The organism is Pseudomonas sp. KH_040, assembly GCF_057839305.1.
Genome location: NZ_CM174487.1, coordinates 1,943,730 through 2,059,072, shown reverse-complemented (window position 1 = coordinate 2,059,072; position 115,343 = coordinate 1,943,730). Strand labels below are relative to the sequence as shown.

The window sequence follows — 115,343 nt, the reverse complement described above, 5'->3', positions numbered from 1 at the left end:
GGGTCATCAATCGGGCTGGAGCTTTTAAGGGTGTCGAGCAACAGGTTCGGGTAATGATCGATCGGTGCGATGCGCTGGGCGGCGAACAGCTCCGGGAACAGGCGCATCATCATCTTGCGGTCTTCGAGCATGTAGCTGACGCCGCTCGGCGTACGCAGGTTGTCTTCGAGCACGTAATAGGTGCCGTCGCCGTCGCGCACCAGATCGACGCCGGAGATGTGCGAATAGATATCGCGGTGCAGATCCAGGCCTTGCATCGCCAACTGGTATTGCTCGTTGGCCAGCACCTGTTCGGCGGGAATGATCCCGGCCTTGATGATGCGCTGCTCGTGATAGAGGTCGGCGAGGAACATGTTCAACGCCTTGACCCGCTGGATGCAGCCGCGCTCGACGATCCGCCACTCACTGGCAGGGATGCTGCGCGGGATGGTGTCGAAAGGAATCAGGCGCTCAGTGCCCTGCTCGTCGCCATAGAGCGTGAACGTGATGCCGGCGCGATGGAACAGCAGATCGGCCTCGCGTCGCCGCTGGGCCAGCAGTTCGTCTGGCGTATCGGCCAGCCAGCGGGCGAACTCCCGATAATGCGGGCGAACCTGGCCGCCGGCATCGTACATCTCATCAAAATAGGTGCGGATCATGCCGTACTCCTTGTCACCCGGACATACAGGCCTTCGCAAGGCCCGTGCCATCGGCATAAACGCTTTGATTTCAATCGGTTGGAAATACACGCCGCAGGCACCGCACCATTCCTGTGCGGCAATTGCCCCAACCGGATTGCCCCCGCTTCATTGCGACGCACTGCATCGCCTATCACCAGCATAGTCAGAGTTGATTTCACTGCCCGGCGCTGCCTGCGGATAATCCGCGCATTCGCTGCAAAACTTCGCCGACTACAACGTCACGAAGCGCCCAGCTCAACTGATTGGGCTTGCCCCGGCAGCCCGCCCCGCTGTAACCCTGACCGGTTTCCTCTCCTTATCGGTCTTCCCTTTTAGCCACCCTCTCCGGTGGCTTTTTTTTGCCTCGGTTTCTTGTTTCAGGGTTTTGCCAGAGCATTTCGCTTACGCCGGAAATGACAACGGCCAACCCGAAGGTCAGCCGTTGTTCAACAAATGAAACCAGAGATCAGTTCAAACGGTGGCGGTTGCGCACCTCCTGTTTCACACCCCAGCCTTCGATAATGCCGCCCAGAGGTTCAACCACGGCAGAGAATCCCTGCTCGAAGTCGCCAATATCGTCATACGTCGCGTACATCACTTTGCTTAATTCCAGCGCCCACGCACCGTCATCACGCACGCTGACCTGGGCATTGATGGATTCACCGCGAAATTTGCCTGCCGCCCTGCGCGCCCGCTCCTCGTCCGGGAAAATGGCATAGAACTCGATGGGATGGAATCGGGAAAAATCGAAACCGCCTTCTTTCATGCGGCGCAGAACATTGCTGCTGATGTCTTCTTGATAGGCTGTGCTCATGAATCGTCCCCCTCGCATAGATGGATAGACTTTCCGTATTCCCGCCCCGGGCCTTTGGCCAAAGTACTACGGCAACGTGGTTGCACGCGGGAACAAGCATGTAGCTGACAAGACCAGACCTTAGCGATCCGTTCGCTGATCTCGCTTGCAGAGTAGCCCCAAGTTAGAGCTGCTGCCAAGGCCTGGTGTGAAAGGTGACAGGAAGAATGTCAGATGGGAGTGATGCTGCGGATTTCAATGCTGTTCTGGGTTTTCAGACTTTTCACGCCAGCATCGGCGGTACGCCCTTCCAGATCGTTCAGGTCCAGTTCGGCGGCGACGGGCAGAAGCCGTGCCTTGATCAATCGAGCGGCCTCATCGTCACTGGGGCATTCCGCGCGCTCGAACACCTCATCGACAATTTCACCATGATCGTCCACGAAAGTGACTTTCCACTTTTGCATCGGTGCCTCCTCGATCAAACCCGCAAATGGGCTTACACCTATCTCGACTGTATGCGCCGAAAGTTGGTTCAAAAGGATTACAGCGGACAAAGATGAAAAAAACGACATTTACTGTAGGAGTGAGCCTGCTCGCGATAGCGATTTCTCATCCAACGCTGATGTTGGTAGACAAACCGTAATCGCGAGCAGGCTCACTCCTACAAAGACTTGCAGCGATTATTCAGTCGTTGCTTGGCTTGTTGATCGCCTGCAGCACGTACTGCGGCAAGGCGAACGCGCCGATGTGGATTTCCGGGTTGTAGTAGCGGGTGACGATACCGCTGCCAATGAAGCGCTGTTGCAGGGTTTCACGGCTCAGCTTGCGGTAAGCCGGGTTGGTCGAGCCCCAGGCGAAAGTCATCGAGCCACCGATGTAGGTCGGTACGGCCGCCTGGTAGAAGTGCCAGTCCGGGAACAAGCTGTTCAGGCGACCGGCGGTGGTTTTCACTTCGTCGATCTGCATGAACGGCGTGCCGTTCTGGGTCACGAGGATGCCGCCCTCGTTCAGGCAACGATGGCAGGCCTGATAGAAGTTTTCCGAGAACAGCACTTCACCCGGGCCGATCGGATCGGTGGAGTCGGAGATGATTACGTCGAATTTTTCCGTGGTGGTGGCGACGAAACGCATGCCGTCGTCGATCACCAGGTTCAGACGTGGATCGTCGTAGGCGCCGCTGGAGTGGTTCGGCAGGAACTCTTTGCACATGTCGACCACGGTGCCGTCGATCTCGACCATGGTGATGTGCTCGACACCGGCGTGCTTGGTCACTTCGCGCAGCATACCGCCGTCACCGCCGCCGATGATCAGCACACGCTTGGCGCTACCGTGGGCGAGGATCGGCACGTGAGTGAGCATTTCGTGGTAGATGAATTCGTCGGCTTCGGTGGTCTGAATCACGCCGTCCAGTGCCATGACACGGCCCATGCGCGGGTTCTGGAAGATCACCAGGTGCTGGTGTTCGGTGCGCACTTCGTGCAGCAGCTTTTCCATGCGAAAACGCTGGCCGTAGCCTTCGTAGAGGGTTTCCAGGTACTCGCTGGTTTGGGTAACGGTCATGGTCAAGTGCTCCGATGAATGCGCGGGCGTCAATCGTGGGGACGATTGCCCGGGAAAGGCGCGCATTCTACGTTGCCGAAGATGACAGGTCGAACCTCACTTCATCGGCCCACCACAATCCTTGTGGGAGCTGGCTTGCCAGCGATAGGGTCAACTCGGTTCATCAGTGACACCGCAGTGATCCTATCGCTGGCAAGCCAGCTCCCACAGGTTTTGGGATGCTCACGAAGTTTGTGGCTAGATCCGCACGTTGCCGCGTGGTCCGGCGATTGCCCAGATGATCAGGCCCAGCACTGGCAGGAGGATGATCAGCAGCACCCAGACGATTTTCATCCCGGTGGTCGCGCCGCTTTTCAACACGTTGATGATGGCCCAGATGTCGAGGGCAAGGATGATCAGGCCAATCAGACCGTTGAACGTGGAACCCATGGTGTCGCTCCAGAATAGTGGCATGCACTTTTAGGATAGACGGTCGCGCGCAGGGTTCCCTTTTATTGCACTCAGACGTGAACGGCGATCTTCAACGCTTCGAGCGATGGCGCGGCGGCGATGCCGACTTCGGCGCACAGTTCTAGCACCCGTGGCACGTCGTTGCCGAAGACCAGCACCATTTGCAGTTCGTCGTCGAGCAACTGGCTGAAGTTCATCAGCGTGTAGCCGCCGTTTTCCTTGTTCATGCTGCTCATCTGCACCTGGATGCGGTTGAGTGCGACCAGCGCTTCGGTCTTGGCCAGTTGCTTGGGCTTGAGGTTGAAATCCACACCCGGACCGAACGAGGCGACGATCTGCGCGAACAGGTCAACGTAGGTGTCAGCCTGGAACAGCACGGTTTCCGGCAGGCTGCCGACGACGACCCACTCACCCAACGGGATCGGGAAGGTGTCGTCATAGTTGATGTCCGGGTTGGCGGTCAGAAAAGCACCGGCATCGGCGTAGGCTTGCGCGGCTTCATCGGCCACTTTCAGGATCTCGTCCTCGCCCATGCAGCCGGAGCTGATTTTGCTGATGAGTTCGACGAGTGCGGCTTTCATGAGGGCGGATCCTGTAGAAGGTGAAATTTGAGGGCGCGGAGGATAGCGCACAAAGCAAAAGATCGCAGCCTTCGGCAGTTCCCTACCGACTCAGCATCGTCCGCGAAACAGACGGCGAACGCATCATCGTAGGAACTGCCGCAGGCTGCGATCTTTTGATCTAATCAACCCAACAGTTTTTCCAGCTGCGCGGTGGTATCAACCGCGCCCATCGTGCGGGCCGCATCCAGCGCCGTGACGCCATTGGCATCCTTGGCTTGCGGATTTGCGCCTTTGCTGATCAGGTAATCAACAATTTCCACACGATTGAACATCGCCGCCATCATCAGCGCCGTACGACCATCAAACGACGAGCCTTCGATCTCGGCGCCCGCCTCGACCAACGCCTTGACCACCGCCAGATCGCCCTTGAACGCCGCACCGGCAATAGGGCTCTGGCCGTTGCCATTGCGCATTTCCGGATCGGCCTTGTGTTTAAGCAGCACTTGCACTGCATCGACATGGCCGTAATAGCTGGCCAACATCAACAACGTGTCGCCCTTGCTGTTCTTCAGGTTCACCGGCAAACCGGCCGTGACCAGGCGATCAAGCATCTCGGCATCACCGTCGCGCGCCTTGTTGAAAACCTGCTCGGTGAATTCGGCAGCTTCTTCAGGGGTCATCTGGCGGCTTTGGTCGGACATGGGCAACTCCACTTTCGGTCTATCGGAAAGTCGACAGTTTCCCGAGCGAGGCGCTGGCTGTCACCCCCTTTTTCTCAAGTCGTGCCATAGCCAGATTCAATAACGATGCTTGCCCTGATGGATTTCCGCCAACACCTCATGGGTAACTCGAATATAAGTCTGCGTGCCAGGCAGCCAAGCGTAAATCGGGTCATCGCCCGCCTGGCCCGGGTCGAAGCCTTCATTTTTCAATCGGGTTTTCTGGTATTTGAACGTGCCGGTGGTTTCCATTTTTACCTTCACTCGCAGAAACAACGGTACGGCGTAGGCCGGCATGCGCTCCCGGGCAAAGGTCAGCAACTCGGCGAAATCCAGGGTCGCGAGGGATTCCGCCGGCGTGATCGCCGCCATGCCGGCGCGGCCGTTGGTGTTGCGGATCTCCACGCCATAGGCCACCGCCTCGGAAATCTGCCGGTGTTGCAGCAGAAGGTTTTCGACTTCGGTGGTCGAAACGTTTTCGCCCTTCCAGCGGTAGGTATCACCGAGCCGATCAACAAATTGTGCGTGGCCGAAACCGATGTTGCGCAACAAATCGCCAGTGTTGAAAAACCGATCGCCTTTGCTAAACACGTCGTGAAGGACAACCTTGGCGGTTTTTTGCGGATCGGTGTAACCGTCCAGCGGCGCCTTTTCGTCGATCCGCGCCAGCAGCAAGCCCTGCTCGCCCTTGCCAACCTTGCGCATGAAACCGTCGGCGCTGCGCAGCGGCTCGCCGCTTTCATGGTCGTAGGCGACCAACTCCCAGGCCATCAGCGAGAAACCGATGGTATTGTCGAAGTTGAGAATGTTGGTGAACCCGATGTTGCCGTCGCTCGCCGCGTACAGCTCACAGATGTGCTCGACGCCGAAACGCGTTTTGAACTCAGCCCAGGCACCCGGGCGCAAGCCGTTGCCGATCATCTTGCGCACATCGTGACGACTGTCATCGGCGCTCGCCGGTTGATCGACCAGATAACGGCACAACTCGCCGACATAGCCGATCGTGGTCGCGCGATAACGGCGCACATCGTTCCAGAACTGGCTGGCGCTGAACTTGCGGCGGATCGCGAAACCCGAGGCGCCATTGACCGCCGAGCCCCAGCACACGCAGAGACCGGTGGCGTGGTACAGCGGCAAGGTGCAATAGACGACGTCGTCGGGGCCCATGTTGAGGGCGATCATGCCGAAACTGGCGGAGCTGCGCATCCAGCGCCCATGCTTGAACACCCCGGCCTTGGGCAGGCCGGTCGTGCCCGAGGTGTAAATGTAGAAACACGGGTCGTCAAAGAAGATCTGCTGGCTGCTCGGTGGATTCTCGCTGGAGGCATCGGCACTGGCGCTGATCAGGTTGACGTAGCCCTCGGGCGCAATGCCCGGATGGCTGTAAGTGTCTTGATCTGCCACGAACCAGGTACGAGGCGCGGCGATCGTCACTTGATCGCGAATGGCCGCATAAGCTGGAACCAGTTCATCGCCAACGACAATCGCCACCGGTGCCACCAGATTCACACTGTGGATCAGTGTGTCGCGAGTCTGTGAGGTATTGAGCAGCGCGCTGACCGCACCGACCTTGGCCAGCGCCAGAATGGTTACCAGCAGTTCCGGGCGGTTTTCGATGAACACCGCGACCACGTCGCCCTTGCCGATGCCTTGCCCGTTCAGATAGTGAGCGATGCGGTTGGCCCACTGGTTGACCTGCGCATAGCTCAGCCGCACATCGCCCTGCAATAACGCCGGCCCCTCTGGGTTGCGCAGCGTCGCTTGCTCGAACGTCCAGCCAAGGCCACAGCTTTGGGTCGGATCCGTGACGTTGGCCACCTTCATGCCTTTGACCACCCGTGGGATGGCCTTGGCGATCATCGGCAATTTTCGGAGCATCATGCCCCAGGTAATCGTGTCGCTTGGCGCGTGACTCATGGATGCTCCCCGTCCGACCTTGGCGTGCAGGTCGATGTTTTTATTTTTCGGGCTTTGGCTTGCAGCAACCGGCACATTCGAGCGCGGGTCGAGATCGAAAATACGTCAGCGCTTCTCGCGCTGTACACGCGGTTTTTGCAATGTTTTGTATCTGCTGATCGGCCGACGGCTGCGGTGATCATCGGGTAAGCGATTGGTTCCGTTGTTTCGACAACGATCCCGCAAAATGCAGGATGCACGATGGCCATTCATGCAGTTTGCACGACGCCTGGAATTTTCATATTTTTTAACTCATTGATTTACAAGGAATTTATTATTTTCAAATGCTGGCACAATCGCTGCAACCTCCTCTGCATGCTTGCCATTCAAGTGCATACGGAGCTGAAAGACATGAGCCTGATCCAAGAAAAATTTACCTCCCTGTTCTCCAACTTCGACGTCACCACTGCGCCACGTCCCGATGGCGGGATCCTGCTGACCCTGCGCAGCAGCGACGGCAAAGTGTTTAAACGTGCACTGACTTACCAGCAACTGCATGCCGGTGACCAACTGTCGTGGGCGATCAGTGCCATTCGTCGTGACCTGGCGGAACAAGCCAGTGAGCTGCCGCAAATTGCCATGCTGCAGAGCCAGCAGCGTTTTGCCCTGCCGACCTATCATTCGCTGTAATTTTTAAAGCGCTTTAAACAAGACAGGCCGTGGAGCTTTCGCTTCACGGCCTGTTTTTTTGTGCGCGATCTTTACTGCGATCTCTAACTCTTTGTAGGAGCTGCGGAACGCTGCGATCTTTTGATCTTGTTTTTGAAGATCAGGATCAAAAGATCGCAGCGTTCCGCAGTTCCTACAGGGATTGTGTGGGTTAGAAAGCTTCGGGTTCTATGCCGGTGAAAGTGTCGACGGTGATGTGGCTGCCCAGCTCGCCGCCTTCACGGGCGAGGCCGCAGGTTTGCAGGCCGGCTGCTTGCGCGGCGTCGAGCTCTTCGACGATATCCGAGAGGAACAGGATTTCTTCGGGTTCGACGCCAATGGCTTTCTGGATATTGGTGTACGACTGCGCTTCACGCTTAGGCCCGGACGTCGTGTCGAAATAACCACTGAACAGCGGCGTCAAATCCCCCGCCTCCGAGCAGCCGAAAATCAGCTTCTGCGCCTGAATCGAACCCGACGAATACACAAACAGTTGATAGCCCGCCGCATGCCAGCGTTGCAGTGCGTCAACCGCATCCGGGTAAACATGCCCCTTCAACTGCCCGGCGTGATAACCCTGGGCCCAGACCATGCCTTGCAAAGCCTTGAGCGGCGTGGCTTTGCGATCCTCCTCGATCCAGCTCAAGAGAATTTCAACAACCCGTTCAACATCGGCCTGCGGCGCATTGCTGTCACGGCGCACGGCGTCGAGTTGCTCGGCAACATCGGCGCGTTCGGCGTTCTGGCGCACGAATTCCGGCAAATGTTTGGCCGCGTACGGAAACAGCACGTCAAACACGAAACTCACTGCGCTGGTGGTGCCTTCGATGTCAGTGACAATGGCTTTGATCGACATCGAATCAGTCCTCCAGACGCGGGAAACGACCGGCGATGTCTTCGCCGGTGAAGTTGGCAACCCAGCCTTCAGGGTTGTTGAACAGGCGAATCGCCACGAAGTGCGGATGCTCGCCCATGTCGAACCAGTGTTTGGTGCCGGCCGGCACCGAGATCAGGTCATTCTTCTCACAGAGAACCGCGTAGACGTAATCGTCGATGTGCAGGGTAAACAACCCACGACCCGCGACGAAAAATCTGACTTCGTCTTCGCCATGGCGGTGTTCTTCGAGGAACTTGGCGCGCAGTTCGGCTTTTTGCGGGTGATCGCTGTTCAGGCTGATGACGTCGACGATGATGTAACCGCGCTCGGTCATCAGTTTGTCGATCTGCTCTTTATAGGCGCTGATCACTTCTTCCTGGGTCGCGCCCGGCTGGATCTTCGCCGCCGCTTGCCAGCGGTCAAAGCGTACGCCCTGCTCGGCCAGGGTCGAGGCGATGTCTTCAAAGTGGGTCAGCACTTTGTTGGGAATATCGGGGCTGGAAACGTGATAGACGGACAGGCTGCTCATTGGGGCAATTCCTCGGTATCGGCCTTGCCGTCCGGTTCTTGCAGACCGGTCGGGCACAGCATTTCATCAGGCAAATGGGCTACTTCTGGTGAAGTCAGCCTTGGCGGTTCATGACGCTGCGGGTTTTCAACTCGCATTCAAACAGAAATTCAAAGGCCTCGATCTGCCGCAGCGCGTCGCTCATCTGCGCGCCCCAGGTGTAGAGGCCGTGACCGCGAATCAGATAACCGACGCAATCAGGATGGGCGTCGAGCCAAGGCTGCACCTTGGCGGCGAGGCGCGCAATGTCCTGATCGTTGTCGAAAATCGGCACGCGCACTCGCGATTCGTGGGTCGAGATGCCGCTGAAGGCTTTTTGCAGTTCGTAATCTTCGAACTCGATAAATTCGTCCGGCGTCAGGCGCGACAACACCGTGGCGTTCACCGAATGGGTGTGCAGCACCGCGCCGATCTCTGGTCGCCAGCTGTAGAGTTGGGTGTGCAGCAAGGTTTCGGCAGAGGGCTTTTTGCCCGGTTCCAGGCTGTTGCCCGACAGATCGGTGGCGAGCACATCGTCCAGACCCAACTGGCCTTTGTGCTTGCCCGACACTGTCAGCAGCGCTTCGCTCGGCGACAGGCGCGTCGAGTAGTTGCTGCTGGTGGCCGGCGACCAGCCGCGACCATAGAGAAAGCGCCCGGCATCGACGATTTGCTGGGCGAGTTGTTCACGCGTAAGGCTCATGGCCTGTCCTCTTGCATACGTGTGGCAATGATAACGGCAGCAGCGAGCGCCGCGAGACTGGCAATACTAAAGGTCAATGTCGCGCCGAGGGCATTCCAGCTGTAACCGGAATACAACGCGCCGAGCGCACCGCCGGTACCGGCCAGTGCTGCGTACAACGCCTGGCCCTGCCCTTGCTGGCGCGCGCCGAAGCTACGTTGCACGAAGGCGATGGCAGCGGCGTGAAAACTGCCGAAGGTCGCTGCGTGCAGCACCTGCGCGAATAACAGCACCCACAGAAACTCGGCGAACGAACCTAGCAGCAACCAGCGCAGCGCCGCCAGCAGAAAACTCGCCATCAATACGCGGCGCAGGGAAAACCGCGCGAGAATCCGGCTCATCGCCATGAACATCAGCACTTCGGCGACGACACCCACGGCCCAGAGCATGCCGATGGTGCCGCGTGTGTAGCCGAGGCGCTCAAGGTGCAAGGTCAGAAAGGTGTAATACGGGCCGTGGCTCATCTGCATCAGCGCGACACAAGCGTAAAACGCCAGCACGCCGGGATTGCGCAGCTGTTTGAGAAACCCCTCGCCGTGCGGCCGATTGCCTTGCGGTGGTTGCGCGTTCGGCACCCACAGACTGCTGAGGACGATGCCGGCCATGATCAGCACCAGCGCCGCCGGGTAGATATCGAGGCTCAGCCATTCGAACAGCCGGCCCAACGCAACCACGGTGATGATGAAACCGATCGAGCCCCACAGGCGGATCTGGCTGTAACGCGAGGTCTGGCCCTGCAAATGCGCCAGCGTGATGACTTCGAACTGCGGCAGCACCGCGTGCCAGAAGAATGCGTGCAGCGCCATGACCATCGCCAGCCAGGCGTAGGTCTTGCTGACAAAAATCAACGAGAACGTCAGCAGCGTACACACTGCGCCAAAGCGCACGATGGCCAGGCGTCTACCGGTGTAATCACCGAGCCAGCCCCAGATGTTCGGCGCCACGCAGCGCATCAGCATCGGGATGGCAACCAGTTCACCGATTCGCGCCGGACTGAAGCCGAGGTGATCGAAATACAGCGCCAGAAACGGCGCCGTCGAACCGAGCAAGGCGAAATAGAACAGATAGAAACTGGACAGCCGCCAGTAAGGGAGCGCCGCCACGGTTATGCCGCGACGGCTTCAAGGCCTGCCATCAAAGCTGACCCAGCACCGGCGTGCTCACGCGCACATCGGCGTTCTGCCCACGATGACGCAGCAAGTGGTCCATCAGCACGATCGCCATCATCGCTTCGGCGATCGGCGTGGCGCGGATGCCGACGCACGGATCGTGACGGCCCTTGGTGATCACGTCGACCGGATTGCCGTGGATGTCGATCGAACGGCCCGGAGTGGTGATGCTCGATGTTGGCTTCAGCGCCAAATGGGCAACAATCGGCTGACCGGACGAGATACCGCCGAGGATGCCGCCCGCGTTGTTGCTGAGGAAACCTTCCGGGGTCATTTCATCGCGGTGCTCGGTGCCACGCTGGGCAACCGAGGCAAACCCGGCGCCGATTTCCACGCCTTTCACCGCGTTGATGCTCATCAGCGCATGGGCCAGTTCGGCGTCGAGACGGTCGAAGATCGGCTCGCCCAGACCCGGCATCACGCCTTCGGCGACCACGGTGATTTTCGCCCCGACCGAGTCCTGATCGCGACGCAACTGGTCCATGTAGGCTTCCAGTTCCGGAACCTTGTCCGGATCCGGGCTGAAGAACGCGTTCTCCTCCACCGAGTCCCAGGTCTTGAACGGGATTTCGATCGGGCCGAGCTGGCTCATGTAGCCACGAATGACGATGCCCTGAGTTGCCAGATATTTCTTGGCGATCGCACCGGCCGCCACGCGCATCGCGGTTTCGCGCGCCGAACTGCGGCCACCGCCACGGTAGTCGCGCTCACCGTATTTGTGGTGGTAGGTGTAGTCAGCGTGGGCCGGGCGAAACAGATCCTTGATCGCCGAGTAGTCCTTGGACTTCTGGTCGGTGTTGCGAATCAGCAGGCCGATCGAGCAACCGGTGGTGCGCCCTTCGAACACGCCAGAGAGGATTTCGACTTCGTCGGCTTCCTGGCGCTGGGTGGTGTGGCGGCTGGTGCCCGGCTTGCGGCGATCGAGGTCGCGCTGCAGGTCTTCGAGGGAGATCTCCAGGCCCGGCGGGCAGCCGTCGACAATGGCGACCAACGCCGGACCATGGCTTTCGCCAGCGGTGGTGACAGTGAACAACTTGCCGTAGGTATTGCCGGACATGCAGGACGCTCCGTGAAATCAAACCCAAATTCGTGATGCGCGCCAGTATACGCAGGCTAACCGAGTAGTTCATCCTCGAACCTTAGTGGTGCTGGCGAGTCCAACCGGCACCTTGGCGAATGATGGCGTGATGATGCTGCGAGTTTTGATCTTGAGTCTTACCCTCTTTACGGGCTTTGCCCAAGCGACGGTCCTACAACGCCCGGTAACTTTGGATACCGGCACCGGTGAGCTTTTCGGTTCGCTGTTGCTGCCAAAATCCGACAGTCCGGTGCCGGTTGTCCTGATCATTTCTGGCTCGGGTCCTACGGATCGCGACGGAAACAACCCCGACGGCGGGCGTAATGACAGTTTGAAGCGCCTGGCGTGGGTGCTGGCCAAACACAACATCGCCAGCGTGCGTTACGACAAGCGCGGTGTTGCGGCGAGCCTGGCGGCGACCCCGGATGAGCGCAATTTGTCGGTGGAGGCCTATGCAGCAGATGCGGTGGCGTGGGGGCAAAAGCTCAAGGCCGATCCACGTTTCGGCAAGCTGATCCTGCTGGGCCACAGTGAGGGCGCGCTGATAGCCAGCCTCGCCGCGCCGAAAGTCGATGCGGCGGCGGTGATTTCCCTGTCCGGCAGCGCCCGACCGGTCGATCAGGTGATCCGCGAGCAATTGGCCCGCAGCCTGCCGCCACCGCTGATGCTGCGCAGTAACGAACTGCTCGACAGCCTCAAGGCCGGTCACACCGACGACAATGTGCCGCAGCCGTTGCAGGTGATTTTCCGCCCGAGCGTGCAGCCGTATCTGATTTCACTGTTCCGTCAGGATCCGGCGAAAGCCTTCGCGCAATTGAAAATGCCGGCACTGATTGTTCAGGGTAGCAATGACATGCAGGTCGGCGTTGGCGATGCGCAGGCGCTGAAAGCCGCTAAACCCGACGCCGAACTGGTGGTCATCGAAGGCATGAACCACGTCATGCGCATCGTGCACAACGACATGAAGCGGCAATTGGCCTCGTACAAGGACCCGAATTTGCCGCTGGCCGCAGAACTGGGCAGCAAAATCATCGAGTTTATTGACGGACTTCGCACCCGTTAACCGTTGTTTGCCCTCTAGTCCTGACAGAAACGGCCGATAAGCCTTTGTCGCCAGCGCAACCGCTGGCGACAAGCAGGGCTTGGACAGGATCTCGCCGTTATGACTGATACCCAGACTTCACCCGACACCACCGCTGAAAAAGACGCACCGCCAGCGGCCGAGCTGCCGTGGGCGGATGTCCATGTCGAGCACCACAAGATGCTCCGCCTGGCCCCGTTGCAAACCGACCGCAACACCGGCGGGCGGCCGTTGCGCTTCGTCGAATTCGGTTACGCCGAGCGCAACAGCAAAGAAAAAAGCCTGATGCGCATGGCAATCAAGCTGCCGAGTCAACGCGTTCGCAAAGAGCAGAATCATCTCGATGTGTGGGTCGATCACACCACCAAGCGCGTCAGCTTTGGCCCGGACAGCGGCTTGCAAATCGAACCGTTGAACCGTGGCATCGGCCGTTTCATGGCCGCACAAGGCATCAACTGGGCGAAAAAACGCTGGCCCGCCTACACCGTCGATGGCATGGACTTGAACAACAAGGACGCGCTGAATGAAGACACGCGCCTGCGTCGCGATCATTTCCTGCGGGTGCATGGTTTTGATGTGGTGTACGCCGATGCCCAGCACTTGAAGGGCAGCGTCAAGGATGTGTTGGTAGGTGATCTGCTCGGTGACTGGAACAGCGAAAAGCTACAGATCGTCGAGATTCTCGAGGCGGCGCAGATGCTTCAGCAGGCCGAACAGAATCTGGCCGAGCAGGAAGTGAAGCTGAAGAAGCAGGAAGAGAAAGTCAGCAAGTTCAAGCGTGAAGACGCTGGTTTGCGTTTCACCATCACGTGTCTGGTGGCGTTTGCGGTGTTTCAGGCGGGGTTGCTGATCTGGATTGCCACGCACCGGTAGATCAAAAGATCGCAGCCTTCGGCAGCTCCTACACTGGAATGCGGTAATCCCTGTAGGAGCTGCCAAAGGCTGCGATCTTTTGCTTTTAACGGGTCAGACGCGGGAGGCGAACAGCGCCTGATGATCGCGGCACTGCTCCGCCGTCAGCATGAACACGCCATGCCCGCCGCGCTCGAATTCGAGCCAGGCGAAATCGACTTCCGGGTACAGCGCGTCAACGTGCACCTGGCTGTTACCCACCTCGACAATCAACAAGCCCTTCTCGGTCAGGTGATCCGCCGCTTCGGCGAGCATGCGTCGAACCAGATTCAGACCATCATCGCCACAGGCCAGACCCAGCTCCGGTTCATGCTGATACTCATCCGGCATATCTGCGAAATCTTCTGCATCCACGTAAGGCGGATTCGACACGATCAAGTCGAAACGCTGCCCCGGCAAACCATCGAAACCATCGCCCTGCACGGTGTACACACGCTCATCGACGCCATGGCGCTCGATGTTCTGGTTGGCCACTTCCAACGCCTCGAAGGACAAATCGGCCAGCACCACTTCGGCGTTCTGGAACTCGTAGGCGCAGGCAATGCCGATGCAACCGGAACCGGTGCACAGGTCGAGAATCCGCGCCGGCTCGGTGCCGATCCACGGCGCAAAGTGATTTTCGATCAGTTCGCCAATCGGTGAACGCGGGATCAACACGCGCTCGTCAACAATGAACGACATACCGCAGAACCACGCCTCGCCCAACAGGTAAGCGGTCGGAATGCGTTCCTCGATACGACGCTTGAGCAGGCGTTGCAGATTGACCAACTCATCGTCTTCCAGCGCGCAATCGAGGTAGCTGTCGGCGATTTCCCATGGCAGGTGCAATGCACCGAGCACGAGTTGCCGGGCTTCGTCCCAGGCATTGTCGGTGCCATGGCCGAAAAACAGATCCTCCCCATGGAAGCGGCTGACGGCCCAACGGATGTGGTCGCGCAGGGTACGAAGTCGGGAAGTGATCACGGGGCAGAACTCCAGAAAAAACGACTGGCAATTCTACCAGCCAAAACGCCTGACGACGACGCAGGAAAAACATCGCGACGACGGTAGGAGTTTTCTGTTTTTTGCATCAGCTATTGAACAGAACGTGTAACTTGACAAGGCTGCAGGCCAATAACGACGGTGCCTACGATGGTAGCGATTCACAGAACCGCTCCGCCAGAGGACAATGTCGCAAAAGCCCCACCCCAAGGAGCCCCAGAATGTCCGTTCCAAAAACGATGTTTCAACTCAGCGGTCGCGGTTACGCAGCGGCCACACTGAGCCATGCCACCGTGGTCATCATCGATGCCCAGAAAGAATATCTCAGTGGCCCGCTGGCCCTGAGCGGCATGGACGCGGCCGTCGCGAACATCAAACAAGTGGTTGCCGCAGCCCGTGCAGCCGGTCGGCCGATCGTGCACGTGCGTCATCTCGGCACCGTCGGAGGCCTGTTCGACCCGCAGGGTGAACGCGGCGAATTCATCCCGGGCCTCGAGCCACAAGGTGATGAAACCATTATCGGCAAACTGCTGCCGAGCGCGTTCCATGGCACCGAGTTGCTGGACCGTCTGCAAAACCTTGGCTCGCTGGACTTGATCGTCTGCGGTTTCATGAGCCATTCCAGCGTCAGCACCACCGTGCGTGCAGCAAAAAACCTGGGGTTCCGCTGCACCCTGGTGGAAGACGCCTGCGCGACCCGCGACTTGCCGTTCAAGGGCCGCGTGCTCAGCGCCGCCGTGGTGCAGGAAGCTGAAATGGCGATCATGGCGGACAACTTTGCCACCCTCGCGTTGACTCAAGACCTGATCTGATCTGCTTTGATGAGCGGCTCAGCACGCCGCTCATCCGCAAATTCCTCTCATTTGCCGCAAATGCCATAGCCTCAGGAACAACCCGGTCAACTCCCGGTCGAAGGGCCGATACCCATTGAGGAAGGTCGGAATGAAGTTATCCGATGGATTTGACGCACGCCGCTTGCGGCCCAAAGGCCAAAGCAACTGGCGTTTTCGATTTGGCGCGGCGATCGCGGCCATTCTGGCCACGTTCGGCGTGCTGCTGGCGATGGCCGGAGCGGCCAGCCTGCTCGGGCGCCCACCGGCACTCGGTGACTTGAACGCTACGCCGATGGGCTCGGCGATCATTCTGGCAGTCGGTTTGCTGTTTCTGTATTTCGGTGTCGCCCTGTGGCGTCGCTGCCGCCGCCGCGCACGGCAATCGCGGGAACTGAACATGTCCCCGCACCTGATGAAAAAACACGACTGACTCACCGGCCTGGCTTTTTGCCGGGCCGTTTTGTTTCGACTTGGGTAAACTGGCCGCCCTTCGCGGAGGCTGACATGCAAGACGACGATTTTTCCCTGTTCAAAAGTGCGATCCAAGGCGTCAAGCCGATCAAGCACGATCGCGCCGACACCGGTAAACCCAAGGCTGACCGCGCTCAGATCGCCAAGCTGCGCCAGTCCGCCACCGTGCGCACCGATACCGCGACCGTCGATGGGTTGTCCGATCAGTTTGTGATTGATGTCGGCCCGGAAGACGAATTGATGTGGTCTCGTGACGGCGTGCAGGAAAGTCAGATGCGCAAGCTCAAGGTCGGGCAGATCCCGTTCGAAGGCAGTCTCGACCTGCATGGCATGAGCGTGGAAAAGGCACGCGAGACCTTGTGGGCTTTTCTTGCCGAAGCGACCAAGTTCGAAATTCGCTGCGTGCGCGTTACCCACGGCAAGGCTGTACGCCTGGACGGCAAGCGACCAATGATCAAAAGCCACGTCAACACCTGGTTGCGCCAGCATGCCCAAGTGCTGGGTTTCTGCTCGTGCCAAGCCAGACACGGCGGTGCCGGCGCGGTTTATGTGATGCTCAAACGCACCATGATGGAAGGCCGCGACGAATAATCCCGTTACACCGAACTTGCAGGGTTGTGTCCGCCACCGTACCCTTGCCCTTTGCGAAAATCCCCACAGGTAGTTTCATGTCCCTGGAACAGAATTACACCGCGATTCTCGGCCAATTGGGCGAGGACGTGTCCCGCGAGGGCCTGCTCGACACGCCAAAGCGTGCCGCCAAAGCCATGCAGTACCTCTGCCGCGGTTATGAACAGACGCTCGAAGAGGTCACCAACGGTGCCCTGTTCAGCTCCGACAACAGCGAAATGGTGCTGGTCAAGGACATCGAGTTGTACTCGTTGTGCGAACACCACCTGCTGCCGTTCATCGGCAAGGCACACGTCGCCTACATCCCGAGCGGCAAAGTGCTGGGCCTGTCGAAGGTCGCGCGGATCGTCGACATGTACGCTCGCCGCCTGCAGATTCAGGAGAATCTCAGCCGTCAGATCGCCGATGCTGTCCAGCAAGTGACTGGCGCGTTGGGTGTGGCCGTGGTGATCGAGGCCAAGCACATGTGCATGATGATGCGCGGTGTCGAGAAGCAGAATTCGTCGATGATCACTTCGGTCATGCTCGGTGAGTTCCGTGAAAACGCCGCGACCCGCAGCGAATTCCTCAGCCTCATCAAGTAATTTGCGCCACGAAGAAAACCGGCACTCATCGCCGGTTTTTTTTCGTCCGTGAAAAATCGGGTAAGCTGCGCGCCTTCTCAATTTGCACCGTGAGGCTTTAAACGTGTTCGTCAAAGCGCTTCGTGTCGGCCTCGGCCAACTGGTTATCTTCATCGACTTCATCACCCGCCCGGGCAAGAAACAGCGTCCTGCCGAAACTCAGGCACAGGTCAACGCCGCCGCGAAAGGCCTGACCCTGTATCAGTTCCATGCTTGCCCGTTCTGCGTGAAAACCCGCCGCACGCTGCGTCGCCTGAATGTGCCGGTGGCGCTGAAGGATGTGAAAAACAATGAGCAGGATCGTCAGACGCTGCTGGATCAGGGCGGCCGGATCAAGGTGCCTTGCCTGCGGATTGAAGAGAATGGCCAGACCACCTGGATGTATGAATCCAAGGTGATTATTGATTATCTGGACAAGCGCTTTGCTGCTGTCTGAGATTATGTGGTGATGCTGATGGCCTCATCGCTGGCAAGCCAGCTCCCACAGGTTTTGTGAACGCCACAGATCACTGTGGGAGCTGGCTTGCCAGCGATGAGGCCCTCTCAGCCACCGCAAATCCCAGTCAAAAATAAACCGGCCCTTGAGCCGGTTTATTTGTTTTCAGGCCGCTTTCTCTAGCTGCGCCCGACGTACCACCGCCGCCAGTCGCTTCAAACCTTCATCCAGCCGCGCCGGATCGATATGGCTGAAATTCAAGCGCAAATGCCCATGATGGTTATCCGGCTCCGGAAAGAACGGCTCCCCCGGCATGAACGCCACGTCATTGGCCAACGCCTCATTGAGCAACGTTCGCGTGTCCAGCGGTTGCTTCAGTTTCAGCCAGAAAAACAGCCCGCCCTGCGGCATGTTCCAATGCGCCAGATCAGAAAAGTGCATTTCCAGCGCTGCTTGGAAAGCATCGCGCCGCTGCCGATAGAAGCCACGCAATTCGCTCAAGTGCTGCTGATATTTCTCAGTGCCGATCCATTGCAGCGCCTGCCACTGACCGATGCGGTTGGTGTGCAAATCTGCCGATTGCTTGAGCTTGAGCAGATGCGGGAACAGATCGGGACTGGCAATCAGGTAGCCAACACGCAAACCAGGCAGCAGGGTTTTCGACACGGTGCCGGTGTAAATCCAACTCGCCTTCTTCAGGCGCCCGGCAATCGGTTTGGCGCTACCGCCATCGAAAGTCAGTTCACGATAGGGTTCATCTTCGATCAGGGTGACGCCGAATTCATCGAGCAATGCGGCGACGGCAGCACGCTTGGCCTCGCTATAGCGCACGGCGGACGGGTTCTGGAATGTTGGAATCAGATAGATGAACGCCGGACGATGCTGCTCCAGACGCTCGCGCAGTTGCGCCAGGTTCGGCCCATCAGACTCTTGCTGCACGGTCAGGCAATCGGCGCCGAACAGTTGGAAGATTTGCAACGCGGCCAGATAGGTCGGCGCTTCGAGCAGAATTTCCGTGCCTTTGTCGATGTACAGCTTGGCCGCCAGATCGAGGGTCTGCTGGGAGCCGCTGACCACCAGCACCTGACTGGCCTCGCACTCCAAGCCCAGCGCCCTCGCCTCCGCCGCCAACGCTTCGCGCAACGCCGGCTCGCCTTCGCTCATGCCGTATTGGCCGAGCGCCAGCGGCATGTCCGCCCACTGGACTTTCGGCAGCATGGCTTCGGCCGGCAAGCCACCGGCGAACGACATCACCTCCGGACGCTGGGCGGCGGCGAGGATTTCACGGATCAAAGAACTTTTAAGGCGCGAGACACGTTCGGAAAAAGCCATGGCGGTCACCGGTAGCAAGGGATGCGAAAAATGAGTCAAACTGGTTGACTGAAATTACGACAGCCTGAGCGAGTACGTCAACATGCTTGACCTTAAAAACCCTGCAAGCCAACAACAGGCCATGGAAGCGTTTTTCTTCGGCTACCAGGCGTTCACCGCCAAAGCTGATGAAATGCTGGAACGCCGTGGCTTGTCGCGGGTGCATCAGCGCATTGTGTTTTTCATCGCGCGTTATCCGAATTTGAGCGTGAAAGAGCTGCTGGCCTTGCTCGGTGTGAGCAAGCAAGCGCTGAACATGCCGCTGCGGCAGTTGCAGGAAATGCATCTGGTGGACAGCGTCGCCTCGGAGACTGACAAGCGTAAGCGCCTGCTGGAGTTGACAGCGGAAGGCGCGAAGTTCGAGCAGGCGTTGCGCCGTGAGCAGGTGAAGTTGCTGGAGCGGGTATTTGCCGAGGCCGGGGAAGCGGCGGTGAATGGATGGTTGGCGGTGAATCTGGCATTGGGGAAAACTCAGACGGCTCTCGATTGAATGGGAATACCTCTTCGCGAGCAGGCTCGTTCCCACAGGGGGACGCATTCCAATGGGGGAGCGAGCTTGCTCGCGCAGGGGCCGGCACAGGCGATATATCCCTATTGACGGAACTTTCGTAAACAAAACCAAAAACAATATTTGCTTTATTTGTACACAAAAGCATAATCCACAGCGTGCGAGTTCCTGACCGCATGGTCAACAAATTCGCGTAAGCCTCAAAGGGCCGCTGCCACCCCTCATGGGTCCGGCCCTGGAAATAACAATAAAACTCTTGAGGAGTACTCGCTGTGGAAAGCCGCAAATCCGAAGCATCGACGCTGGACCTCTCGCCGCCATTACGCAGTGGCTTGCTGGAACGTCTGTTTAAACTCAGCTTGCATGGCACCACGGTGAAGACCGAGCTGATTGCCGGTCTGACAACCTTCATCACCATGGCTTACATCATCTTCGTCAACCCGAACATCATGGCCGATGCCGGGATCGATCACGGTGCAGCCTTCGTCGCCACCTGTATCGCCGCGGCATTGGGCTGCCTGTTGATGGGCCTGTACGCCAACTGGCCGGTGGGCCTGGCACCGGGCATGGGCCTCAACGCCTTCTTCACCTACACCGTGGTCGGCACCATGGGCTACAACTGGGAAACCGCGCTGGGTGCGGTATTTGTCTCCGGTGTGTTGTTCATGATCCTGACCTTCTCGCGGATTCGTGAGTGGCTGCTCAACAGCATTCCGGTCAGTCTGCGCTTTGCAATGGGTGCCGGTGTTGGTCTGTTCCTCGGTCTGATCGGTCTGAAAACCGCCGGGATCGTCGTCGACAGTCCAGCGACCCTGATCAAACTCGGCTCCCTGCGCGAACCCGGCCCACTGCTTGCGGCCATCTGCTTCCTGATGATTGCGATCCTCAGCTACCACCGCGTGTTCGGTGCGATCCTCATCAGCATCATCACCGTGACCCTGGCCGGCTGGGGCCTGGGCATCGTTCACTATGAAGGCATCATGTCGACCCCGCCGAGCCTGGCGCCGACCTTCATGGCGATGAACGTGGCCGGCGTGTTCAACGTCAGCATGATCAGCGTCGTACTGGCTTTCCTCTTTGTGCACATGTTCGACACCGCCGGCACGTTGATGGGCGTTGCCCAGCGCGCCAATCTGGTGAACGCCGACGGCCGTATCGAAAACCTCTCCCGCGCGATGAAAGCCGACAGTGCTTCCAGCGTCTTCGGCGCCGTGGTCGGTGTCCCGCCCGTCACAAGTTACGTAGAAAGTGCCGCCGGTGTGGCCGCTGGTGGTCGGACTGGTCTTACCGCAGTTACCGTAGGTGTGCTATTTATAGCAGCGATGTTTTTCGCACCGCTGGCCGGCATGATTCCCGCTTACGCCACCGCCGGTGCACTGATCTATGTAGCGATGCTGATGATGGGCGGCATGGCCCACATCGAATGGGATGAAGCCACTGACGCCATTCCGGCCATCGTCACTGCGATCATGATGCCACTGACCTTCTCGGTCGCCGATGGCATCGCGCTGGGCTTCATCACCTACGTGGCGTTGAAGGCCAGTACCGGCAAGTACAAGGAAATTTCCGTGAGCCTGTGGGTGCTCTGCGCGATCTTCATCGCCAAGTTCATCTTCTTGTAAGCGTCACGCGGTTCAAGCTTCAACACAGCCTCACCCTGACCGGTGGGGCTTTTGCACATTCTTGAGTACAACAAAAAAAGGAGGAAAGTGATGAGTCTGGAAACCTGGCTGCTGTTCAGCGGCGCTGCGCTGGTGGTGATCCTGATTCCGGGGCCACTGTCGTTGTTGATGATCAGCAACAGTCTGAACTATGGGTTGCGCCGCTCGTATCCGGCATTTCTCGGCGGCGTCAGCGCTTCAATCTGCCTGCTCAGCGCCTCGGCCCTGGGACTTGGTGCATTGTTGCTCGCGTCGGAAAAACTCTTCAGCGCCCTGAAGATCGTTGGTGCCCTGTACCTGTTCTACCTCGCCTGGCAGAGCTGGCAGCAATCGCGTCAGCCCTCGGTCGGCGCCGAAGTACCACAAGCAGCGCCGGTGCCACGTTTCCGCACGCTGTTCGGCCGCGCTTTTGTGCTGGGCGCAAGCAACCCGAAAGACATCCTGTTCTTCGCCGCATTCCTGCCGCAGTTCCTCAACGCCGAACAACCGTTCCTTGCGCAGTTGCTGGTGATGATCGCAACCTGGACAGTGCTCGATCTACTCTGCAAGCTGGCCTACGGACTGGGTGCCCATGGCGCTGCCCGTTATCTGCGCAGTGGTAAAGGCCAGAGCTGGTTTAACCGAATCAGTGCCGGTTTGTTTGGCGGTGCCGGCGCGGCGTCCTTGCTTAGTAGCCACTGAAACGCTGGCGGGCTCATTCTCACTGAATCAGCCCGCCGTGTTACACGCAGCCTGGAGAATCGCTCTCCTCCAGTTACGTTAAACGTATTGCCTCGTTTGCCTTCGCTTCAAGACATATATACCGCACGCGGCCAGTGACTTTTCCGCCCCCCCTGACTGCCGAGTTCACTCGGCGCCACGTTGCAACATCCGGCTTTCATGGATGCCGATTCAACAAGTCTGTTTAAAAATCCCGCTGGCGTCAGGTCGCTGTCGCCACTTGTGTACCCTGTCTGCGAAACAAAAAGTTACTGCGTCAACCCGACGACAAGGTCGTATCACGATGGCGACTTGATTTTTTAGTGTGTTCTGGATGGAAAACAACAAGTAACTCTCATTTGAAACAAGAAGATTCATAATTATTCAAACCGCTGACTTCCTTTCACTTATTTAATTGCAACACATCAGCTCTTTACTCGCACTACATGAAGTTATATCTCTATCTGCAACGTTGCCCTGCATGCTGCAGACTATATTGAACAAGGATGTTTCAATGTTAAAACCCATACCGGTTAAAACCCACTATGCCCAGTTTGACACCTTCGAAGTGTTGGACATCGGCGTGCAAACCAATGAACGCACCGCCGAGACAATCGACTTCGAAGCGACGGGCGCCGATGATGCGGGAAAGACGTCTGCCTCGACCGGCCAACGAAAGCCCGGTCAGCTCAAGATGCTCGACGAGCTGTTCGGACCGTTCAAAATAGGTTCATACACAGTGACACGCCGAGCGCTGGATGCTATGGGAGCGACCATCGATGGCCAGCCGCTAACCGGTCATAACACCCAGTTCCGCCGGCCAAGTCGATCGTTCGTCAACGCCCTGCAACTCAGTTATGCCGCCATCGAACAGCGCATGAAAGTCTCCACCTTCGGTGATGACTATTTGCTGCCTTCCTTTTTGTTCGAACTCGCCAGTCTGCGTCCTTCCACTGCCCTTCCGGTCATCAGCGAAGACATCGGGACAAGTGTCGAGGATGGCGGATACGCGAAAAAAATGGCTCGCCTGTTGAAATCGGCGCAGACCCTCGATTTGCACTTGGTCTATTCAAGCAAGCGCAGCAATCCGGACTGGCTCATCATCAAGAACCATTCCATGATCGGCGCCAGTGTCGGCATTCAGGCTTTTGGCATATTCATGGGAATTCGCGGCATTTACGATGCCGTGAAGAATAATGATCAGGATGAAATCATTTTCAACGGCATCGGGATCGGCACCGAGGTGGCCTCGATTATCACCGACGTAGCTGTGACCAAAGTCGGCCAGCGCATGATCGAGGCAGGCAGTGGCGCCTTGAGCGACTTCACCAAAACCCGTGCCGGGATCCGCCTGGGTCGTTCCGGCGGACTCATTGGCGGTGCACTGACATTACCGTTCGATATCTACAGCGCCGTCAGAGAATTCAACGCCGCCAGCAATAAAACCGGCAAAGAGGCCATGGATCATTACGTCAGCGGCGGTTTGAACATTGCCAGTGCCGCTATGACCGTCATTCTCGGCAGTGCCGCCATGGCCGGTTTTTCCTTCGCCGGCCCGGTCGGCCTCGCGGCGGGTGCGCTGATGGCGATAGGATCGCAGGTCTACGGTGCCGTACGCATGGTGGATGAAATCGATGACTACATCGAACTCACCGTTGAAGAGCGCTGGCGCACCGGATGGTTTTCCTTTCTGCCATTGAAGGACATAGACCAGGACATCAAAAATCGTTACGAACTGGCCAAAGCCAAAATCGAAACCGCCAAACGAATGCAAGCGAGCGCCAGCCAGATACTCAACGAGACGCAGAAGGACACCATCGAAGCCGTCGTGCATGGCCGTTATGAAGACCGCCTGACGAAAAGACGCAAGCGCGTAAAACACTGGTGGGGAGTCGAAACCATGCCGATTGACTACGTCCCTGAAGTAGTCGGTCTTGACGATACCATTGACGCTCGCGACGGCGTAACGGCTCAAACCCCTGGTGCCGTGTTGGGAACGCCGGGGAAAACCAAAGGCATTTTGTGGCTGATCGGTAGTGGCAAAGACACCATCACCGGTGTCGCGGAAAAGCCTAATGCCTTTTATTACACGGAAGGCATAAAGGATCTCACGGGGGGCGACAAAGATGACAGGTTCACTGCCCAGGATGCGGCGGATGACCTGGCAAGATATATCGAAAGCAGTGAATTTTCCCGACTCGACGGCGGTGCCGGCAGCGACACTTTGATATTGGATGGCAACCAGTCGCATCCGATCACCGGCCGTGGCTACGCCATCGATCTGGCGGCGGGCACCTTGCGCATCTATACGCCGAACCCGGATGCGTCTGTAGTGGATGGCGAGACGTACTCGCTCAAGACACTACTCGAAAGCGTTGAAAACGTTCAGACGCTGCAAAACGGAAGAAGCATTGTCACGGGCACCGCAGCACCCAACGTGATTTCCTCAAGAGGCGCAGACACCATTAATGCTGGCGCCGGTAACGACTCGATTTATATGTACAAGGCAAACGCCACCGCATTCGGTGAATCGGGAGTGGATTTTTATCACGTGGAATTGGCGGAGGGTTCAGTTCTCATCTCGGAAGATGGCGTAGACGAAAGCAAGATATCGCTGGGCTGGCGAATGGACCAGATCGAGAAATGGGAGGTGGACAGATGCCGTCTTTCCATCGAAGTGAGCTTCGACTTTCATTACGGTCGCCGAAGCAAAATAGTCATCGATAACGTGTACAAAAAAACCGACGGGCGTCGGGTTTTGCACAATGACAAATTAATAATCATTACTCGCGATGGATATCACCTGAAACCGGATCTGCCCAAAACAATCGAACACGACCATCCCGTCAAGATACACACAGAAAAAACCAAAGGGGGACGCCCTGAACCAACGACCTTTGTCCACGCAACAGTGTGCAATGTACCCACCCGACAAAACACCCACTATTACGTTCAGCGCTACAACCTGCACACTCAATTCATAACCGGCAGCTCCGCCGATTCCAATTACGGCACGCGCATCTTTCTTGATTACGACTATGCCGAAATGACCAGTGCACATGTTGCTTTTGCCACCACCCCCGCCATTTTGATGAACGAAGCGGCGGACAAAGACAAGGTCAATGTCTCGTGTGATTTTCTGTTCTACTTCGGCAAGAGCCTGTTGCAGATCGCCGGCGTCGGCCAGTATTCAGAAACAACACTCGATGCTGCCCTGAAAAACCTCGCAGCCAGCGTCTCTACCCATGGCTATCAGCTGGTATTTCGCGATGGAAAATCCCATACGCTGATCCTGGAGAAAGAGTACGCCGTACCTCCGGCACACTACAAACACAGCGTTGTCGCCAATACACTGACCAGTCATGACTTGCGTTTCCCGCTGAGAACCCACGACAAAGCGGTTTTCGAATTACCCGTATCCCTCACGGAGAAACTGGATCACGTTTCTTCCTGTGTCAGGTTCTTGCCTTTAACCGAACAAACTGCAATCGAAAACTTTGCGGGTGCAGGTGCCACCTATACGATGCATTTGCGCGAAAACAGGGTGATACGGATTTCGACGCCGGGCGGCCTGGCAACTGCCAAAGTTCGGTTGAACAACTCATCCACCTGGCAAATCGATGCGACGCAAATCAAAGATTTCAAGATCGTATTGTCCGGCAATCAGCTGTACATCGGAACGGTCACCCTGCATCTACCGCAGTACGGTCCTGACGATCTGATTGATCAGATTTTTGTCATCGGACCAAAAGGCGTGATACATACCGTAGACCTGACTTTCGACCGGGTTTATATCGACAGCCTCGACGCCAGATATTTTGAACCGCCTACGATGGAAGATTTGCCCGAGGAATTTTCCGCGCTTGCTCAACGCGAACTGTACGTGCGCAATATTGCATTGAGCGACGGTACTCGAGGCAGGTTGAAGTACAACCTGGCGAACCGTAAATGGATTCTGGACAGTAACAAATCTCGGCAAATAACTTATTCGCAGCTGGAAATTTTCAATCGTTGCAACCATAAGTCAAAGCGGGTGCCGCCACTGTCACTGCCCGATAATTGACCACTGGCCAAACGACGTCAGCGCCTGAATAAACCGGCCCTCGGGCCGGTTTATTGTTTTCAGGCTGCGTTTTCCAGCAGCACCCGCCGCGCGCAATACACAGCAACAACCCGTTGATATACAGCGTTCAAAAATCGATCGTATTATCACGCCTCGCCTGACAAAAACCTGCCAGAACAAGGAAGTTCAGATGGCCACCACCGTACGCAAAGCGTCATTGGCAACAGCAAAAATTACTGACGCCGTCGTCATCACAGATATGCGCTTTGAAAGCGATGAGCACAATGCTTCGACCATTGATCGCAAACACAGCACTGATGAAACAACGAGCAAAAAAACCAAAAGCAAAGTAGATAAGTTGAAGCTCGCCGACTCAGTGTTCGATCCGCTGTAACCATCAAGATCTCACCCTCTTCACGCCGCCGCCCTTGATGCATAGGCCTGCAACTTTGCACGCCGTACATCAGGCAAACCCGAAAACACGCGCGCGCACCGAAGTGTAAGTCATCGAACCTCTCCATCGTTTTCCCAACCTGGATTTTCCGGGATGCAGACGAGTGCACCTGAAAAATGCGGCGAGGCACTTTCGTGCGTTACGCATCATCCCTCAATGAGTAATTTCACATGGCGAAACCACCCAAGAAAGTTCCGGTGACAGCACCAGCCGATACAACTGTTACAACAAGACCTGCGCAGTCAGGCTCGGGTACCCGCGTCACCCCAACCTTGCCCGACACCCCATTGTCTGGCGTCGATTCAACCAGCGGGGCACACGCCAGTGGCACCTCCACCCATCGACCGCCCGCCGTCATCGTCAACGAAATACCCGACACTTACAGGACCGCCCGCAGTGCAATTGCCTGGCCTCAGGACCGATTGCACGAACTGACGCCGATTGGAGAAAATACCGGCTTGTTCACCGGACCGGATCAGCGGACCTACGCACAAATCGGCAGCGAAGGCCGGTTCGTCGTCGAACGGGATTTGCAGGGCAATTATTACGTTCCTCTGACATTTGCGCCCGGTGTTCCCGGGCCAGTACTGACCAGGACAGAAGGCCAGTCCAGTTGGCTTATCCAGCGCCCTGGCTGGCAATCGACAGCGTCTCGGACCGAAACACCTGTCACCCCGCCCCCCCTCTCCTACCTTGCGCCCGAAGACGCAAATACGCTGACCCGTGCAGAGCTTTCAGCGCATGCACTGCGTTACAACAAGCTCAACCATACCTTCGTCGATACGGCAGAAGGCACGGTCATGGTCCGTAAAAACCAACAAGGTGAGTATCAACTGGCCTCGCCGACGAGCAGGGAATCTCCCGATATTTTTTTTGAACAGATTCCCGGAACAGTACTCTGGCGCCGCAAGAGCCGGAACTCACCCACCAAAGAAAACCCTGTTGCCGGCACGTCTCGACCGATTGCCGAACCGGACGAAGCGCAACCAGGCCCAAGCAAACGACCACGGCTCGACGCACCTGTAGATCCAGTTCTGCCAATGCGCCTTGACGCGAGCGCCCCGACCGAGCAAACACCGCTTTTCTGGCTACCGTGGGGCCATCTGAACAAACCACCGCTGGTGGAGTCCGTGCAACTCGGCTGGTTTCATTATCCGATTGTGCCTGTCGGCTCCAACCGCACACCCAAAGTCTACTTTGTCCAACATCCAGACTTTACGCCTGCAGGCTTCGAGGCGTTCGACCAAATGCTCTATACAGCGCCCTTGTTGCAGCCCGTTGCAACGTTTCGCCTAGGTAACGATCCGGGAGAAATAAACCCCGGTAAACGTTTTTTTAATGAACCGATATCGCGGTCGGTTGCCAAGGCATTTCCCGACTTTTCTGATGCCACTGCACATGCCGTCGCCAAGAGATTGTTTGAACTCGCGGACAACTCACCTGTGATTACCGGCACCGGACTGATCAATATTCAGGCCGTCTTGCATCAGTGGAAGCAACGGCCGTTTCCCACGACACCAGCGTACGCCGACCCGCTAAACATGCTGAAGGTGGCACCCTCCATTGATCGCGACGGAAAAAAAATCATCCGGATGCCCTCCCAGGTCGACGGCGAGCTGCAACGGCTCAATTTCGATCCAACACGTTTTCCCGTCGAATGGAATCACTACAAAACCTATCCGACAGATCTGAACCTCAGGCGTCTGATTGGCGCCTTGCTGGTACGCAGCGGCTACGACGTCTTTCCTCTGACTTATGAGCATCGCATGCCCACTCTGGTTTTCCGGCGCAACTCCCATGACCAGATCTATTTCCTGAAACTGGGCGCAGTGGAACATGTCGGCTTTTCCCACACCCCAGGCAATGAGCTGGCAGACCCGAGCTTGCCGGCCAGGATTGGCACCGACGCGTTGCAAGCCCTGACAACCGCCACGGCACAGAACAAAGTGGTGTGGCTGATCGGTGGCGTATTGAGGGTGCAGTCGAATCCCGAAACCGTGTTCATTTTCAGAGAGCGGTAAAGGCCGATGCGAAACTCTCGTCGGCAGCGCGTCGATGAGAGTTTTTTACACATCCGACGGATTGCGCAACATCCTGCGGCAAATGCTGGCAGGACATTACATATGTACCGCACATCCGGATGATCTTTTCCCGACCATGGCTCCCCACCCCGATGCAAACGACTGGATAAACAATCCAAAGGAGTCATTCAATGGCCAAGCCACCGAAGAAAATTCCGCGTACGCTTTCGCCCGACGCGTCCGCAACCCCCGTCGAACTGTCAGGCAATCCTCTCGGAGCTACGGCCGGGGAAATCATTCATCCTGGCCCAGGCGGCGACAATGTGCCTGGCGCAGCCGGCGCGTCTTCAACTGCCTTACCGGCAGTAACGTCACCCCAAACGGTCACTATCCACCCCTTGGCGGACGTGACTTCCCCGCGCCCCACAATCACCGTCCACCACTTCCCTGAGAGCTCAGGTTCATCACGTGCCGCCGATTGGGTATCCCTGCACTTCAGCGAAAGCCAGCAGGCAGCCGCCGCAAGCACCGCCACCAGCGCGAGTGTGCAACATCCGGTGTTCATCCATGCCGAATCGGCAAGCCAACTAAAACTTCAGGAAGGCACCGCAGAAGGTTTTCGCTACGACAAGTACAAGAAAGCGTATGTCGAAATGCACGACGGCATGGTCATGGTCGGCAAAACCGCGGATGGCTGGCGTCAGACACACGCCGGGGAAGCGTCTCCGACAGGTAAATGGGTTGAACAGATTCCGGGGACAAAACAGTGGCGTGAAATCGACGAGCCGCGACACCGCCTTCAAGCCGCAACCGACCCAGTGTCCACCGAAACGACCGACGCTCTACCCGGTCCGAGCAATCGCCCATACCCGGTCCAGGAAAGCGACGTCGCATCGACGACAGGCGTGCTGATCGAACGTCTGTCAGCCCAGCGGCCGGCTGCACTGGATCTGTCGGTAGCACAGTGGAAAAACTGGGGAAAAACCACCAAACCGGAAACAGGCGAGTCGATAGAAATAGAAAAATTGCACTATCCGCTGGTCAGGCAGGTTCTACGCGCCGACACCGATCTGGTTTATCTGCAACACCCGAGGTTTAAACCTCAAGGTTTCGACGAATTCGAAAACATGCTGCGCAATGACCCTTCGATACAGCCGAAATGGGCGCTGAAACGCAATGGCCAGTGGAAGGTTCTGGACAACCACGCGCCGTTCGAAATGTCGGCAACGCAATATGTATCCAGCGCCCTGAACTCTCTGTCCGAACGCTCGGCAAATAACCTCGCCAGAGCTGTATTTGAGCGTGTGTCCACGCCTCAAGGGATTGATGCCGGTGGACTTTCAGCATTGACGCTGACGCTCCGCCACTGGACCGACAGAGTCAACAACACCTCGCCCCACCCCAGTTTTTCAGACCCCTTGATGCTACTGCCCATTTTGCCCGCCCGGCACAATGACCAATACGCCGGAGGGCTGCTCGCTTTGCCGGCGCCTGTTTCGAGCCGTTTGCAGCGTCTGGACTTCGACGTCCAGCAACTGGATTCGACGTCGAGTGTTTCAAGCACGCGCGACGTATTCGGAAGAATTCTTGGCCTCAGCGGTTACAGCATCAACCCGAACAGACACCCGCATCCAAGTGGCGAAGACGTCATGATTTTTCACCGAGAAGGCGTCGCTGCTGTTTTCGTATTGAAGTTGACCCCTGTTACGCAGACGCCTGTACCTCGTTACTCCGTTGTCGGCTCCGAAATTGCCAGCCCGCAGTTCCAGAGAAGACTCAGCGAAGCGGACAGACAGGCGCTGGCCGAACATCTCAAAAGTTACAAAGTGATTTATCTGGTGGGCGGCAAACAACAGATTTCCCCCGATAACTCGACCCTGTTCATTGTTAGAGAAGGGTGAATACACAACCCGGCATCTCCGCAACTTGTCCGCAGATTTTTGTGGACAAGCCTCAATAAAACCTCTTGTTCCATACACCGAGTTCAAATCAATGGTCAAACCACCGAAGCGCGTGGCCGGGGTCACTGCGCCCGATGCTCGCCCAAATATGGCAAACACATCTCCCCGACTACCGGCAACCACAACACTCCCCGCAGCGCTGCCGGACGCCTCGGCGCAGCCCCCGTCAGTGCAGGTCAACGACATGCCTGCATCCTACTCAGCGCAAGTTGCCTCAGCACTGCAAGCAATCACCTGGCCTGCCGATCAAGCCCATCTGCTACAACGGCTGGATCACGACAGCGGTCTGTTCACCAGTCCGGATGGCAAGTTATATGCCCGTGTCGAGAATGAAGGCCATCTGCTGGTCGAGATGCAGCACGATGGCCGCTATCAGATTCCCTTCAATTTCTCCCCGCGTCTGCCTGGCCCCTTCTTGATCAGAACAGAACGCCAGCCCGTCTGGACGTTCGAACGGCCGGGTTGGCTGGCGCACAACTCGGAAAGTGACCGGCGAAATGCAGCCGCCGAGAGTCTTGCTGCGGAACAGCCAACCTACCTGGCACCCGATGCAGCGGCCCTGCTCTCCCCCTCCCGGCAGACGCCAGACGGAATCCGCTACGACAAGCACCGCAAAACCTACATCGATACGGCCGAAGGAACCGTCATGGTGCGAAAAAACGCCAACGGTGAGTATCAGCAAAGCTCTGCGACCGTGCGCGATGCCTCCGCATTATTGTTCGAACAGATTCCCGGGACGCGACTGTGGCGCCGCAAAACCGGTTCTGAACCGGAGCGTTCGCTACAGGAAAAACGCAAAGCCTCAACCGATACGCCGGAGCCCATGGCCGTCCCGGGCAAGCGTCTGCATCAGGAAGAAGGTACAGATGCCAGCGAAGCGCTGACCGATAGCTTGCTGTCCGCCAATCCCGAGGCGATCAACTTGAGTTTCGGGTTATGGCGAAACTGGGGACAGAGTGTCCGTCCACAGGTGGGCCATCATATCGAGATAGACGGGCAGTATTACCGGGTGATGCAACAGGACATGAGTGCCAACCCGCGACTGGTCTATCTGCAACATCCGTTGTTCTCACCCGTCTTGTACGACACCTTCGAATACATGCTGCGGGAAAACCCGTCGTTGCAGCCCAAGTGGGCGGTTAAACAGAACAACCAATGGACAGTGCTGGACAGTGTCGTGCCTTTTGAGATGCCGCTCACTCAATACATTTCCAGAACCTTCAAATACCTGTCGGATCAATCGGTCAACTCACTCGCCCGAGCCATGTTCAATCAGGCAAACCGATCTGAAATCATCATTGCCCCCGGTTTGGCGCTCATGAATCAAGTGTTTCGTTACTGGGCCAACAGGGATCAGCACACAGCGCCGCGTCGAGAACTGGCTGACCCGTTACTGATGTTACGGCCTCTTTACGGACCGGAAGAAACCCTGGCGATTCCCTCCTCACTGGGTGAAGGCTTGATGCGACTGGATTTTGACCCCGGACGCTTCTCCCGGCATTGGAACGAGTACGCCACGGCGCCAACCGGGCCGAATTTGCGCAAGCTGTTCAGTCAGCTTCTGGAGGATAACGGGTACGTGCTGAACCACTCGACAAACACGCTTGCCGAGAACGAATTGCTCTTTTACCGGGAGAAAATCGACCACGTATTTGTGCTGAAACTGCCTCCTCTTATTAACGGGAGGTTGCAGCGATTTCAGCCTGAGCGTTTCGAGCGCAGTGAGGTCGTGGTGCAAACATCCAGCAGCGAACCAAAGCCTCTGTCGGCTTACAGCAAAGATAAAAAGATCAGCTATCTGCTGGGTGGAACACAGACAGATGTTCTGGGGCAAACAACGCTGTTCATTTTCAAAGACCAGTGATTGAGCAGAACAGAGAGGAATGCACCATGAATCGCTCAGAGAAAGTTGAATGACCAGACCCACAAAGACCACCATTCGCCCTGCGTTGCCCGATACCTCGACGACCAACAGGTCTAACGCTGGCAATGGCAGCGGAACGAATCCTGGCGGCTCCAACATTTTTGCGCCAGGTACGAATCGACTGCCGGGGCCATCCATTTCCGCTCCATCTGGCAGCGAAGTAACTGATTACCCACATGTCGTGGTGAGTCACATCACGGACCCGGTGATCACCGAAGCCAATGCCAGACTGGCCGAGATATCCCTGCCGGTTTTACAAACCCATCTGCTACAACCGCACGAAACCATCGACGGGTTATTCGTGGCCCCGGGCGGTCAGACTTACGCGCACCTGGAAGACGGCCGTCATTACCGGGTTGAACGCAACACAACCGGGGACTATCAGATTCCCTGGCCAGCAGCGCCGGGCGTGACACCACCGATCCTGAAAAAAATCGACGGTTTGCCACTGTGGCGAGTCGAGGCCCAGTGGTACACGGCTCAATCCAGACAGAGGAAGCGATCGGCGCAACGGATTAACGAACCGTCACACGCGATTCCTTTCGTCGACCCGCACCTGGCGGCGCTTCTTCCTGCAGCGCAAGGTTCCCCGGACGGCATCCGCAAAGGACCGCGCGGGAGAACCTATATCGATATCGCCGACGGCACCATCCTGGTTCGCAGGAATGAACAAGGCGAATACAAACTGGCGTCTGCAACAACGACCAATGTGCCGGATATCACGTTCGAGCAGATCCCTGGGCAATTCGTCTGGCGCCGCAAGTTGCAGGCCTTCGCAAATACGCAGCAGGATCCGCAGCCAGGCAGTTCTCGCCACCTCACTCAGCCAGAAAAGCCCGGCCCCAGCCCAAGCAAGCGCCCTCGACTGTCAGAAGACAGTGATCCTCTCGATCCCTTCGTACTCATGGGCATCAGTGAACTATGGAAAGCCTGGGGAACAACGAAACCGCCAGCCGGCGACTCCGTGGAAATCGGCGGCAAGCACTTTGCGCTGCTTGACCAGGCGACCCACGCCGTTGACGGTTTTGCCTTCATCAAGCCTCCTCAGTTCTCTGCTTATCGTTTCGATGCTTTTGAACAATTACTGCTGACCAATCCTGAGTTACAACCCCGGGGGGTGGTGAAGTCGGCGGACAGGACGGCGCAAGGCAGTGAAGCATGGAAAATTGCAGGGAGTCGGCCATTTGAAAAAAGCCTCACTCAATATGTCAGCGATCAGTTCCCCTTCCTTTCTGATCACTCCGCAAGCGAAACCGCACGGGAGATGTTCAATCGGGCCAGTCACTCCAATAAACTGAGCGGGTCCGGGATCAGTGCATTGGTCGAGACTTTCAAGTACTGGGAAAATCGTTCTAAGTTCGTGGGCGATAACCGAGTCGTTCGTCAAGACTTGAGCGACCCGCTAATGCTTCTCTCGCCGCTTGCAGCCGACGTAAATGACTACACGCGTATGCCGCTCCCTTCCGCTGAAGGTCTGCACAGAATCGACTTCAATCCGAAGCTGTTATCCGGTTCACAACATCAAAGAGGTCGGCGAACAACGCGGACACTGTTCAAAGATCTTCTCAGCGCACACGGCTACTACATTGCCCATGATTTCGGCGCCAACCAGGGGAACGCCTTATTGATCAAGCGAACGGGTGTTGAGCATATCTTCATCATGTTCATGGACAGGATTCAGAACAAAACTGTTTTTCTCCCAGATCCAATTGCCTGGCTCAAAAAAAGAGTCTTTGTCGACAACATGGACGCCCATATCAACAACGACCTGATGGAACACTTGCACACGAACAGGATCATTTTTTTGCTGGGCACCAACGAGCCTCTCCCCACTCACGAATACAACCTTGTCGTCAGCCGACACAGCTGAATAACCTTATCGTTAATGCTTACCCGAACGCGAAGCCGCGCGCTCCAGAGTTCTCCGGGGCGCGCGGCCATGCACAAAATACAGGCATAAAAAAAGCCCGCAGTGTGAGCGGGCGAAAGACCAAAGAAGCTATATGCGCAGTCGCTTCCCGGTGGGGGCAGCTGCTTGGGGGTCAGCTGCCCCGGTACGTGGAATAGCTGTACGGCGAAATCAGCAATGGCACATGGTAGTGATCCTGTTCGGCAGAGATGCCGAAGCGCAGCACAACCACGTCGAGGAATGCCGGTTCCGGCAACTGAACGCCACGGGCGCGGTAGTAATCGCCCGCATGGAACTGAACCTGATAAACGCCGGTACGATAATCATCGCCTTGCAGCAGCGGTGCATCGACCCGGCCATCGCTGTTGGTGACGGCACTGGCGACCAATTCCAGGTGCGATCCTTCAACGCGGTACAGCTCGACCTTGATCGAACTGCCCGGGCAACCGTGTGCAGCGTCCAAAACGTGTGTAGTCAAACGTCCCATTGATTCTGCGCGCCTGCCTGCATGGAGCAGTCAGACCTCGCGCCTCCCGAAGTCAGATAAAAAGGAGACCGCACCGATTCGGAGCACGAAAAGCTGCGGCGAGCGATTGATTAAGACACTTTTCAAAAAAATTGTACACAATAAAAACGACATTTTTCACATCACCCCCGCCATTCGGGGGTTTCCTCGCGTTCTGCCAGCAACACGCCAATTCATTGCACCTCCTATCCATTAGCTGACTGGTCAGGCAGGTTTCTTGCAGGCTCACGCCAATAGCAGGAAAAGATGACAGTCGGTGAAAAATGCGAAAATTCAGGCTTACAAATTGCGAATAAAGTTGTATACAATCAGCCCATCGCTGTGACGCCAGCCTGTTAATTCACCGCCAGGCCGCCACACCAATCTGTCAACGAATAAGAAGGAAGACTGCAGTGAGCGCTGACTACCCACGCGACCTGATCGGTTACGGCAGTAACCCTCCTCACCCACACTGGCCGGGCAATGCCCGCATCGCCCTGTCCTTCGTACTCAATTACGAAGAAGGCGGCGAGCGCAACATTTTGCATGGCGATAAAGAGTCCGAAGCCTTCCTCTCCGAAATGGTTGCCGCTCAGCCGCTGCAAGGCGCGCGCAACATGAGCATGGAATCGCTTTACGAGTATGGCAGCCGTGCCGGCGTCTGGCGGATCCTGAAACTGTTCAAGGAATTCGATATTCCGCTGACCATTTTCGCGGTGGCCATGGCCGCTCAGCGCCACCCGGATGTGATCCGTGCGATGGTCGATGCCGGCCACGAGATTTGCAGCCACGGCTACCGCTGGATCGACTACCAGTACATGGACGAAGCGCAGGAACGCGAGCACATGCTCGAAGCGATCCGCGTCCTCACCGAAATCACCGGCGAGCGCCCACTGGGTTGGTACACCGGCCGCACCGGCCCGAACACTCGTCGCCTGGTCATGGAAGAAGGTGGTTTCCTCTACGACTGCGACACCTACGACGACGACCTGCCCTACTGGGAACCGAACAACCCGACCGGCAAACCGCATCTGGTGATCCCGTACACCCTCGACACCAACGACATGCGCTTCACCCAAGTGCAGGGTTTCAACAAGGGTGACGACTTCTTCGAATACCTCAAAGACGCGTTCGACGTGCTCTATGCCGAAGGCGCTGAAGCACCGAAGATGCTCTCGATCGGTCTGCACTGCCGCCTGATCGGCCGTCCGGGTCGCCTCGCGTCGCTCAAACGCTTTATCGAATACGCCAAAAGTCATGAACAGGTGTGGTTCAGCCGTCGCGTCGACATCGCGCGTCACTGGCACGAAACCCACCCGTACCAAGGGGCCGCCAAATGAGCCGCTTTCAAACCCTGCAACCGTCGAGCCTGAGCCGCGACGCCTTCGTCAAAGCTTTTGCCGACATCTACGAACATTCGCCATGGGTGGCCGAGAAGGCCTACGACCTGGGCGCAGATGCCTCGATCGACGAGATCGAAACCCTGCACCAGCGCATGAGCGACATCCTGTTGAGCGCCGATCACGCCAGCCAGCTTGCGCTGATCAACGCTCACCCGGACCTGGCCGGCAAAGCTGCCGTCCAGGGCCAACTGACCGAAGCCAGCACCAATGAACAGGCTGGCGCCGGTATTCACCAATGCACGGCCGAAGAGTTCCAGCGCTTCACCGAGCTGAACGACGCCTACAAAGCCAAGTTCAAGTTTCCCTTCATCATGGCGGTAAAAGGCAGCAACCGGCATCAGATCCTCGCGGCGTTCGAAACGCGTATTCACAATTCGGTCGACACCGAGTTCAAATGCGCGCTGGCGGAGATCAACAAGATCGCCCTGTTCCGTTTACTGACTCTTTAGCGAAGCCTGACCCGAGTGCATCAGACGCGGAGAGCACCCAGGGTCTTGCAAGCATCCCCAGCCACTTTTTTAAAGGCAGACAAGAAGAATGAAAGCTTACGCCGTACCTTTCGAAAAATTCGTCAACCTGGCCGATGCCCGTCTGGGCACCAAAATCATCTCGGTCACCGATGACTGGTTCGCAGACGCCAATCGTCTGTTCCAACCGACCCCGGCCGTATGGAAGGAGGGCGTGTTCGATGACAACGGCAAGTGGATGGACGGCTGGGAATCGCGCCGCAAGCGCTTCGAAGGCTTCGACAGCGCCGTGATCCGTCTGGGCGTACCGGGCTCGATCAAAGGCGTGGACATCGACACTTCATTCTTCACCGGCAACTTCCCGCCATCGGCCTCTCTGGAAGCGTGCTTCCTGGCGTCGGGCGAGCCTGATGAAAACACCCAGTGGACTGAAGTGCTGTCGGCCGTCGAGCTGCAGGGCAACAGCCACCACTACCACGAAATCAGCAACGACCAAGCGTTCAGCCACCTGCGCTTCAACATCTACCCGGACGGCGGTGTCGCCCGTCTGCGCGTGTACGGCATTCCGTTCCGCGACTGGTCAGCGGTTGGCGACAACGAGCAAGTCGATCTGGCAGCAGCCCTCAATGGTGGCCGCGCCCTCGCCTGCTCCGACGAACACTTCGGCCGCATGAGCAACATCCTCAACCCGGGCCGTGGCATCAACATGGGCGACGGCTGGGAAACTGCACGTCGTCGCACGCCGGGCAATGACTGGGTGATCGTCGCGCTGGGTCACCCGGGCGAGATCGAGAAGATCGTCGTCGACACCCTGCACTTCAAAGGCAACTACCCAGACACTTGCTCGATCCAGGGCGCGTTCGTCAAGGGCGGTACTGACAGCCAGATCGAAACCCAATCGCTGTTCTGGCGTGAACTGCTGCCAAGCCAGAAGCTGGAGATGCACGCCGAACACACCTTCGTCGAGCAGATCAAGGCACTGGGCCCGATCACTCACATCCGCCTGAACGTGTTCCCGGATGGTGGTGTGAGCCGCCTGCGCGTTCTCGGCAAGGTCGCTAAATAACAACGCAATGATCGTTCCCACGCTTTGCGTGGGAATGCATCACTGGACGCTCTGCGTCCACTCTGGATGTGACGCGGAGCGTCACGGGCTGCATTCCCACGCGGAGCGTGGGAACGATCACTCAACGAAAAGAAGAACAGCATGCGCACACTACAGATTGAACCGCTGACCAAAGAAGCCTTCGCCCCTTTCGGTGACGTCATCGAAACCGACGGCAGCGATCACTTCATGATCAACAACGGTTCGACCATGCGCTTCCATAAACTGGCGACGGTCGAAACCGCTCAGCCTGAGGACAACGCGATCATCAGCATTTTCCGCGCCGACGCGCAGGACATGCCGCTGACCGTTTGCATGCTGGAACGCCATCCGCTGGGCAGCCAGGCTTTCATTCCGCTGCTCGGCAACCCCTTTCTGATCGTGGTCGCGCCACTTGGCGATGAACCTGTATCAGGCTTGGTCCGCGCCTTCGTCACCAACGGCAGGCAGGGCATTAATTACCATCGCGGCGTTTGGCACCATCCGGTGCTGACGATCGAAAAGCGGGATGACTTCCTGGTGGTTGATCGCAGTGGCACAGGCAATAACTGCGATGAGCATTTTTTCAAAGAGGATGAGCGTTTGATCCTCGCCCCCCACCAATAAGAGAAGGTCTGATCACTCGACAACAAGAGTGACAGGCGAGAGGTAAAGACTGTGGAAGCACATCTGTTGGAATGGCTGAACCTGAGCGTGCGCTGGGTTCACATGATTACTGGCGTGGCCTGGATCGGCGCGTCGTTCTACTTCGTCTGGCTGGAGAACAACCTCAACCGCGTCAACCCGAAAACCGGTCTGGCCGGTGACCTGTGGGCGATCCACGGTGGCGGTATCTATCACCTGGAAAAATACAAACTGGCCCCGCCGGCGATGCCGGAAAACCTGCACTGGTTCAAATGGGAAGCCTACTTCACCTGGATGTCGGGTATCGCGCTGCTGTGCGTGGTGTTCTACTCCAATCCAACGCTCTACCTGCTGGCTCCGGGCAGCACCCTGAGCGGCCCTGAAGGCGTGGCCATCGGTATCGGCTCGCTGTTTATCGGCTGGTTCATCTACTCCTTCCTGTGCGACTCGGCCCTGGGCAAACGCCCTGCTCTGCTCGGTTTCATTCTGTTCGTGCTGATCATCGGCGCGGCGTATGGCTTCAGCAAAGTGTTCAGCGGTCGTGGTGCGTATCTGCATGTCGGCGCGATCATCGGCACCATCATGGTCGGTAACGTGTTCCGCATCATCATGCCGGCGCAACGCGCACTGGTCGCAGCTATTGCCGAAAACCGCACGCCGGATCCGGCGCTGCCAGCCAAAGGCTTGCTGCGTTCGCGTCACAACAACTACTTCACCCTGCCGGTGCTGTTCATCATGATCAGCAACCACTTCCCGAGCACCTACGGCAGCCAGTACAACTGGTTGATCCTGGCCGGGATCGCGGTGTTGGCGGTGTTGGTGCGTCACTACTTCAACACCCGTCATGACAGCCACAAGTTTGCCTGGACCCTGCCAGTGGCAGCGGTGGGCATGATCAGTCTGGCGTACGTCACCGGCCCAATGCCGATGTCGACCGCGCCGGAAGTGGCCAAGGCGCCAGCGAAAATCGAGTACCAACCGCTGCCGGAAACGGCATTGGGCGGTGGCTTGAAACCGGCTGAAGCGGCGGCACCTGCTGCTCCGGCAGCTCCTGCCGCAGCACCGGCGCAAGCCTCCAACGCAGGTCCGGCCTTTGACAAAGTGCACAACGTGATTCAAGAACGTTGCGCGGTTTGCCACTCGGCCAAACCAACCAGTCCGTTGTTCAGCGCAGCTCCGGCGGGTGTGATGCTCGACACCCCTGAGCAGATCCGTCAGAACGCGGCACGCATCCAGGCGCAAGCCATCACCACGCAGATCATGCCACTGGGCAACATCACGCAGATGACCCAGCAGGAACGTGACCTGATCGGTGCATGGATCGCCCAGGGAGCACAGACCAACTAAGCAGTAAAAGCATCGCTGGCAAGCCAGCTCCCACAGGGTTTTGCACTGCCTGTGTGGGAGCTGGCTTGCCAGCGATTCGCCGCAACGCGGTTTTTACCTGATGCAAATAAACAGCTGTGAGCAACCCGGCAGCTGTTAATCACAAGAATAAAAAGATCCGAGGTGTTGCATGTCCGAGCTGTCCAAAGCGCGCATCCCCGACGCACCCGCCATTCAGCGATTGCCCCTTTTGCAACTGATCCTGGTCGGTTTGCAACATGTTCTGCTGATGTACGGCGGTGCCATCGCGGTGCCGCTGATCATTGGACAGGCCGCTGGCCTGAGTCGTGAAGAAATTGCCTTCCTGATCAACGCCGACCTGCTGGTCGCCGGTATCGCCACCATCGTCCAGTCCATGGGCATCGGCCCGATGGGCATTCGCATGCCGGTGATGATGGGTGCCAGTTTTGCTGCAGTCGGCAGCATGGTCGCCATGGCCGGCATGCCCGGTATCGGTCTGCAAGGCATCTTCGGTGCGACGATCGCTGCCGGTTTCTTCGGCATGCTCATTGCGCCGTTCATGTCCAAGGTCGTGCGCTTTTTCCCGCCGCTGGTGACCGGCACGGTCATCACCTCGATCGGTTTGTCGCTGTTCCCCGTGGCCGTGAACTGGGCCGGTGGTGGCGCTGCCGCTGCGCAATTCGGCTCACCGATTTATCTGGCCATCGCCGCATTGGTGTTGGGCACTATTCTGCTGGTGCACCGCTTCATGCGCGGTTTCTGGGTCAACATTTCCGTACTGATCGGCATGTGCTTCGGCTACATCCTGTGCGGCGCGATTGGCATGGTCGACCTGAGCGGCATGGCCAACGCGCCATGGGTTCAGTTCGTCACTCCGCTGCATTTCGGCATGCCGAAATTCGAACTGGCACCGATCCTGTCGATGTGTCTGGTAGTCGTCATCATCTTTGTAGAATCCACCGGGATGTTCCTCGCGCTGGGCAAGATCACCGGCCAGGAAGTCTGCCCGCGCATGCTACGTCGCGGCTTGCTGTGTGATGCCGGCGCCTCGTTTGTCGCTGGTTTCTTCAACACGTTTACCCACTCCTCTTTCGCGCAGAACATCGGTCTAGTGCAGATGACCGGCGTGCGCTGCCGTTCGGTGACCATCGTTGCCGGTGGCTTGCTGATCGTGTTGAGCCTGCTGCCGAAAGCAGCGTTTCTGGTGGCGTCGATTCCTCCGGCGGTACTCGGCGGCGCAGCAATTGCGATGTTCGGCATGGTCGCCGCGACCGGGATCAAGATTCTCCAGGAAGCCGACATCGGTGACCGTCGCAACCAGTTGCTGGTGGCGGTGAGCATCGGCATGGGCCTGATCCCGGTGGTGCGTCCGGAGTTTTTTGCGCATTTGCCGATGTGGATGAGCCCGATTACCCACAGCGGCATCGCCATGGCCACGCTCAGCGCGCTGACGCTGAACCTGCTGTTCAACATTCTCGGCGGCAAAGAGCGTGCGGCCATTAACGATTGCCACGCACACCAGCATTAACTGAAAAACGCTATCCCCCTGTAGGAGTGAGCCTGCTCGCGATGTCGTTATCAGATTCAACAGATTCGTTGACTGATTCACCGCTATCGCGAGCAGGCTCACTCCTACAAGGGCGCGCAACAGCTCTGCGCCTCAAACAATAAAAACAAGAGGGAGCAACAGATGATTCGCACGCAAACCAACGTTCTGTTGAGTGGCGGCCTGCTGGCCGCGAGTCAGGCCATGGCCGGCGATCTGCTGCTGTGGCAAACCAACAGCCTCAGCTACCTGTACGGCAAGAACTTCGCGATCAACCCGTCGATCCAGCAGACGCTGACCTTCGAGCACGCCGACAAGTGGAAATACGGCGACAACTTCCTGTTCGTCGACAAGATCTTCTACAACGGCAAGGAAGACGCGAACAAAGGCCCGCACGCGTTCTACGGTGAATTCACCCCGCGCCTCTCGTTCGGCAAGATCTTCGACCAGAAGCTCGAGTTCGGCCCGATCAAAGACGTCCTGCTGGCGATGACTTACGAATACGGCGAAGGCGACAGCGAGGCCTATCTGATCGGCCCCGGCTTCGACCTCAAGGTGCCCGGCTTCAACTACGTAACCCTGAACATCTTCCGCCGCCAGACCGAAGGCCCACGCCCCGGTGACGGCGTCTGGCAGATCACCCCCGGCTGGTCCTACAGCTTTCCCCTGGGCAATTCCGATGTGCTGATCGACGGCTACCTCGATTGGGTGGTCGACAACGATGAGAACTCGCGCGGCACCTACCACGCCAACCTGCACATCAATCCGCAGATCAAATATGACTTGGGCAAAGCCTTGGGCTGGAGCCACAAGCAACTGTATGTCGGCACCGAATACAGCTATTGGAAAAATAAATACGGCGTCGAAAACACCCACAACTTCGACACCAACCAGAACACCGCCAGCCTGCTGGTCAAGGTGCACTTTTAAGATGGCCCGCAACCGTGCCCCATACCTGTCGTCGGTGCTCTGTTGCGGGGCACTTGAGACCTGGCCGTTGAGTCAGTATTCTCCGCGGCCTCTTGAATTCGGTCTAAAAAAAAGCCCGAATTTAATTCCTGACCGAAAAGCCAACTTATCCCGGCCCGGTCAGTACCGAGGCATCCCGAAAACACACTCAATCGACTGTTTTTCAGCAGCCGAGCGGGTGTTTTTTTGCTTTTCGAAAGCCTTGGCTCGGCTCTTGCTAACAGCAACGAAGCTGACCGATCGGATGACTTTTGCAGCAACGAAAAAAGGCGCCACACCAGAGCGCCGATCTTAAAAAAAATAACGTGGAACACCTACTTTGGGAGCAACCGAATGAAACGTATGTGCACCAGCCTGATACTCGCGGGATCGATGTTGGCCGGCGGCCAGGCCATGGCCGAAGGCCTGCTGCAGTGGCAGAACAACAGCCTGACCTACCTGTATGGCAAGGACTTCCAGGTCAACCCGCGCATCCAGCAGACCGTCACCTTCGAGCACGCCGATGCGTGGAAGTACGGGGATAACTTCTTCTTCCTCGACAAGATCTTCTACAACGGTGGCAAGGACTTCAGCAACGGTCCGAACACCTACTACGGTGAGTTCAGCCCGCGCATCTCGCTGGGCAAAGTGCTCGACCAGAAGATCGAGTTCGGTCCGATCAAAGACGTTCTGGTGGCGATGACTTACGAGTTCGGCGAAGGCGATACCGAGTCGTACCTGATCGGTCCAGGCTTCGACCTGGCAATCCCGGGCTTCGACTACTTCCAGTTGAACTTCTACCAGCGTCACACCCAAGGTGCTCGCGCCGGTGACAACGTCTGGCAGATCACTCCGGTCTGGTCCTACACCATCCCGGTCGGCAAGTCGGACATCCTGATCGACGGCTTCATGGACTGGGTCACCGACAACGACTCCAACTCCAAAGGCGATTACCACGCCAACCTGCACTTCAACCCACAGGTCAAATACGACCTGGGCAAGGCGCTGAGTTTCGGCGAGAAGCAGTTGTATGTCGGTGTTGAATACGACTACTGGAAAGACAAGTACGGCATCGACGACACCGGTGCGTTCAAGACCAATCAGAGCACCACGAGCTTCCTGGTGAAGTTCCACTTCTGATAAAAATCAAAAGATCGCAGGCTTCGCCAGCTCCTACAGGGATAGCGCATTCCAATGTAGGAGCTGCCGAAGGCTGCGATCTTTTGCTTTAAAATGGCAATCCCAAAAACCGGCACAACTCCTCGCGCTTGGCCAACGCATCGCGCCGTCCCAGATCAATCAACTCGCTGCAATACCCCGCCTCGAACAGCAGATAACTCAACACCCCTGCCCCACTGGTCTTGGTCGCCCCCGGCCCGCGCAGAAACAAACGCAACGCTGCCGGCAATTCCTGGCGATGCCGCGCCGCGATCTCATCGATCGGCTGACTCGGCGAAATCACCAGCACCTCCACCGGTGCCACACCCAACTCGCGCGTCGGCGTGCCGGCAGGCATCAAGTGGCTGAACTGGTTGAGACGCTGGAGCAACTCGATGTCGCTCTCCAGGCTGTCAATGAACGTGCTGTTGAGCATGTGCCCGCCAATCTGCGCCAGCGTCGGTTGTTGCCCGGTGTAGGCGCGCTCCAGCGGCTGCTGCGGATCAAACCCGCGCGGGTTGCCGCTGACACCGACCACGAGCACCCGGCTCGCCCCTAAATGCAGCGCCGGGCTGATCGGCGCCGATTGCCGCACCGCGCCATCACCGAAATATTCATCACCGATTTTCACCGGCGCGAACAACAACGGAATCGCCGAACTGGCCAGCAAGTGATCCACCGACAGTGGCGTCGGCACACCAATACGTCGATGGCGCAGCCATGAATCGATCTTGCCGCCGCCCTGATAGAACGTCACCGCTTGCCCCGACTCATAGCCGAACGCAGTTACCGCCACGGCATGCAATTGCTTGCGCGCGATCGATTCGGCGATACCGGGCATGTGCAGTTTTTCATTGAGCAGTTCGCGCAGCGGCGAACTGTTGAGCAGCGCCACCGGCAGTTGCCGACCGAGGCCGAGCAGGCTGTGACTGACAAAGCGGCTGGCCTGACGGATAACGCCGGGCCAGTCACTGCGCAGCACGCGATGGCTGCGAAAGCCCTGCCAGAACAAGGTGAGGCGTTCGATGGCGGCGCGAAAGTCCGTGGCACCACTGGCCAGGCTGACCGCATTGATCGCCCCGGCCGAGGTGCCGACGATCACCGGAAACGGATTGTCCGCGCCCAACGGCAGCAATTCGGCAATCGCCGCCAGAACCCCAACCTGATACGCCGCCCGAGCCCCGCCGCCGGAAAGAATCAAACCTGTGACCGGTTCAGCTGGGCTCATCGCAACGCTCCATGGTGCTTATAGGGGTGGGTCAATCAACCGCGTTTGGCGTACAACTTCGGCTCGCCCGGTGGGCGGCTCTTGAAGCGTCGATGCGCCCACAGATACTGCTCAGGGCAGGCACGCAAGGCGCTCTCGACCCACTGATTGATGCGGATGCAGTCGGCTTCTTCGGTTTCGCCTGGGAAGTCTTCCAGCGGCGGATGAATCACCAAGCGATAACCGCTACCGTCAGCCAGACGCTCCTGCGTGAACGGCACGACCAGCGCCTTGCCCAGACGGGCGAATTTCGTCGTCGCCGTCACGGTCGCTGCCTGAATGCCGAACAACGGCACGAAGATGCTTTGTTTGGCGCCGTAGTCCTGATCCGGTGCGTACCAGATCGCGCGACCGGAGCGCAGCAACTTGAGCATGCCGCGCACGTCGTCACGCTCCACTGCCAGCGAATCGAGGTTGTGCCGCTCGCGGCCCTGACGCTGAACATAGTCAAACAACGGATTCTTGTGTTCGCGGTACATGCCGTCGATGGTGTGCTGCTGGCCGAGCAGCGCCGCGCCGATTTCCAGCGTGGTGAAATGCGCGGCCATCAGAATCACGCCTTTGCCTTCGCGCTGGGCCTTTTGCAAATGCTCCAGGCCTTCAACGTGGGCCAGCTTGGCCAGACGTTCACGCGACCACCACCAGCTCATGGCCATTTCAAAAAAAGCGATGCCGGTGGAGGCAAAATTTTCCTTGAGCAGGCGTTTGCGCTCGGCGGCGGATTTTTCCGGGAAGCACAGCTCAAGATTGCGCTTGGCAATGCGCCGCCGGTCGCCGGCCACGCGATACATCAAGGCGCCCAAAACTCGACCGATGGTCAGCAAGGCCGGATACGGCAACTGCACGATCAGCCACAAAAGCCCCAGACCGCACCAGAGCGGCCAGAAGCGTGGCGATAAAAATGCTTTTCGAAAACGCGGGCGATCCATTAAAGCTTCCGTAAATACAGTGGCCGCGCATTCTACATCGTTCGACCCGGCTTGCGGCCTGCGGGCGTTCTCGTTATAAGTCTCGGCACTTTTAGTGACAAGCCGTTGTATGCCGACATGAGCCAAACCGAACCGTTAGACCAAGATCCCGTATTCCAGCTCAAGGGCAGCATGCTGGCCATTACTGTGCTGGAACTGGCCCGTAACGACCTCGAAAGCCTCGATCGGCAATTGGCCGCCAAAGTTGCCCAGGCGCCGAACTTCTTCAGCAACGCGCCGCTGGTTCTGGCGCTGGACAAACTGCCGCCGAGCGAAGGCGCCGTCGATCTGCCGGGCCTGATGCGCGTCTGCCGTCAACATGGCCTGCGCACCCTGGCAATTCGCGCCAGCCGCATCGAAGACATCGCCGCCGCCATCGCCATCGATATTCCGGTGCTGCCGCCGTCCGGCGCCCGTGAGCGGCCGTTGGAAACAGCGGAAGCCGAAGTCAAAAAGAAACCGGAAAAACCGCCGGAGCCAACGGTCAAACCGACCCGCGTCATCACCACGCCAGTACGTGGTGGCCAACAGATATATGCGCAGGGTGGCGATTTGGTCGTGGTGTCTTCGGTCAGTCCGGGGGCGGAACTTCTCGCCGATGGCAACATCCATGTATACGGCCCGATGCGTGGTCGGGCGCTGGCCGGCGTGAAGGGTGACACCAAGGCACGGATTTTCTGTCAGCAATTGAGCGCTGAACTGATCTCCATCGCCGGTCATTACAAGGTTTCCGAAGATTTGCGCCGCGACCCGATGTGGGGCTCGGGCGTACAGGTCAGCCTGTCGGGCGACGTGTTGAACATCATTCGGCTTTAACGGATACTGCCGCATTTTCCAAGCATCTCTAAAACGTAGCGAAAACGGCTCAAACGAAGTAGGAAAAAGGCTCAACGCCGAATTCCAGCCAAGGCTGTCCGACTGCAGTAGTTTTCAAGAGATGTTTTTCAGGGGCTAAAAAGTCCTTCTTCCTTAGGGGTGAAACACCTTGGCCAAGATTCTCGTGGTTACATCCGGCAAGGGTGGTGTGGGTAAGACCACCACCAGCGCCGCTATCGGTACCGGCCTCGCTCTGCGCGGCCACAAAACAGTGATCGTCGACTTCGACGTGGGCTTGCGTAACCTTGACCTGATCATGGGTTGCGAGCGCCGCGTGGTGTATGACTTCGTCAACGTGGTCAACGGCGAAGCCAACCTGCAACAAGCGCTGATCAAAGACAAGCGCCTGGAAAACCTCTACGTACTGGCCGCCAGTCAGACCCGCGACAAAGACGCGCTGACTGTCGAAGGCGTGGAAAAAGTCCTGATGGAGCTCAAGGAACAATTCGAGTTCGTCGTCTGCGACTCCCCGGCCGGCATCGAAAAAGGTGCACACCTGGCCATGTACTTCGCTGATGAAGCGATCGTCGTGACCAACCCGGAAGTGTCCTCGGTACGAGATTCGGACCGCATGCTCGGCCTGCTGGCGAGCAAATCGCGTCGCGCCGAACGTGGCGAAGACCCGATCAAGGAACACCTGCTGATCACTCGCTACCATCCAGAGCGTGTTGAAAAGGGCGAGATGCTGGGCGTTGAAGACGTCAAGGAAATCCTCTCGGTAACCCTGCTCGGCGTGATCCCGGAATCCCAGGCGGTGCTTAAAGCATCCAACCAGGGCGTCCCGGTGATTCTCGACGACCAGAGCGATGCCGGTCAGGCTTACAGCGATACCGTCGACCGCCTGTTGGGCAAAGAAAAAGCCCACCGTTTCCTCGATGTCGAGAAGAAGGGATTCTTCGAGCGCCTGTTTGGAGGTAGGTAATGAACCTTTTTGACTTCTTTCGTGCCAACAAAAAGCCAAGTACCGCCTCGGTAGCGAAAGAGCGTCTACAGATCATCGTGGCGCATGAGCGCGGCCAGCGCAGCACGCCGGATTACTTGCCAGCCTTGCAGAAGGAACTGGTCGACGTGATCCGCAAGTACGTCAACATCGGCAACGACGACGTACATGTTGCACTGGAAAGCCAGGGCAGTTGCTCGATTCTGGAACTCAACATCACCCTGCCTGATCGCTGAGTCGATTTGGCAGTCGCTACGGCGGCTCGGACTATTGATGCTTGTGTAGGAGCTGCCGAAGGCTGCGATCTTTTGATCTTCAAAGTCAAAAGATCGCAGCCTTCGGCAGCTCCTACAGGGTTATCAGCAGTTCCGAGCCGCCGTTGGCATTTGTTACGAGGCTGTTTTAATGCCGCTGTCCAACATCCACATCATTCATCAGGACGCCGCCGTACTGGTGGTGAACAAACCGACATTGCTGCTCTCGGTGCCGGGTCGCGCCGACGACAACAAGGATTGCCTGATTACCCGCCTGCAGGAAAACGGCTACCCGGAAGCGCGCATCGTCCATCGCCTGGACTGGGAAACCTCCGGCATCATTCTGCTCGCCCGTGACGCCGACACGCACCGCGAACTGTCGCGCCAGTTTCACGACCGCGAAACCGAAAAGGCCTACACCGCTTTGGCCTGGGGTCAGCCGGAACTCGACAGTGGCAGCATCGACCTGCCCCTGCGTTACGACCCACCGACCAAGCCGCGTCATGTGGTCGACCACGAATTCGGCAAACACGCGCTGACCTTCTGGCGGGTGCTGGAGCGTTGCGGTGACTGGTGTCGCGTTGAGTTGACGCCGATCACCGGCCGTTCGCACCAGTTGCGCGTGCACATGCTGTCGATCGGGCATCCGCTGCTCGGCGACGGGCTCTACGCCCACGAGCAGGCTCTGGCCGCCTGGCCACGTCTGTGCCTGCACGCGAGCATGCTCAGCTTCACCCATCCGCAAACCGGCGAACGCCTGCGCTTCGAGTGCCCTGCACCGTTCTGACCACATCACCGTCCCCTGTAGGAGTGAGCCTGCTCGCGATAGCGCTCTGTCAGTCAATCAATAATGATCTGACACACCGCTATCGCGAGCAGGCTCACTCCTACAAGGGCTCCGGTTCGGATTCAATTGTCCGGCCGATGCGTTAAACTCCCGCCCACTGCTGTCTGGAGTTTCTTATGCGCGAAGAGTTGAACCAAGGCCTGATCGACTTTCTCAAGGCCTCCCCTACCCCGTTCCACGCCACTGCCAGTCTGGTGCAGCGTCTGGAGGCCGCCGGTTTCGTGCGCCTCGACGAGCGCGAGACATGGGCCACCGAGCCGAACGGCCGCTATTACGTCACCCGTAACGACTCCTCGATCGTCGCGATCAAAATGGGCCGCACTTCGCCACTGCACGGCGGCATCCGCCTGGTCGGCGCGCACACTGACAGCCCGTGCCTGCGGGTCAAGCCGCAACCGGAACTGCAGCGTCAGGGCTTCTGGCAACTGGGCGTTGAAGTCTATGGCGGCGCGCTGCTGGCACCGTGGTTCGACCGCGATCTGTCGCTGGCCGGCCGCGTCACCTTCCGCCGCGACGGCAAGGTCGAGAGCCAGTTGATCGACTTCAAAGCGCCGATCGCGATCATTCCGAATCTGGCCATTCACCTCAACCGTGAAGCCAATCAGGGCTGGGCGATCAACGCGCAGACCGAACTGCCGCCGATCCTCGCGCAATTTGCCGGTGACGAGCGCGTCGATTTCCGCGCCGTGCTCACCGATCAACTGGCCCGCGAACACGGCTTGAACGCCGACGTCGTGCTCGATTACGAGCTGAGCTTCTACGACACGCAAAGCGCTGCAGTCATCGGCCTCAATGGCGACTTCATCGCCGGCGCGCGTCTCGACAACCTGCTGTCGTGCTACGCCGGCCTGCAAGCGTTGCTCACCGCCGAAACCGACGAAACCTGCGTGCTGGTGTGCAACGACCACGAAGAAGTCGGCTCCTGCTCCGCCTGCGGTGCCGATGGCCCGATGCTCGAACAGACCCTGCGCCGTCTGCTGCCGGAAGGTGACGAATTCGTCCGCACCATTCAGAAATCCCTGCTGGTCTCGGCCGACAACGCCCACGGCGTGCACCCCAACTACGCAGAAAAACATGACGCCAACCACGGCCCGAAACTCAACGCCGGCCCGGTGATCAAGGTCAACAGCAACCAGCGCTACGCCACCAACAGCGAAACCGCCGGTTTCTTCCGCCATCTGTGCATGGCCGAAGAAGTCCCGGTGCAAAGTTTCGTGGTGCGCAGCGACATGGGCTGTGGCTCGACCATCGGCCCGATCACCGCCAGCCACCTCGGTGTGCGTACTGTCGATATCGGCCTGCCGACCTTCGCCATGCACTCGATCCGCGAACTGTGCGGCAGCCACGACCTGGCACACTTGGTCAAAGTGCTGAGTGCGTTCTACGCCTGCCGCGAGTTGCCATAAAAACTTCGGCAAAATGCGATTCAATGTAGGAGCTGCCGAAGGCTGCGATCTTTTGATCTTAAAAACAAAATCAAAAGATCGCGGCCTTCGGTTGCTCCTACTCAGATCAATACCGGCCGGCAGAAACCGACCTAGACTTACATCATTCATTTCGACAAGGCAGTCTCCATGATCTCGATGTCTTCGTTCCACGCCATGCTCATTCCGATTCTGAGCGGAATGATCCTGCTGGCCATCGGCTTCAACTTCCGTGACAAGAACGCCGGCGTATTCGCCATGTGGATCGGCATGCTCACGATCCTCGCCACCGTGGTCTACAAGATCCTCGCCAAACTCAACGAATAAATCCGCGCCCGGCTCGCATTGCTTTAGTGGGCCTCGTACACTCCAGCGAATCCGCCCCTTGCGAGGTTGACCGCCTAGTGTTCGCTCGTCTTTTTGCTTTGCCCAGTTTGTTCCTCGTCTGCCTGATGACGCTGCTGCCGCTGGCCCCCGCCCACGCGGTCGGCTTGCCCGGTCTGCTCAACACCAACAAAGCGCAGCCCGAAGCGCAGGAGCCGCTCGGCCAGTCCCTCGACGAAGTCATCAAGTCGCTGGAAAACGACAAGCAACGCGCACAGTTGCTGAGCGATCTGAAAAAGCTGCGCGACGCCACCAAAAAAGCCCAGGCCAGCCCTGAAGAAGGCGTGCTCGGCTTGATCGGCGGCACTTTGTCCAACTTCGAAAAACAATTTACCGGCGCTGACAGCCCGCTCAACCGCTGGGGCAACGAGTTCGATCTGGCCAAGGACGAACTGAGCGCGATGATGCTGCCGGCCAACGAGTGGCTGCCGATCATCTTCGGCTTCGCCATGATCCTCGCAGTGTGGAGCCTGCTCGCTGCCGCGCTGATCTGGCTCGGCCATCGGGTGCGCATGCGTTTCGGCCTCACCGAAGAACTGCCGCAACATCCCAAAGCCCTCGACATGCTGCGCTTCGCTTTGCGCAAGCTCGGGCCGTGGCTGATCGCACTGGTGATGACCGTCTACATGAGCTACGCCTTGCCGTCGTCACTGGGCAAAAGCCTGGCGATGGTGTTGGCCTATGCGCTGGTGGTCGGCACCTGTTTTTCGGCGATCTGCGTGATCGCGTTTTCCCTGCTCGATGGCCCGCACCGCCATCGCGCGCTGTACATTCTGCGTCATCAGGCGTTCCGGCCGCTGTGGCTGATCGGCAGCTTCGCCGCGTTCGGTGAGGCGCTGAACGATCCACGCCTGATCGAAAGCCTCGGCGTGCATCTGGCCCACACCGCCGCGACCATCGCCAATGTCCTCGCGGCGCTGTCGACCGGTCTGTTTATCCTGCGTTTCCGCCGACCGATTGCGCACCTGATCCGCAATCAGCCGCTGTCACGGCGCCTGACCCGCCGCGCCCTCAGCGACACCATCGAAATCCTCGGCACCTTCTGGTACGTGCCAGCGCTGGTACTGGTCGGCATCTCACTGTTCGCCACCTTCGTCTCCGCCGGCGACACCAGCACTGCACTGCGCCAGTCATTGATTTGTACCGTGCTGCTGGTGATGTGTATGGTGATCAACGGTCTCGTCCGCCGCCACTCACTGAAGCCGCAACGCGGGCCGAAACGCCACGCGCTGTACTCCGAACGCCTGAAAAACTTCTTCTACACCCTCGCGCACCTGGTGGTCTGGCTGGTCTTCATCGAACTCGGCCTGCGCGTCTGGGGCCAGTCGCTGATCGGTTTCGCCGAGGGTGAAGGGCATGATGTCAGCGTCAAACTGTTCAGCCTGATCGGCACACTGATTTTCTCCTGGCTGATCTGGATCCTCGCCGACACCGCCGTGCACCACGCCCTCACCCGCTCGCGCAAAGGCCTGGCGAATGCCCGTGCGCAAACGATGATGCCGCTGATTCGCAACGTGCTGTTCGTGGCGATCTTTATCATTGCGCTGATCGTCGCGCTGGCGAACATGGGCATGAACGTCACGCCACTGCTGGCCGGTGCCGGCGTGATCGGTCTGGCCATCGGTTTCGGTGCACAGTCACTGGTAGCGGACTTGATCACCGGCCTGTTCATCATCATCGAAGACTCACTGGCCATCGACGATTACGTCGACGTCGGCGGCCACCTCGGCACCGTCGAAGGCCTGACCATCCGCACCGTGCGCCTGCGCGACATCGACGGTATCGTCCACACCATCCCGTTCAGCGAAATCAAAAGCATCAAGAACTACTCGCGGGAATTCGGCTACGCGATCTTCCGTGTGGCGGTGCCGTACAACATGGAAATCGACGACGCGATCAAACTGATGCGCGAAGTCGGGCAGAAGATGCGCACCGATCCATTGCAGCGACGCAACATCTGGTCGCCGCTGGAGATACAGGGCGTCGAAAGTTTCGAATCCGGCAGCGCGATCCTGCGCGCGCGGTTCAAGACCGCGCCGATCAAACAGTGGGAAGTGTCCCGAGCCTTCAACCTGTCGCTCAAACGCCATCTCGACGAAGCCGGACTCGATCTGGCAACGCCGCGCATGAGCGTGCAAGTGATCACTGCCGGTGGCGGTCAGCCGAAGGAATAGCACTCAGGCGCGCGCTTGCAGTCACAGGCAGGGAAGCCCGACAACAATAATCAAGGAGAACCCGATGCAACTGACGCGCATTGCCCAAGCCGTTCTACTCACCCTGATCGCCAGCCACGCCGGTGCCGCCACGCTGGAAAGCACCCGCGCGCAAATCGCCGAACAAGCGCAAAAGCTCGAACCGGAGCTGCTGGAAACCCGCCGCGACATCCACGCTCATCCAGAACTCGGCAACACGGAAAAACGCACCGCCGAACTGGTCGCCAAACAACTCAAGGCCATGGGCCTGGAAGTGAAAACCGGCGTCGCCCGCACCGGTGTAGTCGCCGTCCTCAAAGGCGCCCTGCCCGGCCCGACCGTGGCCCTGCGCGCCGACATGGACGCGCTGCCGGTCAAGGAAGTCGCCGACCTGCCGTTCGCCTCAAAAGCCAGAGGCACCTACCTCGACAAAGAAGTCGACGTCATGCACGCCTGCGGCCACGATGCGCACACCGCGATCCTGCTGAGCACGGCGAAAATTCTCACAGGCATGCGCGACACGCTGCCCGGCACCGTGGTGTTCTACTTCCAGCCCGCCGAAGAAGGCCCAAGCGACTTCATTCCCGACGGCAAAAACACCTGGGGCGCAAAAATGATGGTCGAGGAAGGCGTGATGAAATCACCGAAACCCGACGCCGTTTTCGGCCTGCACGTCTGGGCCGGCGTCCCCGCCGGCCAGATCGCCTACCGCCCCGGCGCGACCCTCGCCAGCTCCGACGACCTGCGTATCAAAATCCTCGGCAAACAAACCCACGCCGGCCGCCCCTGGGACGGCATCGACCCGATCACCGTCGGCGCACAAACCATCGTCGGCCTGCAAACCGTGGTCAGCCGCCGCACGGATATCTCCTCTTATCCGTCAGTGGTCAGCATCGGCACCATCAACGGCGGCACGCGCTACAACATCATTCCCGAATCCGTCGACATGACCGGCACGATCCGCTCCTACGACTACGGCATCCGCCAGAAACTGCATGCCGACGTCCGCCAGACCGTGGAAAAAATCGCCGAAAGCGGCGGTGCGAAAGCGGATGTCACCATCATCGAAAAATACGACCCGACCATCAACAACCCGGCGCTGACGGAAAAGATGCTGCCGACGCTGAAGTGGGCGGCCAAGGATGATGTGGTGAATGCACCGCTGGTGGGGGGCGCGGAAGACTTTTCGTTCTTTGCCAAGGAAGTGCCGGGGCTGTTTGTGTTTCTCGGCGTGACACCAAGAGACCAGGACATGAGCAAGGCAGCGCCGAATCATAATCCCGGGTTCTTTGTGGATGAGTCGGCGCTGGTGGTGGGCGTGAGGACATTGGCGTCGCTGGCGACGGATTATTTGTATGCCAATGCGGGGGCGGGTAAGTAGAGATGAGGTGACTGTGGGAGTGCCTTCGCGAGCAAGCTCGCTCCCACATTTGGACCGTGTGCAGTCTGCCAGAAATTGGTCGGCTCTCAGGCCGCCATCGCGAGCAGGCTCACTCCTACAAGGAATCGAGTACATCCGCAAGAAACAGGTCGGCTCTCAGGCCGCCATCGCTGGCAAGCCAGCTCCCACAGGGATTGAGTCCAACCGGCAAACCAATATCGCTTCTGCTTCTCACCACTCAACACAATGAGCGCAAGCTCGAGTACCGCTTTTGATCTTGATCCACGGGCGACGTCGGAAGGCTGAGTGGAGGGATTGATCCGGGGGTGGGAGCGCAGCGACCGTTTGGCGAAGCCAAACACAGCGAGAGGAGGTGCAGCGAAGCAAACCGTAGGCGCTGCGCCCGGATCGATCTCGGAGCGAAGGAACCCCGAGCCCCAGCGAGCGGACCGCACGTAGGAGCAAGCCTTTTGGGTTACCTTTTCGGCGTTTGGAAAAGGTGACCCGCCGTAAGGGTGGAACCCTAAGTAGCCGTTACCGCAGCAACGGATATACACCCAAAACGATCAAACCACATCAACCGATACGTGAATCGCATCATGCCGCCAAAACTCCAGATCACAATCAATCAACCGCTCATGCTGATCATAATTAACCCGAGCAATCCGCAACCCCGGACTCCCGACAGAAACTCGCAAGGCCGCCGCCGCATCCACCGACAATGACGTCGGCACAATCTCAAAGCGCACCCGCCCATAGTGCAAATCGTAATGCCGCGCATACAACTCGGTCATCGACTGATTCAAATCAAACTCAAGAATCCCCGGAAAAAACTGCGGATTCAAATAGTGCTCCACATACAACACCAACCGCCCATCAATGCGCCGCGACCGACAAATCTGAATCACGCTCGACAACGCCGGCAGTTGCAGCCAGGCACACACCGCCGCCGAAGCCGGCTGCAACCGCGCTGAAATCACCTCGGTCGACGGCACCCGCCCCTGCGCACTGACCATCGCGTGAAAGTGACTTCTCTGCATCAGGTTGTAGGCCAGACGCGGCGGCGAGACGAACCAGCCACGGCGCTCCTCACGATAAATCTGCCCCTGCGCCTCCAGTTGCAACAACGCCTCTCGCACAGTAATCCGCGTCGTGCCGAACAACTCACTGAGCTTGCGCTCGGCCGGCAGCTTGCTGCCTGCCGCCAACAACCCGTGATCAAGCTGCTCCTGCAACACCTGGCCAATCGCTGTCACCGCTTTTGTTGCCTCATCGCGCATCAACGTTACCTATCTGGACTAGACCAGCACTGTTTCGGGGCAAAACCGCACGGCGATCAAGCCGTTTCCTGATATTGCAAGCCTAGGCAGTGCAGATGACCGAGAGATGACAAAACTACCGAACGGTCGTCCTCACGACTTGCAATACATCGGCCAAGTCCCTTGCTCTGCGGGCCTTTGAGCATGGTCTACGCTTATCTGGCAGCCGCCAATACCGGGCAAACAAGAGGCCTGAAACAAGGCCGCCGACATCAAAGTGTCATCCAGCCCCCTTAAATTGGCTCAGGTATTGCTGACCTAGACCAACACACACCGCAATCGCAGCGTTGAACACGACCAAGGAGCTTCGGAATGAAACAGCTTTTCCTGGCAACACTGTTAGGCTCGACCATTGCAATGTGCACCTCCGCTATGGCGGCCGGCACCGATCTGAAAACCCTCGAAGCCGCTGCGAAAGCGGAAGGCGCCGTCAACAGCGTCGGCATGCCCGATGACTGGGCCAACTGGAAAGGCACCTGGGAAGACCTGGCCAAAACCTACGGCCTCAAGCACATCGACACCGACATGAGTTCGGCCCAGGAAATCGCCAAGTTCGCCGCCGAAAAAGACAACGCCACCGCTGACATCGGCGACGTCGGTGCCGCCTTCGGCCCGATCGCGGTCAAGCAAGGTGTGGTGCAACCGTACAAGCCAAGCACTTGGGATCAAGTCCCGGACTGGGCCAAGGACAAGGATGGCAACTGGGCGCTGGCCTACACCGGCACCATCGCGTTCATCGTCAACAAAAAGCTCCTGCACGGTTCCGAAGTTCCGACCAAATGGGCAGACCTCAAGGGCGGCAAATACAAGGTTTCCATCGGTGACGTGAGCACCGCCGCCCAAGCCGCCAACGGCGTTCTCGCGGCGGCACTGGCCAACGGTGGCGACGAGAAAAACATCAAACCCGCCCTGCTGCTGTTTGCAGACATCGCCAAGCAAGGTCGCCTGTCGATGGCCAACCCGACCATCGCCACCATGGAAAAAGGCGAAATCGAAGTCGGTGTGGTCTGGGACTTCAACGGCCTCAGCTACAAAGCCAAGATGGCCAACCCGGATGACTACGTGGTGCTGATCCCGTCCGACGGTTCGGTGATTTCCGGCTACACCACGATCATCAACAAGTACGCCAAAAACCCTAACGCCGCCAAGCTGACCCGCGAATACATCTTCAGCGACGCCGGCCAGACCAACCTCGCCCGCGGCAACGCCCGTCCGATCCGCGCCGAGCACCTGCAACTGCCGGAAGACGTCAAGGCCAAACTGCTGCCGAACGAGCAGTACAAAAAGGTCACCCCGATCAAAGACGCCGATGCGTGGGAGAAGACTTCCAAGGCCCTGCCACAGCAGTGGAACGAAGAAGTCATCGTAGAGATGAAGTAATCCTTCATCTGTAGGAGCTGCCGCAGGCTGCGATCTTTTGATCTTGCCCTTTAAAAGCAACATCAAAAGATCGCAGCCTGCGGCAGCTCCTACAGGGGTTGGTTCCAGTTTTGTTTTCGGAGTTTTTGCCCCTATGAAGCACAACGTCATCCTTGTCGTGCTCGACGGCCTCAACTACGAGGTCGCGCGTCACGCCATGGGGCATCTGCAGGCTTATGTTGGCGCAGGACGCGCCGCGCTCTATCAACTGGAGTGCGAACTGCCGGCCCTGTCCCGACCGCTTTATGAATGTATCCTCACCGGCGTGCCGCCGATCGACAGCGGCATCGTCCACAACAATGTCTCGCGCCTGTCCAACCAGCGCAGCATTTATCACTACGCCCGCGACGCCGGCCTGAAAACCGCAGCAGCGGCGTATCACTGGGTCAGCGAGTTGTACAACCGCTCACCGTTCGTAGCCGCGCGCGACCGCCATACCGATAATCTGTCGCTGCCGATCCAGCACGGGCATTTCTACTGGAGCGATCACTACCCGGATTCGCACCTGTTCGCCGACGCCGAAAACCTGCGCCTGCGCCACGATCCGAATTTCCTGCTGATCCACCCGATGAACATCGACGACGCCGGGCACAAACACGGTCTCGATTCTTCGCAATACCGCAACAGCGCGCGCTTCGCCGACATCATCCTTGCCGACTATCTGCAGAACTGGCTCGACGCTGGCTATCAAGTGCTGGTAACTGCCGACCACGGCATGAACAACGATCGCTCACACAACGGCCTGCTGCCGGAAGAACGCCAAGTGCCGCTGTTTGTCCTCGGTGAAGCCTTCAGCCTCAACGCCGATGCCGCACCGAAACAGACGGAAATCTGCGGCACCGTCTGCGAACTACTCGGCGTGCCCCACGACAAACCTGTGTGCCGGGAGTTGCTCAAGTGAACTCAATAATTCGCGGCAAATGGCTGGCGGCGCTGTGCGTGGTGCCCTTCGCGCTGTTCTTTATCGTCTTCGAAATCGCCCCGCTGACCTGGGTGATGATCAGCAGTCTGCAATCGGAAGAGTTCGGCTGGGGCTTGGCCAACTTCAGCAAGATCTTCAGTTCGAAGTTCTACTTGCAGGCGATCCAGTACAGCCTCGAAATCAGCTTCTGGTCGAGCTTGTTCGGCATCATCATCGCCGTACTCGGTGCGTATTCCCTGCGCCGGGTCGACTCGAAACTGCGCAATTTCGTGAATGCCTTCGCCAACATGACCAGCAACTTTTCAGGCGTACCCTTGGCCTTCGCGTTCATCATCCTGCTCGGTTTCAACGGCAGCATCACCATCATGCTCAAGCAGTCGGGGATCATTCAGGACTTCAACCTGTACTCGAAAACCGGGTTGATCATTCTCTACACCTACTTCCAGATTCCCCTCGGCGTGTTGTTGCTCTACCCGGCCTTCGACGCTTTGCGTGAAGACTGGCGCGAGTCCGCCGCACTGCTTGGCGCCAATGGCTGGCAGTTCTGGCGGCATATTGGTTTGCCTGTGCTGACGCCTGCATTGCTCGGGACGTTCGTGATTCTGCTGGCCAACGCCCTCGGCGCCTACGCCACTGTCTATGCGCTGACTACCGGCAACTTCAACGTCCTGCCAATCCGTATTGCAGCGATGGTCTCCGGTGACATTTCCCTCGACCCGAATCTGGCCAGCGCCCTGGCCGTGGTGCTGGTGGCGTTGATGACCATCGTCACCGTCGTGCATCAACTGCTGTTGAAGAGGAGCTACCATGTCTCGCGCTGAATCCGGTCCGGCCGGCCTCTACCACCGCGTCGTGGTTTATCTGTTGTTCGCCATTCTCTTGCTGCCACTCGTGGGCACGCTGGTCTATTCGATCGCCAGTAGTTGGTCAGCGACCATCCTGCCCAGCGGTTTCACCTTCAAGTGGTACATCCAGCTGTGGAGCGATCCGCGTTTCCTGCACGCATTCGGCCAGTCATTGCTGGTCTGCGTTGGCGCGCTGGTGCTTTCAGTCGTGCTGATCCTGCCGCTGCTGTTCGTCGTGCATTACCACTTTCCGAAACTCGATGCGCTGATGAACATCCTTATCCTGCTGCCCTTCGCGGTGCCGCCGGTGGTGTCGTCGGTGGGACTGTTGCAACTTTACGGTTCCGGGCCGATGGCCATGGTCGGTACACCGTGGATTCTGATCGGCTGCTACTTCACCGTGGCGCTGCCGTTCATGTACCGGGCGATCACCAACAACCTGCAAGCGATCAACCTGCGCGACCTGATGGACGCTGCGCAACTGCTTGGCGCCAGCACCTTTCAAGCGGCGTTTCTGGTGGTGCTGCCGAATCTGCGCAAAGGCCTGATGGTCGCGTTGCTGCTGTCGTTCTCGTTCCTGTTCGGGGAGTTCGTTTTCGCCAACATTCTGGTCGGCACGCGCTACGAAACCCTGCAGGTTTATCTGAACAACATGCGCAACAGCAGCGGTCACTTCACCAGTGCGCTGGTCATCTCGTATTTCTTTTTCGTGCTGGTCCTGACCTGGATCGCCAACATCTTGAACAAGGACAAAAGCGAATGAGCTATGTCAGCGTCCAACACCTGCAGAAAAGCTACGCCGGCACGACCGTGTTCAGCGACATCGACTGCGAAATCAACAAGGGTGAATTCGTCACCCTGCTCGGCCCCTCCGGTTGCGGCAAATCCACACTGCTGCGTTGCATCGCCGGCCTGACACCGGTCGATGGCGGCAAGATCCTCCTTGATGGCGTCGATATCGTGCCGTTGAGTCCGCAGAAACGCGGGATCGGCATGGTGTTTCAGAGCTATGCGCTGTTCCCCAACATGACCGTGGAACAGAACGTTGCCTTCGGTTTGCGTATGCAGAAGGTCAATGCCGACGACAGCCATAAACGCGTTTCCGAGGTGTTGAAACTGGTTGAACTGAACGACTTCGCCAGCCGCTATCCGCATCAGTTATCCGGTGGTCAATGCCAGCGGGTTGCCCTCGCCCGTTCGCTGGTCACGCGTCCGCGTCTGTTGCTGCTGGACGAGCCGCTGTCGGCGCTCGACGCACGGATTCGTAAACACCTGCGCGAACAGATCCGCCAGATTCAGCGCGAACTCGGCCTGACCACAATTTTCGTTACCCACGATCAGGAAGAAGCGCTGACGATGTCTGATCGCATTTTCCTGATGAATCAAGGAAAAATCGTACAAAGCGGCGATGCCGAAACCCTGTACACCGCCCCCGTCGATGTGTTCGCCGCCGGCTTCATCGGCAACTACAACCTACTCGATGCCGACGACGCATCAAAACTGTTGCAGCGCCCGATCAACCACCGTATCGCGATTCGCCCGGAAGCCATCGAGCTGAGCCTGGAAGGCGAACTCGACGCGCAGATCCGCAGCCACAGTCTGCTCGGCAACGTCATCCGTTACCGCATCGAAGCGCGCGGCGTGGAACTGGTGGTGGATGTACTCAACCGCTCGGCGGCCGATCTGCATCCCGACGGTCAGCGTCTGGCGCTTTCCATCGATCCGACGGCCCTGTGTGAGGTAGCCTGATGACTTTGCTGACGTTGAAGAGAGAACTGCACTGATGGCTCTGGCAATTTTTGATCTGGACGAAACCTTGATCCACGGCGACTGCGCCACCCTCTGGAGCGAGCAGATGGGGCGCCTGGGCTGGGTCGATCCTGAATCGTTCATGCGCAAGAACAACGAACTGATGGACGCCTACAGCCATGGCAAATTGCGCATGGAAGACTACATGGAATTCAGCCTGGAACCGCTCATCGGCCGCACACCGGAAGAAGTCGAGCATCTGGTTGGCCCGTGGGTGGAAGACTTCATTGAACCGATCATCTTCAGCGACGCGACCAAAACCATCGCCGCCCACCGCAAGGCCGGCGACCGCATTCTGGTGATTTCGGCGTCGGGGACGCACCTGGTCAGACCGATTGCCGATCGATTGGGCATTGATGAAATTCTGGGGATTGAACTGGAAGTCGCCCATGGCGTTTACAGTGGGCATACCGTTGGCACCCTGACCTACCGCGAAGGCAAGATCACCCGCTTGCTGGAATGGCTGGATGCTGAAGAAGAGAACCTGGAAGGTGCGAGTTTCTATTCCGACTCGCGTAATGATTTGCCGTTGTTGCTGAAGGTGGATTTCCCGCACGTGGTGAATCCGGACCCAGTGCTACTGGAACACGCGGAAAAAGCCAACTGGCCAATCCATCTCTGGAAATGACAAAGATTTAATCTGCACAGGCAGGCTGATATTCCAAACCTGAGTTCGACCCGATGCGTCAGGTCGATGTAGCCCGGTAGAACAACCCGGTCAGTCCCCTCTCCCTTTGGGAGAGGGTTAGGGTGAGGGGCTTTTTGCCTTGATCTCAGCTCAGACTTTCGTCAATCACCAATACCAGTTTGCCCGCCACCGTATTACTCGCCAACTCCGCAAACGCCGCCTCGGCATCCTTCACCGCAAACGCCTTGGCCAACTGCGGACTCAAGCGCCCCTCAGCAAACAACGGCCACACCTGCTGACCCAGATCACTCAACAGATCCGCCTTGAACTGATCGTCACGACTGCGCAACGTCGAGCCCAGCAGTTGCACACGCTTGGCCAACACCTGCGCCAGATCCAGCTTCGCCTCACGCCCGCCCATCAAACCGATCAACACCCAGCGTCCATCCAGCGCCATCAGCTTCAGGTTCAGCGCCGAATAATTACCGCCGACCGGGTCGAGAATCACGTTGAACGGCCCAAAATCGCGCAGGCTCTCCAGATCATCGGTGCGCACCACCCCGCCCTGTGCACCCAGCGCTTCACAGTAGGCCAAACGCTCAGCCGAACCGACGCTGACCCAACATGGATTGCCAAACGCCTTGCACAACTGAATCGCGGCTGAACCGATTCCACTTGCGCCGGCGTGCAAGAGAACTTTCTCACCCGGTTTGAGCGCCGCAAGTTGAAACACATTCAGCCAGACTGTTGCATAAACCTCGGGCAATGCGGCCGCCTCAATCAGCGAGACGCCTTCGGGAACCGGCAGCACGTGCCGCCCGTCGACGACCACCTCTTCGGCCACGCCACCCCCGGCCAGCAAGGCGCAAACCCGATCGCCGACCTGCCACGCACTGCCCGCGCCGACCTCGCTGATCACCCCGGAACACTCAAGACCGAGCACTTGGCTGGCCCCTGGCGGTGGCGGATAAAGCCCTGCTTTCTGTAATAAATCGGCGCGATTGAGGCCCGCTGCCGCCACTCGGATGCGGACTTGTCCTACATCACACGTAGGACTCGGCTCTTCAACCCATGCCACTTGACCGTCAACGCCTTGCAATGCCTTCACAGTGCCTCCATAGTGAGTCTGGACTGAGCCCGAAGCTGTAGCGCCGGGCTTTTTGCATTATGCGACCGGCTCTCGTAGAACCGGCGACTTCAAAGACGGCCTAATATGCGTTATCAATTGTCCCCGCGTCGAATCAGCATGAAGCATTTGCTCCCCAGCACCGCCCTCGCTCTTTTCATCGGTATCGGTTTGTTGCCGGTGTCGGGCAATACATTCGCAGCCAACAGCTGGGACAAATTGCAGCCTGATCGCGATGAAGTCATCGCCAGTCTGAACGTCGTCGAGTTGCTCAAGCGTCACCACTACAGCAAGCCGCCGCTTGACGATGCCCGCTCGGTAATCATCTACGACAGCTACATAAAGCTGCTGGATCCGTCGCGCAGCTACTTCATGGCCAGCGACATCGCCGAGTTCGACAAGTGGAAGACCCAGTTCGACGACTTCCTCAAAAGCGGCGACCTCAACGCCGGGTTCACCATCTACAAGCGCTACCTGGACCGCGTCAAGGCGCGTCTGGACTTCGCCCTTGCCGAGCTGAACAAAGGCGTCGACAAGATGGATTTCAACACCAAGGAGACCTTGCTGATCGATCGCAAGGACGCCCCTTGGCTGAAATCCACCGCAGAGCTGGATGACCTGTGGCGCAAACGCGTCAAGGACGAAGTCCTGCGCCAGAAGATCGCCGGCAAAGAGCCGAAGCAGATTCAGGAAACCCTGACCAAGCGCTACAAGAACCAGTTGGCGCGCCTGGACCAGACCCGTCCGGAAGACATCTTCCAGGCGTACATCAACACCTTCGCCATGTCGTACGATCCGCACACCAACTATCTGTCGCCGGATAACGCGGAAAACTTCGACATCAACATGAGCCTGTCCCTCGAGGGCATCGGTGCCGTGTTGCAGAGCGATAACGACCAGGTGAAAGTCGTGCGTCTGGTGCCGGCAGGCCCGGCCGACAAGACCAAACAGGTCGCCCCGGCCGACAAGATCATCGGCGTTGCCCAAGGCAACAAAGAAATGGTCGACGTGGTCGGCTGGCGTCTGGATGAAGTGGTCAAGCTGATCCGTGGTCCGAAAGGCACCGTGGTGCGTCTGGAAGTGATTCCGGCGAGCAATGCACCGAACGACCAGACCACCAAGATCGTGCCGATCACCCGTGAAGCCGTGAAGCTCGAAGACCAGGCGGTGAAGAAGTCCGTGCTCAACCTGAAACAGGACGGCAAGGACTACAAACTCGGCGTCATCGAGATTCCAGCCTTCTACCTCGACTTCAAGGCGTTCCGTGCCGGTGATCCGGACTACAAGAGCACCACTCGCGACGTCAAGAAGCTGCTCACCGAGCTGCAGAAAGACAAAGTCGACGGCGTGGTCATCGATCTGCGCAACAACGGCGGCGGTTCCCTGCAGGAAGCCACCGAGCTGACCAGCCTGTTCATCGACAAAGGCCCGACCGTACTCGTACGTAATGCCGATGGCCGTGTCGACGTACTCGAAGATGAAAACCCGGGCGCGTTCTACAAAGGCCCGATGGCACTCTTGGTCAACCGCTTGTCCGCCTCGGCTTCGGAGATTTTCGCCGGCGCCATGCAGGACTACCACCGCGCGCTGATCATCGGTGGCCAGACCTTCGGTAAAGGCACCGTGCAGACCATTCAGCCGTTGAACCATGGCGAACTGAAACTGACCCTGGCCAAGTTCTACCGGGTTTCCGGTCAGAGCACCCAGCATCAGGGCGTGTTGCCGGACATCGACTACCCGTCGTTGATCGACACCAAGGAAATCGGCGAGAGCGCACTGCCGGAAGCCATGCCGTGGGACACCATCCGCGCGGCAATCAAACCGGCGGCCGATCCGTTCAAGCCGTACCTGGCGCAGCTCAAATCCGAACATGACACACGCACCGCCAAAGATGCCGAGTTCGTGTTCATCCGTGACAAGCTGGCCCTGGCGCAGAAACTGATGGAAGAAAAAACCGTCAGCCTTAACGAAGCCGAGCGTCGCGCGCAACACACCGATATCGACGCCAAGCAACTGGCCATGGAAAACATCCGTCGCAAAGCCAAAGGCGAAGAGCCGCTCAAAGAGCTGAAGAAAGAAGACGACGACGCCCTCGCGGCCGCCGAGCCGGACAAGGTCAAACCAGAAGACGATGCCTACCTGAGCGAAACCGGGCGAGTACTGCTGGATTACCTGAAGCTGAGCAATCAGGTGGCCAAGAAGTAAGGTGATGGCAATTTAATGCTGACGATCCCCGGATCGTCATCAAACAGTCATCATTCTGTCGTGCAATAAAGGACTGGGAGCCACTCTCTTCATCGAGAGCGCTCCCAGTCCTTTTTTTATCGCCAGAGATAGCCATGACCACGACCGAACAGCTGAGTGCCTTGAGCTCGATCCTGACTCAAAGCGGATTACACAGCCTGTTCCAACCGATCATCTCTCTCTCCGAACGGCGCATTCTCGGCTACGAAGCCCTCACGCGCGGCCCGTCCAACAGCCCTCTTCACTCGCCCATCGCGCTGTTCGCCGTGGCCCGTCAGGCCGGGCGTTTGAGCGAACTGGAAATCGCCTGTCGGCAAAGCGCTTGCCGTCGCTTCAATGAGCAGCAACTGCCGGGCAAACTGTTTCTCAACGTCTCGCCTGAGTCCTTGCTGGAAGCCGCGCATCAACCGGGGCGCACGTTGCAACTGCTGCAGGATTTCGGCATTCCGCCGAGTCAGGTGGTCATCGAGCTGACCGAACAGACGCCCATCGACGATTTCCAGTTGCTGCAAACCGCCTTGCATCACTATCGGGCGATGGGATTTTCCATTGCGCTGGATGATCTCGGTGCCGGTTACTCAAGCCTGCGGTTATGGTCGGAATTGCGCCCGGATTACGTGAAGATCGATCGGCACTTCATCGATGGCATTCATCAGGACGCGCTGAAGCGCGAGTTCGTCGGCTCGATCCTGCAAATCGCCAAAGCCTCACGCGCACAAGTCATCGCCGAAGGTATCGAGTTGCCGGAAGAACTCGCGGTGCTGACGGAAATGGGCGTCGATCTGGTGCAGGGCTACCTGCTTGGCCGCCCCCAAGAACACCCACCGCGCGACGCCCGCGCCTTGATGCCCAAACACGACAGCAGCAGCGTTGCGCTGAACGACGAAGGCAGTGACCTCAGCGCCCTGCTCAACGACCAACCGGCCGTGCATCGCGACACCCCCACCGCCACCGTGCTGGAAGCCTTCCGCCGCCAGGCCAACCTCAACTCACTGGCCGTACTCGACGAACAAGGCCAACCCTGCGGCATCGTCCACCGCCACTCGTTATCGGATGCCCTGCTCAAACCGTTCGCCACCGACCTGTTCGCACGCAAACCGATCAGCCGCTTGATGAACGACGACTTCCTCGCGGTGGAAATGAGCCAGTCGCTGCAACAGGTCAGCCGCCTGATCACCAGCCGCGCGCGGCAACGCATCGAAGAAGACTTCATCATCACCCTCAACGGTGGCTACCTGGGTCTTGGCCGGGTGATCGACGTGCTTAAACTGATCACCGAGTTGAAGATTCAACAGGCGCGGTATGCTAATCCACTGACCTTGCTGCCGGGTAATGTGCCGATCCAGCAATGCCTGACGCGGTTGCTGCAGCAGGGGCGCGAGTCGGTCATCTGCTATGTCGACATCGACAGTTTCAAACCCTTCAACGATATCTATGGCTACGGGCGCGGCGATGAAGTTCTGCTGTGTTTGGCGCAATGCCTCAACGAACGCGTCGACCCGTCCCGCGACTTCGTTGGTCACATTGGTGGCGACGACTTCCTCCTTGTCCTCGGTCCGGACGACTGGCGCAAACGCATCAACCAGTTGCTCGACGACTTTCAAAGCCAATGTCGCCGTTTCTATCGGCCTGAGCATCTGGAGGCTGGCTGCTTCATTGCCCCGAATCGGCAAGGCATTCGTCAAGAGTTTCCGCTGCTGTCGCTATCGATTGGCGTGGTCCACCTGCACCCCGAAGCCTGCGCACAACTCGACGCCAGTCAACTCGCGGAGATGGCTTCGCAGGCGAAGCATCATGCTAAGAATGTTCCGGGGTATAGCGTGCATGTGATTGATAGTCTCACTGCTCCAGACCTCCATCCATCGCAACTAGCCGGCCAACGTTGATTTCTTCAACTTCGCGAATTAGCCAGATCAATAAAAATCACCATTGTGTTTGATCTTCAAGACTCGCCCGAAGTAAATCATCCTTCCATGACTCACTTACGACTTCGTATATATGTTCAAAAAAACCACGAGCGTCTATTATTTGTGTTTCGTCCCATGCGAGCACTCTCGGATCTTCATAGTCACTTTCAAACTCTCCAGAAAAATCAAAACAAGCATCCTGCAAATGGCTTTCAATGAGATTGTAAATCAAATATCTATGACGATAGGTTAAATAATCAAGCTCAGGAACAATGAAATTCTTAATTATTTCTTGTCGATCATCATACTTATTTGGATCGTAATCCCACAATACCTGACCAAGCGTCTCTTCCCGATCATAAATCGATATCCCACTCAGAACGTTAGAGAGCCGGGGCTCATATGGCAACCTTGTAAATGGTAGCATCAACATAAGTTCACCTATCTTGGAAAGCCAGTAAATGGTCGTGTAACATCTCTCTTATCAAACTTCACTTCTGCCCCATCCAAGCTATCTATATAACGAGGATTACTTAGATCTCTTGTATTGGGCTTGTAGCCACGGCCTGCCCCTGGCAGTTTCATCCTAACAATAGGGTTTTGGTCAGCATCATATCCTGTCGGCTCAGGATTTTTTTTATGCATTCTAGATAAAGCAAAATGCAACGCTCGAAACTGCATCATCCAACTACTGAATTGAGAACTCGGCCCCACAATTCCCCTAACGCCTTTTTTTGTTGGATGCGAGCCGTCTATTGACCTCTGCTTTAAAGCTGCATCATCAATTTCTGGCCCATGTTTTTCTACTGAGTGCATTCTGTATTGTCTGTTCCAAGCTAGTACCTGACGCTTAGCTTCAGCTTCATTTTTCGGCCCATCTTTGCCAATAGCCGGAACGATAGGCAACCCTTGATTTGCGCTAGGGCTGTTAGCTTGAATTGGTACTGAGCACTTCTGGTTCTTATTTTTTTGGGGCGGCGGACAGTTAGAGCTCAACCCCAACGGATCCACCCACCCCGTCGGATTCGGCACGTACTGGTACTGATTCAGCCCACCCGCCAACTTGATCGGATCCGGCGTCAGATACCGCCCCAGCCTCGGGTCGTAATACCGGTGCCGGTTGTAATGCAGCCCGCTTTCTGCATCGAAATACTGCCCCTGAAAGCGCAGCGGCTGGTTCAGGTAGTCGTCGCCGGCGAGGGTCAGTGCGGCGATTTTGCCGTAGGCGTCGTATTGCGCGGACCAGACGATGTCGCCGCTGTAGTCGGTGAGTTCCTGCGGGGTGCCGAGGTGGTCGAGTTGGTAGTAGAACGGGCAGGCCTTTTTCGGGCCTTTGCCGTCGAGCAGGGCGAGCGGGCGGAAGGTGCCGGGTTCGTAGACGTAGCTGCGGTATTCGTTTTCGCTGCTTTCGGCGACGAGATGCTCGCCTTGCCAGAAAAACTCGGTGGTCTCGCCGTTGACGGTTTTGCTGATGCGTCGGCCGAAGGCGTCATAGCGATAGCTGGCGGTCTGGCCGTCGGGGCGGGTCAGGCCGATCAGGCGGTGTTGGCTGTCGTAGCGGTATTCGGTGACCAGTGTCTGGGCGCGGCCGCGACGTTCGCGGATCAGGTTGCCGAAGGCGTCGTAGTCGTAGTGGCGGTCGCCCTGCATCAGCAGGCGGTTGCCTTTGATCTGGCTCGGGCCGGGGCGGTCCTGCATCAGCAGGTTGCCGGCCGGGTCGTGGGCGAAGCTTTCCGGCAGTTCGTCACGTGAGTGGCGTACGCGGATTAGGCGGTCGAGGGCGTCGTAGCCGTAGGTGCGCTGGCCGTGGCGGCTGTCGGCGATGTGCGCGAGATTGCCGTTGGCGTTGTAGGCATAATCGCGGCGGAACAACGCATCGCGCTGATGGCCTACGGCATGCGCGAGTAATCGTCCTTGATCGTCGTAGGTGTATTCGCTGAGCAGCAAACCCTGCTGGCGTTGCCGTTCGCGTCCGGACTGATAGACATGACGGGTCAGCGGCGTGCCGTTGAGGTCGATGTCGGTCAGCGCGCCACCCTTGGCGTGGCGGTAGTCGAGCACGCTGTCGTCCGGCAGGCGCATGCGCTTGAGCTGGCCGCAGGCATCGTAGCGGTAACGCAGGGTGCCCCAGCCTTGATGCTCGGTGATCAGCCGGTCCTGACGGTCGTACTCGAAGGCCAGCGGGTGTTGCTGGCCGTCGTCGACACTGATCAAACGACTGAGACGGTCGTATTGATAACTGACCTTGATGCCGTCGGGCAGGGTTTTGAGCAGAAGACGCCCGGCAGCATTGCGCTCATACGCAGTGACTAATTGCGAGCCGTCATCACCAAACTCGGTCTTTTCCAGCAGATGGCCGTTGAGGTCATAGGCGTACGCTGTACGCCGACCGTCAAAACCACTTTCCTGGCGAATCAGCCCGGTCGGCGTGTAATCCAGCCGGTATTTTTCCCCGGACTCGTTTTCAATCTCGGTGAGCAGCAGTTGCGCATGGTCGTAGCGGTACTGCACCTGCGTGCCGTCGGGGTTGATCCGCCGCGAAACCAGGTGCAGATCGTCGTCGTATTCGTAGCGGGTGATGCGCCCCAGTTCATCGCGCTCGGCAGTGACCTGACCGTAGGCGCCGTAGCTGTAAGCACGGGTATTGCCGGTAGGAGATGTCGTCTGGATCAGTCGGCCAACCGCATCCCAATGCTGACGGGTGACCGCACCGTGTTCGTCGGCGGTTGTGGTCCGCCGCCCCAGCGCGTCGTAGGAAAAACGCCGCACGCCACCGTCGGGCAAGGTCTCTTCAATGAGTTGGCCGAGGGCATTCCAGACCAGCCGATGCCGGCTGCTGTCCGGGTAACGGATCGACAGCAACTGGCCACGAGTGTCGTAGTAGTAATGGGTAACCTGACCATCGGGATCGACCGCTTCGGTGACATCGCCCTCGGCATTGCGCCGGTAGATCCACACCGCGTCACCGCGAGAGCGTTTATGCAGGAAACCGTTGCGATACTCGTAGGACGTTGGCGCGTCAGCCGGCGGAATCAGCGCCACCAGCCGTCCGACCTCGTCGTAGCGGTATTCGGTGACCGCCCCCAAGGCATCCTGCTCGGCAATCAAGCGACCCGATGAGTCATAGGCCTTGAGCTGCTCACCACCGTCGGCTTCAACCTTGCGCACCAGCCGTGCACGCTCGTCGTGCACGTACGTCTCTTCGGTGCCATCGACGTAATGCACTGCGACACTGCCGTCGTCGTTCCAGACGTAACGCGTGTCCATCTGCGAGAACGACGCCCAGTGGCGCACGCAACGCGCAGCCTTGCCCGAGCGTTCCCACTCCCAGAAGAAACTCGCCCCGCCCGCCAGTTGCCGCTGCAGGATCACGTGGGCGTCGTCGTAGTCGTAACGCTCGCTGTCACCGACGGCGTTGCTGGCCTCGATCAGGTGTTGATAAGCGTCGTAGCGGTAACTGACCAGCGCCTGTTCAGTGCTCCAGGCACCGTCGCGAAACACCTGGTAATCCACACCAACCAACTGCGCGCGGTCATAGCGCAACAGCAGCGAACGCCCGGCGCCGTTGTCCAGGCGCTGCACCCGGTCAGAGCGATCGCGCTGCACCGTCAGACGGTTGCCATAGCTATCGCTGATCGCCGTCAGCCGTCCTGCGCGAAAGTGATAGAACCGCGCCGTTTCCCCGGCCAGTGCCAGGATCAGCTCTTCCGGTTCATCACCCAGAAAGATCGCCGCCCGCGACAGACTGTTGTGAATCGCCGGTCTTTCAACGCTCGGCAACGGAAATCGAGTGCGCCGGTTTTCGTGATCGACCCAAACCACCTCATCAGCGAAAAACTCCAGCCGATGTGCCAGCGAATGACTCCAGCCAAACCCCAACCCGACATCGATTTCGGCGGCACTGCTGCGATACAACCGCGTGAACTCAAACGGCAACACGCCATCGAGCACCGCATCGCTCAGGGTCAGCAGTTCTTCGCCAGTGACCATCGACACCGGGCAGCCGTTGGTGCAGGTGCGCGGCACGCAATCGGCGCTGTCGCCGTTGGGGTTTTTCGCCTGATCCGGCGAGTCGTCGTGAGGCTCGTCTTTCTTCAACAAGGTGTTGCGCTGCGCATTCCAGCGCAATTGCATCCGGCCCTTTTTCACCCCGGTGGCGATGCCTCGGGCGGCAACGCTTTTGTATTGATCGACGTATTTGATGAACCCTTCGACGATGCCGAACATCGCCTTCACCAAACGCTTCACCGCCGACAGCAATTGCACGGCGCGATCCGCCAGACGCAGCGTCAGATAAGCGATGCCTGCGCCACCACTGACAAACGTCAAGACAACGCTGATCAGCACATCGATGAGCATCTGCACCATCATCATCGACGCCGCTTCCGCCGTTTTGCCGGCAACTTCACTGGGCGGCAACATCTCCAGCCAAAGGCTGGCAGTGCGCAACAATAAGCACAGTGCAGCTTCGTCACTGACCAGCAGTTGCAGCTTCTCCATGACCTCGGGCGCAGTTTTCGCCAGCTCGATCAGATCTGCCGCGCCACTGCCCAAGCGCTCAACAAACTGGCCGGGATCCTTGAGAATGTCCGAGAGCAAACCAATGCTGTCCCACACCCCCTCGATGGCCGCCCAGCTCCCGGCGAGCATGCCGTTGCCTGCCGCCGTCGCCACCGACTGCGACCACTGCGGCTTGAAACTCTTCCATTCACTGCGTAGCCAGCCATCCAGCTCAGCGGTCAGGCCGTCATAAGCTTTGAAAAGGTCCTCGACCTGATCCGGAGTGACATCGCTGTGCACCTGCACCCGGTAGAACCTGCCAGGTATTCCTTTGAAAGAGCCCTTGCCTTGCTCATCAAGGGTGATAGGGGTGGTTACGCCACCGTCCATGGCGATCACATCGACCACGATGTTGCCCAGCGGAATGTCGTAGACCGACTCGAACTTGCTCTCGATCTGCATCAACCCGCCCTTCGGGCACTGGACGACACCTGAGAAAAATTCGTTGTCGGTGCTGCTGACGGCAGTGCTATCGGAGCCGAAGCGAATGATCCGCTCCATGCCCATCAGCGACGGCAGATCCGCAGCGTGGCTGACCTTGTCCGCCGCGTGACTGGCCCAATGCTTGAGCTGTTCGCGGTAAATACTGAGGGTGGCGGGAAAGCTGTCGAGTGCTTGCTCGATGCGGGTGACGGCGTCCATCAGCGCACGCGGGTGTGCGAAGTGGACTGAATAAGCGGATCAAACATGAGCGTTCCCTCGCGCAAAAATTAGGCGCGGGAACTGTGCGGGGGATCAATCAGGAAAGAAGTCAGGCAAGTAGGCGATGACTGTAGGACTTATCTGTAAAGCATCACCAGCAGCTAAACAGGTGCACAGAAACGCAAACGCGGCGTGAGGAAAACCTCACGCCGCGTTTATCGTGCGGACACAAATGGATTTACTGCGTTGAATCCCGAGCGCTCAGCTCTTTCAATTTGAGCTCAGCCAACGGATGCCCGGCTTTGGCAGCCATCCCCCACCAGCGTGCGGCTTCGACAGGGTCCGGGAGTTTACCCAGCGTCCCGGCCAGACTGATCACACCGACCTGATAAGCCGCTTTGCCATCGCCTGCGAGCGCCGCCAAGCGCAACAGGCGCACACCTTCTTCACGCGCGCCCAAGCCGACACCGCGAAAGGTCAGGATGTGCCCATAGAAGCTCTGCGCACCGACATCGCCAAGGTTGGCCATGCGCGCAAACTGCCCTTCGAGCCAGCGCCAGCCACGCGGTTGTCGAACGAACCATGACCAGTGAAACAGCCTACGGGCCAGCCAGTAACTGGCCCGCGCCTTGAGTCGTAAAAACACTCAGGCCTCCGCCGATTCCGGGTACTCGTATTCAAAAACACGGACAACTTCCGAAGCATGCCAAGAGGCCGCAGCAACACCATCGGACGGCCCGGAAAAACGCCCCAGACGTTCAACACACTCAAAGAAACCGGTACGCGGCAGGCGACTGGCACCTTGGCTGATCACCAGTGAACTGCGCAACGGTTGTTCGGCCTTGGCATCCAGCGCGGCCAGATGCTCAAGCGCGGCGGTCAAGGTTTGCATGGCCGGTGTCGGCAATTGCAATCGCTCGAGCAAGGCCCGATAAGTCAGTAGATGGCGCTGACGGCGCGCTTGATCCAGTTCTCCGAGCAATCCGTCCCAATGTTGACGACTGATGCGTACGCTCACGATTCATCCCTCCACCCTGGCACCGTCAATTCCCAGGCCAGGCTGCGGCGAATCGCGGCGTCGGGCTGACGCTCGCCACTTTCGATCATGGCCAGATAAGACGGGCTGATGCCTACCGTGCGGGCCAACGCCTCAATGGCGATGCCCTTCCCTTCGCGCAAACTGCGTAGTTGATCCAGACCTGGAAGAATCGTGTCTGGTGAGGCCGCGAGCGGCGTAGGTGCCGGACGCGACGGTGTTTCATTAATGCCTGCTGCTTTTAGTAGAGCCTGATACTGAGCCCACGGCAGAACCGCGTATTCGGGTTCGCCATCGCGTGCAATTATCTGAATATCCATGACTACCCCGTAGGACAACAACACTTAGCGAGTCGGCACTTTTCCCTAGAAGTGTAATCCTAACAGCGGCCAAGGTCGCGGGGGGTATCTATCTGTAGGCGGGTGTTGAGGAATCAGGTTTTTTTCGGCCCCTGAAGTTGCAGTTGCTCGGGGGTATCCGGCAGGCGTTCGACGACTGCGAGCTTTTCCGGTTGCTGACGATTGCGCCACAGGCGAAAGGCATTGAGCTCATCGTCGAGGGTTTTCATCAGCCAGGCGAGGACGGCGATGTCGTCGAGCATGCCGAATACGGGAATGAAATCCGGAATCGCATCCACCGGGCTGAGGAAGTACATCAAACCTGCCACCACCGACACCAGCGCTTTGCCACTGATGGCCCGGTACTCGCCGCGCCAATAGGCCAGGCACAAAGCCTGGAGTAAACGTAAATCGTCCTTGAGTTTACCGAGGCGATTGCCCTGCGCAGCGCCTTTGCTGGCAACCGCAAACAATAAGGTCGGCAAACGGCCGCGTGCGAGCAGGCGGCCGGCCAAGGGCAGGAATCGAGCAAAATTCCACGGAGCTTTCATCTATTCCTCCCGTTGAAATGTTATCCACACAAATTGTGGATAACCTTGTGAACAGAGCTGCATTTCAGCGCTGAAAGCCCCGTTTCATAAGGGCTGCGCTCAGATCGGGCGTTTTTTACTCACATAAAAAACCCCAATATTTCATTGACTTGGCTGCTCAGGGCGGCTAGCGATGGCAGTCTCATTGGCTATGACTCTCCCGACCGCCATCGGTTCGCTCTGTTTACCCTTGCCAGGGTCCAGATGCAACAACGCCCCGCATAAGCGAGGCGTTGTTGTTGAAGCCTTTACCAATTACTTGGCAGCAGCGGCTTCTTTGGCTGGATCCTTGATGGCCAGCAGTTCCAGGTCGAAGACCAGAACCGAGTTGGCCGGGATTGCCGGGCTTGGCGACTGAGCGCCATAAGCCAGATCGCTAGGGATGTACAGTTTGTACTTCTCGCCAACGTGCATCAGTTGCAGACCTTCAACCCAACCCGGAATCACGCCGCTTACCGGCAGATCGATCGGGCTGCCGCGCTCGACGGAGCTGTCGAATACGGTGCCGTTGGTCAGCTTGCCGGTGTAGTGAACAGTCACTACGTCAGTCGGCTTGGGCTGTGGGCCGTCGGCTTTCTTGACCACTTCGTATTGCAGGCCGGAAGCAGTGGTGGTTACACCCGCCTTCTTGCCGTTTTCTTCGAGGAACTTCTTGCCAGCCGCAGCCGACTCTTCGCTCATTTTGGCCATACGCTCTTCAGCACGCTTTTGCAGCGCGGCGAAGGCTTCGACCAGTTCTTCATCTTTCAGCTTCTGTTCTTTCTTGCCGACGGCATCTTCGATGCCCTGGGCTACCGCTTTGGAGTCCAGATCATCCATGCCTTCCTGAGCCAGGCTCTTGCCCATGTTCAGGCCGATACCGTAGGAAGCTTTTTGCGCCGGGGTTTTCAGCTCTACGCTGGTCTGCGAATCACAACCCGCGAGGACCAGGCTAACCAGGGCAACCGCCGCCGCCAACCGATGCTGTTTCATGCTATTTCCTTGTTCATGCGCCGAAAGGGCAATCGAGTAAAGCCGCGAGCTTATCAGGCCGCCACGACCAATGGCTACCGGCATGAGAGCAGGAAACTTCCGATAAGTTCAGGGATTAAAACGCATCGAGGCGAAGCGACGATGAAGCTTCTGTCATCTTGTCCCGACAATCAGCGTCGTTCCTTCTCGCATCATCTGGCGTAATGGCCACTTGCCGCATGGGGGCGTGCTCAGGCATAACAGCGGAACAAATCGACAAGGATGTTTATCTTGCGCCTCTTATTCCGTGTGCTGACCCTGATCGTCGTGCTGCTGGGACTGGTTCTTGCCGTGGTCCTGTATTACGTCGCCAACCCGAAATTGCCCTTCTACACCCCCGCCGAGCAGGTGCATTACCTCGATCAGTGGAGTGACGAAGACCGGCAAACCTACTATTTCACGCCTCAGGGTACGCAGGTCAAAGGCCTTCGCTACGAGTGGTTCCAGGCCTTGGAGCTGCCTTTTTCTGAACAGCGTTTCGCGTCCTCCGATTACCTCGCGCGCTTCGGGTTTCTGATTGATCCGCAGCACAAAGCCACGGCGAACAACCCCGGCAACCTCCCCGTCGGTTTTGCCCGCCATCAGAATCCCGGCAGCTCTGAGCAATATCTGGACATTACTTGCGCCGCTTGCCACACCGGCGAATTGCGCATCAACGGCCAGGCCGTGCGAATTGACGGGGGCACCGCGCAACATGTGTTGCCTTCCAGTGTTCCTACTTTGCGTGGTGGCAGTTTCGGACAGGCATTGGTGGCAAGTCTGACCGCGACTTACTACAACCCATGGAAATTCGAACGTTTTGCCAGAATCGTGCTGGGCGACGAATACGACACGCGTCACGAGCAATTGCGCAAAGACTTCAAAACCTCACTGAATACTTTCCTCAAAGTCGCCTGGAACGATACCCATCGCGGCCTCTACCCGACCGAAGAAGGTCCCGGCCGCGCCGATGCTTTCGGACGCATTGCCAATGCGACGTTTGGCGATGCGATTTCCCCCGCCAACTACCGCGTGGCCAATGCTCCGGTGGATTACCCGCAGCTCTGGGACATGTGGACGTTCGATTGGGTGCAGTGGAACGGCTCGGCGCAGCAACCAATGGCGCGCAATATCGGTGAAGCGTTAGGCGTCGGCGCCACCCTGAATTTTTTCGATGCCAACGGCCAGCCGCTGCAAGGCGAAGCACGCTATGCCTCCAGCGTGCGCGTGCGTGATCTGCACAAAATCGAAGAAACCCTGCAAAGACTCAAGCCGCCAGCCTGGCCAGAGGATCTGTTTGGCGCCATCGACAAACCCTTGGCAGCCAAGGGCCGCACGCTATTTGTCGAGAACTGCGCCGGTTGTCACGTACCGCGCCAGACTCAGGAAGGTGAGCGCTGGGTGCAGCATTTGCACATGCTGCCGGCCAGTGTCATCGGCACCGACCCGACCGCTGCCGACAATATCGCCAACCACCGTTTCGACCTGACAGCCCTGCAGTGGGATCTGAAAGAACTGGAAAAAATGGACGTCAAGCTGCATCCGACACCCAAGGAGCCACTGGACTTGAGCCAGTTATCGGTGGCCAAGGGCTTGGCTTACGTCACCGCTTTCGTCGAAGACCGCGCCTATCGCGAAGCCAACGTCACGCCGCAGGAAAAACCACGCATGGACGGCTTTGGCCTGCCGATCGGCGTTCGCGAAAAAGTCGCTTACAAGGCCCGCCCGCTGGCCGGTATCTGGGCCACCGCTCCGTTCCTGCACAACGGATCGGTACCGAACATCTATCAGTTGCTGTCGCCGCAGGATGAGCGCGCCACAACCTTCTTCAAAGGCACCTTTGAATACGATCCGCGACATCTGGGGTATCGCACCGAAGCGTTTACCAATGGCTTCCTGTTCGATACGCGGATCACCGGCAACCACAACAGCGGCCATGAGTTCCGCGCCGGCGAACGTGGCAACGGCGTGATTGGCCGGCTATTGCAGCCCGAAGAACGCTGGGCGCTTCTTGAGTACCTGAAAGTCCTCGGCGGCCCACTGGAGGCGCAACTGCCATGATCTCAACCTTCAAGAAAGAACAGTCGCTGCTGGCCAGAATCTGGTTGTGGCTGGGTCGTTTGCTAGGCAAGGTTCTGTTGATAGCGCTTGTCATCGGCTTGCTCGGCTGGGCCATCGCTACGGTCTGGTTTGCCTGGCAACACCGTGGCCCGGTGTCGGCGCAGGAGCAGATTCCCACCGGCGAAGCGGCGATGACCCAGGACGTGGTCCAGACCGCCGTACGCATCGTCGATCAACATCGAGAAAGCACACGGTATCTGCGCGACGCCCATGCCAAGGCTCATGGTTGTGTAAAAGCTCAGGTGCAGGTGTTGCCGCAACTCGCGCAGTCGCTGCGACAAGGCGTGTTCAGTGAGCCCGGCAAAACCTGGCAAGCGATGATTCGCCTGTCCAATGGCAATGCCTACCCACAGTTCGACAGCCTCCGCGACGCGCGGGGCATGGCGATCAAACTGCTGGACGTATCGGGAAAACAGCTGCTTGGCAATCGCCAGTCACAGCCTGAGCAGGATTTCGTGATGTTCAGCCACCCGAACTTTTTTGTCAGCGATGTCGCCGAGTACCGTCAGAATGTGGCGGCGCAGGCTGACGGCAAAAAGGTCATGGCGTTTTTCCCCGGCTGGGATCCGCGCAGCTGGCAGATCCGCCATTTGTTTATTGCCTTGGCAACGCTATCGCCGCCACCGGACAGCCCGACAGCGACGACATACTTTTCGGTTTCGCCCTACAAGTTCGGGGAAGCCAATGCAAAGTTTCGTGTTGCACCCGATCCGGACAGTTGCCCTGCCTATACACTGCCCAAACAGAACCACGACCTGCCGAACTTCCTGCGCAGCGCTTTGACTCAGCAGTTGTCGACGGACCGGATACCAGCCTGTTTCGTACTGCAGATCCAGCGCCAGGATGCCAACAAGTACATGCCGATCGAAGACACCAGCATCGAATGGCGCGAGCAGGACTCACTCTTTGAAACGGTCGCGCGGATTACCCTGCCGCCGCAGGATTTCGATACCCCGGCGCTAAATCTGGCGTGTGACAACCTTTCGTTTAATCCGTGGTTCGGGCTTGAGGCGCATCGGCCGATTGGCGGGATCAACCGCTTGCGTAAAACGGTATATGAGGCAGTGAGCGACTATCGACACAGCCAAAATGCTGCGCAGTAGCACGGTGTCATGACACCGTGGAAACTTGAAATCAACAAATCCGGGACAGCAAAAAGCCCGCACTAGGCGGGCTTTCTGTGGAATCTGGCGTTCAGTGTTCCAGATTCCGAATATGGCGCAGCGGACGGGACTCGAACCCGCGACCCCCGGCGTGACAGGCCGGTATTCTAACCGACTGAACTACCGCTGCGCGAAACGCTTGAAACGAATGGTGGGTGATGACGGGATCGAACCGCCGACATTCTGCTTGTAAGGCAGACGCTCTCCCAGCTGAGCTAATCACCCTTCGCTTCGTTACGGGACGCATTATGCCACAAGTTTTCGTAAAGTGTTGATTTAATTGAAGTTTTTTTCAAATAAATCCGAAAACCGGTAAAACGACACATCCCGCGGGTACAACCTTGGAGCAGAAAAAAACCCGCCTTGGCGGGTTTTTCCGTGGTGACCTGGCGTTCAGTGGTCCAGGTTACCGAATATGGCGCAGCGGACGGGACTCGAACCCGCGACCCCCGGCGTGACAGGCCGGTATTCTAACCGACTGAACTACCGCTGCGCTAAACACTTGAAACGAATGGTGGGTGATGACGGGATCGAACCGCCGACATTCTGCTTGTAAGGCAGACGCTCTCCCAGCTGAGCTAATCACCCTTCGCTTCGGTGTGGCGCGCATTCTACGGAGCGACCCAACCTCTGGCAAGCACTTTTTTAAATAATTTTCTCAGGCCTTCCAAAGGCTTAGAGAAGGGTTGGCCTATGAGACGGCGAAGACAATAATGCCCCCCTTTGTATAAAGGAGAGACTCACCCCATGTGGTTCAAAAACCTGCTTATCTATCGCCTGACCCAAGACCTGCCTGTCGATGCCGAGGCGCTGGAAACTGCACTGGCCACCAAACTGGCGCGTCCATGTGCAAGCCAGGAGTTGACCACCTACGGTTTCGTCGCGCCGTTCGGCAAAGGCGAAGATGCTCCATTGGTGCACGTCAGCGGTGACTTCCTGCTGATTTCCGCCCGTAAAGAAGAACGCATTCTGCCGGGCAGCGTCGTGCGTGACGCGGTCAAGGAAAAGGTCGAAGAGATCGAAGCCGAGCAGATGCGCAAGGTCTATAAGAAGGAACGCGACCAGATCAAGGATGAAATCATCCAGGCGTTCCTGCCGCGCGCCTTTATCCGTCGCTCGTCGACCTTCGCCGCCATCGCGCCGAAACAGGGTCTGATCCTGGTCAACTCGGCCAGCCCGAAACGTGCCGAAGACCTGCTGTCGACCCTGCGTGAAGTGATCGGCACCCTGCCCGTCCGTCCGCTGACGGTAAAAATGTCGCCTACCGCGACCATGACCGAATGGGTCACCACGCAGAAAGCTGCCGACGACTTCTATGTGCTGGACGAATGCGAGCTGCGCGACACCCACGAAGACGGCGGCATCGTCCGTTGCAAGCGTCAGGACCTGACCAGCGAAGAAATCCAGCTGCACCTGAGCACTGGCAAAGTGGTTACGCAGCTGTCGCTGGCCTGGCAGGACAAGCTGTCGTTCATGCTCGATGACAAGATGACTGTCAAACGTCTGAAGTTCGAAGATCTGTTGCAGGATCAGGCGGAGCAGGACGGTGGCGATGAAGCGCTGGGGCAACTGGATGCCAGCTTCACGCTGATGATGCTGACCTTTGGCGATTTCCTGCCGGCGCTGGTGGAAGCGTTGGGTGGGGAAGAGACTCCGCAGGGGATCTGATCGGTTTTTTGTGTGAACGCGTAAAAGATCGCAGCCTTCGGCAGCTCCTACAGAAGACGTGTTTTTCTGTAGGAACTGCCGGAGGCTGCGATCTTTTTGCTGGCGACGTATGCTTAGCTTCCTAACGCCTTCACATAATAAGGATCAAGCCATGCGCGCACTGGCTGCACTCAGCCGCTTTGTCGGCAATACCTTCGCTTACTGGGTTCTGATTTTCGCGGTGATTGCGTTCCTGCAACCGGCGTGGTTCCTCGGCCTCAAAGGCGCGATCGTACCGTTGCTGGGCCTGGTGATGTTCGGCATGGGCCTGACCTTCAAACTTGACGACTTCGCTGCCGTCGCCCGCCATCCGTGGCGCGTGGCGCTGGGCGTAGTCGCGCATTTCGTGATCATGCCCGGTGTGGCGTGGTTGCTCTGCCAAGTGTTCCACCTGCCGCCGGAAATTGCCGTCGGAGTAATTCTGGTCGGTTGCTGCCCGAGCGGCACTTCGTCCAACGTCATGACTTGGCTGGCTCGCGGCGATCTGGCGTTGTCGGTGGCCATCGCCGCCGTCACCACCCTCCTCGCCCCACTGCTGACCCCGGCGCTGATCTGGCTGCTGGCTTCGGCGTGGTTGCCGGTGTCGTTCATGGAGCTGTTCTGGTCGATCCTGCAAGTGGTGTTGCTACCGATCATTCTTGGCGTGGTTGCCCAGCGTTTGCTTGGCGACAAGGTTCGTCACGCCGTCGATGTGTTGCCGCTGGTGTCGGTGGTCAGCATCGTCATTATCGTGACCGCCGTGGTGGCGGCCAGTCAGGCAAAGATCGCCGAGTCCGGCCTGTTGATCATGGCCGTGGTCATGCTGCACAACAGCTTCGGTTATTTGCTGGGCTACTTCACCGGGCGCCTGTTCAAGCTGCCGCTGGCCCAGCGTAAGTCGCTGGCGCTGGAGGTGGGTATGCAGAATTCGGGATTGGGCGCTGCATTGGCCAGTGCGCATTTTTCGCCATTGGCGGCGGTGCCGAGCGCGTTGTTCAGCGTTTGGCACAATATTTCCGGCGCGCTGCTGTCGACTTACTTCCGGCGCATGAGTGAAAAGGAAGATCGCGAGACCCTGGCGCAGCAAGCGGCTGACTGACCTCGAAACTTGATCCCCGGGTTAATGCTAGTCAAACTAGCGCGCAACGCGGGGACGACCCTGCGGCTCGATCGAGTTATTAATCTGGGGACGACCCCGTCTATCGATGGAGGTCTTGCATGTCCTGGATCATTCTGTTTTTCGCCGGCCTGTTCGAAGTCGGCTGGGCCGTCGGCCTGAAATACACCGACGGCTTCACCCGCCCGCTGCCCACCGTTCTGACCGTTGCGGCCATGGCCATCAGCCTTGGCCTGCTTGGCCTCGCGATGAAGGAATTGCCGCTGGGCACGGCCTATGCGATCTGGACCGGTGTCGGTGCCGTGGGCACGGTGATTGCCGGGATCATTCTGTTTGGCGAGTCGATGGCGTTGATTCGGCTGGCCAGCGCAGCGTTGATCATTACCGGGTTGATTGGCCTCAAGGTCAGCGCTTAAGCCACTAGCGCTTTCGAGCAGGCTCGCTCCCACATTCAACCGCGTTCCGTCAGAGGAATACGATCAACTGTGGGAGCGAGCCTGCTCGCGAAGAGGCCCTTAAAATCGCCGACTATCTGACGGCCCCGCGCAACTCCCCCACCAACACTTGCAACTGCGCCGGCTCAGCAGCATCCACGCCCACCGGCGCACCCGCCACCAACGTCACCCGCGACCACAACCGCCGAAACACACCTTTATTCGGATCGCGACTGAAGAAACTCCCCCACAACCCCTGCAACGCCAACGGAATCACCGGCACCGGCGTCTCCTCGATAATCCGCGTCAGCCCACCGCGGAATTCGTTCATCTCGCCATCGGCAGTCAACTTGCCTTCCGGGAAGATGCACACCAACTCACCCTCCTTCAGATATTGAGCAATGCGCGTGAAGGCCTTTTCGTAAATCTGGATGTCTTCATTACGTCCGGCAATCGGAATTGTTCCCGCTGTGCGGAAGATAAAGTTCAGCACCGGCAAGTTGTAGATCTTGTAGTACATGACAAAGCGAATCGGCCGACGCACCGCGCCGCCAATCAGCAACGCATCAACGAACGAAACGTGGTTGCACACCAGCAATGCCGCGCCTTCATCGGGAATTGCTTCAAGGTTGCGGTGCTCGACGCGGTACATGGAATGGCTGAGTAGCCAGATCATGAAACGCATGCTGAACTCGGGGACGATCTTGAAGATGTAGGCGTTGACGCCGATATTCAGCAGCGACACCACGAGGAACAACTGCGGGATCGACAGCTTGGCCACGCTCAGCAGCACGATCGAGACGATGGCTGATACCACCATAAACAACGCGTTGAGAATGTTGTTGGCGGCAATCACCCGCGCGCGCTCGTTTTCAGCGGTACGTGACTGGATCAAGGCATACAGCGGCACGATGTAGAAACCACCGAAGATGCCGAGGCCGAGAATATCGACCAACACCGCCCAGGTGTGCACGAAGCCCAGCACCTCAATCCAGCTGTGGCCGGTGACGCTGTCGGGAATTCCGCCGGAGTGCCACCACAACAGCAAACCGAACACGGTCAGACCAAACGAGCCGAACGGCACCAAGCCAATCTCGACTTTGCGCCCGGACAGTTTCTCGCAGAGCATCGAGCCGAGCGCGATACCGACCGAGAACACCGTGAGAATCAGCGTTACAACGGTTTCATCGCCGTGCATCCATTCCTTGGCGTAAGCCGGAATCTGCGTCAGGTAAATCGCCCCGACAAACCAGAACCACGAGTTGCCGACAATCGAGCGTGACACCGCCGGAGTCTGGCCCAGACCGAGTTTCAATGTCGCCCACGACTGGCTGAAGATGTTCCAGTTCAGGCGCATTTCCGGGGAGGACGCCGCTGCACGGGGAATGCTGCGGCTGGCCAGATAGCCTAGCACGGCAATCCCGACGATCGCGCAGGACACCAACGGCGCATAGTGACTCGAAGACATGATGACCCCGGCGCCAATCGTCCCGGCGAGAATCGCCAGAAACGTGCCCATCTCCACCAGGCCGTTGCCGCCAACCAGTTCATCCTCGCGCAGCGCTTGCGGCAGGATCGAATACTTCACCGGCCCGAACAGCGCCGAATGCGTGCCCATGGCGAATAGCGCCACCAGCATCAGCGACAAATGATCGAAGAGGAAACCGACCGATCCTACGGCCATGATCGCGATTTCCGCGAGTTTGATCAGACGAATCAGCGCGTCCTTGGCGAACTTTTCGCCAAACTGCCCGGCCAGTGCCGAGAACAGGAAAAACGGCAGGATAAACAGCAACGCACACAGGTTGACCCAGATCGAACGGTCACCCTCGATGGTCAGCCGATAGAGAATGGCGAGGATCAGCGACTGTTTGAACACGTTGTCGTTAAACGCGCCGAGCGACTGCGTGATGAAGAACGGCAAGAAGCGCCGGGTGCGCAGCAGGTTGAACTGTGAGGGGTGACTCATCTTCCGTGTTTCCCTGATGTTTAAGGTAGAGAGGCCTGGGTACTGCTTATTGGATTCTCGAAGCGCGATCCAGGCCACACCTTACCTAAACTTTTCAGGTTATTTCTTCAAACCTGCGATGCACGGCGAGACAAACAGCTCGCCACGCCAGGCGCCCTGCACGGTGCGTTTACCGACGATCAGCCACATCACCGCCAGCAACATCACCAACAGCGTGCCGACGACGCTGAAAAACGTCAGGTTCAGGGTGCTCGCCAGTTTCAGGGTTGCCAGCGAATACACGCCCAACGGAAAGGTGAATCCCCACCAGCCAAGGTTGAACGGGATGCCGTCACGCAAATACCGCACGGTGATCAGCAGCGCCATCAGCATCCACCACAGCCCGAAACCCCACAGGGTAATGCCGGCAATAAGTCCCAGACCCGAGGCGATTTCACCCATGCCCGGCAGACCGTTGGCCGCGAAGATCGCTGGCGCATCAGCGCCGAGCAGCAACATGCCCAGCGCACCGGTACCGATCGGACCGAGGGCCAGCCAGCTCGAAGCGGCCATGTTTTCGTGTGGCAGTTTATGCAGGGCCATGCGCAGCAGCAGAATCGTCAGAATGCTGAACGCTACCGGCAGGGAAAAAGCCCAGAGCACGTAGCTTGTCGTCAGTACCACCAGTTGCGAGTGGGCATCGGTGAGATGCGGCGCGAGCAAACCACCGCTGGCCGCTGCCACTTCGGCTGCGACGACCGGCAACAGCCAAACGGCGGTCATCTGGTCGATGCTGTGTTCCTGACGGGTAAACATCATGTACGGAATCAACACGCCGCAAGCCAGTGACATGGCCACATCAATCCACCACAGCACTTCGGCAAGATGAATCACACCGTCGCCCCAGCGCGGCAGGCCGAACAGCAGAAATCCGTTGATGATCGTCGCGAGACCCATGGGAATGGTGCCGAAGAACATCGATACCGTGGAATGGCCGAAAATCCGCCGTGCCTCATCGAAGAACAGAACCCAGCGGGCGGCGTAGGCAGCGGTAAACAGGCTGAACAACAGAATGTTGAACAACCACAAACCTTCGGCGATGGCGTGCAGGCCTGGAATGGCCAAAGGCAATTGCGCCAGCGCCAACGCCAGCACACCGGTGCCCATGGTGGCAGCGAACCAGTTCGGGGTGAACTGACGGATTACTTCGCGTGGATGCTGAAGCTGGCTGAACGGCTTGATGCCGGGTTTGGCGCTATTGGGGCAAATCATCATGAACTCCTGTCCTCCGGTGAGGTTGAGTCCATGGTAGAACCGAATCGAATATCTATATAACGGGTAATATCTCTAACTGTTATCTGTTTTACCAATAAGCGTTCAGACGCTGCCCTCGCTCTCAATCACCAGAATCCGCGCAGAGCCTTGCGGATGGGCGACGTGCTCGGTGCCGACGCTCGCATAGAAGATGTCACCGACATCCAACTGCACCTGTTTTTCTTCGCCCAGTTCGCGGTAATGCATCAGCACTTGCCCATCCAGCACCACAAACACTTCCTCGCCGTCGTTGATGTGCCATTTGTACGGCTGATCGGTCCAGTGCAGACGCGTGGTGATGCCGTTCATGTTGGCGATGTCCAGCGCACCCCAGGCGCGCTCGGCGGTGAAGGTTTTGCTGCGAATAATCTTCATGAGTCAATCCGTGAGAAGAAGGCGCGCCAAGGCTAACCGAAACCGCAGTGATTATGGAGCGCGGCACACTTTGGCTGGCGCAGGACGCAGGCTGAGCAACAACGCGGCGACAGCCAACACGATCAAAATCGCCCCGTAACCATCGGTGGTCGCCAGCAATCCGTAGCTGCGCGACAAGTGCCCGGCGAGCAACGCCGGCAGGCAGAACGCCAGATAACTGAGCACGTAATACGCGGCCATCAACCCCGCGCGCTCATGGGCCAAGGCCAGCGGCACGAGGCTGCGCACCGCACCGAGAAATCCTGCACCGAAGCCGCAACCGGCCACCAGCGTGCCAAGGAAAAACAGCGACAGACTGGCGCTGTGCACACCCAGCAGAATCAACACCAGACCAATCGGCAGCAGGCTCGCGCCTAGCTGCAATGCCCGTGCGGCGGGACGATTGCGCAGGGTGAAAATCATCAATGCACCGGTCACTGTCAGGGCGGCCACGGTTGCGCCGCCGATCAGATTGGACGTCGAAGCGGTGGCGGTGCGCACCAATGACGGTGCCAACGAGGCGTAGAAACCGCCGAGCGCCCACGTTGCCGTATTCAGCGGCAACACGCGCCACAAGGTGGCCCGCGCTTGAATCGGCACGTGCAATGTCGGCCGCAACGAGGCCCAAGCCCCCGCTAGCGGAGTGACGCTTTCCGGTAAGCGCCAGACATAAATGCCCTGCAATACAAACAGTGCGAGCAGCAGCCAATAGCTCAGTTGCAACGGCGCCGGCGCAAATTCGGCCAGCAAACCGCAGCCCATACCGCCCAATGCCATGCCAAGCAACGGCGCCACACTGTTGATCAACGGTCCTTGCTGACGGTCGGTGTCGAGCAACGTCGCGCTTAAAACGGCGGTGGCCATGCCGGTAGCAAAACCTTGCAGAACGCGCGCACCGATCAGCCAAGTCACACTGTCGGCGTAGATAAACAGCAGCATCGCCAACGCGTTGAGCACCACAGCGGTGAAGATCACCGGTTTGCGTCCGAGGTGATCGGACAGCGAGCCGACTGTTAATAGCGCCGCCAACAGGCTGAGGGCGTAGACGCCGAAAATCAGGGTCAGGACGGCTGCCGAAAAGTGCAGTTGATCCTGATAGAGGTGATACAACGGCGTCGGCGCCGTGGAGGCGGCGAGAAAACTCAGTAAAGTCATCGCCAGAAAGCACAGGCTGGATCGGTTGTTAGCAAGGCTGGTCATGGGCACACTCCGCAAAAGCTAATTTTTTGCTTTTGCGGAGTGTGCTACTGCCTCGCGCTTAAAGCAAATTCTTTGTGTTAAGGTCTGCCGCATGGCTATTAAAGAAGGTTTACGCCCCGGCGGCCGCAGTGCCCGGGTGCAAGATGCAATTCATTCGGCAGTTCGAGCGCTCCTGCAAGAACAGGAGCGCTCGACCGTGACCGTCCCGCAAATTGCCGCGCGCGCCGGGGTGACGCCGTCGACGATTTACCGGCGTTGGGGTGATCTGTCGGCGTTGCTGGCAGACGTCGCCCTCGCCCGCATGCGCCCGGACAGCGAGCCGGCGCAAACCGGCAGCTTGCGCAGCGATATCCGCGCGTGGGCCGAGCAGTATCTCGACGAGATGAGCTCCGAGCCTGGGCGCAACATGATGCGTGACGTGCAAGCGAGCGCGACGCCGGGGTATTGCGTGACGATCATCGGCGCGCAGTTGCAGACGATCATCGAGCGGCATCCGGATGAAGTGGCACCGAGTGTCGATCGGCTGATCAATCTGGTGGTCGCGCCGGTGGTGTTCCGCATTCTGTTTTCGGCGGCGGCGCTGGAGGTGGATGAGTTGCATCGGTTGATTGATATTGCGCTGCGTCAGGACTGACACCGATATTCATGTAGGAGCTGCGGCACGCTGCGATCTTTTGATCTTGATTTTGAAAGATCAAAAGATCGCAGCCTCGTTTCACTCGACAGCTCCTACAGGGTTCGATGCCTGGCAATGTCAACGCACAACGCCTCCATTCAAACCTGCGACACCCCGCCACGCCACGACCTTGGTCGACACTGACTAACCGCCCCGCGCATGCGAGACTGTCCGCCCGGGCAGGAGTGCCGGGGAGTCATTTGTCGGGAGTGTTGCATGTCGCTGTCCACCGGGCTGATCGCCGCCGTCGCCCTGGCCTATATGGCCATCATGTTCGCCATCGCCTTCTACGGCGACCGCCGCAGCGCACCGTTGCCGCCGCGCATGCGTGCCTGGGTGTACAGCCTGTCGCTGGCGGTTTACTGCACCAGTTGGACGTTCTTCGGCGCAGTCGGTCAGGCGGCGGAACAACTGTGGTCATTCCTGCCGATTTACCTCGGGCCGATCCTGCTGTTGGTGGGCGCGCCGTGGGTCCTGCAAAAAATGGTGATGATCAGCAAACAGGAGAACATCACCTCCATCGCTGACTTTATCGCCGCGCGTTACGGCAAATCGCAATCGCTGGCGGTGGTCGTTGCGCTGATCTGCCTGGTCGGCGTCCTTCCTTATATCGCCCTGCAACTCAAGGGCATTGTCCTCGGCGTGAACCTGCTGATCGGCGCCGGTGCCGACGCCATGGGTACCCGCGCCCAGGACACCGCGCTGATCGTGTCGCTGGTGCTGGCGCTGTTCACCATCGTCTTCGGCACGCGCAACCTCGATGCCACCGAACACCACCGTGGCATGGTGCTGGCGATTGCCTTCGAATCGCTGGTCAAACTGTTCGCGTTTCTCGCCGTCGGCGCCTTCGTCACTTATGGCCTGTATGACGGTTTCGAAGACCTGTTCAACCAAGCCATGCTCGCCCCACGCCTCGAGGAATACTGGAAAGAAACCATCAACTGGCCATCGATGGTGGTGCAAACCGGCGTGGCGATGATGGCAATCATCTGCCTGCCCCGGCAGTTCCATGTGACGGTGGTGGAGAACATTGATCCGCAGGATCTGCGCCTGGCCAAATGGGTGTTTCCAGCGTACCTCGCATTGGCTGCTTTGTTTGTAGTCCCGATCGCTTTAGCCGGTCAGATGATGCTGCCAAGTGACGTCTTGCCCGACTCCTTCGTGATTAGCCTGCCACTGGCTCAGGCGCACCCGGCGCTGGCGATGCTGGCGTTTATCGGCGGCGCGTCAGCGGCGACCGGCATGGTGATTGTCGCCAGTGTGGCGCTGTCGACCATGGTCTCCAACGACATGCTATTGCCGTGGTTGCTGCGCAGAAATAACGCCGAGCGCCCGTTCGAAGTGTTCCGCCAGTGGATGCTCTCGGTGCGCCGCGTGAGCATCGTAGTGATTCTGCTGCTGGCGTACGTCAGCTATCGCTTGCTCGGTTCGACCGCGAGCCTGGCGACCATCGGCCAGATTGCCTTTGCCGCGGTCACCCAACTGGCACCCGCGATGCTCGGCGCGCTGTACTGGAAACAGGCCAACCGCCGCGGTGTTTTCGCAGGCCTGGCCGCCGGTACTTTCCTGTGGTTCTACACGTTGATCCTGCCGATTGCCGCGCACAGTCTCGGTTGGTCACTGAGCAGTTTTCCGGGGCTGGCTTGGCTGCACAGCAATCCGCTGAACCTGCCGATTACCCCGCTGACCCAAGGCGTCGTGCTGTCACTGGCCGGTAACTTCACCTTGTTTGCCTGGGTCTCGGTGTTATCCCGCACGCGCGTGTCGGAGCACTGGCAGGCCGGGCGTTTCATCGGACAGGAGATCAGTGCACGGCCGAGTGCACGCTCGATGCTGGCGGTGCAGATTGACGATTTGCTGCAATTGGCCGCGCGTTTCGTCGGTGAGGAACGTGCGCGGCAGAGCTTTATTCGTTTCGCTTACCGTCAAGGCAAAGGCTTCAACCCGAACCAAAATGCCGACGGCGAGTGGATCGCCCATACCGAGCGTTTGCTGGCCGGTGTGCTTGGCGCGTCCTCGACCCGCGCGGTGGTAAAAGCCGCCATCGAAGGTCGGGAAATGCAACTGGAGGATGTAGTCCGAATCGCCGATGAAGCTTCGGAGGTCCTACAGTTCAACCGCGCCCTGTTGCAGGGTGCAATCGAGAACATTACCCAGGGCATCAGCGTCGTCGATCAGTCGCTGAAACTGGTGGCGTGGAACCGGCGTTATCTGGAGCTGTTCAACTACCCGGACGGCTTGATCAGTGTCGGCCGACCGATTGCCGACATTATTCGCTACAACGCCGAGCGCGGTTTGTGCGGCCCCGGTGAAGCGGAAGTCCACGTTGCTCGTCGTTTGCACTGGATGCGCCAGGGCCGCGCGCATACGTCTGAGCGGCTGTTCCCCAACGGCCGGGTGATCGAGTTGATCGGCAACCCGATGCCGGGCGGCGGCTTCGTCATGAGTTTCACTGACATCACCGCATTCCGCGAAGCCGAACAGGCGCTGACCGAAGCCAATGAAGGATTGGAGCAACGGGTCAGCGAACGTACCCAGGAACTGTCGCAACTCAACGTCGCGCTGACCGAAGCCAAGGGCACCGCCGAAGCCGCCAATCAGTCGAAAACCCGTTTTCTCGCGGCAGTCAGCCATGACTTGATGCAACCGCTGAACGCCGCCCGGCTGTTCTCTGCCGCCCTCTCCCATCAGGACGACGGCTTGAGCGGCGAGGCACAGAAACTGGTGCAGCACCTCGACAGTTCGCTGCGCTCGGCCGAGGATCTGATCAGCGATCTACTGGATATTTCCCGACTGGAAAACGGCAAGATCAACCCGGATCGCAAGCCGTTTGCGGTCAATGAGCTGTTCGACACTCTCGGTGCCGAATTCAAGGCACTGGCACAGGAACAAGGTCTGACCTTCCGTGTGCGCGGCAGTCATCTGCGCATCGACAGCGACATCAAATTGCTGCGCAGGATTCTGCAGAATTTCCTCACCAACGCTTTCCGCTATGCCAAGGGCCCGGTGCTGCTCGGGGTGCGTCGACGCGGCGGCGAACTGTGCCTGGAAGTGTGGGATCGCGGGCCGGGGATTCCTGAAGATAAACAGCAGGTGATTTTCGAGGAATTCAAACGCCTCGACAGTCATCAGACCCGCGCTGAAAAAGGCCTCGGGCTGGGTTTGGCAATTGCCGATGGCTTGTGCCGTGTACTCGGCCACACCTTGCGTGTGCGCTCGTGGCCGGGGCGCGGCAGTGTGTTCAGTGTCCGCGTGCCGCTGGCCCGCTCCCAAGCCGTGCCGGTCAGCGCCGCCGTGGAATTGAACGGCAAGTTGCTGAGCGGCGCGCAGGTGCTGTGCATCGACAACGAAGACAGCATTCTGATCGGCATGAACAGCTTATTGAGCCGCTGGGGCTGTCAGGTATGGACGGCGCGTAATCGTGAGGAATGCGCGGCGTTGTTGAACGACGGCGTGCGACCGCAAGTCGCGCTGGTCGACTATCACCTCGATCACGGGGATACCGGCACCGAGTTGATGGCGTGGTTGCGCACCACGTTGGGCGAGCCGGTGCCGGGGGTGGTGATCAGTGCTGACGGGCGACCGGAGATGGTTGCGCAGGTGCATGCGGCGGGGCTGGATTATCTGGCCAAACCGGTGAAGCCGGCGGCGTTGCGGGCGTTGTTGAGTCGGTATTTGCCGCTATAGAAGCAAAAAGATCGCAGCCTTCGGCAGCTCCTACAGGATGTACGCCGTACCAATGTAGGAGCTGCCGGAGGCTGCGATCTTTTGATCTTTATTCAGGGAGTTCGACGAGACCATCGACGTCGGTCATCGCCCGCTCCAGCAAATCCGCCGGCAAACTCTTGCTCGCCCGTGCACCGAGCAACTTGAGCTGTTCACTGCGACTGACCAGATTGCCGCGCCCTTCTGTCAGCTTGTTACGCGCTGAGCTGTAGGCTTTATCCAGCTGTTGCAGTCGATTGCCGACCTCATCGAGATCCTGAATAAACAGCACGAACTTGTCGTACAGCCACCCGGCGCGCTCGGCGATTTCCCGGGCGTTCTGACTTTGGCGCTCCTGCTTCCACAGACTGTCGATCACGCGCAACGTTGCCAGCAACGTGGTCGGACTGACGATGACAATGTTGCGGTCGAAGGCTTCCTGAAACAGTGATGGCTCAGCCTGCAACGCCGCCGAAAACGCAGCTTCTATCGGCACGAACAGTAAAACGAAGTCGAGGCTGTGCAGGCCTTCCAGACGTTTGTAATCCTTGCCGGCCAGGCCTTTGACGTGATTGCGCAACGACAGGACGTGCTGCTTGATCGCGATCTGCCCGAGGGTGTCGTCGTCGGCAGCCACGTATTGCTGATACGCGGTAAGACTCACCTTGGAGTCCACCACCACTTGCTTGTCGCCCGGCAGGTAAATGATCACGTCAGGCTGGAAGCGCTCGCCGTCCGGGCCTTTGAGGTTGACCTGGGTCTGGTACTCGCGGCCCTTTTCCAGACCGGCGTGTTCGAGCACACGCTCAAGAATCAGCTCGCCCCAGTTGCCTTGGGTTTTCTGGCCTTTGAGGGCACGGGTCAGGTTGGTGGCTTCGTCGCTCAGACGCAGATTGAGCGCCTGCAAGCGCTCCAGTTCCTTGGCCAGCGAGAAGCGCTCGCGGGCCTCGGCCTGATAGCTTTCTTCCACACGTTTTTCGAAGGATTGAATGCGCTCCTTGAGCGGATCGAGCAACTGTCCGAGCCGTTGCTGACTAGTCTCGGCAAAACGCTGCTCGCGCTCATCGAAGATCTTCCCGGCCAGTTCGGCAAACTGCGCCCGCAGTTCATCGCGCGAACCTTGCAGGTCGCTGAGGCGTTGCTGATGACTTTCCTGCTGTTCGCGCAGTTCGGCGTTCAGTGAGGCGGCCTGTGCATCGAGGCGGCGCAGTTCTGCTTCCTTGTTCGCACGTTCGAGGTTCCAGGCGTGGGAGGCATCGCGAGCGTCGTCGCGTTCGATCTGCAGCAGTTCGACTTCCCGGCGCAGAGCCGCCAGTTCAGCTTGCTTGGCGGCATTGGCCTGACCGAGATCGGCGATCTCATCGCGACTGGCGTCGAGCTGCGCGTTGAGCCCGTCCTGTGCCAGTTGCGCCATGGCCAGACGTTCTTCGAGCAGAGCCACCTCGGCCTGCCCATTGCTCGCCCGGCGTTGCAGTTGCCAGGCCAGCGCCAGCAGTGGCAATCCCGCTGCTGCAAGCCCCAGCAATACGCTGGTCAAGTCCATAGCCATAGCCACTCCCGCCGATCTTATAAAGCCTGAAGGTTAACCAAGGTGTCAGGTCTTGGACAGCTCAGTCTTCGAGCAGACCGAGTTCCTGCTGCGCACGACGGTCGCCGGCGCGAGCAGCCTGGCGCAACAGATCCTGACCGATGCGACGGTCCCGTGCGTTACCGCATTCGCGGCACATCAATTGGCCGAGACGGCTTTGCGCAACCACCACGCCATCACGCGCCGGTTGTTTGAGCAGGCGGCCAGCGAGGTGTTTTGCATTGTGACTGTCGCTCAGGCGCGGGCTGTCGAGCAGCCATTCGGCAACGCGAACGGAAAATCGCTTGGGCGGGGTAACAGGAGAAGGCTGTGAGGTAACAGAGTCTGATACTGAGCGAAACTTCATAAAGCACTGTGGGACGAATCGGAAGGCGCGCCACTCTACTCTCTTTTTCTTACAGGTAAAGTCGAAAAACAACCCGGCACGCCCGTCCTAGAGCAAGCGCTCGGGACAATCCACAGAAGCTGTGGATAACTCAGTGGACAACCGCCCTCCAACCCTCGCAAAGCCTTATGGAATGGGGCTCGCAGTCAAACTGACGATTTTTTCACCAACAAAAAAAAGCGATGTTTTTCATTGACTTAAACTTTCGTTGCAGGCAGCCATCGGGGTCAGGATTGGTATGACAGCGCCGTTACAGCCTGCGCAACTAATGTGCACAAGTACCTGTTACCTGGTTATATCGCTGCGCTTTTTCGGGTCGTTTTGGCGATCAGTGGGGGGGATAAACCAGTCTGGCGCGCGCCTCGATGAAAATATCTTCACCGACCGACGGTCAATCAATGCGCCAATTCCGGGCATTTGAGCAAACACGCCAAGCGGCCTCAAGCTGTGGCTGCGATGTTTTTCTACACGAAGTTTGCTTTACCCGTTTCGATCCGTTAATATCCGCGGCGTTAGTACCAAGCTGAAAGTCAATTCCGGTCGAACACATCCCCACGGTCAGCCTTCTACCAAGAAGCCCTACCGAAAAAGCGGGAACGACCCCTCGATGGTTTCCAGGTAAATCTTGCGACGACACTGCCTTCGAATGATGCGAAGGGTGTTGCGAAGAACACTTACTCTGACCGAACCAACCTGCAAATTGATCAGGATCTTCACCCCGGGCCCAGAACCTTTGCCCTCGTTGTGATGCCTGCCCTCCTAAGTACCTACCTGCCAGCCCAAGCGCGCCAACTTATCAGCGCTTCAAACTGGCTGCTTTGTTCCAGTCGGGTTCTTCGTTTGACCAATGGTGGTCGACGTTACTGGAACGTTTTAACGTTGCACGGTTCTTATCCGTGTCATTTGTAGGAACACCTAATAACTATGTCTACTCAAATCCATACTCAGGATGCCATTCGCACCCTAACCAACGCTTTTGCACCAATGAACTGCCTGATCATGGCCGCTCGCAAAGGCTGCTTCAGCTTCACACTGGTCAACGAACACGGTATCGCCCGCCACAGCGAGCGTCTGTACCCCGATCAGTACTCCAGCGCTGAACCGCTGCAGGCCGTGATCGATCGTACCCGTCAGGCACTGGTTGCCTGAAAGCCGAAAAGGCTGCAAAAGCAAAAGCCCCGCACAAAATGCGGGGCTTTTTATTGCCCGATGTTTCGCTTTTACCCCTCAGCGGCTAAGCACCATCGGATATAACGAATATTCCCCGCAGCGGGAAATATTTTAAAAACAGGCCTTTACGTCGCGAATATGACACTACACTTCAACTCAAGCGGCGTGATCCGCTTGCGGCGAGCCTGAACCGATCCACAGCTGCCAAGCCCCCCTTCAGGACTCGCCATTAATAACAAGAACCGAGGGTTTTATGGGTATCGCTGCCAGCGAACTGTGCCGCTACGTGATCCGTCCTACGCTGATCTACCTGGGACGTCACAGCGCGACTGCCGAATCTCTGCTGCTGGGCATCGCCGCCAGCCAGTCAGCCCTGGGTTCCGCCCTGCATGACCGCCGTGGGCACGGCCTCTACCGCATCGCCGAGCATCGCCATCAGGCCCTCTGGGATGATTATCTGGCGCTCGACCCGGAACGCGCGAGCCTGGTGCGCGGCCTCGCCAGTCAACACGCTTTCCTCAGCGGCCCCCACCTGGAACTTACGGTCAATCTGCGTTACGCCACAGCGATTGCCTGGCTGCTGGTAGAAGAACAAAACCCCACTCTCCCCGATTCCAAAGATTTGCTGGGGATGGCGCGTATCTGGCGCCAGACCTTTCAACCCCAAGGTCGTCTGCGCGACTTCACTTATGCCTGGCACACCTGTGTTTCAACGGTGAATCAGGTCGCTTGCTGACCGCCGGGTTTCAAAAGATCTGCCAACAGGTCGCGAATCTGGTCGGATTGTCCTACAAAACCGCTCTAACTCAAGGCATACGGACTATAGCGCTGGGGCGAAAATGTTGGTAATTTTCGCCCCGGTGATCACCAGGAGTTCTAATAATGAAAAAAGTCATGCTCAAAACCACCCTTAGCCTCGCCGTTACCATGGCATCCACCCAGATCTTCGCAGCTGGCTTTGCCATCAACGAACACAGCATCAGCGGGATGGGCACTGGTTACGCTGGGCGATCTTCTTCTGCCGACGACGCAAGCACTGTTTATGGCAACCCTGCCGGCATGTCGCGCCTCAAGCGCGAACAAGTCACTGGCGGCGTTGCATTCCTCGATGCAAAAACCGATATCAGCGATGCCAGCTCCAGCCCTAACGGCGGCAGCAACAAAGGCGACATGGTGCCCTTCACCTCAGTACCTATGGGCTTCTACGTCAAACCGATCGATGATCATTGGGCATTCGGCCTTGGCGTGTACGTGCCATTCGGCCTGATTACCGACTACGAAAAAGGCTTTGCCGGCCGTTACTTCGGCAGCAAGTCCGAAGTACAAGTGATCACCTTCCAGCCAACCGTCAGCTACGCCTTCAACGATAAGGTATCGATCGGTTTCGGTCCAACCATCAACCGCATTGACGGCTCGCTGGAGTCCAACCTGTCGATCACTCAAGCCCTGCCGGACGGCAAGGTCAAGATCAAGGGTGACGACACCGCACTGGGCTACAACGTCGGCCTGCTGGTACAAGCCACCGACAGCACTCGCGTCGGTCTGACGTACCACTCGAAAGTCGACTACAAGCTCGAAGGCGACACCAAGGTCAACTACGGCGCACTGGCCCTGGTCGGTGTGGGCGCCAACCAGAAGTACGACGCTTCGCTGAAGATCACTACCCCTGAATCGGTCGACCTCTCGGTAACCCAGGCGATCAACGATCGCTGGAACGTTTATGCCGGTACTACCTGGACCCGCTGGAGCCAGCTGGAGAAAATCACCGTCAAGAACTCCGGTGTGCAGCCGCTGCTGGCCGGTCAGTTCGGCGAGATCACCGAAGACCAGAACTGGCACGACTCCTGGGCTTACGCCGTGGGTACGTCGTACCAGCTGAACAAGGAATGGGTACTGCGTACCGGTCTGACTTTCGACCAGTCGCCGACCAACAACGTCGACCGCTCGCCACGCATTCCTACCGGCGACCGGACGATCTTCAGCATCGGTGCCGGCTGGAGCCCGACCGAAGATCTGACCATCGACGTGGCCTACTCGTACCTGAAGGAAGAGTCGGTCAACATCCGCAACCAGAACGATCGTGGCCAGAGCTACAACTCGAAGTATGAAAACTCGGCAAACGGTTTCGGTGTCGGCGCGACCTACCGCTTCTGATGCTGCGCGGCGAGGCTAATCCCTCGCCCACAAAAAGCCCCGCTCTCTTTGCAGAGGCGGGGCTTTTTTATGCCTGAAATTTGTGCGACCCGTAGGAGCTGTCGAGTGCAACGAGGCTGCGATCTTTTGATCTGTTTTTTTAAAATCAAAGATCGCAGCGTGCCGCAGCTCCTACAGATCAGGGCTTCAAGGGTTTCGAGGCAATCGCCTTTTCGATCGCGGCGATAAACTCCGGATCATCGGGCTTGGTCAGGCTGGAGAAATTGGCGATCACCTTGCCCTGGCGATCGACCACATACTTGTAGAAATTCCACTTCGGTGCGCTGCTCTGTGCGGCCAGCACCTGGAACAGATGTGTAGCATCATCACCACGAACCTTCTGCGGCTCGGTCATGGCGAACGTCACGCCGTAATTGGCGTAACAGACCTTGGCGGTCTCGGCGCTGTCCTTTGACTCCTGCTTGAAGTCATTGGAAGGCACGCCGAGCATTTCCAGCCCTTGCCCTTCGTAGCGCTTATGCAGCGCCTCAAGGCCTTCGAACTGCGGCGCGAAACCGCAGAAGCTTGCGGTGTTGACCACCACCAACGGTTTGTCGGCGTACTGCTTGCACAGATCGATGGATTCCTTGGCTCGCAGTTTGGGCAGCGAGCCTTGCAGCAATTCGGGACAGTCGGCGGCCTGGGCCAGACCAGTCAACGCCATCAGCAACGCGGGAACAGCACACCAGCGCATCAGCATGTCGAGCATCCTTGAGCAGTCGTCAGAGTTTGACGTTACTCGTCATGCCTGTTTCTAGCAAATGCTCATGCCCAACTGCATCAACGCCAGACCACCCTGATGCCAGCCCCACCACACCAGCGCCAGCAATGCGGCGCCGAGTGCGGTGATGACGATTCGTGACCAGAGTTGACTCATACGGCGCTCGCAGCGGCTTGCAGACGTGCGACCGGACGCTCGCGCACCGGCCAGTTCAGCGCCGCCGCCAGCAGACTCAAGAGAATCGCCACTTGCCAGATCAAGTCATAACTCCCGGTTCGGTCATACACCACCCCGCCCAGCCAGCCGCCGAGAAACGAGCCGAGCTGATGGAACAGGAACACGATGCCGCCGAGCATGGACAGGTTTCGCACACCAAACAAGGTCGCCACCGTACCGTTGGTCAACGGCACCGTCGACAGCCACAAGAAGCCCATGGCCATGCCAAACAGGTACGCTGACATGGTCGTCACCGGCAGCCACAGAAACAGCACAATCACCACCGCGCGCAACAGGTACAACGCTGTCAGCAGACGGGGTTTGGACATGCGCCCGCCCAGCCAGCCGGCAGTGTAAGTGCCGAAAATATTGAACAGCCCGATCAGCGCCAGCACCGTGGTGCCGACACTGGCGGGCAGATGCTGATCGACCAGATACGCAGGCAAGTGCACACCGATGAACACCACCTGAAAACCGCAGACAAAAAAGCCGAACGCCAACAACCAGAAACCCGAATGCGAACAGGCTTCGCGCAGGGCCTCGGACAAGGTTTGCTCATGGCCAAGCACCGGCAGCGGCTTGTCCTTGAGCATGCTCACCAGCGGCACGATCAGCGCTACCAGCAGGCCCAGCACCAGCAGCGCGGCCGACCAGCCGAGCCAGCCGATCAGGCCCAGCGTGCCCGGCAACATGGCGAACTGGCCGAAAGAACCGGCGGCGCTGGCGATACCCATGCCCATGCTGCGTTTCTCTGGCGGCACAGCACGACCCACGACACCAAGAATGACCGAAAACGAAGTGCCCGAAAGACCGATACCGATCAGCAGACCGGCACTCAGTGACAGCGTCACCGCCGAATCAGACAGGCCCATGCACACCAGGCCCGCCGCGTAGAGGATCCCACCGACCAGCACCACTTTTGCCGCGCCGAAACGGTCAGCCAGTGCGCCGGTAAACGGTTGTGCCAGGCCCCAGATCAGATTCTGCAAGGCAATGGCAAAGGCGAACACTTCACGCCCCCAACCGAACTGCGCACTCATCGGTGACAGGAACAAGCCGAAACCATGCCGCACGCCCAATGACAACGCCAGGATCAGCGCACTCCCGACCAACACCCAACCGCACGTACGCCACATCGATGTCATTATTGTTCTCCGCTTGCGGGTATATACCCGCTTGAGTTTGGAAAAAACCAGCCTCAGGCCAGTTCATCCAGCAATCTGAGCAAGGTTTCACGCTTCTCGGCGCCCAGTCGGTCGATCAACCGCTGCTGCGCCGCTTCCCAGGCCGGCAGTGCCGCTGCCAGGCGTTGTACGCCGGTTTCGGTGAGCTTGACGATGCGGTTGCGCATGTCCTCGCCTTCGGCCAGCGCCACCAGCCCCTCGCCTTCCAGCACCCGCAGATTGCGCCCGAGGGTGCTGCGATCCAGCCCCATCGCCTCGGCGAGTTCCGAGATGCTCGGTTGATCCAGACGCTGCAGGTTGCACAGCAAAGAATACTGGGCAACGTTGATCCCGAAGCCGTCGAGAGCGCCGTCGTAATGCCTGCTGACGCCACGAGCGGCGCGACGCAGGTTGGTGCACAAACACTGAGAAGGAAGCATGATGCGTGTATATACCCGCGACTGTGTTAAATCAAGTTACAGATGAGTTTACCCATGACATTTGTGGCGCCTGACACACCGCTATCGCGAGCAGGCTCACTCCTACAGGGGAATGCATTTCAAATTGTAGGAGTGAGCCTGCTCGCGATGGGTCCAGCCCATCCAGCAATAATCTCTTAGACCAAAACCAATCCGACCAGCACCACCATCTCCAGCAATTCCAGCAACGCCCCCGCCGTATCGCCTGTCGTCCCGCCCAACCGCCGCATCATCACCTGCCGCAGCCAGACAAACACAACGACCGAAATCACCAACGCAACAACAGCGCCAAACCTGGCGATAAACACGCAGCCCAGAGCACTCAAGCCCAGCACCCACCAACCGGCCTTGCGCGGCAGATGATCCGCCAACGCCTGTCCCAATCCGCCCGCACGCACATAGGGCGTGGTCAGAAACAACCCGAGCAACGCCGCACGCCCGAGCAACGGCACGATGATCAGTGCCAGACCTTGCTGCTGTTCGATCAGCGCCAGCAGCGCAGCAAACTTGAGCAACAACACCAACACCAGCGTGACCACCGCAATCGGCCCGCTGCGCGGGTCTTTCATGATCGTCAGCGTACGCTCGCGATCACCAAAACCGCCGAGCCAGGCATCGGCGCTGTCGGCCAGACCATCCAGGTGAAGTGCGCCGCTGAGCACCACCCACGCCGTCAGCAGCAACGCCGCATGCAGCAGCAACGGCGCGCCGCTCAAGGCAAGATTCAGCGCCCACAGGATCAGCCCGAACAACAGCCCCACCAGCGGATAAAACAGCAGCGATCGCCCAAGCTGTTCCGGCTCAGGCATCCCCGGCAAACGAATCGGCAGGCTACTGAGAAATTGCAGGGCGATCCACAGCGGCAACATGTCAGTGACCTTCCTTGAGCGAACCACCGGGTTCAACCTTCAGTGCAAACAACGCGCCGTGAGCGACTTCAACATTGAGCAGTTGTTCGCGTGGCAGCCCTCGCGCTTGCGCCAACAGCAGACGCATCACGCCGCCATGACTGATCAGCAAAATCCGCTCACCGGCGTATGCAGTGTGCAGGCGCGCAACCGCTGCCAATACTCGCGAGGAAAACTCGCTGACCGGCTCACCCTGCGGCGGCGTAAAGGAATACGGATCAGCCCAGAACAGCCCCAAGGCCTCGGCATCCGTCTCCATCAACGCCGCTGCGCTCTGCCCTTCCCATGCGCCGAAATGCAGCTCTTGCAGATCCTTGTCCAATTGCACTGGCAGATCCAACTGCTCACCCAGTTCGGCGGCAAAGCGAGCGCAACGCTGCAACGGCGAACTGACCAGACGATCCCATGGCCCGCTGTCGACCACCGCCGCACGCATCTGCGCCCAGCCCTTTTCGGTCAGCGCATCGTCGAGACTGCCACGCAGGCCACCGCCCAGTTCGGTCTCACCATGGCGCAGCAGATCCAGACTTAATGTCATGCCGGACGATCCGCCACCGCCGCTTCAGCGAACGTCGCCATCTGCCCATGCAGATCACAGGCCAGACGCAACAAGGGCACCGCCAGCGCCGCGCCACTGCCCTCGCCCAGACGCAAACCGAGTTCCAGCAACGGCTCGGCCTGCAGGGTTTCCAGCACATGGCGATGGCCCGGCTCGGCACCGCGATGACCGAACAGCAACCACTCGCGGCAGGCCGGATTCAAGCGCACCGCGACCAGCGCCGCGACCGTGCAGATAAAGCCGTCGACCAGCACCGCAACACCTTCTTGAGCCGCGGCCAGATAGGCACCGACCAGCGCGGCGATTTCAAAACCACCCAGATTGAACAGGGTCTGCAACGCATCGCTACGCTGTGCGGCGTGCAATGCCAGCGCCCGCTCGATCACTTGCGACTTGTGGCTGACACCTTCGGCATTCAGTCCGGTGCCGGGACCGGTCAGATGCGCCACCGGGCAATCGAGCAAGGCACAGGCCAAGGCACTCGCTGCCGTGGTGTTGCCAATGCCCATTTCGCCACCAATGAACAACTGCGCGCCCGCCACTTTTGCGCGCAGCAGACTGTCGCGACCCGCCTGCAATGCCTGCTCGCCCTGGACCTGAGTCATCGCCGCGCCCTGCACGAAGTTCGCCGTGCCCGCGCCGATGTTCAAATGGCGCACACCCGGCAGGTTCAGCGCTGGATTCACCGTGCCCAGATCGACCACCTCCAACTGCGCGCCGAGCTGACGCGCCAGCACGCTGATCGCCGCGCCACCGCTGACAAAGTTGAGCAGCATCTGCCCGGTGACTTCTTGCGGGAACGCCGAAACCCCTTCAGCCACCACGCCGTGATCACCGGCAAAAATCGCGATCCACACCTGCGCCAGCGTCGGTTTGACCTGGCCTTGCAGACCGGCCAGTTGCACCGCTACCGATTCCAGTCGCCCCAGCGAACCGGCCGGTTTGGTCAGTTGCTGCTGCCGCGCCGCCGCTTGTTCAACGACATTGATGTCGACTGGTTTGCACGGGGTCAGCCACCAGGATTGAGTCATAACGCAGATCCTTTCAGAGTCAGGGGCAGGCCGGCGACGGTCAGGACAACACGCTGACAGCGCTCGGCCAGAGCTTGATGCAGCCAACCGGCTTCATCGACGTAGCGGCGAGTCAATTCGCCCAGCGGCACGACACCCATTCCGGTCTCGTTGCTGACAAAAATGATTTCACCCGGCAAGGACGCCAGGCAGTCGAGCAAGGCTTGGCGCTCGGCGGTGAGGCGTTCGGCGTCATCGAGCATCAGCAGATTCGTCAGCCACAGCGTCAGGCAATCGACCAGCAGGCAACGCTCGGCGCTGGCGGATTCGCGCAGGACGCGAGCAAGTTCCAGCGGCTCTTCGATGAGCGCCCACTCGGCAGGTCGGCGCGCGCGGTGATGGGCGACGCGGTCGCTCATCTCGCCATCAAGAGGTTGGCTGGTAGCGATGTAGGTGACCGATAGATGGCTGTCGCTGGCGAGTTTTTCGGCCAGACGACTTTTGCCGGAGCGGGCGCCGCCGAGGATCAGTTGGAGCATGGGGGACATCCTGAAAATTATGTGTTGAAGCCATAGGCGCTATCGCGAGCAAGCTCACTCCTACAAGGGATCTCGAGCAACCCAGAGTTTTGTGTAAAACACATAACCCTGTAGGCCTTCGCCTGCTCGCGATGAGGCCATTAAATTCACCTCAAATCCCACAGAGCTGTCGCAATAGATCCGTATCCAGATGCTTCTCCACCAGATCCGCCAGCCGCTCGATATCGCGTTCGCGCAAGCCGTGATAATCCACCGCCTGCACATCGCTCAACCCGGCCCAGCGCAGCAACGCCGCACTCGCCGTCGGCGATTCGAACAAGCCATGCAAGTAGGTGCCGAACACTTGCCCGTCAGCACTCTGCGCACCGTCGCAACGGCCGTCATCCAGATGCACCGCAGCGTTTTCCAACGCCGGTCCGCTGGTCACGCCGGCATGAATTTCATAGCCGCTGACGTCGGCATCTTCCAGCACCAATCGTCCGCGCACATTGCGCAACTGCTTCTCGGCCTCAAGCGTGGTTTCGAACGCCAACAAGCCCAAACCGGCACTCGTGCCCGGCGCGCCTTCGAGGCCGAGTGGGTCATGCACCTGCTCGCCAAGCATCTGCAGACCGCCGCAAATCCCCAGCACCTTGCCGCCGTAACGCAAGTGCCGAGAGATCGCCGCATCCCAGCCACTGGCGCGCAGGTAGGCCAGATCGCTGCGCACGCTTTTCGAGCCCGGCAGAATGATCAGGTCAGCCGCCGGAATCGCCTGCCCTGGCCCGACAAATTGCAGATCGACCTGGGGATGCAGACGCAGTGGATCGAAGTCAGTGTGATTGCTGATGCGCGGCAGCACCGGCACCACCACTTTCAGCACTTGTTCGGCCTTGTCGGTCTGGCGTTGATCAATGCCGTCCTCGGCCTCAAGGTGCAGATCCATCACATAAGGCAACACGCCCACCACCGGTTTGCCGGTGCGTTGCTCGAGCCAGTCGAGACCCGGTTGCAGCAAGGCGATGTCACCGCGAAAACGGTTGATGATGAAGCCCTTGACCCGCGCCTGTTCGCTCGGCGAAAGCAATTCCAGGGTGCCGACCAGATGCGCGAAAACCCCGCCGCGATTGATGTCGGCAATCAGCAGCACCGGGCAATCCACCGCCTCGGCAAAGCCCATGTTGGCGATGTCACCGGCGCGCAGATTGATCTCCGCCGGCGAACCCGCGCCTTCGACCATCACCAGCGGATACGCAGCGCTGAGCCGCTCGTGGGACGCGAGCACCGCTTTCATCGCGATGGCTTTGTAATCGTGATACGCCACGGCGTTCATCGACGTCACCGCGCGACCGTGGATGATCACTTGCGCGCCGGTGTCGCTGTTGGGCTTGAGCAGTACCGGGTTCATGTCGGTGTGCGGATCGAGGAATGCCGCTTGCGCCTGCACCGCTTGCGCGCGACCGATCTCACCGCCGTCGGCGGTCACAGCACTGTTGAGCGCCATGTTCTGTGGCTTGAACGGTACGACCGCCACGCCCTGCCGGGTTGCCCAGCGGCACAGCGCCGTCACCAGTGTGCTTTTACCGGCATCGGAGGTGGTGCCTTGCACCATCAGGGTGGTCATGCGTGATCCTTGGCAAAAGCGCTTAAAGCGTGTTCGAGACGCGCCTCTTCAGCCGCATCGGCGGGCAGGCCAAAACGCAAACTGCTGTTGTGAGTGAAGATGCGCAGGAGAATGCCGCGACGGGCCATGAATGCGTGCAACACCTCGGCGTGTTCGGTGATCAGCCACTGGAACAGCGCGCAGCCGCCCTGCGGCTTGAAGCCGTAGCGTTCAAGCAGCGCTGCCAGCCGTTCACTGGCGTCATCACTGCGAATCCGTTGGCGCGTGTGCCCTTCGGTGTCTTGCAGACACGCTTGCCCGAGCACCCGCGTCGGCCCACTCACCGCCCATGGCCCGACCTGTTCGGCGAGCAGCTTGAGCAACTTGCGCTCGGCCAGGACAAAGCCCAGACGCACCCCGGCCAGACCGAAAAACTTGCCGAACGAACGCAACACGATCAGCCCGACTTGATGGGCATGCGGTGCCAGACTCAACTGCGGCGTGTTGTCCATAAACGCTTCATCGACCACCAGCCAGCCACCACGCCGGGCGAGCCGCCCATGCCAATCGAGCAGGCGTGCCGGGGTCAGGCTCAGGCCGGTCGGATTGTTCGGGTTGACCACCACCAGCACGTCGAGGCTGTCGAGAAAGAACTCGACTTCCTGCTCCAGCACTTCGCGCACGATATAACCGCTGCGCCGCCACGCTTCGGCGTGTTCGGCATAACAAGGCGACAACACACCGACCTTGCCGGCACGACGCAAACGCGGCAACAACTGGATGGCCATCTGCGAACCCGCCACCGGCAGCACCTGCGCGGCACCATAGTAATCGCACGCAGCTTGCTCCAGACCGTCATCGGTTTCCGGCAAACGCGCCCAGGCGCGCAACGGGATGTCCGGGATCGGGAATGGCCACGGCGCGAGGCCGCTGGACAGGTCGAGCCAGTCAGCCTCGGCAATGCCGTAATCGAGTGCAGCCTTGCGCAGCCGGCCACCGTGCTCAAGCATAGAATTCAGCCCCCACGCAGAGAATCAGCAGCCATAACCATACCCCGCGCTGGACCAATTGCCAGCCACGGTCGATGGAATCTGCGTCAGCCGCTGCGCCCTCGCCAAGCTGCGGACGGTCGTGAAGTTCGCCGTGGTAAATCGCTGGCCCACCCAATTCCACGCCCAGCGCACCGGCGCCGGCCGCCATCACCGGACCGGCGTTGGGGCTGTCCCACTTCGGCGCCTGTGTACGCCAGCACTTCAACGCAAGTCGGGTTTTGCCGAGCAGCGCGTAGGTCAACGCCACCAGACGCGCAGGAATGTAGTTCAACACGTCGTCGATTTTCGCCGCAGCCCAACCAAAGCGCTCGAAGCGTTCGTTGCGATAACCCCACATCGCATCGAGCGTGTTGCTCAAGCGATAGAGGACCACGCCCGGCGCACCCGCCACGACAAACCAGAACAGCGCGGCAAACACCGCATCGCTGCCGTTTTCCAGCACCGACTCGGTGGCGGCGCGGGCGACGGCGGTGCTGTCGAGTTCATCGGTCTGGCGGCTGACCAGATAGCCCACGCGTTTGCGCGCCTCGTCCAGATCATCTGCGCGCAAAGCAGCGGCCACCGGCGCGACATGCTCGCCGAGGCTGCGCATGCCGAGGGCGCAATACAATGCAAGAATCTCGACGACCCAGCCCACGTACGGCGCCCAGGACAATGCGGTGGCGAGCAAGGTCAGCGGCAGCACCGCGATCACCCACGCTGTGACGCCATGACTGCGCCAGCCACGACCACCGGCGTTGAAACGTTGCTCGATGCGCCCGGCGAAATTGCCGAACGCCACCAGCGGATGCCAGCGTTTCGGTTCACCGAGCAGCGCATCCAGCGCCACCGCGGCGACACTCAATAACGCCACACTCATTGACTCACTCCCCAATAATTTTCATACAGCAACTCATTGAGCGGCCGCGCCTGCGCCCACCCTTCGAGTACCAGCATCGGCGCCGGATAGAATTCCTTGACCGGGCCCAGACACAAAACGGCGAGAGGTTTGGCGCCTGCGGGCAATTTCAGCAAATCCGCCAGTGCCTGCGGCTCGAACAGCGAAACCCAGCCCATGCCCAGACCTTCGACGCGCGAGGCCAGCCACAGATTCTGAATCGCGCAGGACAGCGAGGCCATGTCCATTTCCGGCAGCGTGCGGCGACCGAAGATGTGTTTTTCGCGATCGTCCATCAGCGCGGCGACCAGCACTTCGGCGCAGTCATGGATGCCTTCGACCTTGAGTTTCATGAACTCGTCACTGCGCTCGCCGAGGGCTTCTGCGGTGCGGATGCGTTCTTCTTCCACGAGGTTCTGGATCTGGCCACGCAAGGTTCTATCGCTGATGCGGATGAAACGCCACGGCTGCATGAGGCCGACGCTTGGGGCCTGGTGAGCGGCTTCCAGTAGTCGGCGCAGCAATTCCGGCTCGACGGTGCCGCCGGTGAAGTGGCGCATGTCGCGGCGTTCGGCGATGGCTTTATAGACGGCTTGGCGCTCGGCTTCGGAGAATGCGTTGTCTGTCATGGCCCTTTCGCTGGCAAGCCAGCTCCCACAGGGGATTGCATTTCTTCAGGAAGCTCACCGCCCAATGTGGGAGCTGGCTTGCCAGCGATGGCGGCATGGAGGTCGGGTGCAAACAATGCTGCGATAGCCGCGGGACTCGACGGGAAGTAGAAGTGCACATAAGAGGCCGTCATCCGCCCGTCCCGATAAACCGCCTCGGCGCCGCGCCCGCCATTCGGACTCAAGCCACGCGCAATCGGCGTCAGCTCAGTCGTCGTCAACGAATGATGATAAGTGTGCCCACGCAACGATCCTTCCGGCAAATCCACTGCTTGCAGCGCCAGTGCAGCCAGACGCTTCTGCATCACCGCGTCGCCCTTAAGCAGCCCGACCAGCTCAGCGCGAGTACCCTCAACGTCGGTCAGCGAATCCAGCAGATAAAGCATCCCGCCACATTCGGCGAGCAACGGTTTGCCCGCTGCGTGATGCGCACGAATCGCCTCCAGCATCGCGGTGTTCTGCGACAACGCAAGGTGGTGCAATTCCGGATACCCACCGGGCAAATACAGGCTGTCCGCCTCAGGCAATTGCGTGTCGCGGATCGGCGAGAAGAAACTCAACTCGGCGCCCATCGCTCGCAACAGATCGAGACTCGCGCCGTAGGTGAAGGCAAACGCCTCATCACGGGCAACGGCGATTCGCACATTCTTCAGCAGCGGCTCTACAGCGATCACATCAGGCGCGGCGAATTCCACGGCCGGTGGCAGCGCTACCTCGCAACTGCTGGCCAATGCATCGGCGGCGGCATCGAGACGCACATCGAGGTCATTCAGTTCGCTGGCCTGCACCAGGCCGAGATGGCGACTCGGCAGTTCGATACCGGTCTCACGGGACAACGCGCCATACCAACGCAAACCTTCCGTGAGGCTGCCTTCGAGCAATTGCGCATGGCGCAAAGTGCCGACACGATTAGCCAGGACACCGGCAAACGGCAGATCCGGCTGATACTTCGCCAGGCCCAGCGCCAGCGCACCAAAGGTCTGCGCCATGGCCGTGCCGTCGATCACGCCGAGCACCGGCACGCCGAAGTGCCGCGCCAGATCGGCGCTGGACGGCGTGCCATCGAACAGGCCCATCACGCCTTCGATCAGAATCAGATCCGCCTCATTGGCGGCTTCCCACAACAGACGACGACTTTCCTGCTCGCCGACCATCCACATGTCCAGTTGATACACCGGCGCACCGCTGGCGCGTTCGAGAATCATCGGATCGAGAAAGTCCGGGCCGCATTTGAACACGCGCACCTTGCGCCCCTGATTGCGATGCAAACGGGCGAGCGCGGCGGTGACGGTGGTCTTGCCCTGACCGGAAGCCGGCGCGGCGATGAGCACCGCCGGGCAGTGACGTGGCTGATTCAAAGTTCGACGCCTTTCTGCGCTTTGATGCCAGCCTGGAAGGCGTGTTTGAGCATGCCCATTTCAGTCACAGTGTCGCCCATTTCGATCATTTCCGGCTTGGCCGCGCGACCGGTGACGATCACATGCTGCATCGGCGGACGCGCCTGCAAATCGCTGAGCACCTGATCGAGATCGAGGTAACCATGTTTGAGGGCGATGTTGAGTTCGTCGAGCACCACCAGACCGATCGACGGATCGCGCAGCAGTTCGCGGGACACGGCCCACGCGGCTTCGGCGGCGGCGATGTCGCGCTGACGATCCTGGGTTTCCCAGGTGAAGCCCTCGCCCATCACATGAAAGCGCACTTGCTCAGGGAAGCGGCGAAAAAACAGCTCTTCGCCGGTGCTGTTGCGGCCCTTGATGAACTGCACCACGCCGCACTGCATGCCGTGGCCCATGGCGCGGGCGAGCATGCCGAACGCCGAGCTGCTTTTGCCTTTGCCATTGCCGGTCAGCACCAGCACCAGCCCGCACTCGTCAGGCGAGTTGGCGATGCGTTCGTCGATCACGGCTTTTTTGCGCTGCATACGCGCCAGATGGCGTTCGTCGCGCTCGGGGGAATCGGTCATGGGGGGAGCTCTCCGTTGAGGCTGGATAACGGCGGGCAGGCACAAGAATAGACGGCAAAAAGCCTGGCATCGCCCACCGTGATGCCGCTGGATGGATCAGGCCGGTCTCCGGGCTCATGAGCGGCGTTTCGCCTGACTGCGCGCCTTCCCGCTTCTTTCGAGGCAGTGGCTCAAGGCGCAGTTTTCACTCATTTACCGTTGCGGGGGCAGCGCCGGGATCGTGGTGGTTCTTCGTGCGAAGACAACCCTCACCGGCTTCCCTGTTTCACTCTGTCGACGCAGGTCACAGAGCACCTGAAACAAGCCGCGAAGGTTAGAGGGTTGGGGGTGGAGCGTCAATTAAAGAGGTGGTCATCGGGCGAATAACTGCCGCCGATCAATTATCTGACGCCAATCTTGTGCCACACTGATACAAATGATATCAAAGAGCCATGCTTTTCCCGAAAAGCCCACTACAACAATAAAGGATGATGACGATGCAAGGCATGATCATCAGCAACCCGCGCCTGGAATTCCTGCGCCCGGTGCTTGAACGCTGGTTTGACTGTATCGACCGTTACAACGCCGTGCGCGGCGACAGCGACACCCCTTACTGGCATGACGAGAAAGCCAATCTCGGATTGCTCTCGGCCGCAGCCTGGATGGCTGAGCTGGTGACTTTGAACGGCACTGCCACGCGCAAGCAGAATGAAGAAGGCGAGCGCAATGCCCGCGCTGATCTGTTTCTGGCCGGTGCCGAAGACCGCGCCTTTATCCAGGCCACCCAGCGCTGGCCAAAGGTTACCAACCTCAATCTGACCCAAGCCCTGCTGGACATCACCAACGACGCCAAACGCATCAGCTACGCCAGCGACCTCAAGCTCGGCTGCCTGTTTGTCGCGCCGCAAAAAGCCCAGCACAGCGCCAGCCCCGAAGAGCTGCAGGACATGGTCGACGACCTGCAAAAGGAACACACTTGCGCGGTCGCCTGGTATTTCCCCTACGCCTACCGCAAGTTACGCAGCGAAGCCGGCAATTATCACCCGGGCATCGCCGTGCTGTTCAAGGAAGCGCGCGGTTGAGCAGTTGAACCATCGGGCTTGCGCCCTCCTCTATGATTAGGAATGCATTCATAGGGAAGATCAGCAATGCGCAAGCCCCAGCTCGTTTTTGTCATCGCCTTCGCCGGAGGACTCGCCGCCTGCGGTGAAACCTCCAGCCTGCAAGTCTCCGACGGCACCGGCCCGTCACCGAAGCTGCCCGAACCGAACAAGACCCTGATCCCGACGGTGAATATCGCCCCGGCGATCGGCTGGCCCGACGGCGGCAAACCGACAGCGGCGGCTGGCACCCAGGTCGCGGCATTCGCCGAAGGCCTCGATCATCCGCGCTGGCTCTATGTGCTGCCCAATGGCGATGTGTTGGTAGCGGAAACCAATGCCCCACCAAAACCGGATGACAGCAGCGGGATTCGCGGCTGGGTGATGAAGAAGGTCATGGGCAAGGCTGGCGCTGGCGTGCCAAGCCCAAACCGCATCACCCTGCTGCGTGACGCCGATCACGATGGCGTCGCCGAGACCCGCACGGTGTTTCTGCAAAACCTCAACTCGCCGTTCGGCATGACCCTGGTTGGCAATGACCTGTACGTCGCCGATACCGATCGCCTGCTGCGTTTCAACTACGAACCCGGCGCGACCGAGATCAAATCGCAGCCGATCAAGGTCGTCGATCTGCCCGGCGGCACGCTGAATCACCACTGGACCAAAAACGTCATCGCCAGCAAGGACGGCAGCAAACTGTACGTCACGGTCGGCTCGAACAGTAATGTCGGCGAAAATGGTCTGGATAAAGAAGAAGGCCGCGCGGCGATCTGGGAAGTCGATCGGGCGACCGGCAATCACCGCATCTTTGCCTCGGGCATCCGCAACCCCAATGGCCTGGCCTGGGAGCCTGTCAGTGGCGCGCTGTGGACAGCGGTCAACGAACGCGACGAAATCGGCAGTGATCTGGTGCCGGACTACATCACTTCCGTGAAGGACGGTGGTTTTTATGGCTGGCCGTTCAGCTATTACGGCCAGCACGTCGATGTGCGTGTGTCGCCGCAAAATCCGGACCTGGTGGCCAAAGCCATCGCCCCGGATTACGCAGTCGGACCGCACACTGCCTCACTGGGTCTGAGCTTCGCCGAGGGCAACACGCTGCCGGCGCAGTTCAAGGAAGGCGCGTTCATCGGCCAGCATGGTTCATGGAACCGTAAACCGCACAGTGGCTACAAAGTGATTTTCGTGCCGTTTACCGGTGGCAAGCCGAGTGGCAAACCGGTGGATGTGCTGACCGGTTTCCTCGACAAGGACGAGAATGCACTAGGTCGCCCGGTGGGCGTGGTGATCGATCAGCAAGGTGGCTTGCTGGTGGCGGATGATGTCGGCAACAAGGTGTGGCGAGTGTCGGCCAGCAAATAATTTTCGCCATGCACAAACAACTGTAGGAGTGAGCCTGCTCGCGATAACTTCGTATCAGTCGACATCATCATTGACTGAACGACCGCTATCGCGAGCTGGCTCACTCCTACATGGGATTGTGGGCTGCTTGAATTACGGGTTATGCGCCAGATGCTCCGGCTGCAACACCCGCTTGGCACTCAGATAAGCTTTCTGCCAGTACGCCTTCGACAGGCTGTCCAGCTTCACCGTGCCGCCCGTGGCCGGCGCATGCACGAAGCGCCCTTCCCCGACGTAAATCCCCGCATGACTGACCTGCGAGCCGCCATTGGTGGCGAAGAAGATCAGATCGCCAGTCTGCAAGCCTTCTTTGCCGACATTCGGTGCCTGCATGACGATCAGCTCACGCGTCGAACGCGGCAAAGAGATGCCCGCCGCATCACGGTAGACAAAACCGATCAGCCCGCTGCAATCAAAGCCTGAATCCGGCGTGTTGCCGCCCCAACGATAGGGCGTGCCGACCAGACCGAGCGCGCGAAACAGCACGTCTTCAGCAGCAGGCGAAAAAGCTTGGGAGGGGCCGAACACGACCGGTGCGCGAACCACCGGCGCAGGAGGCGGTGTGCGACTGGCGCAGGCGCTGAGCAGCGCTGCGAAGAAGATCAAAGTGAGGCGGGCCGACATCGTCATAAGCAGAACATCCTGATCTGGCTGCGGCTTTTTCTGCCGATGGACAGAAAACAAAACCGCCTGCGTGAGCACGCAGGCGGTTTGCCATCAATATAGATACAGGATTCTAGCGGCTACGCGGCAAACTTCAAGTAAGACTTTAACTTCACCTTGTAAAGTCTAAGTCTACTCCGTTACCGCAAGCCTGATTGTCGCCGCGAACGCAGCGACAACAAGGGATTACTTGCGAGCAGTGACTACAGTTGGAGCGTTGGCCAGAGCGCGTTTCGCTTCGATGAAGGTCTTGCTCCAGTAGCTGTCACCCAGGCTGTCGATGCGAACACCGCCGCTGCGACGACTGCTGGAGTGGATGAACTGGTTGTCACCGAGGTAGATCCCGGCGTGACTGACACGACCGCGACGACCGTTGGTGGCGAAGAACAGCAGATCGCCCGGCTCAAGGTTGCTGCGCGAGACCAGCGGCGCATCAACGTTGATCATTTCGCGGGTCGAGCGTGGCAGGTTCATGCCGGCTTCTTCGCGGAACAGGTAGCCGATGAAACCGCTGCAATCGAAACCGGCTTCAGAGGTACCGCCGAAACGGTAACGGGTACCGATCAGGGACATGCCGCGTTCGAGGATGCTGTCGGCCAGAACAGGAAGCTGATAAGGCTTCTTGCCATTGAATTCGTTGAGTTCTTTTTCGGTGTCCAGCTCTTCCTGATAAATAACGGAAGATTGGGCCGTGGCAGAATTTTTAACCTGTTGAGGCTGCTCTTGAACTGGAGAATGAGCAGCGCAACCGTACAACAGGGTGACGAGTGCGAGAGGCACGAGGGGTGCGAAGCGCTTTAGCATGGGCACGACCGTGGCTGATAGTTGTAAAGAAGCCGAGACTATGCCCGCTATCAGCCTCATTTGCAAATTCAATCGATCTTTTTGTGACTTCTCGGTTTCTCGTTTACATCTAAGCGCTTAAGCCCATTTGAACCGAGACGCGGCCTGCACAGCTTGCAGGAAAGCGGATTTTCTGGCGCCTGAATTATGCCGAAACACGCTGAAAGCCGCGCCGTTACCAGCCTAGGGTTTCTTTCAGGAAGGGAATGGTCAGCTTGCGTTGAGCCTGCAACGAGGCCTGATCGAGCTGCTCAAGCAAGTCGAATAGCGCACTCATGCTGCGGGTGCCGCGAGTCAAAATAAAATGCCCGACTTCATCGGTCAGGTGCAGACCGCGACGCGATGCGCGCAACTGCAAGGCGCGCAATTTGTCTTCATCGGAGAGCGGGCGCATCTGGAAAATCAACGCCAGGGTCAGGCGCGATTTCAAGTCAGCCAGTTTGACCGGCAGTTCACGCGGAGAGGTTGACGCGGCGATCAGCAGACGCCGACCGCTGTCGCGCAGACGGTTGAACAGATGAAACATCGCCTCTTCCCAGTCAGCCTTGCCGGCAATCACCTGCAAGTCGTCCAGGCAAACCAGTTCGTACTGCTCAAGGTTGTCGAGGATTTCGACGCCGCGATCCATCAACTCGGCCAACGGCAAGTACACCGCCGGCTCGCCCATTTGCTCAAAACGCAGACACGCTGCCTGCAACAGATGCGTACGCCCTACGCCGTGTTTGCCCCACAGGTAGATCAGGCTTTCTGTCCAGCCGGCGTCGGCTTCGCATAGACGCTCGACATAGCCGAGTGCAGCGGCATTGGCGCCTGGGTAGTAGTTGATGAAGGTGGCGTCGTCACGCAGACGCACACCTAGGGGCAGCTGAATCGGTTTCATGCTGACTGAACAGTTCTCAAGGAACCGTTAGTGGCCTCTGTGTAAAGTTTGCGAAGTTTATACCCGTGAAGCTGAGCGCACAATGCGACAGAGTCCAAGCAAAATCAAAGGTTTGCGTTAACGCACCGGTTTTATGACAGATTCCTTGGCGCCAGCGCCTGCAGGACACGGGCCAACCCGGCGATTTGCCGGGCCGCCCCTGCGCCATTACAACTGCGGATCGTCAACACCACTATAGATGTCGGAATCCTTGTACAAGTCGTGCACATGGCGCACCAGCACCATGATCACCGCCGCCACCGGCAACGCCAGCAGCACACCGGTAAAACCGAACAGCTCGCCACCGGCCAGAATCGCGAAGATCACCGCCACCGGATGCAGACCGATGCGATCGCCCACCAGCAGCGGGGTCAGCACCATGCCTTCCAGCGCCTGACCGACCATGAACACCGCGACGATCCCGACCATCGGGTACAGATCGCCACCGAACTGGAACAAACCGGCAATCAACGCCGCGCCAATACCGATCACAAAGCCCATGTACGGCACGATCGCCGCCAGGCCCGCGATCAGACCGATCAACAGCCCCAGCTCCAGCCCGATAATCATCAGGCCCGCCGCGTAAATCACGCCCAGCGCCACCATCACCAACAACTGCCCGCGAACAAACGCGCCCAGCACCTCATGACATTCACCGGCCAGCGATACGATAGTCTCCTCCCGATCGCGCGGCAGCAGACTGCGGATCTTGGCCATCATCACGTCCCAGTCACGCAGCAGGTAGAAACTCACCACCGGAATCAGCACCAGATTCGCCAGCCAGCCAATCAGCGCCAGACTCGACGCGGTCGCCTGACTGAGCACCACACTGACGATGTCGGTGGTCTGGCCCATGTGTTCGCTGATCGCCGCTTTGACCTTGTCGAACTTCCAGAAACCATCCGACAGACCCAGCTTCGCCTGCGCCCACGGCAACGCCGTGTGTTGCAGCCAGTCGAGCATTTGCGGCGCCAGTTCGTATAACCGCAGCAACTGCTTGGCGAGCATCGGCACCAGCACCAGTAACAGCGCGGTGACGATCAGGGTGAACAAGGCAAATACCGCGATTACCCCCCACGTACGCGACAGCCCGAGTCTTTCCAGGCGATCCACCAGCGGATCGAACAGATAAGCCAGCAACAGCGCCACCAGAAACGGCGTGAGGATCGGGTGCAGCAACCATACAAACGCGCAAAGCAGGATTACCCCACCGAGCCAGAACCAACGCCGCGTATCGGCCATGTACCACTCCTGTAGCTTCTATATAAGGAAAGACTTACCAGCGAAACCGCAACGAAGGTGCTGATGGTGCCGGGGCCGGAGCCACGACAGGTGCTGCGCCCGCAACCGCAGGTTGTGGTGCTGCGACCGGCACCGGGGCTTCAGCCGGCAACTCCTGCAACTTCGCCAGCGACAATTGCGCGCGCATTTGATCTGCACTGCCGTTGACCCGATAGACGATGCGATCGCCATCAACACTTTGCAGACGCACGCCAAACGGCTCGAGTAACCGCAACAGCGCCGCGTAGTGTTCAAGATTCATCCCCTGCACTTCCAGAGTCTGCTGCCCCGAAGCGCCCGGCTTGGCAACAAACCGAGGCGCCAGCCGCTCAGCCACCGCCAGCATCACCGCGTCAGCGACCGCAGCCTGATCGGCGCCCTGCACACTGCCCGCCTCTTTCTGATCGCCCAGCCACAAGTGCCACTTGGCCTGCCACTGCCCGCCCTCTTCACGGGCATGCACCGCGAGCAAGGCATCAGCGTTGTAGCGTTCGGACGCGCCGCGCAACGGCGCCGGATCGGTGCCTTCCAGCGCTGGCGCCGTGGCAACCAATTGCTCACTCAAGTCCGCCAGCGGCAAACGCAATGGCAAGCCGCGATGTTGAGCTGCTCGACGTAAGGGCGCGGCAGCGGCTTGACCATCGCCAACCAGACTGGAACCCTCAGCCGAGTCGTTCAGCCACCAACTCAGGATCGACGGCCGACTGGCGCCCCACACCGACAACCCGGCACGTCGCAGCGCCTGCTCGGTGGTCGCCGGATCGAAATCGACTTTCAGCACCTCCGGCGGCCCGGCATCAAAACCGAATTGACTGATGATCTGCTGCGGATCCTTGCGAATCGCCGCCAGCCCCGGGTTTTGCGCAGCCTTCGGATCACCAGTCAAACGCAAGACCAACGTGTCGAGCGCCGCCTGCGTGGCGCGATCACGCTCTTCCGGTGCCTGGCCATTGACCGGCTCACGTACTTGATAGAGGCCTTTGAGGTTTTCGGCGTGACTCGCCAGGCTGATCAGCGACAAGCAACCCACAAACAACAATTTACAAAAACGCATGGAAAATTCCCGTCGACAGGAGCGGCTGGAACAGGCCGCGTGAATCGGTTGAGCATGGCTGTGACAATCTGCCAGCACCAAACATTCACACGACAGCGGTAAGTTTTTGCACAGTGATAACGATAGACGGTTAATCGCCACACCTTATACAGGCACCCGCAGGCCTTAATTGCAAAAAATTTCCCGAGATATGGCCCTGCCCGTCGGTGCGAGGATGGCCGCTGCCCCTCAAGCCTGATAAAATCGCGCGCCTTCGCAGACCGGCAACAGCCGGGCACCTCGAAACTCGCGTGAGGCCATCGCCCCGTCGATTTCGAAGTTCCCGCTGAACTCGGTCGTTACCCCTGAATCCCCTCCCCTAAAGGCCTGGATCATGAGCAAGCAACCCTCCCTGAGCTACAAGGACGCCGGTGTAGACATCGACGCCGGTGAAGCATTGGTCGAACGCATCAAGAGCGTCGCCAAGCGCACTGCGCGCCCGGAAGTCATGGGCGGCCTGGGCGGTTTCGGCGCCCTCTGCGAAATCCCGGCCGGCTACAAGCAGCCCGTACTGGTTTCCGGTACCGACGGCGTCGGCACCAAACTGCGTCTGGCGCTGAACCTGAACAAGCACGACAGCATCGGTATCGACCTGGTTGCCATGTGCGTCAACGACCTCGTGGTTTGCGGCGCTGAGCCACTGTTCTTCCTCGACTACTACGCCACCGGCAAGCTGAATGTCGACACCGCTGCCCAGGTGGTCACCGGCATCGGCGCTGGCTGCGAACTGTCGGGTTGCTCGCTGGTTGGCGGCGAAACCGCTGAAATGCCTGGCATGTACGAAGGCGAAGACTACGACCTGGCCGGTTTCTGCGTCGGCGTCGTGGAAAAATCGGAAATCATCGACGGCTCGAAAGTCGCCACCGGTGACGCCCTGATCGCGCTGCCATCCTCCGGCCC

Annotated in this window: 106 protein-coding genes, 4 tRNA genes and 1 riboswitch (2 of these 111 cut by a window edge); of the genes, 54 read left to right on the top strand and 56 right to left on the bottom strand. The window is 58.7% G+C overall.

The genetic code is table 11. The annotated features are described in order from the left end of the window. The 8 genes from AC3IUF_RS09285 to AC3IUF_RS09250 all read right to left on the bottom strand — a co-directional run. Window positions 1-638, bottom strand: partial view of a circularly permuted type 2 ATP-grasp protein gene (locus AC3IUF_RS09285; RefSeq protein WP_007914061.1) — the 5' portion only. The gene continues 772 nt to the left of window position 1, outside the view; the window shows 638 of its 1,410 coding nt (coding positions 1-638); its start codon is at window positions 636-638; its stop codon lies beyond the left edge, outside the window. 487 nt (window positions 639-1,125) lie between these two features. Continuing rightward, on the bottom strand, window positions 1,126-1,473 hold the full coding sequence (locus AC3IUF_RS09280; RefSeq protein ID WP_007914059.1) for a ribonuclease E inhibitor RraB: 348 nt from the start codon (window positions 1,471-1,473) through the stop codon (window positions 1,126-1,128). Window positions 1,474-1,682: 209 nt separating this feature from the next. After that, window positions 1,683-1,916 (bottom strand): hypothetical protein, encoded by a 234-nt coding sequence (locus AC3IUF_RS09275; protein ID WP_007914057.1) that lies wholly within the window; start codon window positions 1,914-1,916, stop codon window positions 1,683-1,685. 220 nt (window positions 1,917-2,136) lie between these two features. Then, complete coding sequence (gene speE, locus AC3IUF_RS09270) at window positions 2,137-3,012, bottom strand: polyamine aminopropyltransferase (protein WP_007914055.1); 876 nt, start codon at window positions 3,010-3,012, stop codon at window positions 2,137-2,139. A gap of 237 nt (window positions 3,013-3,249) precedes the next feature. Next, complete coding sequence (locus AC3IUF_RS09265; RefSeq protein ID WP_007914053.1) at window positions 3,250-3,441, bottom strand: PLDc N-terminal domain-containing protein; 192 nt, start codon at window positions 3,439-3,441, stop codon at window positions 3,250-3,252. A gap of 71 nt (window positions 3,442-3,512) precedes the next feature. Continuing rightward, window positions 3,513-4,043, bottom strand: a complete 531-nt coding sequence (locus tag AC3IUF_RS09260; protein WP_007914051.1) for a hypothetical protein — start codon at window positions 4,041-4,043, stop codon at window positions 3,513-3,515. Window positions 4,044-4,207: 164 nt separating this feature from the next. After that, the gene (locus tag AC3IUF_RS09255) at window positions 4,208-4,726 is read right to left on the bottom strand and encodes an ankyrin repeat domain-containing protein (RefSeq protein WP_123374706.1); all 519 of its coding nucleotides are present in this window, start codon (window positions 4,724-4,726) and stop codon (window positions 4,208-4,210) included. Window positions 4,727-4,822: 96 nt separating this feature from the next. Further along, the gene (locus AC3IUF_RS09250; RefSeq protein ID WP_489280907.1) at window positions 4,823-6,661 is read right to left on the bottom strand and encodes a long-chain-acyl-CoA synthetase; all 1,839 of its coding nucleotides are present in this window, start codon (window positions 6,659-6,661) and stop codon (window positions 4,823-4,825) included. 390 nt (window positions 6,662-7,051) lie between these two features. Here AC3IUF_RS09250 and AC3IUF_RS09245 point away from each other — a divergent pair, with 390 nt between their 5' ends. After that, window positions 7,052-7,330, top strand: a complete 279-nt coding sequence (locus AC3IUF_RS09245) for a DUF3509 domain-containing protein (RefSeq protein WP_008080936.1) — start codon at window positions 7,052-7,054, stop codon at window positions 7,328-7,330. A 190-nt stretch (window positions 7,331-7,520) separates the two neighbouring features. Here the strand turns inward: AC3IUF_RS09245 and mtnC are convergent, their stop codons facing one another. The 5 genes from mtnC to aroC all read right to left on the bottom strand — a co-directional run bounded on the left by mtnC (window position 7,521) and on the right by aroC (window position 11,740). Continuing rightward, on the bottom strand, window positions 7,521-8,204 hold the full coding sequence (gene mtnC / locus AC3IUF_RS09240; RefSeq protein WP_414916957.1) for an acireductone synthase: 684 nt from the start codon (window positions 8,202-8,204) through the stop codon (window positions 7,521-7,523). A 4-nt stretch (window positions 8,205-8,208) separates the two neighbouring features. Beyond that, window positions 8,209-8,754, bottom strand: a complete 546-nt coding sequence (locus tag AC3IUF_RS09235; RefSeq protein ID WP_489280906.1) for a 1,2-dihydroxy-3-keto-5-methylthiopentene dioxygenase — start codon at window positions 8,752-8,754, stop codon at window positions 8,209-8,211. A 94-nt stretch (window positions 8,755-8,848) separates the two neighbouring features. Beyond that, a complete protein-coding gene (locus AC3IUF_RS09230) occupies window positions 8,849-9,475 on the bottom strand; it encodes a methylthioribulose 1-phosphate dehydratase (RefSeq protein WP_007914040.1) in 627 nt (208 codons plus the stop codon). After that, window positions 9,472-10,617 (bottom strand): MFS transporter, encoded by a 1,146-nt coding sequence (locus tag AC3IUF_RS09225; protein WP_007914038.1) that lies wholly within the window; start codon window positions 10,615-10,617, stop codon window positions 9,472-9,474. The genes AC3IUF_RS09230 and AC3IUF_RS09225 overlap by 4 nt, the downstream gene beginning before the upstream one ends. 31 nt (window positions 10,618-10,648) lie before the next feature. Then, window positions 10,649-11,740: a chorismate synthase gene (aroC, locus tag AC3IUF_RS09220; RefSeq protein ID WP_007914036.1), complete on the bottom strand. Its 1,092-nt coding sequence runs from the start codon at window positions 11,738-11,740 to the stop codon at window positions 10,649-10,651. A gap of 130 nt (window positions 11,741-11,870) precedes the next feature. Here aroC and AC3IUF_RS09215 point away from each other — a divergent pair, with 130 nt between their 5' ends. After that, complete coding sequence (locus AC3IUF_RS09215; RefSeq protein WP_042704995.1) at window positions 11,871-12,824, top strand: alpha/beta hydrolase; 954 nt, start codon at window positions 11,871-11,873, stop codon at window positions 12,822-12,824. Between the two features lie 99 nt (window positions 12,825-12,923). Next, entirely contained in the window at window positions 12,924-13,715 is a 792-nt protein-coding gene (locus AC3IUF_RS09210) for a hypothetical protein (protein ID WP_007914033.1), read from the top strand. Between the two features lie 93 nt (window positions 13,716-13,808). Here the strand turns inward: AC3IUF_RS09210 and prmB are convergent, their stop codons facing one another. Continuing rightward, window positions 13,809-14,717 carry a 50S ribosomal protein L3 N(5)-glutamine methyltransferase gene (gene prmB, locus AC3IUF_RS09205; protein WP_007914027.1) on the bottom strand — a complete coding sequence of 303 codons (909 nt, stop codon included), beginning with the start codon at window positions 14,715-14,717 and terminating at the stop codon, window positions 13,809-13,811. Between the two features lie 239 nt (window positions 14,718-14,956). Here prmB and AC3IUF_RS09200 point away from each other — a divergent pair, with 239 nt between their 5' ends. The 5 genes from AC3IUF_RS09200 to AC3IUF_RS09180 all read left to right on the top strand — a co-directional run bounded on the left by AC3IUF_RS09200 (window position 14,957) and on the right by AC3IUF_RS09180 (window position 17,728). Continuing rightward, on the top strand, window positions 14,957-15,547 hold the full coding sequence (locus AC3IUF_RS09200; protein ID WP_007914026.1) for a cysteine hydrolase family protein: 591 nt from the start codon (window positions 14,957-14,959) through the stop codon (window positions 15,545-15,547). Between the two features lie 130 nt (window positions 15,548-15,677). Continuing rightward, entirely contained in the window at window positions 15,678-15,998 is a 321-nt protein-coding gene (locus AC3IUF_RS09195; RefSeq protein ID WP_007914024.1) for a hypothetical protein, read from the top strand. Window positions 15,999-16,072: 74 nt separating this feature from the next. Next, window positions 16,073-16,630, top strand: coding sequence for a Smr/MutS family protein (locus AC3IUF_RS09190; RefSeq protein WP_007914022.1), 558 nt, complete (start codon window positions 16,073-16,075; stop codon window positions 16,628-16,630). A gap of 77 nt (window positions 16,631-16,707) precedes the next feature. Further along, window positions 16,708-17,253 carry a GTP cyclohydrolase I FolE gene (gene folE, locus AC3IUF_RS09185; RefSeq protein ID WP_003204506.1) on the top strand — a complete coding sequence of 182 codons (546 nt, stop codon included), beginning with the start codon at window positions 16,708-16,710 and terminating at the stop codon, window positions 17,251-17,253. 103 nt (window positions 17,254-17,356) lie between these two features. Beyond that, a complete protein-coding gene (locus tag AC3IUF_RS09180; protein ID WP_489280905.1) occupies window positions 17,357-17,728 on the top strand; it encodes a glutaredoxin family protein in 372 nt (123 codons plus the stop codon). 165 nt (window positions 17,729-17,893) lie between these two features. Here the strand turns inward: AC3IUF_RS09180 and AC3IUF_RS09175 are convergent, their stop codons facing one another. Beyond that, the gene (locus tag AC3IUF_RS09175; RefSeq protein ID WP_489280904.1) at window positions 17,894-19,060 is read right to left on the bottom strand and encodes an aminotransferase-like domain-containing protein; all 1,167 of its coding nucleotides are present in this window, start codon (window positions 19,058-19,060) and stop codon (window positions 17,894-17,896) included. Between the two features lie 82 nt (window positions 19,061-19,142). On the opposite strand from AC3IUF_RS09175, the gene AC3IUF_RS09170 reads away from it, so the two are divergent. The 9 genes from AC3IUF_RS09170 to AC3IUF_RS09130 all read left to right on the top strand — a co-directional run bounded on the left by AC3IUF_RS09170 (window position 19,143) and on the right by AC3IUF_RS09130 (window position 34,260). Further along, on the top strand, window positions 19,143-19,589 hold the full coding sequence (locus AC3IUF_RS09170; protein ID WP_095114346.1) for a MarR family winged helix-turn-helix transcriptional regulator: 447 nt from the start codon (window positions 19,143-19,145) through the stop codon (window positions 19,587-19,589). Between the two features lie 290 nt (window positions 19,590-19,879). Then, entirely contained in the window at window positions 19,880-21,229 is a 1,350-nt protein-coding gene (locus tag AC3IUF_RS09165) for an NCS2 family permease (protein WP_489280903.1), read from the top strand. A 90-nt stretch (window positions 21,230-21,319) separates the two neighbouring features. After that, on the top strand, window positions 21,320-21,949 hold the full coding sequence (locus tag AC3IUF_RS09160) for a LysE family translocator (protein WP_007914001.1): 630 nt from the start codon (window positions 21,320-21,322) through the stop codon (window positions 21,947-21,949). 532 nt (window positions 21,950-22,481) lie between these two features. Continuing rightward, a complete protein-coding gene (locus AC3IUF_RS09155) occupies window positions 22,482-26,030 on the top strand; it encodes a calcium-binding protein (RefSeq protein WP_489280902.1) in 3,549 nt (1,182 codons plus the stop codon). Window positions 26,031-26,220: 190 nt separating this feature from the next. After that, a complete protein-coding gene (locus AC3IUF_RS09150; protein ID WP_489280901.1) occupies window positions 26,221-26,424 on the top strand; it encodes a hypothetical protein in 204 nt (67 codons plus the stop codon). A 230-nt stretch (window positions 26,425-26,654) separates the two neighbouring features. Continuing rightward, window positions 26,655-28,505 carry a hypothetical protein gene (locus tag AC3IUF_RS09145; RefSeq protein WP_489280900.1) on the top strand — a complete coding sequence of 617 codons (1,851 nt, stop codon included), beginning with the start codon at window positions 26,655-26,657 and terminating at the stop codon, window positions 28,503-28,505. A 191-nt stretch (window positions 28,506-28,696) separates the two neighbouring features. Beyond that, the gene (locus tag AC3IUF_RS09140) at window positions 28,697-30,406 is read left to right on the top strand and encodes a hypothetical protein (protein ID WP_489280899.1); all 1,710 of its coding nucleotides are present in this window, start codon (window positions 28,697-28,699) and stop codon (window positions 30,404-30,406) included. Between the two features lie 91 nt (window positions 30,407-30,497). Further along, on the top strand, window positions 30,498-32,330 hold the full coding sequence (locus tag AC3IUF_RS09135) for a hypothetical protein (protein ID WP_489280898.1): 1,833 nt from the start codon (window positions 30,498-30,500) through the stop codon (window positions 32,328-32,330). Between the two features lie 49 nt (window positions 32,331-32,379). Beyond that, window positions 32,380-34,260 carry a hypothetical protein gene (locus AC3IUF_RS09130; RefSeq protein ID WP_489280897.1) on the top strand — a complete coding sequence of 627 codons (1,881 nt, stop codon included), beginning with the start codon at window positions 32,380-32,382 and terminating at the stop codon, window positions 34,258-34,260. A gap of 172 nt (window positions 34,261-34,432) precedes the next feature. Here the strand turns inward: AC3IUF_RS09130 and uraH are convergent, their stop codons facing one another. After that, window positions 34,433-34,786: a hydroxyisourate hydrolase gene (gene uraH, locus AC3IUF_RS09125; protein WP_007913983.1), complete on the bottom strand. Its 354-nt coding sequence runs from the start codon at window positions 34,784-34,786 to the stop codon at window positions 34,433-34,435. Between the two features lie 431 nt (window positions 34,787-35,217). Between uraH and puuE the strand changes: the two genes are divergently transcribed. From puuE to AC3IUF_RS09085, 8 genes are all read left to right on the top strand, one after another. Continuing rightward, entirely contained in the window at window positions 35,218-36,144 is a 927-nt protein-coding gene (puuE, locus tag AC3IUF_RS09120) for an allantoinase PuuE (protein ID WP_007913981.1), read from the top strand. Further along, window positions 36,141-36,656, top strand: a complete 516-nt coding sequence (gene uraD / locus AC3IUF_RS09115; RefSeq protein WP_007913979.1) for a 2-oxo-4-hydroxy-4-carboxy-5-ureidoimidazoline decarboxylase — start codon at window positions 36,141-36,143, stop codon at window positions 36,654-36,656. The genes puuE and uraD overlap by 4 nt, the downstream gene beginning before the upstream one ends. A gap of 88 nt (window positions 36,657-36,744) precedes the next feature. Then, window positions 36,745-37,740: an allantoicase gene (gene alc / locus AC3IUF_RS09110; protein ID WP_007913974.1), complete on the top strand. Its 996-nt coding sequence runs from the start codon at window positions 36,745-36,747 to the stop codon at window positions 37,738-37,740. A 141-nt stretch (window positions 37,741-37,881) separates the two neighbouring features. Continuing rightward, window positions 37,882-38,385: an ureidoglycolate lyase gene (locus tag AC3IUF_RS09105; protein WP_007913973.1), complete on the top strand. Its 504-nt coding sequence runs from the start codon at window positions 37,882-37,884 to the stop codon at window positions 38,383-38,385. A gap of 51 nt (window positions 38,386-38,436) precedes the next feature. Continuing rightward, window positions 38,437-39,750, top strand: coding sequence for a urate hydroxylase PuuD (locus AC3IUF_RS09100; RefSeq protein WP_007913971.1), 1,314 nt, complete (start codon window positions 38,437-38,439; stop codon window positions 39,748-39,750). Between the two features lie 169 nt (window positions 39,751-39,919). Next, the gene (locus AC3IUF_RS09095) at window positions 39,920-41,278 is read left to right on the top strand and encodes a nucleobase:cation symporter-2 family protein (RefSeq protein ID WP_095114338.1); all 1,359 of its coding nucleotides are present in this window, start codon (window positions 39,920-39,922) and stop codon (window positions 41,276-41,278) included. A gap of 162 nt (window positions 41,279-41,440) precedes the next feature. After that, a complete protein-coding gene (locus AC3IUF_RS09090; protein WP_123374693.1) occupies window positions 41,441-42,226 on the top strand; it encodes an outer membrane protein OmpK in 786 nt (261 codons plus the stop codon). A 372-nt stretch (window positions 42,227-42,598) separates the two neighbouring features. Then, complete coding sequence (locus AC3IUF_RS09085; protein ID WP_489280896.1) at window positions 42,599-43,384, top strand: outer membrane protein OmpK; 786 nt, start codon at window positions 42,599-42,601, stop codon at window positions 43,382-43,384. An 88-nt stretch (window positions 43,385-43,472) separates the two neighbouring features. Here AC3IUF_RS09085 and AC3IUF_RS09080 read toward each other — a convergent pair whose 3' ends face one another. Then, complete coding sequence (locus tag AC3IUF_RS09080) at window positions 43,473-44,630, bottom strand: patatin-like phospholipase family protein (protein WP_414893416.1); 1,158 nt, start codon at window positions 44,628-44,630, stop codon at window positions 43,473-43,475. A 35-nt stretch (window positions 44,631-44,665) separates the two neighbouring features. Further along, a complete protein-coding gene (locus AC3IUF_RS09075; protein ID WP_095114336.1) occupies window positions 44,666-45,598 on the bottom strand; it encodes a lipid A biosynthesis lauroyl acyltransferase in 933 nt (310 codons plus the stop codon). A gap of 117 nt (window positions 45,599-45,715) precedes the next feature. Here AC3IUF_RS09075 and minC point away from each other — a divergent pair, with 117 nt between their 5' ends. From minC to AC3IUF_RS09035, 8 genes are all read left to right on the top strand, one after another. Further along, the gene (minC, locus tag AC3IUF_RS09070) at window positions 45,716-46,453 is read left to right on the top strand and encodes a septum site-determining protein MinC (RefSeq protein ID WP_095114357.1); all 738 of its coding nucleotides are present in this window, start codon (window positions 45,716-45,718) and stop codon (window positions 46,451-46,453) included. A gap of 169 nt (window positions 46,454-46,622) precedes the next feature. After that, window positions 46,623-47,435: a septum site-determining protein MinD gene (gene minD, locus AC3IUF_RS09065; protein WP_007913953.1), complete on the top strand. Its 813-nt coding sequence runs from the start codon at window positions 46,623-46,625 to the stop codon at window positions 47,433-47,435. Next, a complete protein-coding gene (gene minE / locus AC3IUF_RS09060) occupies window positions 47,435-47,689 on the top strand; it encodes a cell division topological specificity factor MinE (RefSeq protein WP_003223146.1) in 255 nt (84 codons plus the stop codon). Before minD ends, minE begins: the two co-directional genes overlap by 1 nt. Before the next feature lie 169 nt (window positions 47,690-47,858). After that, on the top strand, window positions 47,859-48,494 hold the full coding sequence (locus AC3IUF_RS09055; RefSeq protein ID WP_034151766.1) for an RluA family pseudouridine synthase: 636 nt from the start codon (window positions 47,859-47,861) through the stop codon (window positions 48,492-48,494). Window positions 48,495-48,670: 176 nt separating this feature from the next. After that, complete coding sequence (locus tag AC3IUF_RS09050; protein ID WP_123374692.1) at window positions 48,671-49,960, top strand: M18 family aminopeptidase; 1,290 nt, start codon at window positions 48,671-48,673, stop codon at window positions 49,958-49,960. A 168-nt stretch (window positions 49,961-50,128) separates the two neighbouring features. Next, a complete protein-coding gene (locus tag AC3IUF_RS09045; protein WP_163004785.1) occupies window positions 50,129-50,305 on the top strand; it encodes a hypothetical protein in 177 nt (58 codons plus the stop codon). Window positions 50,306-50,382: 77 nt separating this feature from the next. Continuing rightward, window positions 50,383-52,536, top strand: coding sequence for a mechanosensitive ion channel domain-containing protein (locus AC3IUF_RS09040; protein WP_414893417.1), 2,154 nt, complete (start codon window positions 50,383-50,385; stop codon window positions 52,534-52,536). A 64-nt stretch (window positions 52,537-52,600) separates the two neighbouring features. After that, window positions 52,601-53,935 (top strand): amidohydrolase, encoded by a 1,335-nt coding sequence (locus AC3IUF_RS09035; protein ID WP_489280895.1) that lies wholly within the window; start codon window positions 52,601-52,603, stop codon window positions 53,933-53,935. A 566-nt stretch (window positions 53,936-54,501) separates the two neighbouring features. On the opposite strand, the gene AC3IUF_RS09030 is transcribed toward AC3IUF_RS09035, so the two are convergent. Further along, window positions 54,502-55,215, bottom strand: coding sequence for a UTRA domain-containing protein (locus tag AC3IUF_RS09030; RefSeq protein WP_105709331.1), 714 nt, complete (start codon window positions 55,213-55,215; stop codon window positions 54,502-54,504). A 351-nt stretch (window positions 55,216-55,566) separates the two neighbouring features. Here AC3IUF_RS09030 and AC3IUF_RS09025 point away from each other — a divergent pair, with 351 nt between their 5' ends. The 6 genes from AC3IUF_RS09025 to AC3IUF_RS09000 all read left to right on the top strand — a co-directional run bounded on the left by AC3IUF_RS09025 (window position 55,567) and on the right by AC3IUF_RS09000 (window position 60,877). Continuing rightward, window positions 55,567-56,634, top strand: a complete 1,068-nt coding sequence (locus tag AC3IUF_RS09025) for an ABC transporter substrate-binding protein (RefSeq protein ID WP_007916337.1) — start codon at window positions 55,567-55,569, stop codon at window positions 56,632-56,634. A gap of 133 nt (window positions 56,635-56,767) precedes the next feature. Next, window positions 56,768-57,574 carry an alkaline phosphatase family protein gene (locus AC3IUF_RS09020; protein ID WP_007916336.1) on the top strand — a complete coding sequence of 269 codons (807 nt, stop codon included), beginning with the start codon at window positions 56,768-56,770 and terminating at the stop codon, window positions 57,572-57,574. Next, on the top strand, window positions 57,571-58,416 hold the full coding sequence (locus tag AC3IUF_RS09015) for an ABC transporter permease (RefSeq protein ID WP_007916335.1): 846 nt from the start codon (window positions 57,571-57,573) through the stop codon (window positions 58,414-58,416). Before AC3IUF_RS09020 ends, AC3IUF_RS09015 begins: the two co-directional genes overlap by 4 nt. Next, on the top strand, window positions 58,403-59,203 hold the full coding sequence (locus tag AC3IUF_RS09010) for an ABC transporter permease (protein WP_007916333.1): 801 nt from the start codon (window positions 58,403-58,405) through the stop codon (window positions 59,201-59,203). Before AC3IUF_RS09015 ends, AC3IUF_RS09010 begins: the two co-directional genes overlap by 14 nt. Then, window positions 59,200-60,189: an ABC transporter ATP-binding protein gene (locus AC3IUF_RS09005; protein ID WP_007916331.1), complete on the top strand. Its 990-nt coding sequence runs from the start codon at window positions 59,200-59,202 to the stop codon at window positions 60,187-60,189. The genes AC3IUF_RS09010 and AC3IUF_RS09005 overlap by 4 nt, the downstream gene beginning before the upstream one ends. A 34-nt stretch (window positions 60,190-60,223) precedes the next feature. Next, entirely contained in the window at window positions 60,224-60,877 is a 654-nt protein-coding gene (locus AC3IUF_RS09000; protein WP_007916329.1) for an HAD family hydrolase, read from the top strand. A 145-nt stretch (window positions 60,878-61,022) separates the two neighbouring features. Here the strand turns inward: AC3IUF_RS09000 and AC3IUF_RS08995 are convergent, their stop codons facing one another. After that, a complete protein-coding gene (locus AC3IUF_RS08995) occupies window positions 61,023-61,985 on the bottom strand; it encodes a zinc-binding dehydrogenase (RefSeq protein WP_489280894.1) in 963 nt (320 codons plus the stop codon). A gap of 138 nt (window positions 61,986-62,123) precedes the next feature. On the opposite strand from AC3IUF_RS08995, the gene AC3IUF_RS08990 reads away from it, so the two are divergent. Then, window positions 62,124-64,208 (top strand): carboxy terminal-processing peptidase, encoded by a 2,085-nt coding sequence (locus tag AC3IUF_RS08990; protein WP_176472379.1) that lies wholly within the window; start codon window positions 62,124-62,126, stop codon window positions 64,206-64,208. Between the two features lie 134 nt (window positions 64,209-64,342). Next, the gene (locus AC3IUF_RS08985; RefSeq protein WP_489280893.1) at window positions 64,343-66,133 is read left to right on the top strand and encodes a bifunctional diguanylate cyclase/phosphodiesterase; all 1,791 of its coding nucleotides are present in this window, start codon (window positions 64,343-64,345) and stop codon (window positions 66,131-66,133) included. Window positions 66,134-66,170: 37 nt separating this feature from the next. Here the strand turns inward: AC3IUF_RS08985 and AC3IUF_RS08980 are convergent, their stop codons facing one another. The 7 genes from AC3IUF_RS08980 to bamJ all read right to left on the bottom strand — a co-directional run bounded on the left by AC3IUF_RS08980 (window position 66,171) and on the right by bamJ (window position 74,292). After that, window positions 66,171-66,587: a hypothetical protein gene (locus AC3IUF_RS08980; RefSeq protein ID WP_463542607.1), complete on the bottom strand. Its 417-nt coding sequence runs from the start codon at window positions 66,585-66,587 to the stop codon at window positions 66,171-66,173. Between the two features lie 8 nt (window positions 66,588-66,595). After that, window positions 66,596-71,356, bottom strand: a complete 4,761-nt coding sequence (locus AC3IUF_RS08975) for an RHS repeat-associated core domain-containing protein (RefSeq protein ID WP_489280892.1) — start codon at window positions 71,354-71,356, stop codon at window positions 66,596-66,598. 238 nt (window positions 71,357-71,594) lie between these two features. Further along, window positions 71,595-72,002 carry an SEL1-like repeat protein gene (locus AC3IUF_RS08970; protein WP_007919747.1) on the bottom strand — a complete coding sequence of 136 codons (408 nt, stop codon included), beginning with the start codon at window positions 72,000-72,002 and terminating at the stop codon, window positions 71,595-71,597. Then, window positions 72,003-72,374, bottom strand: a complete 372-nt coding sequence (locus tag AC3IUF_RS08965; RefSeq protein WP_003223109.1) for a hypothetical protein — start codon at window positions 72,372-72,374, stop codon at window positions 72,003-72,005. Next, on the bottom strand, window positions 72,371-72,712 hold the full coding sequence (locus AC3IUF_RS08960) for a helix-turn-helix domain-containing protein (RefSeq protein WP_007919748.1): 342 nt from the start codon (window positions 72,710-72,712) through the stop codon (window positions 72,371-72,373). Before AC3IUF_RS08960 ends, AC3IUF_RS08965 begins: the two co-directional genes overlap by 4 nt. 113 nt (window positions 72,713-72,825) lie before the next feature. Further along, on the bottom strand, window positions 72,826-73,281 hold the full coding sequence (locus tag AC3IUF_RS08955) for a YkvA family protein (RefSeq protein ID WP_007919749.1): 456 nt from the start codon (window positions 73,279-73,281) through the stop codon (window positions 72,826-72,828). Between the two features lie 294 nt (window positions 73,282-73,575). Further along, complete coding sequence (gene bamJ, locus AC3IUF_RS08950; RefSeq protein ID WP_007919751.1) at window positions 73,576-74,292, bottom strand: BamJ family beta-barrel-assembly machinery protein; 717 nt, start codon at window positions 74,290-74,292, stop codon at window positions 73,576-73,578. Window positions 74,293-74,562: 270 nt separating this feature from the next. On the opposite strand from bamJ, the gene AC3IUF_RS08945 reads away from it, so the two are divergent. Then, complete coding sequence (locus tag AC3IUF_RS08945; RefSeq protein WP_007919752.1) at window positions 74,563-76,371, top strand: di-heme-cytochrome C peroxidase; 1,809 nt, start codon at window positions 74,563-74,565, stop codon at window positions 76,369-76,371. Then, complete coding sequence (locus tag AC3IUF_RS08940; protein WP_489280891.1) at window positions 76,368-77,534, top strand: catalase family protein; 1,167 nt, start codon at window positions 76,368-76,370, stop codon at window positions 77,532-77,534. Before AC3IUF_RS08945 ends, AC3IUF_RS08940 begins: the two co-directional genes overlap by 4 nt. Window positions 77,535-77,647: 113 nt before the next feature. On the opposite strand, the gene AC3IUF_RS08935 is transcribed toward AC3IUF_RS08940, so the two are convergent. The 4 genes from AC3IUF_RS08935 to AC3IUF_RS08920 all read right to left on the bottom strand — a co-directional run bounded on the left by AC3IUF_RS08935 (window position 77,648) and on the right by AC3IUF_RS08920 (window position 78,182). Continuing rightward, window positions 77,648-77,724 (bottom strand) — tRNA-Asp (locus AC3IUF_RS08935). Between the two features lie 19 nt (window positions 77,725-77,743). Beyond that, a tRNA-Val gene (locus AC3IUF_RS08930) sits at window positions 77,744-77,819 on the bottom strand. Window positions 77,820-78,010: 191 nt separating this feature from the next. Beyond that, window positions 78,011-78,087 (bottom strand) — tRNA-Asp (locus AC3IUF_RS08925). Window positions 78,088-78,106: 19 nt separating this feature from the next. Further along, window positions 78,107-78,182: transfer RNA gene (locus AC3IUF_RS08920), tRNA-Val, on the bottom strand. A gap of 159 nt (window positions 78,183-78,341) precedes the next feature. Here AC3IUF_RS08920 and rdgC point away from each other — a divergent pair. The 3 genes from rdgC to sugE all read left to right on the top strand — a co-directional run bounded on the left by rdgC (window position 78,342) and on the right by sugE (window position 80,813). After that, the gene (rdgC, locus tag AC3IUF_RS08915) at window positions 78,342-79,262 is read left to right on the top strand and encodes a recombination-associated protein RdgC (RefSeq protein ID WP_007919763.1); all 921 of its coding nucleotides are present in this window, start codon (window positions 78,342-78,344) and stop codon (window positions 79,260-79,262) included. Window positions 79,263-79,413: 151 nt separating this feature from the next. Then, complete coding sequence (locus tag AC3IUF_RS08910; RefSeq protein WP_489280890.1) at window positions 79,414-80,379, top strand: bile acid:sodium symporter family protein; 966 nt, start codon at window positions 79,414-79,416, stop codon at window positions 80,377-80,379. A gap of 119 nt (window positions 80,380-80,498) precedes the next feature. After that, entirely contained in the window at window positions 80,499-80,813 is a 315-nt protein-coding gene (gene sugE, locus AC3IUF_RS08905; RefSeq protein ID WP_489280889.1) for a quaternary ammonium compound efflux SMR transporter SugE, read from the top strand. Between the two features lie 112 nt (window positions 80,814-80,925). Here sugE and AC3IUF_RS08900 read toward each other — a convergent pair whose 3' ends face one another. From AC3IUF_RS08900 to AC3IUF_RS08885, 4 genes are all read right to left on the bottom strand, one after another. Continuing rightward, window positions 80,926-82,800, bottom strand: coding sequence for an MFS transporter (locus tag AC3IUF_RS08900; protein WP_095114099.1), 1,875 nt, complete (start codon window positions 82,798-82,800; stop codon window positions 80,926-80,928). Between the two features lie 99 nt (window positions 82,801-82,899). Beyond that, a complete protein-coding gene (locus AC3IUF_RS08895) occupies window positions 82,900-84,051 on the bottom strand; it encodes a TDT family transporter (RefSeq protein ID WP_123374681.1) in 1,152 nt (383 codons plus the stop codon). A 105-nt stretch (window positions 84,052-84,156) separates the two neighbouring features. Further along, the gene (locus tag AC3IUF_RS08890; protein WP_095114101.1) at window positions 84,157-84,468 is read right to left on the bottom strand and encodes a cupin domain-containing protein; all 312 of its coding nucleotides are present in this window, start codon (window positions 84,466-84,468) and stop codon (window positions 84,157-84,159) included. A gap of 51 nt (window positions 84,469-84,519) precedes the next feature. Then, window positions 84,520-85,707 (bottom strand): MFS transporter, encoded by a 1,188-nt coding sequence (locus AC3IUF_RS08885; protein WP_489280888.1) that lies wholly within the window; start codon window positions 85,705-85,707, stop codon window positions 84,520-84,522. A gap of 91 nt (window positions 85,708-85,798) precedes the next feature. Between AC3IUF_RS08885 and AC3IUF_RS08880 the strand changes: the two genes are divergently transcribed. Beyond that, on the top strand, window positions 85,799-86,341 hold the full coding sequence (locus AC3IUF_RS08880; RefSeq protein ID WP_095114103.1) for a TetR/AcrR family transcriptional regulator: 543 nt from the start codon (window positions 85,799-85,801) through the stop codon (window positions 86,339-86,341). 258 nt (window positions 86,342-86,599) lie between these two features. Next, on the top strand, window positions 86,600-90,070 hold the full coding sequence (locus AC3IUF_RS08875) for a hybrid sensor histidine kinase/response regulator (protein ID WP_489280887.1): 3,471 nt from the start codon (window positions 86,600-86,602) through the stop codon (window positions 90,068-90,070). 88 nt (window positions 90,071-90,158) lie between these two features. Here AC3IUF_RS08875 and AC3IUF_RS08870 read toward each other — a convergent pair whose 3' ends face one another. After that, window positions 90,159-91,523, bottom strand: a complete 1,365-nt coding sequence (locus tag AC3IUF_RS08870; RefSeq protein WP_177321054.1) for a DNA recombination protein RmuC — start codon at window positions 91,521-91,523, stop codon at window positions 90,159-90,161. A gap of 175 nt (window positions 91,524-91,698) precedes the next feature. After that, complete coding sequence (locus AC3IUF_RS08865; RefSeq protein WP_007919780.1) at window positions 91,699-92,022, bottom strand: SEL1-like repeat protein; 324 nt, start codon at window positions 92,020-92,022, stop codon at window positions 91,699-91,701. A 963-nt stretch (window positions 92,023-92,985) separates the two neighbouring features. Here AC3IUF_RS08865 and AC3IUF_RS08860 point away from each other — a divergent pair. From AC3IUF_RS08860 to AC3IUF_RS08850, 3 genes are all read left to right on the top strand, one after another. Beyond that, window positions 92,986-93,210 (top strand): hypothetical protein, encoded by a 225-nt coding sequence (locus AC3IUF_RS08860; protein WP_003214941.1) that lies wholly within the window; start codon window positions 92,986-92,988, stop codon window positions 93,208-93,210. 274 nt (window positions 93,211-93,484) lie between these two features. Then, a complete protein-coding gene (locus AC3IUF_RS08855; RefSeq protein ID WP_489280886.1) occupies window positions 93,485-93,967 on the top strand; it encodes a hypothetical protein in 483 nt (160 codons plus the stop codon). 146 nt (window positions 93,968-94,113) lie between these two features. Next, complete coding sequence (locus AC3IUF_RS08850) at window positions 94,114-95,385, top strand: OmpP1/FadL family transporter (RefSeq protein WP_007919786.1); 1,272 nt, start codon at window positions 94,114-94,116, stop codon at window positions 95,383-95,385. 178 nt (window positions 95,386-95,563) lie between these two features. Here the strand turns inward: AC3IUF_RS08850 and AC3IUF_RS08845 are convergent, their stop codons facing one another. The 14 genes from AC3IUF_RS08845 to cobO form a co-directional block, all read right to left on the bottom strand. Beyond that, window positions 95,564-96,124 (bottom strand): glutathione peroxidase, encoded by a 561-nt coding sequence (locus AC3IUF_RS08845; protein ID WP_007919788.1) that lies wholly within the window; start codon window positions 96,122-96,124, stop codon window positions 95,564-95,566. A 54-nt stretch (window positions 96,125-96,178) separates the two neighbouring features. Further along, window positions 96,179-96,301, bottom strand: coding sequence for a hypothetical protein (locus AC3IUF_RS08840; protein ID WP_256586225.1), 123 nt, complete (start codon window positions 96,299-96,301; stop codon window positions 96,179-96,181). After that, the gene (locus tag AC3IUF_RS08835) at window positions 96,298-97,506 is read right to left on the bottom strand and encodes an MFS transporter (protein WP_489280885.1); all 1,209 of its coding nucleotides are present in this window, start codon (window positions 97,504-97,506) and stop codon (window positions 96,298-96,300) included. The genes AC3IUF_RS08840 and AC3IUF_RS08835 overlap by 4 nt, the downstream gene beginning before the upstream one ends. A 53-nt stretch (window positions 97,507-97,559) precedes the next feature. Then, entirely contained in the window at window positions 97,560-97,964 is a 405-nt protein-coding gene (locus AC3IUF_RS08830; RefSeq protein WP_007919794.1) for a MarR family winged helix-turn-helix transcriptional regulator, read from the bottom strand. A 176-nt stretch (window positions 97,965-98,140) separates the two neighbouring features. After that, window positions 98,141-98,872, bottom strand: coding sequence for an adenosylcobinamide-GDP ribazoletransferase (locus tag AC3IUF_RS08825; protein WP_414916983.1), 732 nt, complete (start codon window positions 98,870-98,872; stop codon window positions 98,141-98,143). 1 nt (window position 98,873) lies between these two features. Continuing rightward, window positions 98,874-99,449, bottom strand: coding sequence for an alpha-ribazole phosphatase family protein (cobC, locus tag AC3IUF_RS08820; RefSeq protein ID WP_489280884.1), 576 nt, complete (start codon window positions 99,447-99,449; stop codon window positions 98,874-98,876). After that, window positions 99,446-100,501 carry a nicotinate-nucleotide--dimethylbenzimidazole phosphoribosyltransferase gene (gene cobT / locus AC3IUF_RS08815; protein ID WP_489280883.1) on the bottom strand — a complete coding sequence of 352 codons (1,056 nt, stop codon included), beginning with the start codon at window positions 100,499-100,501 and terminating at the stop codon, window positions 99,446-99,448. The genes cobC and cobT overlap by 4 nt, the downstream gene beginning before the upstream one ends. After that, window positions 100,498-101,019, bottom strand: a complete 522-nt coding sequence (gene cobU / locus AC3IUF_RS08810) for a bifunctional adenosylcobinamide kinase/adenosylcobinamide-phosphate guanylyltransferase (RefSeq protein ID WP_489280882.1) — start codon at window positions 101,017-101,019, stop codon at window positions 100,498-100,500. The genes cobT and cobU overlap by 4 nt, the downstream gene beginning before the upstream one ends. 151 nt (window positions 101,020-101,170) lie before the next feature. Continuing rightward, window positions 101,171-102,622, bottom strand: coding sequence for a cobyric acid synthase (locus tag AC3IUF_RS08805; protein ID WP_007919804.1), 1,452 nt, complete (start codon window positions 102,620-102,622; stop codon window positions 101,171-101,173). After that, window positions 102,619-103,611: a threonine-phosphate decarboxylase CobD gene (gene cobD / locus AC3IUF_RS08800; protein ID WP_489280881.1), complete on the bottom strand. Its 993-nt coding sequence runs from the start codon at window positions 103,609-103,611 to the stop codon at window positions 102,619-102,621. Before cobD ends, AC3IUF_RS08805 begins: the two co-directional genes overlap by 4 nt. Further along, the gene (gene cbiB, locus AC3IUF_RS08795) at window positions 103,604-104,512 is read right to left on the bottom strand and encodes an adenosylcobinamide-phosphate synthase CbiB (RefSeq protein ID WP_371043198.1); all 909 of its coding nucleotides are present in this window, start codon (window positions 104,510-104,512) and stop codon (window positions 103,604-103,606) included. The genes cobD and cbiB overlap by 8 nt, the downstream gene beginning before the upstream one ends. Next, complete coding sequence (gene bluB, locus AC3IUF_RS08790; protein ID WP_123374669.1) at window positions 104,509-105,159, bottom strand: 5,6-dimethylbenzimidazole synthase; 651 nt, start codon at window positions 105,157-105,159, stop codon at window positions 104,509-104,511. The genes cbiB and bluB overlap by 4 nt, the downstream gene beginning before the upstream one ends. Next, window positions 105,156-106,556, bottom strand: a complete 1,401-nt coding sequence (locus AC3IUF_RS08785) for a cobyrinic acid a,c-diamide synthase CobB (protein WP_489280880.1) — start codon at window positions 106,554-106,556, stop codon at window positions 105,156-105,158. The genes bluB and AC3IUF_RS08785 overlap by 4 nt, the downstream gene beginning before the upstream one ends. Beyond that, complete coding sequence (gene cobO / locus AC3IUF_RS08780) at window positions 106,553-107,164, bottom strand: cob(I)yrinic acid a,c-diamide adenosyltransferase (protein ID WP_003223053.1); 612 nt, start codon at window positions 107,162-107,164, stop codon at window positions 106,553-106,555. Before cobO ends, AC3IUF_RS08785 begins: the two co-directional genes overlap by 4 nt. 82 nt (window positions 107,165-107,246) lie before the next feature. Beyond that, a riboswitch (cobalamin riboswitch) is annotated at window positions 107,247-107,477 on the bottom strand. A 163-nt stretch (window positions 107,478-107,640) separates the two neighbouring features. Between cobO and AC3IUF_RS08775 the strand changes: the two genes are divergently transcribed. After that, on the top strand, window positions 107,641-108,225 hold the full coding sequence (locus AC3IUF_RS08775; protein WP_095114116.1) for a hypothetical protein: 585 nt from the start codon (window positions 107,641-107,643) through the stop codon (window positions 108,223-108,225). A 66-nt stretch (window positions 108,226-108,291) separates the two neighbouring features. Next, window positions 108,292-109,605, top strand: coding sequence for a PQQ-dependent sugar dehydrogenase (locus tag AC3IUF_RS08770; RefSeq protein WP_007919824.1), 1,314 nt, complete (start codon window positions 108,292-108,294; stop codon window positions 109,603-109,605). A gap of 132 nt (window positions 109,606-109,737) precedes the next feature. On the opposite strand, the gene AC3IUF_RS08765 is transcribed toward AC3IUF_RS08770, so the two are convergent. The 5 genes from AC3IUF_RS08765 to AC3IUF_RS08745 all read right to left on the bottom strand — a co-directional run bounded on the left by AC3IUF_RS08765 (window position 109,738) and on the right by AC3IUF_RS08745 (window position 114,404). Then, window positions 109,738-110,274, bottom strand: coding sequence for a C40 family peptidase (locus tag AC3IUF_RS08765; protein WP_007919825.1), 537 nt, complete (start codon window positions 110,272-110,274; stop codon window positions 109,738-109,740). 219 nt (window positions 110,275-110,493) lie between these two features. Continuing rightward, window positions 110,494-111,111, bottom strand: a complete 618-nt coding sequence (locus tag AC3IUF_RS08760) for a C40 family peptidase (protein ID WP_007919826.1) — start codon at window positions 111,109-111,111, stop codon at window positions 110,494-110,496. A 214-nt stretch (window positions 111,112-111,325) separates the two neighbouring features. Beyond that, window positions 111,326-112,030 carry a DnaA regulatory inactivator Hda gene (hda, locus tag AC3IUF_RS08755; protein WP_007919828.1) on the bottom strand — a complete coding sequence of 235 codons (705 nt, stop codon included), beginning with the start codon at window positions 112,028-112,030 and terminating at the stop codon, window positions 111,326-111,328. A 207-nt stretch (window positions 112,031-112,237) separates the two neighbouring features. Continuing rightward, window positions 112,238-113,311, bottom strand: a complete 1,074-nt coding sequence (locus tag AC3IUF_RS08750) for an AI-2E family transporter (RefSeq protein ID WP_007919830.1) — start codon at window positions 113,309-113,311, stop codon at window positions 112,238-112,240. A 34-nt stretch (window positions 113,312-113,345) separates the two neighbouring features. Next, a complete protein-coding gene (locus AC3IUF_RS08745) occupies window positions 113,346-114,404 on the bottom strand; it encodes a DUF2066 domain-containing protein (RefSeq protein WP_489280879.1) in 1,059 nt (352 codons plus the stop codon). A 373-nt stretch (window positions 114,405-114,777) separates the two neighbouring features. Here AC3IUF_RS08745 and purM point away from each other — a divergent pair, with 373 nt between their 5' ends. Continuing rightward, on the top strand, window positions 114,778-115,343 hold the 5' portion of the coding sequence (purM, locus tag AC3IUF_RS08740; protein WP_007919839.1) for a phosphoribosylformylglycinamidine cyclo-ligase. The gene runs 493 nt beyond the window's last position; only the first 566 of its 1,059 coding nucleotides appear in the window; it begins with the start codon at window positions 114,778-114,780; its stop codon lies beyond the right edge, outside the window.

Coding starts and splice junctions, on each gene's coding strand:
- AC3IUF_RS09215 (WP_042704995.1), top strand. CDS start 11,871: ATGATGCTGCGAGTTTTGATCTTGAGTCTTACCCTCTTTACGGGCTTT.
- AC3IUF_RS08750 (WP_007919830.1), bottom strand. CDS start 113,311: ATGGCCGATACGCGGCGTTGGTTCTGGCTCGGTGGGGTAATCCTGCTT.
- AC3IUF_RS09130 (WP_489280897.1), top strand. CDS start 32,380: ATGACCAGACCCACAAAGACCACCATTCGCCCTGCGTTGCCCGATACC.
- AC3IUF_RS08980 (WP_463542607.1), bottom strand. CDS start 66,587: ATGTTGATGCTACCATTTACAAGGTTGCCATATGAGCCCCGGCTCTCT.
- AC3IUF_RS08895 (WP_123374681.1), bottom strand. CDS start 84,051: ATGATTTGCCCCAATAGCGCCAAACCCGGCATCAAGCCGTTCAGCCAG.
- AC3IUF_RS09080 (WP_414893416.1), bottom strand. CDS start 44,630: ATGAGCCCAGCTGAACCGGTCACAGGTTTGATTCTTTCCGGCGGCGGG.
- cobT (WP_489280883.1), bottom strand. CDS start 100,501: ATGACTCAATCCTGGTGGCTGACCCCGTGCAAACCAGTCGACATCAAT.
- AC3IUF_RS09095 (WP_095114338.1), top strand. CDS start 39,920: ATGTCCGAGCTGTCCAAAGCGCGCATCCCCGACGCACCCGCCATTCAG.
- AC3IUF_RS08845 (WP_007919788.1), bottom strand. CDS start 96,124: ATGCTGATGCGCTGGTGTGCTGTTCCCGCGTTGCTGATGGCGTTGACT.
- AC3IUF_RS08885 (WP_489280888.1), bottom strand. CDS start 85,707: ATGACCAGCCTTGCTAACAACCGATCCAGCCTGTGCTTTCTGGCGATG.
- AC3IUF_RS08840 (WP_256586225.1), bottom strand. CDS start 96,301: ATGAGTCAACTCTGGTCACGAATCGTCATCACCGCACTCGGCGCCGCA.
- AC3IUF_RS09090 (WP_123374693.1), top strand. CDS start 41,441: ATGATTCGCACGCAAACCAACGTTCTGTTGAGTGGCGGCCTGCTGGCC.
- AC3IUF_RS09140 (WP_489280899.1), top strand. CDS start 28,697: ATGGCCAAGCCACCGAAGAAAATTCCGCGTACGCTTTCGCCCGACGCG.
- AC3IUF_RS08910 (WP_489280890.1), top strand. CDS start 79,414: ATGCGCGCACTGGCTGCACTCAGCCGCTTTGTCGGCAATACCTTCGCT.
- AC3IUF_RS09265 (WP_007914053.1), bottom strand. CDS start 3,441: ATGGGTTCCACGTTCAACGGTCTGATTGGCCTGATCATCCTTGCCCTC.
- bamJ (WP_007919751.1), bottom strand. CDS start 74,292: ATGAAACAGCATCGGTTGGCGGCGGCGGTTGCCCTGGTTAGCCTGGTC.
- cobD (WP_489280881.1), bottom strand. CDS start 103,611: ATGCTTGAGCACGGTGGCCGGCTGCGCAAGGCTGCACTCGATTACGGC.
- AC3IUF_RS08865 (WP_007919780.1), bottom strand. CDS start 92,022: ATGAAGTTTCGCTCAGTATCAGACTCTGTTACCTCACAGCCTTCTCCT.
- AC3IUF_RS09020 (WP_007916336.1), top strand. CDS start 56,768: ATGAAGCACAACGTCATCCTTGTCGTGCTCGACGGCCTCAACTACGAG.
- alc (WP_007913974.1), top strand. CDS start 36,745: ATGAAAGCTTACGCCGTACCTTTCGAAAAATTCGTCAACCTGGCCGAT.
- cobU (WP_489280882.1), bottom strand. CDS start 101,019: ATGCTCCAACTGATCCTCGGCGGCGCCCGCTCCGGCAAAAGTCGTCTG.
- AC3IUF_RS09230 (WP_007914040.1), bottom strand. CDS start 9,475: ATGAGCCTTACGCGTGAACAACTCGCCCAGCAAATCGTCGATGCCGGG.
- AC3IUF_RS08745 (WP_489280879.1), bottom strand. CDS start 114,404: ATGCGTTTTTGTAAATTGTTGTTTGTGGGTTGCTTGTCGCTGATCAGC.
- AC3IUF_RS08805 (WP_007919804.1), bottom strand. CDS start 102,622: ATGACCACCCTGATGGTGCAAGGCACCACCTCCGATGCCGGTAAAAGC.
- AC3IUF_RS08990 (WP_176472379.1), top strand. CDS start 62,124: ATGAAGCATTTGCTCCCCAGCACCGCCCTCGCTCTTTTCATCGGTATC.
- AC3IUF_RS09155 (WP_489280902.1), top strand. CDS start 22,482: ATGTTAAAACCCATACCGGTTAAAACCCACTATGCCCAGTTTGACACC.
- AC3IUF_RS08835 (WP_489280885.1), bottom strand. CDS start 97,506: ATGACATCGATGTGGCGTACGTGCGGTTGGGTGTTGGTCGGGAGTGCG.
- cbiB (WP_371043198.1), bottom strand. CDS start 104,512: ATGAGTGTGGCGTTATTGAGTGTCGCCGCGGTGGCGCTGGATGCGCTG.
- AC3IUF_RS09210 (WP_007914033.1), top strand. CDS start 12,924: ATGACTGATACCCAGACTTCACCCGACACCACCGCTGAAAAAGACGCA.
- AC3IUF_RS09035 (WP_489280895.1), top strand. CDS start 52,601: ATGCAACTGACGCGCATTGCCCAAGCCGTTCTACTCACCCTGATCGCC.
- AC3IUF_RS08830 (WP_007919794.1), bottom strand. CDS start 97,964: ATGCTTCCTTCTCAGTGTTTGTGCACCAACCTGCGTCGCGCCGCTCGT.
- AC3IUF_RS09000 (WP_007916329.1), top strand. CDS start 60,224: ATGGCTCTGGCAATTTTTGATCTGGACGAAACCTTGATCCACGGCGAC.
- AC3IUF_RS08900 (WP_095114099.1), bottom strand. CDS start 82,800: ATGAGTCACCCCTCACAGTTCAACCTGCTGCGCACCCGGCGCTTCTTG.
- AC3IUF_RS08955 (WP_007919749.1), bottom strand. CDS start 73,281: ATGAAAGCTCCGTGGAATTTTGCTCGATTCCTGCCCTTGGCCGGCCGC.
- AC3IUF_RS09160 (WP_007914001.1), top strand. CDS start 21,320: ATGAGTCTGGAAACCTGGCTGCTGTTCAGCGGCGCTGCGCTGGTGGTG.
- minC (WP_095114357.1), top strand. CDS start 45,716: ATGAGCCAAACCGAACCGTTAGACCAAGATCCCGTATTCCAGCTCAAG.
- AC3IUF_RS09190 (WP_007914022.1), top strand. CDS start 16,073: ATGCAAGACGACGATTTTTCCCTGTTCAAAAGTGCGATCCAAGGCGTC.
- AC3IUF_RS09030 (WP_105709331.1), bottom strand. CDS start 55,215: ATGCGCGATGAGGCAACAAAAGCGGTGACAGCGATTGGCCAGGTGTTG.
- AC3IUF_RS08940 (WP_489280891.1), top strand. CDS start 76,368: ATGATCTCAACCTTCAAGAAAGAACAGTCGCTGCTGGCCAGAATCTGG.
- AC3IUF_RS09250 (WP_489280907.1), bottom strand. CDS start 6,661: ATGAGTCACGCGCCAAGCGACACGATTACCTGGGGCATGATGCTCCGA.
- speE (WP_007914055.1), bottom strand. CDS start 3,012: ATGACCGTTACCCAAACCAGCGAGTACCTGGAAACCCTCTACGAAGGC.
- AC3IUF_RS09200 (WP_007914026.1), top strand. CDS start 14,957: ATGTCCGTTCCAAAAACGATGTTTCAACTCAGCGGTCGCGGTTACGCA.
- minE (WP_003223146.1), top strand. CDS start 47,435: ATGAACCTTTTTGACTTCTTTCGTGCCAACAAAAAGCCAAGTACCGCC.
- AC3IUF_RS08855 (WP_489280886.1), top strand. CDS start 93,485: ATGGGTATCGCTGCCAGCGAACTGTGCCGCTACGTGATCCGTCCTACG.
- AC3IUF_RS08775 (WP_095114116.1), top strand. CDS start 107,641: ATGCAAGGCATGATCATCAGCAACCCGCGCCTGGAATTCCTGCGCCCG.
- sugE (WP_489280889.1), top strand. CDS start 80,499: ATGTCCTGGATCATTCTGTTTTTCGCCGGCCTGTTCGAAGTCGGCTGG.
- AC3IUF_RS08880 (WP_095114103.1), top strand. CDS start 85,799: ATGGCTATTAAAGAAGGTTTACGCCCCGGCGGCCGCAGTGCCCGGGTG.
- uraD (WP_007913979.1), top strand. CDS start 36,141: ATGAGCCGCTTTCAAACCCTGCAACCGTCGAGCCTGAGCCGCGACGCC.
- AC3IUF_RS09010 (WP_007916333.1), top strand. CDS start 58,403: ATGTCTCGCGCTGAATCCGGTCCGGCCGGCCTCTACCACCGCGTCGTG.
- folE (WP_003204506.1), top strand. CDS start 16,708: ATGTCCCTGGAACAGAATTACACCGCGATTCTCGGCCAATTGGGCGAG.
- AC3IUF_RS09195 (WP_007914024.1), top strand. CDS start 15,678: ATGAAGTTATCCGATGGATTTGACGCACGCCGCTTGCGGCCCAAAGGC.
- AC3IUF_RS09050 (WP_123374692.1), top strand. CDS start 48,671: ATGCGCGAAGAGTTGAACCAAGGCCTGATCGACTTTCTCAAGGCCTCC.
- AC3IUF_RS09085 (WP_489280896.1), top strand. CDS start 42,599: ATGAAACGTATGTGCACCAGCCTGATACTCGCGGGATCGATGTTGGCC.
- AC3IUF_RS09135 (WP_489280898.1), top strand. CDS start 30,498: ATGGTCAAACCACCGAAGCGCGTGGCCGGGGTCACTGCGCCCGATGCT.
- AC3IUF_RS09025 (WP_007916337.1), top strand. CDS start 55,567: ATGAAACAGCTTTTCCTGGCAACACTGTTAGGCTCGACCATTGCAATG.
- AC3IUF_RS09175 (WP_489280904.1), bottom strand. CDS start 19,060: ATGGCTTTTTCCGAACGTGTCTCGCGCCTTAAAAGTTCTTTGATCCGT.
- AC3IUF_RS08960 (WP_007919748.1), bottom strand. CDS start 72,712: ATGGATATTCAGATAATTGCACGCGATGGCGAACCCGAATACGCGGTT.
- rdgC (WP_007919763.1), top strand. CDS start 78,342: ATGTGGTTCAAAAACCTGCTTATCTATCGCCTGACCCAAGACCTGCCT.
- cobC (WP_489280884.1), bottom strand. CDS start 99,449: ATGACATTAAGTCTGGATCTGCTGCGCCATGGTGAGACCGAACTGGGC.
- AC3IUF_RS08890 (WP_095114101.1), bottom strand. CDS start 84,468: ATGAAGATTATTCGCAGCAAAACCTTCACCGCCGAGCGCGCCTGGGGT.
- AC3IUF_RS09075 (WP_095114336.1), bottom strand. CDS start 45,598: ATGGATCGCCCGCGTTTTCGAAAAGCATTTTTATCGCCACGCTTCTGG.
- uraH (WP_007913983.1), bottom strand. CDS start 34,786: ATGGGACGTTTGACTACACACGTTTTGGACGCTGCACACGGTTGCCCG.
- AC3IUF_RS09280 (WP_007914059.1), bottom strand. CDS start 1,473: ATGAGCACAGCCTATCAAGAAGACATCAGCAGCAATGTTCTGCGCCGC.
- AC3IUF_RS09260 (WP_007914051.1), bottom strand. CDS start 4,043: ATGAAAGCCGCACTCGTCGAACTCATCAGCAAAATCAGCTCCGGCTGC.
- AC3IUF_RS08825 (WP_414916983.1), bottom strand. CDS start 98,872: ATGTTGCCGCTGTGGATCGCCCTGCAATTTCTCAGTAGCCTGCCGATT.
- aroC (WP_007914036.1), bottom strand. CDS start 11,740: ATGTCCGGCAATACCTACGGCAAGTTGTTCACTGTCACCACCGCTGGC.
- AC3IUF_RS08850 (WP_007919786.1), top strand. CDS start 94,114: ATGAAAAAAGTCATGCTCAAAACCACCCTTAGCCTCGCCGTTACCATG.
- AC3IUF_RS09170 (WP_095114346.1), top strand. CDS start 19,143: ATGCTTGACCTTAAAAACCCTGCAAGCCAACAACAGGCCATGGAAGCG.
- AC3IUF_RS08985 (WP_489280893.1), top strand. CDS start 64,343: ATGACCACGACCGAACAGCTGAGTGCCTTGAGCTCGATCCTGACTCAA.
- AC3IUF_RS09245 (WP_008080936.1), top strand. CDS start 7,052: ATGAGCCTGATCCAAGAAAAATTTACCTCCCTGTTCTCCAACTTCGAC.
- AC3IUF_RS09275 (WP_007914057.1), bottom strand. CDS start 1,916: ATGCAAAAGTGGAAAGTCACTTTCGTGGACGATCATGGTGAAATTGTC.
- AC3IUF_RS08770 (WP_007919824.1), top strand. CDS start 108,292: ATGCGCAAGCCCCAGCTCGTTTTTGTCATCGCCTTCGCCGGAGGACTC.
- AC3IUF_RS08760 (WP_007919826.1), bottom strand. CDS start 111,111: ATGCTAAAGCGCTTCGCACCCCTCGTGCCTCTCGCACTCGTCACCCTG.
- AC3IUF_RS09105 (WP_007913973.1), top strand. CDS start 37,882: ATGCGCACACTACAGATTGAACCGCTGACCAAAGAAGCCTTCGCCCCT.
- mtnC (WP_414916957.1), bottom strand. CDS start 8,204: ATGTCGATCAAAGCCATTGTCACTGACATCGAAGGCACCACCAGCGCA.
- bluB (WP_123374669.1), bottom strand. CDS start 105,159: ATGACAGACAACGCATTCTCCGAAGCCGAGCGCCAAGCCGTCTATAAA.
- AC3IUF_RS09150 (WP_489280901.1), top strand. CDS start 26,221: ATGGCCACCACCGTACGCAAAGCGTCATTGGCAACAGCAAAAATTACT.
- AC3IUF_RS08765 (WP_007919825.1), bottom strand. CDS start 110,274: ATGACGATGTCGGCCCGCCTCACTTTGATCTTCTTCGCAGCGCTGCTC.
- AC3IUF_RS08860 (WP_003214941.1), top strand. CDS start 92,986: ATGTCTACTCAAATCCATACTCAGGATGCCATTCGCACCCTAACCAAC.
- cobO (WP_003223053.1), bottom strand. CDS start 107,164: ATGACCGATTCCCCCGAGCGCGACGAACGCCATCTGGCGCGTATGCAG.
- AC3IUF_RS08875 (WP_489280887.1), top strand. CDS start 86,600: ATGTCGCTGTCCACCGGGCTGATCGCCGCCGTCGCCCTGGCCTATATG.
- AC3IUF_RS08975 (WP_489280892.1), bottom strand. CDS start 71,356: ATGGACGCCGTCACCCGCATCGAGCAAGCACTCGACAGCTTTCCCGCC.
- hda (WP_007919828.1), bottom strand. CDS start 112,030: ATGAAACCGATTCAGCTGCCCCTAGGTGTGCGTCTGCGTGACGACGCC.
- AC3IUF_RS09005 (WP_007916331.1), top strand. CDS start 59,200: ATGAGCTATGTCAGCGTCCAACACCTGCAGAAAAGCTACGCCGGCACG.
- AC3IUF_RS09145 (WP_489280900.1), top strand. CDS start 26,655: ATGGCGAAACCACCCAAGAAAGTTCCGGTGACAGCACCAGCCGATACA.
- AC3IUF_RS09055 (WP_034151766.1), top strand. CDS start 47,859: ATGCCGCTGTCCAACATCCACATCATTCATCAGGACGCCGCCGTACTG.
- AC3IUF_RS09045 (WP_163004785.1), top strand. CDS start 50,129: ATGATCTCGATGTCTTCGTTCCACGCCATGCTCATTCCGATTCTGAGC.
- AC3IUF_RS09235 (WP_489280906.1), bottom strand. CDS start 8,754: ATGAGCAGCCTGTCCGTCTATCACGTTTCCAGCCCCGATATTCCCAAC.
- AC3IUF_RS09255 (WP_123374706.1), bottom strand. CDS start 4,726: ATGTCCGACCAAAGCCGCCAGATGACCCCTGAAGAAGCTGCCGAATTC.